Below are 114235 nucleotides of genomic sequence, written 5' to 3' on the forward strand. Positions count from 1 at the left end.
ATCACCGCGGAATGCGACACGGACACGTCACCCCCGGCGCCAGAAGACAGCGTCATCGCTGCCCCCGAATGGACGAGCTTCTGCGGCATGACATCGTGGCGCTTTTGCAGGCGTTACGGCAACCGGAATCCGTCCACCCGTTCGGCGCAACGGAAACGTCGAGAATTTCACCACGACCGGCGCAGCATTCGACCCGCGGCGATCGCCATGCCGCGGAACCGGGCCGCTGCGGGCCGGGCAACGCTCGCACGCCGGCCCACCCGGACCGGCCGATTGTGGCACAGACCACACAGGAACGGCACCGACCACCCGTCCGGGGCGGCGCCACCGGCCCGGACCGGCCACACCGGACCGCATCATGGACGCACCCGTCGAGGAGGAGACCGTGCCCGGACCGTCGAGGCGCATCGTGCTCGCCGGAGCGCTCGGATCGGCCCTCAACGGGCTGCTGCCTCCGGAGCCGGCCCGTGCCGCGGGCACCGCGGCTCCCCGGCGTCCGGCGTTCGCCGCCCCGTTCACGCTCGGCGTCGCCTCCGGGGACCCGGCGCCCGACGGTGTCGTGCTGTGGACCCGGCTCGCCCCGCGGCCGGACGCCGAGGACGGTCGCGGCGGGATGCCGGACCGCCCGGTCGACGTCGAGTGGGAGGTCGCCGAGGACGAGGCGTTCACCCGGGTCGTCCGGCGCGGCACCGAGACCGCGGTCCCCGGGTTCGCGCACAGCGTGCACGCCGAACCGGCCGGGCTCGCCCCCGGCCGCGAGTACTTCTACCGCTTCCGCGCCGAGGGGCACCTCTCCCCCGCCGCACGCACCCGGACCGCACCGGCGGCCGGGGCGGCGGTACCCGCGCTGACGGTGGCGGCGGCGTCCTGCGCGAAGTTCGGCGCCGGGTACTTCACGGCCTACCGCGCGCTGGCGGCCGACCACCCCGACCTGGTCCTGCACCTGGGCGACTACTTCTACGAGTCCGACGACGGCGACGTCCGCGACCCCGGCGGCCCGGAGCCGGTGGACCTGGCCGGGTACCGCCGCCGGCACGCCCACCAGCGCTCGGACGCCGACCTGCGGGCCGCGCACGCCGTCGCGCCGTGGCTGGTCGTCTGGGACGACCACGAGCTGGCGAACAACTGGGCGGGCGGCGACCGTGCCCGCGCACCGCAGCGGCGCCGGGCCGCGTTCCAGGCGTACTACGAGCACATGCCGCTGCGCCGGGCCTCGGTGCCGCGCGGGATCGACCTGCAGCTCTTCCGGCGGGTGCCGTGGGGGTCGCTGGCGACGTTCCACATGCTCGACACCCGCCAGTACCGGACACCGCGCGGCCGCGGCGGCTCCATCACCGGTCCGGAGCAGGAACGCTGGCTGCTGGAGGGTTTCCGCAGCTCGACGGCCGGCTGGGACGTGCTCGGCCAGCAGGTGTTCTTCGCCCCCCGCGGGGGTGGCGGGCACAAGAACGACACGTGGGCGAGCTACCCGGGCTCGCGGGAACGGATCACCCGCGGCTGGGTGGAGGCCGGGGTCCGCAACGCGGTCGTGCTCACCGGGGACGAGCACGTCCACCACGCCAACGAGATCCCCCTCGGCGACGACGGCCGGACCGTGGGCACCGAGCTCGTCACCACCTCGATCACCTCCGGTGGCGACGGCGAGGGCGGCGCCGGCGACGGCGGGCGCGAGAACCCGCACAGCCGCTACCGGGAGGACCGGCGCGGCTACCTCCTCACCCGGTTCACCCCCACCGAGCTGCGCGCCGACTTCCGGACGGTCGAGCAGGTGCGCCGCCCGGGCGCCCCCGTGCGGACCTCGGCCTCGTTCGTCGTGCCGGACCGGGGGGCGCTGTCGCGCCCGTGAGTGGTTCGGAGGGTCCTGGCCCTCGGAAGTACTCACGGGCGCGACAGCGCCGATACTGGGGCCGATGGCTGCCTCGCTCCCCGACCTGCCGGTGCGCGCCGTGCTGGACCGGCTGCGGCACACGCTCGACGACCGCGGGTCGGCCGTGCTCGTCGCGCCGCCGGGTACCGGCAAGACGACGCTGGTCCCGCTCGCGCTCGCCGGCCTGCCGTCCGGGCCGGTCCCCGGGGGGACGATCCTGGTCGCCGAGCCCCGCCGGGTGGCGGCCCGCGCGGCCGCGGCCCGGATGTCGGCGCTGCTCGGCACCTCCGTCGGGGACACCGTCGGCTACCGGGTCCGCGGCGACTCCCGCACCGGGCGGCACACCCGGGTCGAGGTCGTGACCTCCGGCTTGCTGCTGCGCCGCCTCGCGGCCGATCCGGAGCTGGCCGGGGTGTCCACCGTCGTGCTGGACGAGGTGCACGAGCGCCATCTGGACGCCGACCTGCTGCTCACGCTGCTGCTCGACGCCCGCGACGGCCTGCGGCCGGACCTGCGCCTGCTCGCGACCTCGGCGACGCTCGACGCGGCCCGCCCCGCGGCGTTGCTCGGCGGGCGGACCCCGGCCCCGGTGCTGGAGGTCGAGGCACGCACCTACGACGTCGCCGTGCAGCACGTCCCGCCGGCCCGCGGCGAGCGGGTCGAGGCGACCGTCGCGCGGGCGGTGCGGCAGGCCCTGCGGCACGGCAGCGTGCTCGCGTTCCTGCCGGGGGTCGCCGAGATCGGCCGGGTCGCGACGGCGCTCGACGGGGTCGACGCCGACGTCCTGCCGCTGCACGGACGGCTCCCGGCCGCCGACCAGGACGCCGCGCTGCGGGACGGCCCGCGGCGGCGGGTCGTGCTCGCGACGGCGGTCGCCGAGTCCAGCCTGACCGTGCCGGGGGTGCGTGCCGTCGTCGACTCCGGTCTGGTCCGGGTGCCGCACACCGACCACCGGCGCGGGCTGTCCGGGCTGGTCACCCGGCGGGTGTCGCGCGCGGTCGCCACCCAGCGGGCCGGCCGGGCCGGCCGGGAGGCTCCCGGGGTCGCCTACCGCTGCTGGCCCGAAGGCGAAGGACTCGCCGACGCCCCGGATCCGGAGATCCGGACCGCCGACCTGACCGCGCTCGCCCTGGACCTCGCCATCTGGGGAACTCCGGACGGGGCCGGGCTGCGCTGGTGGGACGCGCCCCCACCCGGCCCGCTGGCCGCCGGGCGGGCGGTGCTCTCCGCGCTCGGTGCGCTCGACGGCGCCGGCACCGTCACCGGCCGCGGGCAGCGGATGGCGGCGCTGGGACTGCACCCGCGGCTGGCCCGGGCGCTGCTCGACGGCGTCGCAGCGGGTGGGGACCCGCAGGACGTGGCCGGGATCGTCGCGGTGCTGGACGACGACACCCTCGCCGGCCCCGGCGACGATCTCACCCGTGCGCTCGCCCGGCTGCGTTCCGGGGACGCGCCGGGTGGGCGGCGGTGGCGCAGCGAGCGCGGCCGCCTCGCCGGGGCGTTGCGACGCACCGGCTCCGGCCCCGGCTCCTCCGCCTCGGGTCCGGGGGTCCCCAGGGGTGACCTCGTCGCCCTCGTCACGGGGCTCGCCCACCCGGAGCGCCTCGCGCGGCGGCGCGACACCGGGTCCGGGGTGTACCTCCTGGCCGGTGGCACCGGGGTGGAGGTGCCTCCCGGCCCGCTGCGGGACGCCGAGTGGCTGGCCGTCGCCGTCGCCGACCGGCGGCCCGGGCAGGTGCACGGCCGGGTCCGGCTCGCCGCGCCGACCGACCGGGAGACCGCCGAACGCGCCGGTGCGCCGCTGCTGGCGTCGGGCGACGAGGTCGTGTGGGCCGACGGCGACGTCCGCGCGCGGCGGGTGCGCCGGCTCGGCGCGATCGTCCTGGCCGAGCGGCCGGACCCGGACCCGGATCCCGCCGCGGTGCGCGAGGCGCTGGTCGCCGGCCTGCGCGCGGAGGGCACCGGGCTGCTGCGGTGGACGGCGGCCGCGTCGTCGCTGCGGGAGCGTCTCGGCTTCCTGCACCGGGTGCTCGGCCCGCCGTGGCCGGACGTCGGGGAGCAGGCGTTGCTCGACTCCGCGGCCGACCCCTCCGGGTGGCTCGCCGGGGTCCTGGCCACCGCCCGCAGCCGCGCCGACCTGTCCCGTGTGGACGCCGGGCAGGCGCTGCGCGGCCACGTGGCGGCCCACGTCGGTGCGCAGGCCGGACGGATCGACGAGCTCGCCCCGGAACGGCTCGCCGTCCCGTCGGGGTCGCGGATCGCGCTCGACTACTCGGGCGACGTGCCCGCGCTGCCGGTCACGGTGCAGGAGGTGTTCGGCTGGAGCGGGTCACCGACGGTCGGTGGCGGCCGGGTGCCGGTGGTGCTGCACCTGCTCTCCCCCGCGGGCCGGCCGGCGGCGGTGACGGCGGACCTCGACTCGTTCTGGGACACCGGCTACCCGCAGGTCCGGGCGGAGCTGCGGGGGCGCTACCCCAAGCACGCCTGGCCGGAGGATCCCCGGACGGCCACGCCCGGGCGGGGCACCGCCCGGCGGAGCTGACGCGGACCGGTCAGCGCACCTGCTTCGCGAACACGACGACGTTGTCGCGGTAGCTGTCCGCGCCGCGGTCGAACGTGCCGCCGCAGGTGATCAGGCGCAGCCCGGCGTGGTCGAGGTCGCCGTACACCTCGGCGGTCGGGAAGGCCGCCTTCGGGTACTGGTCGACGCGGGTCACCGCGAAGACCACCGACGACCCGTCGGCGCGGTCGACCCGGATCTCGTCACCCGACTGCAGGGAGTCCAGCTCGGCGAACGCTCCGGGTAGGCCCTTCCAGTCGACGTGCGCGGCCAGGACGGCGGGACCGAGCTCGCCCGGGGTGGGGGCGCCGGTGAACCAGCCGACGGTGCCGGCGTCGTCGGGGACCTGCATGGCGCCGTCCGGGTGCAGGCCGAGCGGGACGGGCGTGGTGTCGAGGCCGAGCCGGGCCACCCGGAGCCGCACCGGCTCCGAGCGGACCAGCGGTACCGGCCCGGCCGGGAGCAGCCCCGCACCGGTCGACGCGCGCCCCGGGCCGGGCCCCTCCCCGATCGCCCCGGTGCCGGCCGGAGCCGCGTCGGACCGCACCGGCCCGGCGTCGGCCCCCGTCCCGGCATCGGTCGGTAGTCGTGTGCCGCCGGCGGCCGCGGCGCCGGCGGCGTCGGGGTGGTGGGCAGGCTCGGGTGCGCGGGCGGGGTCGGCGGCCGCGAGGACCGCGACCGCGACCAGCACCGGGGCCGCGATCCGCACGGCGAGCCGGCCGGTGCCCCGACGGCACGACCGCCGACCGCCCGTCGCAGGCCGGAGCCGGTCGCCGGGCGGCTCGGGACGCGCCGGCGTCCCGCCCACGGCGGCATCCCTCCCGGCGCCGGCCGGCACCGTGCGCACGCCACCGACCTCGGCCGGGGGCACGCGAGCCCCCCGCTCCACGACCGGCCCGGCTCTCAGCCCCGGCGGGCGGCCACCGCGCGGCGCGCCGCGACCGCCCCGACCCCGCCGGCGGCCAGCGCTCCGAGCGCGACCGGCAGGACGTCGGCGGGCCCGCCGCCCGCCTCGACGCCGCCGACCGGGGTGGCCGTGACCTGGCTGCTCTCGTCCGAGGTGGCCGCCGCCGGGGCGTAGGCGTGGTCCTCGCAGGCCTGGCCGTCGTTGTCCCGGTCGAGCCGCTCGGGGTCGCCCGGGAGCAGCGCCGCCTGGGCGTCGGCCTGGGACGCGAAGTCCGGGCAGTCGCGGTCCTGGGCGTACGCCGCTCCGGCCAGCGGGACGGCGGCCGCCACCGCGAGCAGGGCGGCGGCGGAGAAGGTGCGCAGGCGCATCATGTCGGGGGAATCCTTCCGGGAAAGCGGACTGAGGTGGTGGGAGCCGGGGAGCCTCGCCCGGTAGAGCGACCCGGACGTGGCGGTCGTTACACACCGTCGCCGAACGGCGTCGGAACGCGGTTGAACGGATCGGCCGGACCGCCGAAGCTGCCCCGGTGACCTCCGCACCGGACGACCTCCCCACCCCCGACGACGTGCCGGCCGCCGCGGCGATCCTGCGCGGCGTCGCCCACCGCACCCCGGTGCTGACCTCGCGGCTGACCGACGCGGAGGTCGGCGCGTCGGTCCTGATCAAGGCCGAGAACTTGCAGCGCACCGGCAGCTTCAAGTTCCGCGGCGCGTTCCATACGCTGTCCCGGCTCGGCCCGGAGCAGCGCCGCGCGGGCGTCGTCGCGTTCTCGTCCGGCAACCACGCCCAGGCCGTCGCGCTGGCCGCACAGCTGCTGGAGATCCCGGCGACGATCGTCATGCCGACCGACGCGCCGGCGTCCAAGCTGGCCGCGACCCGCGGGTACGGCGCCGAGGTCGTCCCCTACGACCGCTTCGCCGAGGACCGGGCCGCGATCGCCGCCGACCTCGCCCGGCGGCGCGGGCTCACCCTCGTCCCGCCCTACGACCACCCGCACGTGATCGCCGGGCAGGGCACCGCCGTGTTCGAGCTGCTCGAGGACCACGGCCCGCTGGACGCGCTGTTCGTCTGCCTCGGCGGCGGCGGGCTGCTGTCCGGGTCGCTGCTCGCCACGCAGGCGCTCTCTCCCGGCACGGCCGTGTTCGGGGTCGAGCCCGAGGCCGGCGACGACGGCCGGCAGTCCCTGCGTGCAGGCCGGATCGTGACCATCGACCAGCCCCGCACCCTCGCCGACGGTGCGGCGACCACCCACCTGGGCACGCGCACGTTCCCGATCATTGCCAAGCACGTCGAGAACATCCTCACCGTCCCCGACGACGCGCTGGTGGAGGGGATGGCGCTGTTCGCGTCCCGGTACAAGGTGCTGGTGGAGCCGACCGGCGCGCTGGCGTTCGCCGGGATGCGGGCGGCCGTCGCCGCGGACCCGGGGCGGTTCGCCGGTGCCCGCATCGGTGTGACGATCTCCGGCGGCAACGTCGACCTCGACCGCTTCGCGGGCCTGGTCAGCACGGCGTGACGCGCTCCGGCGGCCCTCACGAGCCGGGCCGGTCTCCGTTGGTGACCGGTCGTTCCGTCCGCCGGTCGCCGTGCACCACGGTCGGCGTGATGGGCACCGGGCGTCGGTCGCACGCAGGGCGACGTGGAGGTCGGTGACCGAGGCCGGGACGACGACCCTGCCGTCACCGCGTCGTCCGGGGGTCGCCGTCGGCGCGTGGAACGACGAAGTCGGGGTTCGCCACCGGCAGCTGCAGCGTCAGCGGCCCGGCCCGCTCGAAGGTGAACGTGACCGGGTAGGTCATCCCCGCCCGCAGCGGGGCCCGGAGGCCGAGCAGGGTGATCCCGACCCGGGTCGTGCCGGTGGTGGTCACCGACGAGACCGGTTCGTCGTACCCGGCGGCCATCGCCTGCCCGACGTCGATGCGAGTGTCCCCGGTGACCCGTCCGCCGGCGAACAGCGGGCTCCTCACCGACACCAGACGGTCGGCGCCGACCCCGGGGACCGAGGGGGACGCGCCGCTGATGATCGTGACCCGCAGCGGCACGTCGGCGCCGGGCTCGTGCATGGTGTCGCCGGCGACCGGGAGCCGGCCGTGCAGCTTCGCGTCGCGGACGAGCATCGCCCCGACGCTGCCCTCCGCGCCGTTGGTCGCGGTCACGTGGCCGGCGGTCTGGGCGAGCTGGCCGGTTCCACAACCGGTGACGACGATCAGCGCCACCACCACGGCGGTCAGCAGGCGCAGGCCGGGCGCTGGCTGCCGGCCGGACATCGGTTCGTGCACCACGGCCCACGCCTCCTCGCGTCGGGACGCCGCCTGCACCAGCGCAGTCGTCGCCGTGCCGGGCGGGACGGACACGTAGCGTGGCACGCCCGGTGTGAACCGTCTGTGGGGCGGCGCGCCGGCCCGGGCGGCTCGGGTCGAGAGGGCACGGCCGCCATGCCTCGCCGCGACCGGCTCGGGTGGCGGCGTGTCGCGCACCCGAGCCGGGCATCGGCCCGCCGGGGCTCACGGAGCGGGCCATGCGGTGAACGGTCACCTGGCGCGCCGAGCGGTCGAGAAAATGACATGGCCAGCCCCTATAATTCGAACATGCGAGCGAAGCAGTCGAGCGACGGCGGGGACCCGGTCACGGCCGCGCTGTCGGCGATGCTCGACCAGCTGTCCACGCTCGCCGACACCACCACCGACCCCGCCGGCGGGGTGACCGCCGCGACCCGGATCGACCGGATCGCGCTGCTGGAGAAACTCCGTGGCGCGGTCGCCGCCGCCCAGCACACCGAGGCGATCGGGTTCGCCCGCGCCCAGGTCGAGGACACGATCGCCCGCGGCGACGCGCACCCGGCCAGGGTGCAGCGCGGGATCGCCGACCAGATCGCGCTGGCTTCTCGCATCTCACCCACCGCCGGGTCGCGCCGGCTGGGCACCGCCCGGATCCTGCGTGCCGACCTGCCCGGCGTGCGCGGGCTGCTGGTGGCCGGGCAGATCTCCGAAGACCTGGCTGCCCAGGTGGTCTCGGAGACCCGGCACCTGACCCCGCAGCTTTGTCGGCAGGTGGACACCCAGATCATCGCCGCCGGTGTCGACGGGCTGAACCCGCGCCAGGCCGCGATGAAGGTCCGCGACCTCGCCTACCAGGCCGACAAGGCCGCTTATGTCCAGCGGGGCCGCACCGCCCGCAAGGACCGCCGGGTCACTCTGCGGCCGGCCCCGGACACCATGGCCGTGCTCTCCGCGCTGGTCCCGGTCGAACAAGGCGTGGCCGCGCTGGCGGCGCTGCGCCGGCACGCCGATGCCACGGTCGGGGTCGGCGACGAACCCCGCACCCGGGGCCAGGTGATGGCCGACACCCTGGTCGAACGCCTCACCGGCCAGACCGAAGCCGGCGATGTGAACGTCGAGGTCGGCATCGTCATCCCGGTCGACGCCCTGGTCGACCCCCGCTCCCCGGCGACTGCGCAGGTGGTCGGGCACGGCCCGATCCCGGCCTGTCTCGCCCGCGAGGTCCTGGCCGGCACCAAGGGCCGGCGCTGGTGGCGGCGCCTGTTCACCCGACCGGCCGGCGGACCGCTGATCGGCGCCGACCCCCGGCGCCGCTACTTCGACGGCGTACTCGCGGCGTTGATCCGGATCCGGGACGACGACCGCTGCCGGGACCCCTACTGCGGGGCACCGTGCCGCAACATCGACCACATCCACCCCGACGCACAAGGCGGACCCACCAGCTACACCAACGGCCGCGGCACCTGCGTACGCGGCAACCAGATCAAAGAACTACCCGGCTGGAGCACCGAGGTCACCCACGACGGACTCGGCACCGAACCCCACACCGTGCGGACCACCACCCCGACCGGCCACACCTACACCAGCCGCGCCGGACCCTGACCGGCGGCCACAACGGCAGCCCCTCAACCGAGCAGCGGGCCGAGGCTCGCCGCGTGCTCCCGCAGCAGCGCGACCAGCTCCGGGTCCGGGTCGGCCACCCGCGCGGAGGGCCCGGAGAGCGCCAGCCCGGCCACCAGCCGTCCGTCGGCGGGCGAGCGGACGGCCGCGGCGATGCAGCCGCGGTCCGGCCGCAGCTCCCCGGTCTGGCTGGCCAGACCGTCCCGGGCGACGGCGTCCAGCACCCCGGAGAGCTCCTCCGGGTCGGTGACGGTCAGCTCGGTGACCGGCCGCAGGTCCCGCACCAGCGCGCGCCAGTCCGGCTGCTCGGCCAGGAGCAACCGGCCGAGCGCGGACGCCTGCGGAAGCCGGGCCAGCAGGTCGGGGTCGCTGGGTGGGTGGTCCGGGTCCGGATCGGCCAGGTGCACCTGGCCGCCGTCGAACACGGCCAGGTGCACGCCCCACCGGACCCGCCCGCGGAGGTGCTCCACCACACCGCGGGCCGCGGTCGGCAGCCGCGGAACCGCCACCGGGGAGAGCCGGGCCGCCCGCCGGCCGAGCGCGAAACCGCGCAGGTCCGGCAACCGCACCAGGTACTCCTCCCCCACCAGCAGGTTCAGCACCCGGTAGGTCGTCGCGGGCGGCAGCCGCAACGCCGCCGAGATCTCCTTCGCGGTCACCCCGGGCCCGGCCGCGACGACCTCCTCCAGCACCGCGAGCGCCGTGCGGACGGCCCGCGGCTGCCGTCCGCTGACGGGGACCGGCCCGCCCGTCACGCGGCCCGGTCCCAGACGTCCGAGGCAACCGTCTCGTCGTAGACCCCGAGGTCGCGCAACCCGCCCCGGTGGCGGAGCACGCCGAACCAGGCCACCGCCGCGAGCAGCGCCGCCACCAGCACCACGCCGGTCGGCGGGGCGACGACCACGAACGCGACGAGCGCGGCGACCAGCGCGGGCACCGCGACGACCGCGGTCAGCACGGCGGCCGGCGTGAGCTCGCCGATCCGGCGCAGGAACAGCGGCGCGGCCAGGCAGACCAGCACGTAGGTGACGAGGAACCCGACGGTCGCCGCCCCGAGCAGCGCGATCAGCACGCTGCCCACCGGGACACCGGACACCACCGGCGCCGCCACCCCGGCCGTCGCGCACGGCACACCGAACCCGATCGCGACGTGCGGCGTCCGGAACCGGGGATGGGCGCGCCCGAGCACCCCGGGCACCACCCCGTCGCGGGCCAGCGAGAACAGCACCCGGGACAGCGCCGTCGCCGTCGCGACCGCGCAGGCCAGGAACGACAGCACGAGCGCCACGTCGAGCACCGGGGAGATCCACCACCAGCCCCGCGCGTTCGCGAGCACCTGCACCGGCTGGGCCTGCCCCGCCAGCCCACCCGGGACGGCGGCGAACCCGGCGACCTGCACCCCGGCCGCGAAGACGTAGAGCACGCCGGTGACGGCGGCGGTGGTGAACACCGCCCGCGGCACGGTCCGGAACGGCCGGCGCGTCTCGGCACCCAGCGAGGTCGCCACCTCGAACCCCACGAACGCGGCCAGCGCGGGCAGCACGCCGGCGAGCAGCCCGGTGAGGCCCGGTCCGGGCGGCTCCGGCAGCCCCGGACCGGGCAGCGGCCCCTGCACCAGGAGCAGGACGAACACGGCCACCAGCGCCCCGATCGCCACCGCCTCGACCAGCAGCACCACCCGGGCCGCCGGCCGCACCCCGCGGGCGACCAGCGCGGTGACCAGCGCCCCGAACAGCACGGCGGCACCGGCCGGCACCCAGCGGACGTCCGGGAGCAGCGGGGCGAGCAACGCCTCCAGGTAGACGACGGCGCCGGCGATCGCCGCCGCGCACAGCAGCAGGTAGCCGGCCACCCCGGCGACACCGCCGGCGAACGCCGGCCCGGACCCGAGTCCCTGCGCGGTCAGCGTGTAGAGGCCACCGGGCGCGGCCATCCGGGTGGTGAACCGCCCGATCGACGCGGCGACGAGCAACGCGAGCACCGTCGCGACGGCGAACGACCACACCGTCCACCCGCCCGCCGTCCCGGCCACGATCACCGGCGTCGCCGCCATCGCGGCGGACGGGGCCGACCCGGCGATGGACTGGGCGAGCACGTCGGCGGGGCCGAGACGTCGTCGCTCCAGGCCGTGCACCGGTGAGCGGTCGCGCAGCGGGGCCACGGGAGATCTCCTTGCGGCGGTCGGGGGTGATCCTCGGCTGCGGACACTATCGACCGGGGACGGGCCCGTGACCAGCACCGACGGGCCGAATGAGAAAAACCGCCCGCTCGTTCCCACGGCACGGGAATCGATGGCAGAGTGATTCGCACCACTCGGGACGGGCTGTTGTGCGGGCGGGACGGGGCACGTGACGGTCCCGACCCGTCAGATCCGCACCCGTCCCCCGGAGCTGCTGATGAGCGCACCGTCGTCCGACCCGAAGATACCCGTCGCCCCCGCATCCGCGCCGCGGCCGCACCGGCTCCGCGGCTCGCTGGGAGCCGGTTCCATCGTGTTCATGGTGGTCGCCGCCGCGGCCCCGCTGACGGTCGTGGCCGGCACCGTCCCGCTCGGTCTCGCGGCCGGCAACGGCGCCGGCTTCCCGGCCACGTTCGTCCTGTGCGCCGCCGTGCTGCTGCTGTTCGCCGTCGGCTTCTGCGCGATGAGCAGGCACGTCCCGGAAGCGGGGGCGTTCTACTCCTACATCGCCCGCGGCCTCGGCGCCGCGCCCGGTCTCGGCTCGGCGTTCCTCGCCCTGGTCACCTACACCGCCGTGCAGGCCGCCGTGTACGGCTACCTCGGCGCGACGTTCGACGCGCTGGTGCAGCACTACGGCGGCCCGGCTCTGCCCTGGTACCTGTACGCGGCCGGAGCACTGGTCGTCGCCGGCGTGCTCGGCTACCGGCACATCGAGCTGTCCGGCAAGGTGCTGGGCGCCCTGCTGATCGCCGAGGTGGCGATCGTGCTGGTGTTCGACGCCGTCGTCGCCGTCACCGGCGGGCTGGGCGAGGGCCGCTCCACGGCGCTGCTGCAGCCGTCGGCGGTCTTCTCCGGTTCCCTCGGCATCGCGGTCATGTTCGCGGTCGCGTCGTTCATCGGGTTCGAGGCCACCGCGGTGTTCCGCGACGAGGCCCGCGACCCGGAGCGCACCGTCCCGCGTGCCACCTACCTCGCGCTCGTGCTGATCGGCGCCTTCTACACCGTCTCGGCCTGGGCCGTGGTCTCCGCGTGGGGCGACGGGACCGCCGTGGCGAGGGCGGGCGAGGACCCGGGCAACATGATCGTCACCACGATCACGGCGGTGCTCGGGCCCCTCGGCGGCGACCTCGCCCAGATCCTGCTCGTCACCAGCCTGTTCGCGGCGCTGCTGTCGTTCCACAACGTGCTGGCGCGCTACCTGTTCGCGCTCGGCAACGCCGGGACGATGCCGGCGGTGTTCGGCCGCAGCCACCCCCGGCACGCGTCGCCGCACGCGGCGTCGGCGGCCCAGTCCGGCACCGCGCTCGCGCTGATCGCCGTGTTCGCCGTGACCGGGATGGACCCGGTCACCCAGGTGTTCGCCTGGATGGCCGGGACCGCGACGCTCGGTGTCCTCGCGCTGATGGCGCTGACCTGCCTCGCGGTGGTCGTGTTCTTCGCCTGCCTGCGCAGGCGCGGGACGCCGGTCGACACCCGGCCCTGGCACACGCTCGTCGCCCCGCTGCTCGGCCTCGCGGGGCTGCTCACCTGCCTGTCCCTGACCGTCGCCCACTTCCCGACGCTGATCGGCGGCTCGCCGGCGCTGGCGACCGCGATCGGCGCCGTGCTGGTGATCGCCTTCGTGCTCGGGGCGGCGTGGTCGCGGCTCGGCGGCTCCCGCCGCTCCGTGCCCGCCGCCCATCCGTCCACCACTTCCCAGGAGGAGATCCGATGACCGCCGTTCAGGAACCCCGGACCGACGCCGGGCACCCGCTCGAGATGACCACCGAGGCCGAGGTCACCGCCGTCCGCGCGGTGCTCGACGGGGCCGGGCTGCTCACCGAGCACGTCCGCTACGCCTTCTTCGCTCCCGAGGAGCCGCCGAAGGACCAGGTGCTCGCCGGGGCACCGGTCGACCGCCGGTTCCGCATCGTGCTGCTCGACCTGGCAACCGGACGGTCCTGGGACACCGTGGTGTCGGTGACCTCCGGCGAGCTGGTGTCCTGCCGGGAGCTGGAACCCGAGCGCGAGGGCCAGCCACCGATCATCGACAGCGAGTTCGAGTTCATCGAGGACGTCCTGAACGCCTCACCCGACTGGCTGGCCGCCCTGGAGAAGCGGGGCATCGAGCCGGCGTCGGTGCGGGCCGTGCCGCTGTCCGCGGGCGTGTACGACTACCCGGAGGAGGCGGGCCGCCGGATCGCCCGCGCGTTCGGTTTCCGGCAGGACTCCGAGTCCGACCACCCGTGGGCGCACCCGATCGACGGCCTGGTCGCCTACGTCGACCTCACCGCGCGCACCGTCGCCCGGGTGATCGACACCGGCGTCGTGCCGGTACCGGACGGCAGCGGGAACTTCGACGACCCCGCCGTCCAGGGCGAGCACATGACCGGCCTGAAGCCCATCGAGATCACCCAGCCCGAGGGCCGGTCGTTCACCGTGGAGGACGGCCACGTCCGCTGGGGCAAGTGGGACCTGCGGATCGGGTTCAACGAGCGCGAGGGCCTGACCCTGCACCAGATCGCGTTCGACGGCCGGCCGGTCTGCTACCGGGCGTCGGTGGCCGAGATGGTCGTGCCGTACGCCGACCCCGCCCCGGTCCGGTTCTGGCAGAACTACTTCGACTGCGGCGAGTACATGTTCGCCCGCTACGCCGACTCGTTGCAGCTGGGCTGCGACTGCCTCGGCGACATCCACTACGTCGACGCCACCATCGCCGACGACCTCGGCAACCCGAAGACCATCCGCAACGCGATCTGCATGCACGAGGAGGACCACGGCGTCCTCTGGAAGCACTCGGACATCTTCACCGGGTCCCGCGAGGTCCGCCGCCAGCGCCGGCTGGTGATCTCGTTCTTCACCCCGATCGGCAACTACGACTACGGCTTCTACTGGTACCTCTACCTCGACGGCACCATCGAGCTGGAGTGCAAGGCGACCGGCATCGTGTTCACCTCCGGCACGCCCGGCGAGTACGCGACCGAGGTGGCGCCGGGCGTCGGGGCCCCGTACCACCAGCACCTGTTCTCGGCGCGGCTGGACATGACCGTCGACGGGCTGGCGAACGCCGTCGAGGAGGTGGAGGCGGCCCGCGTCCCGATGGGCGACGGCAACCGGTACGGCAACGCGTTCGCCCGCTCCGCCACCCGCCTGACCAGCGAGTCCGACGCGCAGCGGGACGCCTCACCGGGCACCGCCCGGGTCTGGCACGTGGTCAACACCGAGAAGACCAACGCGCTCGGCCGGCCGGTCGGCTACGTGCTGCACCCGCACGGGCAGCCGACGCTGCTCGCCGACGAGGGCTCCTCGATCCACGCGCGGGCCACGTTCGCGTCGAAGGCGCTGTGGGTGACCCGCTACGACCACGCCGAGCGGTACCCGGCCGGCGACTTCGTCAACCAGAACCCGGGCGGCGACGGGCTGCCGTCCTACGTGGCCGCGGACCGGGACCTCGACGGCCAGGACGTCGTGCTGTGGCACACGTTCGGGCTGACCCACTTCCCGCGGCCGGAGGACTGGCCGGTGATGCCCGTGGACTCCACCGGCTTCACGCTGAAGCCGGCCGGGTTCCTCGACCGCAACCCCACCCTGGACGTGCCGCCGACCGCGGTGAAGCACTGTCACTGAGCCGGTCACGGCCGGGTGCTGGCAGCGTCGGGGCCTCCCCCGCTGCCGGCGCCCGGCAACCGGCGTGGCCTCCGGCGCTCGGCCTGGTAGTCCTCTCACCAGGGAATCCGTACGAGGGGTGGACCATGAGCACGACCCGGATCTGGCTGACCGCACAGACCTACGACGAGCTGCGCGCGGAGCTGCGCGACCTGCTCCGGCAGCGCTCGGAGGCGCCGGTCGCCGACCGCGAGCGGAACGACCCGCCGGGGTCGGACGCCGAGGCGCGGGAGCGCGAGCAGCGCATCCGGCGGCTGCAGGAACTCCTGCGCGACCCGGTGGTCGGCGACCGCCCGCCCGACGACGGCGTCGCCGAGCCCGGGATGGCGGTGACGGTCCGCTACGACGACGGCGAGACCGAGACCTTCCTGCTGTCGCACGAGGAGGGCCGGGCGGGCGCGATGATGGTCTGCTCCCCCGACTCCCCGCTCGGCCGGGCGCTGCAGGACGCGCGCGAGGGCGACCAGGTCCGGTACACGCTGCCCGACGGCGGGACCGCCGGCTGCACGCTGCTGCGCGTGGTGCCCTACACCGGGTAGCCCCTCGTTGCCGGGATCCGGCAACCTCGACGGGGTGAACCCGTCCGGGACGCACCCTGCACCGGGTGGGCCGGCAGGGGCACGGTGGCGGTGCCGGCCGGCCCGCCGGCGGGTGGAGGCACGCGACCATCGCGGCGGTCGCGTGCCTCCGCCGCATGTGGACGGAGGAACGGGTGTACGTGGCAGGACGGGCGGACGCCGCCCACGCGGCGGGCGGGGGCGCGGTCCCGGTGCCGGAGGCCCGGCTGCGCCGGGTCGCCGAGGAGGCCGGCCGCGGTGCCGGCGGTGTCCCGCCGGAGCTGCTCGGGGACTTCCTGCGGGTGCTCGCCGACGCCGCCACCTCCGGCCGGCGCCCGGACCGGGCCGAGCTGGAGGCGGTCGGCCGCAACGGGCGGCGCGCCGCCGAGCTCGGCGTGTCGGCCGGCAACGCCGTCCAGCTGTACCTGTCCGCGGCCTGGCGGCTGTGGCGGGAGCTGCCGTCGACGATGCGCTTCCCGGACACCGCCGGCACCGCGAACGCGGCCGAGGCGGTCCTGCGCACCCTGGACCTCGCCGTGGCCGGCCTGGCCGACGGCTACACCGCCGCCCGCCGGGACATGGTCCGCAGCGAGGAGACGCTGCGCCGCGAGCTGATCGAGGACCTGCTCCGCGGTGACGGCGACGCCGGCGGCCTGGTCGAGCGGGCCGAGCCGTTCGGGCTCGATCTCGGCCGCCCGCACCAGGTCGCGCTGACCGCCCCCGCCGGGCGGGCGGCCCGGGCCGACACCGTTCCCGGCGCGCTGGAACGCGCCGTCGTGCAGGGCGTGGGCGACCGCGACGTGCTCGTCGCGACCAAGGACGGCCGGATCGTCGTCGTGGCCCCGGCACCGGTCGAGGGCGGGCCCGGCCTGGGAACGCTGCTGCACGGCGAGCTCACCCGGTCCGGCCGGGGCGGGCCGTGGCGGGTGGCCGTGGGGCGCCCGCACCCGGGCGCGTACGGGATCGCCCGCTCCTACGAGGAGGCCCGGGAGGCCCTGACCACGGCCGCACGCCTGCAGCTGCCCGCACCCGTCCTGCGTGCCGAGGACATGCTGGTGTACCGGGTGCTGCTGCGCGACCAGCCCGCGATCACCGACCTGGTGCAGACGGTCGTCGTCCCGCTGGCCCGTGCCCGTGGCGGCGCCCGGCCGCTGCTGGAGACCGCCGAGGCCTACTTCGCGACTGGGTGCGTCGCCGCCGAGACCGCCCGGCGGCTGCACCTGTCGGTGCGCGCGGTCTCCTACCGGCTGGAGCGGATCGCCGAGCTGACCGGGCACGACCCGACCGACCCGGCGCAGCGGTTCACGCTGCACGCGGCCGTCCTGGGTGCCCGGTTGCTGGGCTGGCCCGACCGGGAGCTGCGCCCCGGCGACGCCGGCTGACCGCGCGCCCTCAACCGCCCGCCGCCGCAGCGCCGCACAGGTTGCCCGGGCGCCGCACAGGTTGCCCGGGCACCGCACGGATTGCGACCTCTGCGACGAGCACCGAACCTGTGCGGCGGCATGGGATCTGCGGCGACACGCGATCAGCGGGCGAGGGCCGCGCGGAGGCGGGCGGCGGTGTCGGCGAAGTCCTCGATGTCCCGCCAGATCCAGCGCACGACGATCAGACCGATCCCGCGTAACCGGTCCTCGCGGAGCTTCTCCTCCCAGACGGCCTCGGCCGGATCCTGGCCGGGCGCCATGTCGCGGCCGTACTTGACGCGTCCGTCGAACTCGGCGACCACCCCGCGGTCCGGCCACGCGAAGTCGGTGAGGTGGCGGCGCCCCGCCGCGGTGACCTCCCATTGCAGCACCGGCGGCGGGATCCCCGCGCGGGCCAGCGCGATCCGGCTGCGGGTCTCGCCGACGCTGCCCGACCGGTGGTCCGCGTCCGCCGCCACCCTCCGGACGACGCCGGCGCCGGCCCGGCTCCCGACGGCGCCGACGGCCTCGGCGAGCTCCCGCGGGGTCAGCAGCGGCGGCCGTTTCCGCGACCGCGGGGCGAGCGCCCGGTCGGCCACGACGAGGCCACGCTCGTAACCGGTCGTCCGGGCGATGTCGACCACGGTGCGGGCGGGGGTGGTCACGACGATGCCGTCCACCGTGGTCCGGTCGGACGGTGGGAGCGCCGACGGGTGCACGTGCAGGTCCCGGGTCCGGCGTCCGCCGTGCGAACGGTCCCGGGTGACGTGCACCCGATCGAGCGCCAGTCCCCAGAAGTCGATCCCGAGAAGCACGGCTGCCGACACGTGGCTGGCGACCGCGCCGGGACCGAGCTGCCGGATCGCCGCGCGGGTCGCCGCCCGGTGCCGCGCCCGCGCCTTGCGCAGCGCGGGATCGTCGGCGTCGAGGTAGGCGCCCCGCCGGATCGGGACGAGCTCACCGCCCGCCCGTGCCCGGTCGATCTCGTCGTCGGCGAAGCCCGCCGCACGCAGGTCCGCCCGGAGCCGGATGTCGTGGGCAGGCAGGGATCCGTCCATGCCGGCACCGAACACGGTCCGCCCCGTCCCCACGGGCGTTCCGCACGACCGGTGTTCGCCATCGCAAACCCACCCGCCCCCGCGCAACCGTGCCGCACCCGCGCACGCTGATCGAGCCGGCGCCGCGCCGCACAGGTTCGGGCGGCGCCGCACAGGACCGGACCTGTGCGGGGCGCGGACCACCCGTGCGACGGACCGCGAACCTGTGCGACGGCCGTTCGGTACGCCAGGTCGGGCGCGGGCTAGGGTTCGGGGTGGACCAGCCGAACGATCCCCGTGGAGGACCCGTGGCCCTCGCCGCCGGTGACCAGATCCCCGACGTCACCCTGATGACCCCGACCGCCGACGGCCCGAAGCCGGTGCAGAGCGCCGAGGCGCTGGGCAGCGGCACCGTCGTGCTGTTCGGCGTGCCGGGTGCGTTCACCCCGGCCTGCTCGGACACCCACCTGCCCGGCTTCCTGCTGCGCCAGGACGAGCTGAAGGCGAAGGGCGTCGACACGATCGCCTGCACGTCGGTGAACGACGCGTTCGTGCTCTCCGCCTGGGCCGAGGCCCGCAACGTGGACGGCGCGATCGTCATGCTGGCCGACGGCAACGGCGACTTCGCGCGCGCCGCCGGCCTGGAGATGGACGGCTCCAAGTTCGGCCTCGGCACCCGCTCGAAGCGCTACGCCGCGATCATCAAGGACGGCGTCGTGCAGTGGATCGGTGTCGAGGACGTCCCGTCGACCGTCGACGCCTCCGGCGCCGAGTCGGTGCTCAAGCAGCTCTGAGCGGCCCCGGTCGCCTCCGGCACGCGGGCCTAGACTGGCCCGCGTGCCGAAGCTCATCGGGGACTCCCTCGCCACGCACCGCGAGCAGGTGCGCGAGCGGGTGTTCGCCGCGCTGCGCGCGCAGCTCTACGAGCGCGGCTTCGAGGCGGTGACGCTGTCCGGCGTCGCCGCGGCGGCCGGCGTCGGCCGGTCCGCGATGTACAACCACTTCCCGGACCGGCAGGCGCTGCTGGTCGCGTTCGTGGAGGCCGAGGCCGCCCGGTACGTCGCCGACCTCGACGCCGCGCTGGCCGGGGTGTCGTCCCCGGCGGAGCGGCTCGCCGTGTTCGCCCGGATGCAGCTGCGCCGGCTCGCCGAGTTCCACCTCCCGCCCGGGCAGGCCCTTGCCGGTGCGCTGGACCCGCAGGCGTACCGCCGGATCGCCGCGCACGCCGACCCGATCGGTGACCGGCTGGCCGCGATCCTGCACGACGGCGCGGCGGACGGGTCGATGGTCGCCGAGGGCCCGGACGTGCTCGCCGCCCTGGTCTCGGCCGCGCTGACCAGCAGACGGATCGTCGACGTGGCACCGTCCGAACTGGATGCCACTGTGGAGACCGCGGTCCGGGCGGTGCTGCGGATGGTCTCGACACCGTCCCGTGACTGAGGCTAGCCTTACCGCGCTCCCTGCCCTACCATCAAGGATCTGACACGGTGTCATATCCGGCGCCGTGACGCTCCGCCGCACGGGAGGGCCGATGGGCGCCGCAACGACCCCGATCGGGACGCTGTCCGCCGAACTCCGCCAGGCCACCTGGGAGGTCCACGAGCGCGCGCACCGCTCCGCCTACATGGCGGCGCTGCTCGACGGCGCGCTGCCGCTGGACGCCTACACCCTGCTCGCCGAGCAGTACTCCGCCATCTACGGCGCGCTGGAGGCCGCGTCCGACGCGATGGCCGGCCACCCGGTCGCCGGGCCGTTCGTGATCGACGAGCTGCGCCGGCTGCCCGCCCTGCACGACGACCTCGACGCACTCGGCAGCGGCGTCCCGCGGATCCTGCCCGCCACCACCCGCTACGTCGACCGGCTGCACACCGCTGCCACCGACCCGGAGCGGTTCGTCGCCCACCACTACATCCGCTACCTGGGCGACCTGTCCGGCGGCCAGGTGATCGGCAAGCTGCTCACCCGGACCTACGGGCTGTCCGGGGCCGGCGTCCGGTTCTACGACTTCTCCGCCCTCGGCGCCCCGCCCCGGTTCCGGGCCCGCTACCGCGGGCTGCTCGACGCCACCGGGTGGGACGCGGCAGCCCGGGCCCGGGTGGCCGCCGAGGCCGTGCTCGGGTTCGAGCTCAACATCGCCGTGCTCACCGAGATGGCCGAGGAGGCCGGGCTGGACCAGCCGCTCGCGTCGTGATTCCTAGACTGGGCCGGTGAGCAGCGGCATCGACCCGGACGAGCTCGCCACCGCGCTGAAGGTCCTCGCGCAGGTCGACGAGCTGGAGCCCGAGCACCCGGACGCCGTGGCCGTGCGCCGCGCCACCGCCCGGATCTGGAAGTCGGTCCGGCTGCGCCGGCGGGCGGCGAAGCGGCAGCAGGAGAAGGCGGCCGACGCCGCCGTCACCGCGGCGACGGCGACCGGCGCCACCGGCCGGATCGACGACGAGACGGCCGGCATCCCGCTCACCTCGTCGGCCCCGGGCGCGACGGCGGGTGTGCTGCACAAGGCCCGCGGCTGCTACGTCTGCAAGGTCCGCTACACCACGGTCGACGCCTTCTACCACCAGCTCTGCCCGGGCTGCGCCGCCGCGCACCACGCGCACCGCGCGGCCCGCACCGACCTGTCCGGGCGGCGGGCCCTGCTCACCGGCGGCCGGGCCAAGATCGGCATGTACATCGCGCTGCGACTGCTCCGCGACGGCGCGCACCTCACGCTCACCACCCGGTTCCCGCGGGACGCGGCCCGCCGGTTCGCCGCGCTCGACGACAGCGCCGACTGGCTGCACCGGCTGCGCGTGGTCGGGGTCGACCTGCGCGACCCGGCTCAGGTCGTCGCGCTGGCCGACGAGGTCGCCGCGGCCGGGCCGCTGGACATCCTGATCAACAACGCGGCGCAGACGGTCCGCCGCTCCCCCGGCTCGTACGCGGCGCTCGAGGCGGCCGAGTCCGAGGCCCTGCCGCCCGGGGCGCTGCCGGAGATCGTGTCGTTCACCAGCGCGACGGCGCGCGAGCACCCGGCGCTGCTGGCCGGCGCCGTCCCGGGAGCCGGCGCCCTCGTCACCTCCGCGATGACCGCGCGGTCCGCGTCACCGGACCGTATCGCGGCCGGCACCGCCGTCGACGCGGGTGGCCTGCTCCCCGACACCGCGGCCGTCAACAGCTGGGTCGACCACGTCCAGCACGTGGACCCGCTCGAGCTCCTCGAGGTCCAGCTCTGCAACCAGACGGCGCCGTTCGTGCTGGTCTCGCGGCTGCGGGCGGCGATGGCGGCCTCGACGGCCCGCCGCAAGTACGTGGTCAACGTGTCCGCGATGGAGGGCGTGTTCGGCCGCGGCTACAAGGCGCCGGGGCACCCGCACACCAACATGGCCAAGGCCGCGCTGAACATGCTCACCCGCACCAGTGCGGGAGAGATGTTCGCGACCGACCGGATCCTCATGACGTCGGTGGACACCGGATGGATCACCGACGAGCGCCCGCACCCGACGAAGCTGCGGCTCGCCGACGACGGGTTCCACGCGCCGCTGGACCTGTCCGACGGCGCGGCCCGGGTGTACCACCCGATCGTCGCCGGGGAGGCCGGCGAGGACCTGCACGGGGTGTTCCTCAAGGACTACGCGGTCTCGTCCTGGTAGGGGCCGCGCCGCCGCTCCGGGTCGGGCAGTGCGGCGAGCAGCCGCCACAGCGGACGTTGCAGGACCTCGGGCACGCCGTGCAGCACGAAGCTGAGGTCGTGCTCGACGTTGATCCGGGCCAGCCGGCGCAGCGGTGGGAGCCGGCCCGCGCGGGCGAGCGCGCGGAACTGGTCCTCCAGCGGGCCGGCCGGGGTCTCCACCGTGCGGATCCGGACCGGGTGATCGGTCGGGTTGGCGAAGGCGTGCACGACACCGGGGGGCACGGTGACGGCGTCGCCCGGGCCGAGCACGCGGCGATCACGGCCGACGCGCACCCGCAGCTCACCGTCGAGCACGGTGAACGTCTCGGACTCGAACCGGTGCCGGTGCGCGGGCGGCCCGGACAGCCCGGGCGGCAGCACGGCCTCGATCTCGAACGCGGCGCCGCCGGTGCTCGCGCCGGTGCGCAGGACGGTGAGCGCCTCCCCGGTGGGCAGGTCGATGCGGTCGATGCTCATGTCGTTCCCTCCGGTGTGGGCTCCTTGCGCCGCGGGAGTGCCATCGCGACGAACGCCGCCATCGCCGCGTCGGCGCCCGCGGTGTCGCCGGTGACGAGGGCGTCGTGCAGCAGCCCGCGGGCGACGCCGAGGCCGAGGCGGGCCCGGACGGCGGCGGTCCGCCGGGGCACTCCGGCGCGCTCGAAGAGGTCCGTGAGCGGAGCCAACCACGGGTCGACCAGCGTCTCCCGCAGCCGGCCCGCGTGCGGCCGGCCCTGCATCGCGTGTGCCGACAGCTCGAAGAACAGGGGACCGTACCGTTGCGCCGCGGCCGTCACGGTCTGCCAGAACCGCATCACGATCTCGGCCGGGTCGGCCCCCGGCTCGGCGCGGAGCTGGGCGAGGGTCTCCCGCTGCCCCGCCTCCACCGCGGCCACGACCTCGGCGATCAGCCCCTCGCGGGACCCGAAGTGGTAGATCAGCATCCGGTGGCTGGTGCCGATCGCCGTCGCGATCGACCGGAGGCTGCGGTCCGCCACCCCGTGCTCGGCGAAGTGCTCGACGGCCGCCTGCAGCAGCTGGTCCCGCGGCGACGTGACCGTGTCCGGCATGTACCGTATGGTACATGTCCTGTACCATACGGTACAGGCACAGGAGGGTGGGCGATGGAGCTGACCGTCGAACGTGACGTGCACGCCGGGACCGACCGGCTGTGGGCGGTGCTCGCCGACCCCGTGGACTGGCCGCGCTGGACCCGGTCCGTCCGGGAGATCCGGCTGCTGGACGGGGACCTGGCGCCCGGCAGCCGGGCGTGGATCGTCCAACCGGGACTGCGGCCGATGGTGTGGACCGTGACCGAGCTCGTCCCGGGACGGGAGCTCACCTGGACCGCGTCGGCGGCCGGGGTGGTCACGACCGGCCGGCACTCGGTGCGGCCCGGGCCGGGCGGGACCAGCCGGCTGCGGCTCGGCCTCGAGCAGCGGGGCGTGCTCGCGCCGGTCGTGCAGGCGCTGTTCGGACGCCGCAGCCGGCGCTACGTCGAGCTCGAGGCCGACGGGCTCCGGCGGGCGGCCGAGGCGGACCACCCCGGCTGACCCGTCGACGGTTGCTGTCGGGGGTCGCCGATAGCGTGCGGGGCGTGCTGGAGCTCCATCGCGCCGAACGCGCCGACACCCTCGTCGACGCCCTCGCCGGCGTGCTCGCGGCGGGTGCGGCGGACCCGTTCACGCCCGAGGTCGTCGCGGTGCCCGAGCGCGGCGTCGAGCGGTGGCTGGCCCAGCGCCTCTCGCACCGGCTCGGCGCCGGGTCCGGCTCGGGCGGGGTGTGCGCGAACGTGGTGTTCCCGGCCCCGGCGGCGCTGCTCGGCGAGATCGTCGACACGGTGACCGGGGCCGACCCGGAGACCGACCCGTGGGCGCCGGGGCGCGCGGTCTGGCCGCTGCTGGAGCTGATCGACGAGGCCGCGCGCTCGGGTGACGACCGGTTCGCCGGGCTGGCCGCCCACCTCGAGCGCGGTGGTCACGGCCGCCGGTACGCGCTGGCCCGGTCGCTGGCGGGGCTGTTCGGCACCTACGCGACGCACCGTCCTGCGCTGCTGCGGAACTGGCGGCGCGGCGCCGACGAGGTCTCTCCGGACCTGGCCTGGCAGCCGGAGCTCTGGCGGCGGCTGCGGGCCCGCCTGGGCGTCCCGGGCCCGGCCGAGCGGCTGGACGCGGCGGTCGCGGCCCTGCGTGACGGTGCGTCCCCCGGCGACGGGGTGCCGGAGCGGCTGTCGCTGTTCGGGCCGACCCGGCTCGCCGCCGAGCACCTCGGCGTGCTGGAGGCGGTGTCGGTGCACCGCGACGTGCACCTGTGGCTGCCGCACCCCTCCCCCGTCATGTGGGACGCGGTGCGCCGGAGCCGCCCGGCCGCGCCGCCCACCCGGGCGTCGGACGGCAGCGCCGGGCAGGTCCGCAACCCGCTGCTGCGCTCGCTGGGCCGCGACGTCCGCGAGCTGGCCCTGCGGCTGCCCGCCACCGGGCCGGGCGTCACCGACACCCACCACCGGGCGCCCGGGCCCGGCGGCCCGCCGACGCTGCTGCGCCGGCTGCAGGAGGCGCTGCGCGACGACGTCCCGCCGCCGGCTCCCGGGGACCGGCCGCTGCTCGACCCGGCCGACCGCAGCGTCGTGCTGCACTCCTGCCACGGCCCGGACCGCCAGGTCGAGGTGCTGCGCGAGGCGCTGCTCGGCCTGCTCGCCGCCGACGAGACCCTCGAACCGCGCGACATCGTGGTGATGTGTCCGGACATCGAGGTGTTCGCGCCCCTGATCACGGCGTCGTTCGGGCTGGCTCCCGACCCGTCCGCGCCGGGCGCGGCGGCCGGGCCGTCCCGCGACGAGCTGCACCCCGGCCACCTGCTCCGGGTCCGGCTGGCGGACCGGGCGCTGCGGCAGGCCAACCCGCTGCTCGGCACGGTCTCCTCGCTGCTCGAGCTCGCCGGCTCGCGGCTGACCGCGTCGCAGGTGCTGGACCTGATCGCGTCCGGGCCGGTGCGGCGCCGCTTCCGGCTCGACGACGACGCCCTCGAACGCCTCACCGAGCTGGTCACCGCGGCCGGTGTCCGGTGGGGGCTCGACGCGGGCCACCGCGCCCCGTACAAGCTGGACGGGGTCGGGCAGAACACCTGGCGGGCCGGCCTGGACCGGCTGCTCGTCGGCGTCGCGATGGCCGAGACGCCCGGCGCGCCCGCCTGGCTCGGCACGGCGCTGCCGCTCGACGAGGTCGACTCGTCCGACGTCGACCTCGTGGGCCGGCTGGCCGAGATCGTGGACCGGCTCGGCACGGTGCTGGGCGCCCTGCGCGGGCCGCAGCCGCTGGCGCGGTGGGTCGCCGCGCTGGGCGAGGGCCTGGCCGCGCTCACCGACACCCCGGCGTCCGAGGCCTGGCAGGCCACCCAGGCCCGCGCCGAGCTGGCCGACGTGCTGCACACGGCGGGGCCGCAGGCGGAGACCGTCGACCTGGACCTGCCGGACGTCCGCGGCCTGCTGGCGGAGCGGCTGCGCGGCCGCCCGAGCCGGGCGAACTTCCGGACCGGCACCCTGACCGTCGCCACGCTGGTCCCGATGCGGGCGGTCCCGCACCGGGTGGTGTGCCTGCTGGGCTGCGACGACGGTGTCTTCCCGCGGGCCGGTGCTCCGGACGGTGACGACGTCCTCGCCCGCGACCCGGTGGTCGGCGAGCGCGACCCGCGTGGCGAGGACCGGCAGCTGCTGCTGGACGCGATCTGCTCGGCGACCGAGCACCTGGTCGTCGTCTCCTCCGGGGCGGACGAGCGGACGGGCGCGGAGCGGCCGCCGTCGGTGCCGATCGGCGAGCTGTGCGACGCGATCGACGCCTGCGTGCGCACCGGCTCCGGCGCGCGGGCCTCGGACGTGCTGCGGGCCCGGCACCCCCTGCAGCCCCACGACCGGCGCAACTTCCTGGCCGGCGCGCTGCTCGCCGACGGGCCGTTCAGCTTCGACCGGGCCGCCCTGCAGGGCGCCGAGGCGGCCGGCGGCCCGCGGTCGGCGGTGCCGCTGTTCCCGGCCGACCCGCTGCCCGAACCCGACGACGAGGACACCGTCGAGCTCGACGAGCTGATCGCGTTCGTCGAGCACCCGGTGCGGGCGTTCCTGCGCCAGCGGGTGCGGGTGCTGCCCCCCGGGGAGAACGAGGAACCCGACGACGCGCTCCCGGTCGAGCTGGACGGGCTCGCCACCTGGAAGATCGGCGACCGGCTGCTCGCCGACCGGCTCGCCGGCGCCCCGCCGCAGGCGGTCGCCCGGGCCGAGACGCTGCGCGGCGACCTGCCGCCCGGCGGGATCGGGCGCCGGGTGCTGACCGACGTCGGCGGCCGGGTGGAGCCGCTGGTCGCGCTGGCCGCCGCCGCGCGGACCGGGGAGGCGGCCTCGCAGGACCTGGTGGCCCCGCTCACCGGCACCGCGCTCGACGGGATCACCGTGGCCGGCACCGTGCCCGGCCTGCACGGCGACGTGGTCGTCCGGGTCGAGTACTCCCGGCTCAAGGCCAAGCACCGGCTCCGGGCGTGGGTGCAGCTGCTGGCGCTGGCCGCCGCGCACCCGGACCGGTCGTGGACGGCCGTGACGATCGGCCGGGGCACCGGCGGTGCGGCCCGCTCCACCCTCGGCCCGGTGGACCCCGCGCGGGCCCGGGCCGTGCTCGCCGACCTGGTCGCGCTGCGCCGCGACGGGCTGCGCGCGCCGCTGCCGCTGCCGACCGACGCGGCCGCCGTCTACGCCCGCAACCGCGCCCGCGGCGTGACCCCGGCGAACGCGCTGGCCGCGGCCGACGCCGAGTGGTCGAAGTTCGAACGCACCGACGCGGCGCACGTCTTCGTCCGCGGGCCGGGTGCCCCGCTGCTGCCGCGCGACGAGCCGGGTGCGGGGGCCGAGCCGACCCGGTTCGGCGCGCTCGCCACCCGGCTGTGGGCGCCGCTGCTCGACCACGAGAGGCAGGACGCACCGTGAGCGCAGGGAGCGCAGCGGTTCTCTCCGCCCCCACGTTCACCGTGGACGGACCGTTGCCGTCCGGCACCGTCGTGCTGGAGGCGAGTGCCGGGACCGGGAAGACGTACACGATCGCGGCGCTGGCCACCCGCTACGTGGCCGAGGGCGTCGCCGGGCTGGACCGGCTCATGCTGGTCACCTTCGGCCGGGACGCCACCCAGGAGCTGCGCGAACGGGTCCGGGAACGGCTGGTCGGCACCGAGCGGGCGCTGGCCGCCGTGCTCGCGGGTGCCGCGCCACCCTCCCCGGAGGCCGACCCGGTGGTGGCCCTGCTGGCCGGCGGCGACCCGGCCGAGGTGGAGCGGCGCCGGGCGCGGCTGGCCGAGGCGTCGGCGTCGTTCGACGCGGCCACGATCGCGACCACCCACCAGTTCTGCAGCCAGATGCTGGCCGGGCTCGGCGTCGCGGGCGACAACGACCCGGACGCCGAGTTCGTCGAGCACGTCGACGACGTCGTCACCGAGGTCGTCGACGACTTCTACGTGCGCAAGTACGCGCAGCCGGAGGCCGGGAAGCCGGCGTTCACCCGGGCCGAGGCGCTCGCGCTGGCCCGCCGCGCGGTGGCCGACCCGCAGGCCGAGCTGGAGCCGCGCGACGCCGACCCCGGCTCCGTGGCCGCCACCCGGCACGGGTTCGCGGCCGCCGTCCGCCGCGAGGTCGACGCCCGCAAGCGGCGGCTGCGGATCTACAGCTACGACGACATGCTGTCCCGGCTCGCGGACGCGCTCCGGGACCCGCTGCGCGGGCCCGCCGCCCGCGAACGCCTGCGGTCGCGGTTCTCGGTGGTGCTGGTCGACGAGTTCCAGGACACCGACCCGCTGCAGTGGGAGATCCTCTCCCTCGCGTTCCACGACGCCCCCGCGACGACGCTGGTGCTGATCGGGGACCCGAAGCAGGCGATCTACGCGTTCCGCGGCGCCGACGTGCACAGCTACCTGCGGGCGGCCGAGGCCGCGACCCAGCGCCGCACCCTGGACACCAACCGGCGCAGCGACTCCGCGCTGCTCGAGGCGCTGGACCGGGTGTTCGACGGGGCCGCGCTCGGCGACGACGAGATCGTCGTGCACCGGGTCGAGGCCGCGCATCCCGGCCGCCGGCTGACCGCCCGGCGGGACACGCCGCTGCGCCTGCGGCTCGTCGACCGGGACCGCCTGGACCTCACCGGCCGCCGGCTCGGCCGGGCGCCGGGCGCCCGCGCGGTCGTCGCGCGGGACGTCGCCGTCGACCTGTCCGAGCTGCTCGACGGCTCCGCGACCTACGACGGCGCGCCGCTGCGGCCGGGGCAGGTGGCGGTGCTCGTGCGCACGAACGCGCAGGGACTGCTGGTCCGCGACGCCTGCGCCGAGGCCGGCGTACCCGCGGTCCTGACCGGCTCCACCAGCGTGTTCACCACCGCGGTGGCCCAGGACTGGCTGACCCTGCTGGAGGCCGTCGAGCAGCCGCAGCGCTCGCTGCGGCTGCGGGCGGCGGCGCTGACCCGGTTCGTTGGGCACACCGTCGCCGACCTGTGCGGGCCCGACGCCGACCGGCTGGTCGACCAGCTCGGCGCCGACCTGCGCGCCTGGCACCAGGTGCTGGCCGAGCGCGGGGTGGCCGCGCTGCAGGAGGCGGTGTTCGCCCGCTACGCCCCGGCCCGGCGGCTGCTGTCCCGGCCGGACGGCGAGCGGGACCTGACCGACCTGCGGCACGTCGGGCAGGTGCTGCACTCCGCGGCGCTGGAGCGGCACCTGGGCCCGACCGCGCTCACCGAGTGGCTGCGGCACCGGATCGGCGAGGCCGCCCGGGACACCGCCGCCGAGCGGAGCAGGCGCCTCGAGTCCGATGCGGACGCCGTCCAGATCGTCACCGTGCACCGGTCGAAGGGGCTGGAGTTCCCGGTCGTCTACCTGCCCTTCGCGTGGGACCGCTGGGTCAACGACACCCCCGACCCGCTGCTCTACCACGACGTACCGGCCGGGTCCGGTGGTGCGCCGCGCCGGCTGCTCGACGTCGGCGGCCCGAGCGGCCCGGACCGGGCCCGCCGCACCGCGCTGCACCAGGCCGAGGAGGCCGGCGAGGACCTGCGCCTGCTCTACGTGGCCCTGACCCGGGCCTGCAGCCAGGTCGTCGCGTGGTGGGTCCCGGCGACGACGACGGCCGCGTCGTCGCTGCACCGGGTGCTGTTCGGCCACCTCGATCCCGGCACCGGTCCGGAGGCGGCGGCGAAGGTGCCCGGTGACGCCGACGCGGTCGGGTTCCTGCGCGAGCGGCTCGGCGAGCGCGGGGCGGTCGTGGAGACCCTGCACGACCGCGAACCGGTGCGCCGGCCCGCCGGGCCCGGTGGCGACCGGCCCGCGGTGGCCGAGTTCCGGCGCACCCTGGACACGGCGTGGCGGCGGACCTCCTACACCGCCCTGACCGCAGCGGCGCACGCCGCGCACCGGGCGCACACCGACCCGGACGACGACGGCGATCCCGCGGTCACCCCCGGGGTGCTCAGCGAGCCCGAGCAGGAGGGCATCCGCGACGAGCCGGATCCCGGGTCCGCCGAGGCGCCGGCGCTCCCCGCCCCGGCGCCCGCGCCCGATCCCGGCGCCGTCCCGTCCCCGATGGCCGACCTGCCGACGGGCGCCGGGTTCGGCACGCTGGTGCACGCCGTCCTCGAGCACCTCGACACCACCGTCGCAGCCCGCGGCGACGACGCGCTGCGCGCCGAGCTCGTCGCGCACGTCACCGCGGAGCTGCGCCGCCAGCCCGCCGACCTCGACCCCGGCCAGCTCGCGGACGCGCTGGTCCCGGTGCTGCGCACGCCGCTGGGGCCGCTCGCGTCCGGGCGGGCGCTGGCCGACGTCACCCCCGCCGACCGGTTGTCCGAACTGAACTTCGAGCTGCCGTTGTGCGGCGGGGACACACCGTCCGGCCGGCTCACCCTGGCCGGGCTCGCCACGGCCGTGCGCCGGCACCTGGGCCCCGGCGACGTCCTGCACGGCTACGCCGACCGGCTCGACTCCCCCGACCTGGCGGGCCAGCCGCTGCGCGGGTACCTCACCGGCAGCATCGACTCGGTGCTGCGGGTCGACGGCCGGTTCCTGGTCGTCGACTACAAGACCAACTGGCTGGGCCCGGTGGGCGCGGCCGGGCGGGAGCCGCTCACGGCGGCGCACTACACGGCGCCCCGGCTGATCGAGGCGATGTCCGACGCCCACTACCCGCTGCAGGCCCTGCTCTACGCGGTCGCCCTGCACCGCTACCTGCGCTGGCGGCTGCCCGGCTACGACCCGGCGACCCACCTGGGCGGGGTCGGCTACCTGTTCCTGCGCGGCATGTGCGGCCCGCAGACCCCGGTGACCGGCGACGGCCCGCTCGCGGCGCCGTGCGGGGTGTTCGCCTGGCGCCCGCCGGCCCCGCTGGTGGAGGAGCTGTCCGAAGTCCTGGACGGAGGCACCGCATGACCGGCACAGCGAGTAGCGCCAGCGGATCGCCCATCAGCACAGCGAGCAGCGCCAGCGGATCGCCCATCAGCACAGCGAGCAGCGCCAGCGGATCGCCCATCAGCACAGCGAGTAGCGCCAGCGGATCGCCCATCGGCACGGCCGCGACCCTCCCGGAACGCGACCCGTACGGACCCCGCGCGGCCCGCACCGCCACCGGACTGCTCGCCGCGTTCAACGAGGTCGACGTCCTGGCGCCCGGTGACGTGCACGTCGCCCGCGCGCTGGCCCGGCTCGGCGGCCGCGGCGACCCGGTGGGCGCGGCCGGCCCGGCCGAGCCGGAGGACGTCGTGCTCGCCGCGGCGCTCGCAGTGCGGGCGATCCGCAACGGCTCGGTGTGCGTCGACCTCGACACGGTCGCGACCACGACGGCGGGCGAGGGCGAGGTCGCCGTCGACGTGTCCGGGCTGCCGTGGCCCGATCCCGCGGCGTGGCGGGCCGCGTGCGCGGCCAGCCCGCTGGTCGCCGACGGCGCGGCGGCCCCGCCCGACCGGCCGCTGCGGCTGCTCGGCAACCTGCTGTACCTGGAGCGGTACTGGCAGGAGGAGGAGCTGGTCCGCCGCGAGTTCTCGGCCCGGTCCGGCCCGGTCGCGGCGGTCGACCCGCAGCGGCTGTGCGCCGCGCTGGACCGGCTGCTCGGCGACCCCGGCGCGGAGCGGCAGCGGCTGGCCGCCGCGGTCGCCGCGCTCCGCCCGGTCACGGTGATCGCCGGCGGCCCCGGCACCGGCAAGACGACGACGGTCGCCCGGCTGCTCGCCGTGCTCCACGACCTGCACCGCGACGCCGCCCCCGGCCGGCCCGGCCTGCGGGTGGCGCTCGCCGCGCCCACCGGGAAGGCGGCGGCCCGGCTGACCCAGTCGGTGGCCGACGCCGTCGAGGAGCTGCCGCCCGGTGATCGCGACGCGATCGACGGGACGACGGCGTCCACGCTGCACCGGCTGCTCGGGTCCCGGGGCGCGTCCGGCCGGTTCCGGCACCACCGGGGCAACCGGCTGCCGCACGACGTCGTGGTCGTCGACGAGACCTCGATGGTGTCGCTGACGATGATGGCGCGGCTGCTGGAGGCGGTCCGCCCGGACGCCCGGCTGGTCCTGGTCGGTGACCCGGACCAGCTCGCGTCGGTGGAGGCCGGCGCCGTCCTCGGCGACCTCGCCGCTGCGGACGGGCGGGCGGAGCCGCCGCTGCAGGCGGCGCTGGAGCGGTGCGGCGCGTTCCGCGCCGACCGGCCCGCCCCGCCGTCACCGGCCGCCGGGGACCGGCCGGACGGGCCGGTGGACCCGGGAGAGCCGGGTGAGCCGGTCGTGGTGCGCAACGGGGTCGTCCGGCTGGAGCGCAACTGGCGCTTCGGCGGGTCGATCGCCGAGTTCGCCTTCGCCGTCCAGCACGGTGACGGCGACGCCGCGATGGCCCTGCTGGAGGCCGGCTCGGCCGAGCTCACCTTCGTCCGCGCCGACCCGGCCGAGATCTGCCCGGAGCAGCTGGCCCCGTTCCGCCAGCAGGTCGTGGGCGCCGCCACCGACCTGATCGGCGCCGCGGAGAGCGGTGACGTCGACCAGGCGCTGCGCGTGCTCGACGAGCACCGGGTGCTGTGCGGGCACCGCCGCGGGCCGCACGGTGTCGCCCGCTGGACCGCCGAGATCGAACGCTGGCTCGACACCGCCCGCCCCGGCTACGACGCCGACGCTCCGTGGTATCCGGGCCGGCCGCTGCTGGTGACCACGAACGACTACGACCTCGGGTTGTTCAACGGCGACACCGGGGTCGTCGTCCGGACCCCGGAGGGGCGGCGGGCGGTGTTCCTGCGTGACGGCAGGCCCGCGGCGTTCGAACCGGCCCGGCTCGGCGGCGTCGGCACCGTCTACGCGATGACCGTGCACCGCAGCCAGGGCAGCCAGTTCCACCGGATCACCGTCGTCCTGCCGCCCGCCGACTCGCCGCTGATGACCCGCGAGCTGCTCTACACGGCCGTCACCCGGGCCCGCCGGCACGTGCGGATCATCGGTTCGGAGGCGGCGGTGCGGGCCGCGATCGGGCGTCCGGCCGGGCGGGCCAGCGGCCTGCAGCAGCGGCTGGGGGTGACCGGCTGACCGGCCGTCAGGAGTCCCGCGGCGCGGCCGCCTGCGAGGCCCGGCCCTTCCGGCGGCCCGAGCTCCAGGCGACGAACACGATCAGCGCGATGCTGATGTAGGTCGCGTACCTGTCGATCGTGAGGACGACGTCGACGGCGTGCTGGCCCAGGCCGTGACCGAGCCCGGCGACCAGGCCGGTGACCAGGGCGGCACCGACCACGTCGAACAGCAGGAACGTGACGATCCGCATCCGGCCGAGGCCGGCCAGCGCGTACACCGCGACCGCGGGGATTCCGGGCAGCGCCGCCGCGACGACCACCAGCGGCATCGCCCACCGCGGCCAGGCCCGGACCCGCGCCACGAACCGCTGCGCGCCCTCGCCGGGCGCGAAGAAGGTCACGACCTTCGGGCCCCACCGGCGGCCGGCGAGCCAGAACAGCCAGTCGAACTTGACCATGCCGAACACCCCGGCGACGATCACCAGCCACAGCTCGGTCTCACCGATCCGGGCGAACGCCGCGCCGGCGCCGATCGCCGACAGGCTGCCGGTGACGGCGCTCAGCGCCACCGGGTGCGAGGCCAGCAGGAACGGCCGCAGCGGCAGCGACAGCAGCATCACCGCCATGATCCCGAGCGTCGAGAAGACCAGGACCTTGTCGCCGCGGTTCATGGGGGTGTCCCAGGGGACGGCGTCGCGCCACGCCTGCTTGGCGGCCTCGATCTCCTCCGGGCTGTACTCGCGACGCGGCATCCGTTGTCCCCCTCCCGTGACGGCCCCGACCCGCCACACCCCCGAGGCTATGTGACGGGACAGGGCCGCACCTCGTCGGCGGGGACGAGCCGGCGGGCCGCGGGGGTCGTCGGCGCGGTGGAGCACCAGCCACACACCCGTTCCCCGCCGACGCTCACCGGATCCGGGAACGCTCGCCCGATCGCGCGAGCACCGCCCGGTTCCGTGAGCGTCCAGGAACGGTGGGGGGTGGTGCGGGGCGCTGGAAAACGCGTGGGGTGGCGGAGGTGGTGGGCGCTAGCGTTTCCCCGTGACCAGCACCGTCCCGACCAGCGTCCCGGCCGGCCCCATCACGTTCCGCCCGCTCGGCCCGGCCGACCTGCCGATGCTGCGCGGATGGCTCGCCGAGCCGCACGTGCGCCGCTGGTGGAACCACGAGACCTCCGCCGAGGCCGTCGAGCGGGACTTCGGCCCGGCCATGCGCGGCGAGGAGCCGTCCGAGGACCTGGTCGTCGAGGTCGGCGGCGAACCGGTCGGGCTGGTCCAGCGGTGCCGCTGGCACGACTACCCGGAGTACGTCGAGGAGATCGCGCCGATCCTGGAGATCCCGCCGGGCGCGGTGACGCTCGACTACCTGATCGGCCCGCCCGGGTACACCGGGCACGGGCTCGGGCCGCGCATCATCACCGCGGCCGTCGCCGCCACCTGGGAGCGTTACCCGGACGCGTCCGCGATCGTCGTCCCGGTGGTCGCGACGAACCGGGCGTCGTGGCGGGCGCTGGAGAAGGCCGGCTTCCGCCGGGTCGCCTCGGGCGACCTGACCCCGGACAACCCGGTCGACCCGCCGCTGTCCCACGTGCACCGGATCGACCGTCCCTGACGGCCGCCCCACGCGTCCGGCGCGTCCGACCTCGGACGTCCGAGTCAGTCGTAGTGGTAGCGGGCCTGGAGGATGACGACGTCGTCACCCTCGACGAGGTACACCAGCCGATGCTCCTCGCTGATGCGCCGCGACCATGCCCCGGCGAGGGCGTGCCGCAGGGGTTCCGGTTTACCGATACCGTCGAAGGGATCGCGCAGCACGTCGTCGACGAGCCTGTTGAGGCGCTTCAGCGTGGCACGGTCACCGGTGATCCAGTGCTGGTAGTCCCTCCAGCCATGCGACGTGAAGACGACCCTCATCGTGTCAGCGGATGCTCCTCGGTGTCACCGTGCCGCGCCACGAGCGTGCCGGTCGTGGCAAGCCTTCCCCACGAAGGGTCCGCTCGTGGCACCTCGAGCACCGGCGCCCGGCACCGTGGCAGGGTGACGGGCGGCTCCGGCCGACGATCACCATCGCCAGAGAGGACCGCCATGGCCCCCGTGACCAGCGCCGGCCTGTTGCTGTACCGCCGCGGCACCGACGGGCTCGAGGTGCTGCTCGGCCACATGGGTGGCCCGTTCTGGGCCCGCAAGGACGCCCACGCCTGGTCGGTCCCGAAGGGTGAGCACGGCCCCGAGGAGTCCCCGCTGGAGGCGGCCCGCCGCGAGTTCGCCGAGGAGTTGGGCGCTGCCCCGCCCGCCGGTGACCCGGTCGACCTCGGAACGGTGCGCCAGTCCCGCAAGACGGTCACCGCGTTCGCGCTCGACGGCACCGCGTTCGACGGGGCCGAGGCCGTCGCCGACCGCCCCGACGACGGCAGCTGGATCGAGCTCGAGTGGCCGCCGCGGTCCGGGCGCGTCGTGCGCTTCCCGGAGATCGACCGTGCCGCGTGGTTCACGCTCGCCGACGCCCGCGACAAGATCGTCAAAGGGCAGGTCCCGCTGCTGGACCGGCTGGCGGAGGTGCTCGGGGAGCGGATGTGAGAATCCGGGTGTGCCGCAGCCCGGACGGACCGCCGTCGTCATCCCGGTTCCCGAACTCGACCCGGTGCTCGGCGCGGTCGCGACCCACCGGCCGGACGCCGTCCGGCCCGGGATCCCCGCCCACCTCACCCTGCTCTACCCGTTCGTCCCGGCACCGGAGCTGACCGGCGCGGCCGTCGACCGGTGCCGCGCGCTGTGCGCCGGGACCGGGCCGGTGCGGGTCACGTTCCGCCACGCCGTGGCCGGCTCCTCGATGGTCGCCACCACGCCGGAGCCGGCCGGTCCGCTCGCCGCGCTGGCCCGTGCGCTGCGGGAGGCCTGGCCCGAGCACCCGCCGTACGGCGGACGGTTCGGCCCCGACCCGGACCCCCACGTCACGCTGGCGCTCGATCCGGGCCCGGACGCCGCCGCGCTCGCCGTCGCGACCGGCGGGCTCCTGCCGGTCGACGCCGTCCTGTCCGCCGCGGCGCTGGTCGAGCTGACCGCGGACGGCTGGCGTCAGCGGGCCGCGCTGCCGCTCTGACCGGCGCCGCCGACCAGCGGCTCGATCTCCCGCCGGGCGAACGCCGCCGACACCCGCGCGAGCCGCTGCGCCTCGGCCCGGGTGTCGTCCGCCCCGGGGTCGGGTGCCTGCCGGTCGGGCGGCGGCCCGTCCGGCAGGGTCGCGGCGCCGCGGTACCGGTCGAGCGCGGTGGCCAGGTCCGCGGCCTCCACGGCGGCGTCGGCCCGTTCCCCGCTGAGCCCGGCCCGCGCCGCCCGCAGCCGGTGCTCGCGGGTGTCGCCCGGGCTGCGGTAGGGCTCGAGCAACAGCGCGCCGTCGCGCACCTCCACCGTGCGGCGGTAGAGCCGCAGCGACGCGGCGTAGCGGGGGACCCGGCCGTCCACCGCCCCGGGGGAGGTCAGCGCGATCTGCGGGAGCGCGTCGCACAGCGCCCGCCACAGCGGCCGCAGCTCGTGGGCCAGCCGGACGTCGGCGATCCAGCGACGTAGCTCGCCCGGCGCGCCCAGCAGGAGCGGGATCCCGATCCCGACGACGATCAGCGCGACCGACAGTGCCGGCAGGCCGACCGCCAGCGTGCAGTGCGCGGTCTCGAACGGTCCCCCGCAGTACCGGTCGGCGCCGTCCGGCCCGAGACCGGCGTAGGCGGTCACCGCCGTGTACACCCGCCCCGCGGCGTAGACCAGGCCGAGCGCGCAGCCGGCGGCGAGCACCGCCATCCCGATCCGCAGCCGGCGACGGGTCCGCCCGACCGCGCGCACGGCCAGCGCGAGCATCCGGACCAGCGTCAGGCCGAGGTAGGCCGCGTACACGACCACGTAGGTGGTGAGCGCGAGATCGCCCCGGTAGTCGAACAGCGCGACCGGGCCGGTCGGGGTCCGGCCCAGGAAGAACGTCACCACGAGCACGGCGAGCACGACCAGCAGCAGGCCCACCCGCCGCCGGCGGCCGGCCGCGGCCGGGGCGCCCGCGGAGCCGTGCAGGTACCCGAGCATCTCGGAGAACGCGAACGCGGCCAGCAGCGTGCAGCAGTTCGACAGCAGCCGCCCGGCGCCCGGCGCGACCGTGCCGACCAGCTGCTGGGTGACCGGCGCGATGAGCACCAGTGCGGCGCCCAACCCCGCGACCGCCGGCAGGACCGGGTGCACGCCGGTGCCGCCGCGGCGCCGCCACGACCGCTGGCGCAGCACGCCGGTGACCAGGCAGAGCAGGGCGACGAGCAGGAAGACCAGGCTGACCATGGCTAGCCGAAGACGTCGGCCATCCGCTGGTAGAACCCGGACTCGTCACCGGTGAGCCGGCGGTCGTCGACCAGCTCGTCCGGCGGGGTCTCGGCGGCCAGCCGGAGCAGCGTGGCCACCATCTCGGCTTCCTGCTCCTCCTCCGTGCCGTACGTCGACCGGCGCAGCATGTGCTCGGCCAGCTGCGCCCGCTCCGGGGACACGAGGTCGGTCAGCGAGTCCAGCGGGAGGTCGCAGGCGCCGCGGTGCGCGCAGACCATGTGCCCGATCTCGTGCAGCACGATGTGGGTCTGGTGCACGGTGCTGGTGTTCTCCGCGTAGACGATGACGTCCTGGTCGGCCTGCCGGAGCCAGAGCCCGCACGGCCCGCCGGTCACGCGGGTGGCGTGCAGCTCGATGGGCCGCCCGCGGTGCGCCTCGACCCGGTCGAGCAGGGTGTTCAGGTCGAACGGCCGGGGGATACCGCCGATCTCGCGGTCGAGCCGGTGCACCAGCCCGGCGCACCGCCGGTGCAACCTCGAGTACCGCACCTCGTTCCCCTCCGCCTGCCGGCCGGTCGCGAGCCGCGTGCACAGCGCACCGCGACCCGCCGTCCTCTCCCCGGACGGGAGGAATGGTCTCATCCGGACGCGTCGCCGTCACCGCGCCGCCGGCGGCGCCCGGGGCCGCTGCGCTGCTGCAGGTCCCCCATCTCCTGGATGATCCGCGAGATCGAGCGCCGGTACTCGGGGTCGAGGTCGAGCGCGCGCATCGCGATGTCCTTCACGCCCTGGTCGCGGATCGCCTGCAGCAGGGCGATCTCCTCGTCGACCTCGCGGGCCACCCGGTCGTTGAACAGGTAGGCCAGCGTGACGCCGTAGAACCCGACGATGGCCTCCAGCTTCTGCAGCGACGGGTTCGGGCGCTTGCCGGTCTCCAGCTGGTGCAGGTAGGCCGGGGACACGGTCTCGCCGCGCAGGCGGATCCCCTCGGACACCTCCTCGAGGGTGTAGGGGCCGCGGTCGGCGGGATGCACGGTGTTCCGCAGCGTGGTCAGCCGCTCCCCCAGCGTCGCGGAGGCCGGCACGTCGTCGCCGCCCCGCGGGGCCGTGCCGTCCGGCTGCCCGGTTCCGTTCACACCGCTCCCCTTCCGCGTCCCGGCTCACGTTCACCACGAACGGAGTTGACACGCACCGTACTACGCCAGCATATTTGGCGGCAGTCAGCTTTGCTGGCGAATCGACCGCTGCGGTCCGAGGTCCGGTACGGGCGTCGGGGGCGGCCGGCGACGGCGTGGGGGGACGCCGGCGCCGTGCAGAGGCCCGCGCCGGGCCTCGGTCCGGGGCGGTCGAGGTCGCCGGCGGCCGGGTCGGCCGCGTTCGGGGGGTGCGGCCGGCCCGGGCGCCGGCGAGCGGGTGGGAGCCCGCGCGGACGTGCCCACCGGCCTGGCAGAGTGCCGCTCATGAGCCGCCGCCACGACCACGACGCCGGGGGCGACCCGGAGACGCTCGCCCGCAAGGCCGCACTGCGCGACGAGGTCTGGACCGCGCTGACCGAGCAGAAGGCGGCCCGGTTCCCCGGCGCCCGCAACCGCATCTCGAACTTCGTCGGCGCCGAGGCGGCGGCCCGCCGGCTCCGCGAGCTCGACGTGTGGCGCGCCGCCCGCACGATCAAGTCCAATCCGGACTCCGCCCAGCTGCCGGTGCGGCAGTACGCCCTGGAGGACGGCAAGACCGTCTACATGGCCGTCCCGAAGCTGGCCGAGGAGGACCCGTTCTTCCTGCTCGACCCCGACCACCTCGCCGACCCGCCGCGCCGGGCGGTGTCCATCTCGAACGCGACCCGGTCGGCCCGGCGGGTGGCGGTCGAAGAGCTGGAACCGGTCGACCTGGTCGTGACCGGCTGCGTGGCCGTCGGTGCGGACGGGGCCCGGCTCGGCAAGGGCGGGGGCTTCGCCGACCTGGAGTTCGCGCTGGCCCGCGCGGCCGGCCTGATCTCGGACTCCACCGTCGTCGTCACCACCGTGCACGAGCTGCAGCTCCGCGACGCCGGGGTGATCCCGTGGGCCGGCCACGACGCCCCGGTCGACCTTGTCGTCACGCCCGAGCGCGTGATCGACTGCCGCCGGCACCGGCGGACCCGCCCGGACGGCGGCATCCTGTGGGACTCGCTGACCGACGAGAAGATCGAGGCCATCCCGCTGCTGGGGCGGCTGCGGAAGGAGGGGCTGACACGGTGAGCGTCGAGATCGTCACCGAGCGCGGGGACATCACCGAGGCCGAGGTCGACGCCGTGGTCAACGCGGCCAACTCGTCCCTGCTCGGCGGGGGCGGGGTGGACGGCGCCATCCACCGTCGGGGCGGCCCGGAGATCCTCGCCGAGTGCAGGCGGCTGCGCGCCGACACCTACCCGGACGGCCTGCCCACCGGGCAGGCGGTCGCCACCACGGCCGGGAACCTCCCCGCCCGGTGGGTGATCCACACCGTCGGACCGGTGTACGCCGAGCGGGAGGACCGCTCGGCGCAGCTCGCGAGCGCCTACCGGGAGTCCCTGCGCGTCGCCGACGAGCTCGGCGCCCGCACGGTGGCCTTCCCGGCGATCTCCGCGGGCGTCTACGGCTGGCCGGTCGCCGACGCCGCACGGATCGCCGTCGAGACCGTCCGCGGCGCGGACACCGCCGTCGAGCAGGCCCGGTTCGTGCTGTTCAGCGACGACGTGCTGCGGGCCTTCGAGGCCGCGGCGGAAGGAGCACGGTGAGTACGAGCACGGGTATCGAGATCAACGGGCACCGGCCCGAGGTGCACGCCGACGCCTGGGTCGCCCCGGGCGCCGTCCTGGCCGGCGAGGTGCGCATCGGCGCCGAGTGCGGCGTCTGGTACACGAGCGTGATCCGCGCCGACCTGGCGCCGATCACGATCGGCGCCCGGACCAACGTCCAGGACGGCACGGTCATCCACGCCGACCCCGGGTTCCCGGCCTCGGTCGGCGACGGCGTCACCATCGGCCACCGCGCGGTGGTCCACGGCTGCACCGTCGAGGACGACGTCCTGATCGGCATGGGCGCGGTGCTGATGAACGGCGTCCACGTCGGCTCCGGCTCGCTGATCGCGGCCGGTGCGGTGCTCACCCAGGGCACCCGGGTGCCGCCGGGATCGCTGGTCGCCGGCGTCCCCGGGAAGGTGCGGCGCGAGCTGACCGACGACGAGCGCAACTCGATCCCGCTGTCGGCCGCAGCGTACGTCCACCTGCTCGGTCAGCACCGGGACGCCCACGGCTGAACGCCCCGGTCCGCGAGCACGCCTGCGGCCTGCTCGACCGGTGCCGGTGCGCCCGGCAGCACCACGGGCGTGCGGGAGGACCGCGACGACCGCGGCGGTGCTCACGCGTTCGCGACCAGGTGCTCGAGCCGCGCGGCGACGTGCGCACGGGCGGCCTCGGCGCGGGTGGGCAGGTGGCCGGACCCGAACAGCGGCTCGCCGGGGGCGGCGTCGCGCACGAGCTGGCGGGCCAGTGTCTGGCGGTGCACCTCGGTGGGCCCGTCGGCGATCGCCATGACCTGGGCGTCGACCATCATCGCCGCGAACGGCATCTCGCTGGAGATCCCCAGCGCGCCGTGCAGCTGCATCGCCCGCTGCACCACGTCGTGGTACACGCGGGGCATCACGACCTTGACCGCGGCGATGTCCTTGCGCACGGCCCGGTAGTCCCGGTGGCGGTCGATCAGCCACGCCGTCCGCAGCAGGAGCAGCCGGAACTGCTCGAGGTCGAGCCAGCTCTCCGCGATCTTGTCCTGGGTGGACTGCAGGTCGGCGAGCCGCCCGTGCCGGGTCGTGCGGGACACCGCCCGTTCCAGCATCAGGTCGAACGCCCGGCGCATCTGGGCGATGGTGCGCATCCCGTGGTGGATCCGTCCGCCGCCGAGCCGGGTCTGGGCGATCCCGAACGCCGCCCCCGGCTCCCCCAGCAGGTTCTCCGCGGGGACCCGCACGCCGGAGTAGCGCAGGTAGGCGTGGCTGGAGTGCTCCGGCGGCTCGGTCCCGATGCCGGCATCGCGGACGATCTCCAGCCCGGGCACCTCCCGCGGCACGATGAACATCGACATGCGGTGGTGCGGCGCCGCGTCCGGGTCGGTCACCGCCATCACGATCAGGAACGACGCGTGCCGGGCGTTCGAGGAGAACCACTTCTCCCCGTCGATCACCCACCCGTCGCCGTCCGGGACCGCCCGGGTGGTGAACAGCGTCGGATCGGCCCCGGCCTGCGGTTCGGTCATCGAGTAGCAGGACGAGATCTCGCCGTCGAGCAGCGGCTGCAGGTAGCGGTCCTTCTGCTCCGGGGTGCCGAAGCGGGCGAGGATCTCGGCGTTGCCCGAGTCCGGTGCCTGGCAGCCGAACACCGTCGGCGCCCAGCGGGACCGGCCGAGCAGCTCGTTGAGCAGCGCGAGCCGCACCTGCCCGTAGCCCTGCCCGCCCAGCTCGGGCCGCAGGTGCGCGGCCCACAGGCCCTGCTCCCGGACCTGCTGCTGCAGCGGGCGCACCAGCCGGCGTGCCGTCTCGTCGGTCTTGTCGTAGGGATCGCCGAGCACCAGGTCGAGCGGCTCGACCTCGTCCCGGACGAACGCGTCCACCCAGTCGAGCTTCGCCTGGTAGTCGGGCTCGGTCTCGAAGTCCCACATCAGAAGTTGCCCTTCGCCGCCCAGCCGCCGTCGACCGGGAAGGTGATCCCGGTCTGGAACGACCCCTCGCGGAACAGGTAGGCGACCATCGCCGCGATCTCCTCGGGACGGCCGAGCCGCCGGATCAGGTGGGCGTCGGCGTTCGCCTCGCGCATCTCGTCGGTGATCCCGGCCAGGATCGGCGTGTCGATGGTCCCGGGCGCGATGGCGTTCACCAGGACACCCCGGTCGGCGTACTCGAACGCCGCCTGCTGGGTCAGCCCGACGACGCCGCCCTTGGCCGCGGAGTACGAGGCGAGGTTGGGCAGCCCGCGCAGTGCGGCCATCGAGGAGATGTTGACGATCCGCCCGCCGCCCGCGCCGATCATGTGCGGGATCACCGCGCGCATCCCCAGCCAGACGCCCTTGAGGTCGGTGTCGATGACCTCCTGCCAGGCGTCCTCGGTGAGGTCGACGACGGTGTCCGGGCTCTGGCCGTTGACGACGCCGGCGACGTTGGCGAGCAGGTCGATCCGGCCGTGCTCGGCGGCCAGCGCGGAGGTGACCCGCTCCCAGTCGGCGGCCCGCCGCACGTCGAGCTCGACCGCGGTCGCCCGGCCGCCGTCCTTCTCGGCGAGGGTCACGGTCTCGCCGCAGTCCCGGATGTCGGCGCAGGTGACCTGCGCGCCCTCGGCGGCCAGCCGCAGCGCGGTGGCCCGGCCGATGCCCCGTGCGGCACCGGTGACGATCGCGATCCTGTCCTGGAGTCCGTCGTGGACGGTCATGGGTGTGCCTCCCGTGGCGAGGTCGGGCCGGAGGCCGGGGTCCGGCCCCGGGTGGTTGTCGGGGAATCGGTGGCGGTCAGGACGCCGCGTCGGTGGAGCCCGGGGCCGGCAGCGCAGGGTGGGCGGACCGGACCCCCAGGTCGGCGAGGACGGCGTCCAGCAGGGCCCGACCGGGGCCGGGGTCGGTGGCCGGTGGATGGGCGAGCAGCCCGCCCGGGGCCCGCCGGTAGAGCACGACGCCGCGCCCGTGGCCGGCGACCGCGGCCAGTGCCGCCTCGAGCTCGGCCCGGCAGGCGCACGACCGGGTGCCGAGCGCGTCCCCGCCGAGGCACTCGTCGTGCCGGTGGGCGAGGACGTCGGAGTGCCCGGCGGGCTCGCCGGCCACGAGGGCGAGGTGCTCGCCGCCGTCGGGGTGGGAGCGGTAGCCGACGGCGGTGAACTCGCCGTACCGGGTGGGCAGCCGGCAGCGCGTCACGGCCTCCACCCGCAGCTCGGCGCCGCGCCGGTGCCGCACCAGCTCGGGCACGGTGACGACGGCGAGGCCGTGCGCGGCCGCGAACGCGGTCAGGTCGGGCCCGGCCGCGGTCCGGCCGTCGGCGCGCAGGATGCGGGCGAGCGCCCCGGCCGGCCGGCACCCGGCCGCCCGGGCGAGGTCCACCGCGGCCTCGGCGGTGCCGGGTTCGGCGAGCACGCCGCCTGCGGCGGTGCGGATCCCGGCCACGTGGCCCGGCCGGGTCAGTCCACGCGGGACGGTGGCCGGATCGGCGAGGACGCGGGCGGTCCGGGCCCGGTCGGCGGCCGAGATCCCGGTGCCGACGCCCTCGGCGGCGTCGACGGTCACCGTGAACCCTGCTCCGGTGCCGCCCGGCACCATCGGCGGGAGGTCGAGCCGCTCGCAGTCGTCCCGGGTCAGCGCGACGCACACGAAGCCGGAGCTGTGCTGCACGACGAACGCCATGGTGGCCGTGGTGATCCGGTCGGCGGCGGCGACGAGCGCGCCGCCGTCGTGGTCGTCGACGAGCACGACCGGGCCACCCGCCGCGAGCGCCCGGCCGGCCCGCGCGACACCGGCCGCGCTCACCGGGGCCCGCCCGTCGCGAGACCGTCGACCTGGAACGCCAGCTGGGCGGCGAGCAGCGCGTCGAAGCGGCGGGTGTCGAGCCCGGTCAGGTGTTCGATGCGCCCGAGCCGGTAGCGGACCGTGTTCTCGTGCACCCCGAGCACCCGCGCGGCGGCCCGGACCTGCGCCCCGGCGGCCAGGTAGGTGCGCAGCGTCTCGACCAGGTCACCGCCGGACTCGGCGTCGCTGCGCCGCAGCGGGCCCAGGCACTGCTCGGCGAACCGGACCGCCACGTCGGTCCGCTCGCCGCTCACGACGAGGCGCAGCGTGCTCAGCTCGGTCACCGGGACGACGCCCGCCGCAGCACCGAGCGACGCCGCGATGCCGTCGACCTCGCGGGTCTCGGACAGCGCCGCCGGGAAGCCCGGGACGTCGCGGACCGGCCCGGAGACCACCACCCGCCGGATCCCGGTGGCGGCGGCGACCCCGTCCATCCCCTCGCGCAGGAGCCCGTGCACCGTGCGCAGCCCCGCGGGCCCGGCGTCGCCCGCCAGGGCCACGAGCGCCACGACCGCGTCCGGTTCGGCCAGCACCGCCGGTTCCGCGCCGAGCGCGGCGCCGAGCGCACCGGCCACCCCGCCGCGGCACGCCCCCGGCGACCGCCCGGCCCGCACCGGGCACCGGACCAGCACGTGCCCGGCGGTCGGGTCCAGTCCCACCTGGGCGGCGAGCCGGCTGAGGTCGGGCGCGGGCCGGGTGCCACGCAGGAGATCGGCCAGGACGTCGTCGTGGTTGCGGGCGACGGCGCGGGTCGTGCGGACCTCGCCGAGCCGCTGCACCGACAGGATCGCGGCCGCCTGCTCGGCGACCCGGGTGTCGGTCGGGGTGAGGGGGCGCCCGAGCTCGGCGAGGTCCAGATAGCCCGCGACCGCACCCTCGACGACCAGGACGGCGAGCAGGTGCCGCCGGGCCAGCCCGTGCGCCGGGGCGGGCGCCAGCACGACCGACCGCCGCGCGGGCCCGAGCCGGGCGGTGGCCTGCCGCAGCGCGGGGACATCGGGCGGGAGCGCCGGTGGGGCGTCGAGGCGGAAGACGGCCGGTGCCGCCCAGCAGCGGACGCCCAGATGCTCGTCACGCAGAGTGACAGGCAGGCCGAGCAGGAGCGCGAGCCGGTGGATCAGCTCCTCGGCGTCCGCCCCGCCGAGAACGGTGGCGGACAGGTCTCCCAGCAGCCGCGACAGCGAATCGACCGGGGCCGGTTCGCCGTCGAGCGCGGGAGCCCGATCGATCGTGAGGGGGCTCGCCATGACTCCCTGTCACCTCCGTTGGTGCCTTGACCCGCTGTGACGCGCCGCACTACCCTCGCAGCCCTAACGATCGTTAGGCAACCCCTCCGTCCCCTTCAGAGAGGCGAACCGCCATGGATGTCGGTGTCCTGCTTGTCTTCCAGAACTGGCACGAGGACCTCAGCGACGCGGAGATGTTCCGCCAGGAGACCGAGCTGGGGGTGCTCGCCGAGGAGTACGGCTTCGACTCGGTCTGGGCCGCCGAGCACCACTTCGACGACTACTCGATGTGCCCGGACAACCTGCAGCTGATGAGCTACCTGGCGGCGCGCACGAGCCGGGTCAAGCTGGGCACCGGCGCGGTGATCCTGCCCTGGAACGACCCGCTGCGGGTCGTCGAGAAGGTCACGATGCTCGACATCCTCTCCGAGGGCCGGGCGATCTTCGGGATGGGCCGCGGACTGGCGAAGATGGAGTACGAGGGCTTCCGCCAGGACATGAACGAGTCCCGTGGCCGGTTCGACGAGGCCGCGCCGCTGATCCTGGAGGGCCTGCGGAACGGCCGGGTCGAGCACCAGGGCACCTACTACTCCCAGCCCCGGGTGGACATCCGGCCCGCGCCGGAGGCCGGCCGCAGCTGGGCCGACCGCCTCTACGGCGTCGCCATGTCGCCCGACTCGGTCCCCGCGGTGGCCAAGGTCGGGGCCCGGATGATGACGTTCATGCAGTACCCGGCCGAGCAGCACGTGCCGGCCATCGAGCGCTACCGCGAGTGCTACCGCGCCGAGCACGGCACCGAACCCGGCCCGGTCCTCACCCAGGACTTCATCTACTGCCACGAGGACCCCGAGGTCGCCGAGCGGACGGCCCGCGAGTACCTGTCCCGGTACTTCCTCTCGGTGGTGAAGCACTACGACTTCGCCGGGAAGCACTGGCGCGAGACCAAGGGCTACGAGGCCTACCAGGCGGGCGCGGACATGATCCGCGAGGCCGGGATGGAGACGGCCGCCGCGGGCTACGCCGACACCCAGATCTGGGGCACCCCCGAGCAGATCGTGGAGAAGTACCGGCACCGCCTGGAGCTGTTCGGCGACCACCAGCCGAACGTCGCCCCGTCGTTCGCCGGGCTGCCCTTCGACAAGGTGCGGGCCAGCCTGAAGCTCTTCGGCGAGAAGGTGGTGCCCGAGCTGAAGAAGATGGGCGTGAAGTCCGCGGTGCCCGCCTGAGGCCGGCGCGGACGTGCCGACCTCCCGTGTGCCGGCGGTGGGAGTGGCGATGACAGGGTCATCGGTCATGGACGCCGATCGGAGCGAGCAGCACCGGCCCGCCCGGGCCGGTACCCGCAAGGCCGAGCTCATCGCCCTGGCCAGCCGCATGTTCCGCGAGCACGGCTACCACGGCGTCGGCATGCGGGCGCTCGCCGACGCGGCCGGGATCCAGGCCGCGTCGCTCTACCACCACTTCCGCAACAAGGAGGAGCTCCTGCTCCAGACGATCTACGTCGTCGACCGCGACATGATCGTCGAGCAGATGCCGCTGCTGGACGGCCCGGGCAGCTACGCCGACCGGCTCGCGCAGCTCGTGCGCGCCCACGTGACCCACCTCGGCGCCAACCGGGACGCCTGGTGGGTGGCCGGGCGGGAGCTGCGGGCCCTGTCCCCGGACCGGCTCGAGGCCGTCCAGTCCTTCCGTCGCGAGTACCAGCACCGGATCGCCCGGCACCTCGCCGAGGGGGTGGACGCGGGCGAGTTCGACTGCCCGGACCCGCGCCTGGCCACCCTGGCGATCCTCGATCTGATCAACGGACCGAACGAGTGGTTCGACCCGTCCGGCCGGTTGCCGATCTCCGAGATCGCCGACCGGTACGCGGACATGGTCGTCCGCCAGCTGACCCCGCGCCCGCCCGCCGGGCCCGGGCCGACCACGAGGTGAGCAGATGAGCACGCTCGAGGAGCGCAACAAGCAGACCGTCACCGAGTTCATGGAGGTGTTCACCAGCGGCGACGTCGACGGGATCCTGTCCCGGATGACCGACGACGCCACCTGGTGGGTGGCCGGCAGCATCCCGGGGATCTCCGGCACCAAGGACAAGGCCGCGTTCAAGGAGATGGTGTCCGGGATCGCCGGGTCGACGACGTCCGGTGCGATCCGCCTGACCCCGCTGGCGTTCACCGCCGAGGGCGACCGGGTGGCGGTGGAGACCGAGTCCTACACCGAGCTGCGCAACGGCCGCGTCTACAACAACCTGTACCACTTCCTGTTCACCGTCCGGGACGGGAAGATCGCCGGGGTCAAGGAGTACCTGGACACCGAGCACACGACGGCGGTGTTCGTCGCCCCGTGACCGTCGACCGGAGCACCTTCCGCACCGTCATGGGGCACCTGCCGACCGGCGTGGTCGCGATCGCGGGCATCAGCGCGCCCGCGGCCACGCCGGCGGGCCTCGTCGTGGGCACGTTCCAGTCGCTGTCGCTCGAGCCGCCGATGGTCGCGTTCAGCGTCGACCGCGCGTCGAGCAGCTGGCCGAAGGTGCGTACCGCGGACCGGCTCGGCGCCAGCGTCCTCGCCGCCGGCCAGGAGCCCGTGTGCCGGGCCCTGTCCCGCAGCGGGCCCGACAAGTTCGCCGGCCTCGCGTGGCAGCTGTCCGAGTACCGGACGCCGCGGATCGCCGGCGCGCACGCGTGGATCGACTGCACGGTCTCCCGGGAGCTCGACGGCGGCGACCACGTCATCGTCCTGGCCGAGGTGCTGCACATGGAGGCCGGCGAGGGCGACCCCCTCGTCTTCCACCGGGGCCGGCTGGGCGCCTACCGCGCGGCGGTGGGCGCTCAGCCGGGCCGGTGACCGGGGGCGCCGAACGAGGCCAGCAGGCCGCCGTCGACCGCGACGGTGGAGCCGGTCATGTAGCTCGCCCCGGCGACCGCCCACACCACGTCCGCGATCTCCTCCGGCCGCCCCGGTCGTCCGAGCGGGATCCCGTCGACGACCGCCGTCCGGGAGCTCTCCGAGAGACCGGCGGTCATGGTGGTGTCCACGAAGCCGGGGATGACGAGGTTGACCCGCACACCGTGCGGGGCCAGCTCGATCGCCAGGGTCCGGGTCAGGCCGGACAGCCCGGCCTTCGCCGAGCCGTACGCGGCGTCGCCCGGGTAGCCCCGCAGCCCGACGACCGCCCCGATGTTGACCACCGACGAGCCCGCGGTCAGCAGCCGGCGGGCGGCGCGGGCCACCCGGAACGCCCCGGTCAGGTTGGTGGTGAGGACCTCGTCCCACGCGTCGTCGGCGAGCCGGTCCAGCCGGCCCCCGCGGTGCACACCTGCCGACTGGACGAGGACGTCGATCGACCCCGACACCTGCTCGACCGTGGCGATCGCACGGTCGATCGACCCGGTGTCGGCGATGTCGGCGGGGACCGGCAGCACCCGGTCCCGGACGGCGGCCGGCCAGTCGCCGGGATCGACCGACCGGGCCAGGACGTGGACCGCGTCGCCCTCGGCGAGCGCCCGGTCGACGACGGCCCGCCCGATCCCGCGGGAGCCGCCGGTCACCACCCAGGTCCGGCCCACGGTCAGCGGCCCGTGCGGGACAGGAACGCCAGCAGCTCGGACCGGTAGGTCTCGCCGTCCTCCAGGAACGGCGCATGGCCGACACCGCCGAACTCCACCAGGTGCGCGTCCGGGAACAGGGACTGGGACGCCGCGACCGCGTCGAACGGGACGAAGCCGTCCTCGCGCCCGCACAGCAGCAGGACCGGGCAGCTCAGCGCCGGCAGGATCTCCCGCTGGTCGACGTGCGCGAGGTCGCGCAGGGTCGCGTCGGCCCCCGGCCCGCACTCCAGGAAGGCCTGCCAGATGCTCTGCACGACCGGCTCGCCGACCGGCTTCACGCAGACCGCATCGGCGACGGCGCGGAAGGTCCCCGGCCGGTCGGCGGCCAGCCCGGCGAGGACGCCCTCGACGTCGGCGGGGGTTCCCCCGTACGGCCAGCCCTCCGCGGCGGTGTACCGCGGGGTCGCACCACCGGTCAGCACCAGCCCGCCCAGGTTCGCACCCAGCCGCCGGCCGGCCTCCACGACCACCGCACCGCCCAGCGACCAGCCGTTCAGCACCGGCTCGCGCAGGCCCAGGTGCTCCACCAGCGCGACGACGTCAGCGGCGATCGCGCCGATCGAGGTGTCTGCGAAGTCCTTGTCGGAGCGGCCGCACGCCCGGTGCTCGAGCGTGACGACCGGGTGCCCGGCCGCGCGCAACGCGAGCAGCGTCGTGTCCCAGCAGCGCGCGTTCGCCGCCCAGCCGTGCACGAGCACGACCGGCCTGCCGTCGGCCGCGTGGTGCTCGTAGTAGACCCGCTTGCCGTCCTCCACCTCGAGGAACGCCATGTCGATCACTCCTTCCCGGTCGTGCCGGCGTACTGCGCGCGCAGCCGCCGCTTGTCCGTCTTCCCGACGCTGGTGCGGGGCAGCGCGCCGACCGTCACGACATCCTCGGGCAGCCACCACCGCGGCACCCGCTCGGCCAGCCGGTCCCGCAGCTGCGCACCGGTGACCCGGGCGTCCCCGCGCGGGACGACGACGGCCAGCGGGCGTTCCTGCCACCGCCGGTGCGGCACCGCGACCACCGCCGCGTCGACGACGTCGGGGTCGGCGAGCAACGCCTCCTCCAGCGCCGTCGAACTGATCCACTCGCCGCCGCTCTTGATCAGGTCCTTGACCCGGTCCACGATCCGCAGCCGGCCGTCCCGGTCGATCGTCGCGACGTCGCCGGTGCGCAGCCAGCCGTCGGTGAACCGCTCGGGCGCCTCACCGAGGTAGTACGACGTCGCCACCCACGGTCCCCGCACCAGCAGCTCGCCGGAGGCGACCCCGTCCCACGGCAGCTCGGCCCCGTCGTCGTCGACGATCCGCCACTCCAGCCCGGGCAGCAGCCGGCCCTGGGTGCGGGTCCGGCGGACGCGTTCGTCGAGGTCGGCCGGCGGGTCGGGGTCCCGGGTGAACGTCGCCATCGGCGAGATCTCGGTCATCCCCCAGCCCTGGAACACCGGGACGCCGAGCTCCTCCCAGGCCCGGATCAGCTCCGCGGGCGGGGTCGAGCCGCCGAGCACGAGCGCGCGCAGCGAGCTCACGTCGGTGCCCTCCGCACGTACGTGCGCCAGCAGGTCGGTCGCGACCGTCGGGACCATCCCGAGGTAGGTGACCCGCTCGCGCTCCACGATCCCGGCGATCTCCGCGACCGTCGGGTGCGGCCCGGGCAGGACCTGCTTCGCCCCGGCCATCGTCGCGGCGAACGGCACGCCCCAGGCGTTCGCGTGGAACAGCGGCACCACGTGCAATACGGTGTCCCGGGCCGAGATCGCGTGGCCGTCGGCCAGGCAGGCGGCGAACGTGTGCAGGTACAAGCCGCGATGGGTGTAGCCCACCCCCTTGGGGCGCCCGGTGGTGCCCGAGGTGTAGCAGAGCACGGCGAGGTCGTCCTCGTCCCGGTCCGGCGGCGCCTCCAGCGGCGGGCCCTCGGCGACGAGGGCCTCGAGACCGGTGCCGGAGTCGAGCACGCCGAGGTCCGGCCGCACCCCGTCGAGCAGGTGCACCAGGTCGGCGTCCGCGACGATCAGGCGGTCGTCGGCGTGCCCGGCGATGTAGGCGATCTCCTCCGCGGACAGCCGGAGGTTGAGCGTGTGCAGCACGGCCCCGGCCAGCGGGACGGCCGCGTAGAGCTCGAGGTGGCGGTGGTGGTTCCAGCACAGCGAGCCCACCCGGTCCCCCGGTCGCACGCCGAGGCGCCGCAGTGCCCCGGCGAGCCGCGCGACGCGCTCGCCGTAGCGCGCGTAGTCGTAGCGGAGCACCTCCGCGCCGCGGACGTGGTCCACGATCTCCCGGTGCGGGTGGTGCCGCCGCGCCCGCTCGGCGAACGCGGTGACGAGCAGCCCGGTCATGCCGCCAGCCGCTCCCGGAGTGCGGGGACGACCTTGTCCGCCAGGTAGGCGATCCGCTCCGAGCCGCTGTCCACCGGCTCGCCGGGCAGCATCGCCCAGAAATGCACGTCGCGGATCTGCGGGGTCTCGCGCAGCAGGCCGGCGAGGTGGTCGACGGCCGCCGGCGCGTCCATCAGCCGGTAGGCGCCCGCCTCGACGATCTGGGCCGGGTCGGTGAACCGCGGCACCTGGTCCGGCGGGCCGAACGCGCCCCACGAGATGTACTCGTTGAGCTGGTAGAGGGCGTGGTGCCCGATCCGGGCCCACTCCCGCTCCGGGTCGTCGGCCACGATCGTCCACTGCCCGGCGTAGATCCGGGCGTCCGCCCGGGAGCCGCCGGTCCGTTCCACCGCGTCCAGGTAGGACGCGTGGTGGGTGTTCTGCGTGGAGAGGAACCCGTCCGCGATCCGGGCGGCCCGTTCGATGGCGGGGCCGGCCATCGCCCCGACCAGCAGCTGCGGCGGGGTCTCGGGGGCCGGGGTGACCGGCAGCGGCGGGAGCCGGTAGCGGCGCCCCTCGAAGCCCGCGGCCGACCCCGACCAGGCCCGGCGGATCAGCTCCACGCCCTCCTCCAGCAGGCTGGGTCGCTGGGTGATCTTCCGCCCGAACGCCTCGAACTCCCGGGCCCAGTAGCCCTGGCCGACGCCGAGGTCGAACCGCCCGCCGGACAGCAGCGACAGGGTCGCCGAGTCCTCGGCGAGGCGGACCGGGTCGTGCAGCGGTGAGACGATCAGGTTGGTGCCGATCCGCATCCGGGCGGTGCGCTGCGCGATCGCCGACGCGAGCACGAACGGGGACGGGCTGTAGCCGTCGTCGCAGAAGTGGTGCTCGGTCAGCCACACCGAGTCGATCCCCTTCTGCTCGGCCCAGGCGACCTGGTCGAGCACCTCGCCGTAGAACGCTCCGAACGGGCGCTCCGGGTCCGGGTTGCGGAAGTCGTACCAGAGCCCGACGGCCGGGCCGGTGCGGGCAGGCGTCTCGCGGGTGCCGGTCATGGGCGGCACTCTCGACCGCCGGCCGCCCGGTGTCACGCCCGGCCGGGCCCGGCCGTTGTGGGGTCCTTCAACGGCAGGGCCCGGCCCGGCCACGGAACGGCGACGCGGCGCCGCCACTGCTCGTAGGGTGCCCGGGTGCCCACGACGACCCAGCCGGAGTGGTTGCCCCCCAGCCTCGTCGACCTCGACGCCCTGGTGCGGTGGGGCCGCGACGCCGGGCTGCCCGAGGGGCCGGTGACCGGTGTCGCGCGGATCGGTGGCGGCACCCAGAACGTCGTGCTGCGCCTGACCTGGGCAGGCCGTGACCTCGTCCTGCGCCGCCCGCCGGAGCACCCGCGGCCGGGCAGCGACCGGACGCTGCGCCGCGAGATGCAGGTGCTGTCCGCGCTGGCCGGCACCGGCGTCGCGCACCCGGCGTTCGTGGCCGGATGCACCGATCCCGCTGTCCTGGGCTGCGTGTTCTACCTGATGGAGGCCGTCGACGGCGACAACCCCGGTGACGGTCTCGGACCCCTCTACACCGGCGACCCGGCGGCCCGGCACGCCGCCGCGCTGGACACGGCAGCGGCGCTGGCGCGGCTCGCCGCCGTCGACCACGAGGCGGTGGGGCTCGGCGACCTGGGCCGTCCCGAGGGCTTCCTCGCGCGGCAGGTGCCCCGGTGGCTGGACCACCTGGCCTCCTACGACGAGGTCCCCGGGTACCGCGGGCAGCGGCTCCCGCACGTGGACGTGCTCGCGGCGTGGCTGGAGGAGCACCGCCCGCCGCCGGCCCGGCCCGGCCTGGTGCACGGCGACTACCACCTCAACAACGTGCTGTTCGACCGCACGGCACCGCGGGTGGCGGCCATCGTGGACTGGGAGATGTGCACGGTCGGTGATCCCCTGCTCGACCTCGGCTGGCTGCTGGTGACGTGGCCGGACGACGGGCCCGACCCCGTCGCCGGTGGGCCGCTCGCCCGGCTCGGCGGCCTGCCGTCCCGCGACGAGCTCGTCGCCGCCTACGCCCGGCACGGCGACCGGGACGTCTCGGCCGTCGACTGGTACACGGTGCTGGCCGGGTTCAAGTTCGCGATCGTGGTCGAGGGGACCTACGTGCGGTCCCTGACCGGGCAGGCCGCCCCCGAGACCGGGCTGCGGCTGCACCGTGCCGCGGTCGACCGGCTCGAACACGTCGCCGCGCTCGCCCGCTGACGCCGGTTAGGGTTCACCCGGTGGACCTCAGGCTGGTGGAGTACTTCGTGGCGGTGATCGACCACGGGGGGATCACCCGCGCCGCCCACGCGCTCTACATCTCCCAGCCGTCGCTGTCCGCCGCCATCCGCAGCCTCGAGAACGAGCTGGGAGTGCCGCTGTTCGACCGGGGCAGCCGCCGGCTCCGGCTCACCCCGGCCGGGGCCGCGTTCCAGGAACCGGCGCGCCGGGTGCTGCGCGAGGCGGCACAGGCGCGCGCCAAGGTCGGCGCGGTCCGCGATCTACGGGCGGGACGCCTCCACGTGGCCGCCATGGCTGCGCTGTCCGTCGATCCCCTGCCCGGTCTCGTCCACGAGCTGCGGCTGACGCACCCGGGGGTCCAGGTCCACGTCACCGACCCCGGCAGCCCGGCGGGCGTCGTGGCCGAGGTCCGCCAGGGGCGGGCCGAGCTCGGCCTGACGTCGCTGCCGGCCAGGGCCGACGCGCTGGCGACCGAGCACCTGTGGACCCAGCGGGTCGTGCTCGCCGCGACCCCGGAGCTGGCCCGCGACCTGCCCGACCCGTTCCCGCTCGAGCAGGCCCACACCCTCCCGCTCGTGCTCGAGGTGGGCGACCGGCTGACCGCGGTGATCGCGGATCCGGAGCTCCGCGACGTGGTCGGTGCGGGCGCGATCCGGTGTGCCCACCGGCAGGCCATCTGGGAGCTGGTCATGCAGGGCGCCGGGGCCACCTTCCTTCCCGCGCAGCTCGCCCGGCGGGTCCTGCGCGGCGTGGAGCACCGGGCCACCGATCCCGAGGTGCTCCGCCGGATCGGGCTCGTGTACCGGCCCGGCGGGCTCTCACCCGCGGCGTCGGCGTTCCTCGAGGTCGCCCGCGCCACCGCCGCAGGCCCCTGAGCCGTTCCCGCCGGCGCGGGCGAGCGCGACGAAGGCCGCCGCGGCCGGCGACAGGCCGTCGTGGTCGAAGACCAGCCCGTACGGCCGGCTCAGGGGCGGCGTGAACGCGCGCACCTGCGCCCCCTGGGCCCTGGCCTCGCCGGCCAGCGACCGCTCGATGAAGGTTCCCCCCACCCCGGCGAGCGCGAACGCGAGCCGGGCCTCCCGGTTGTGCAGCACGGCGGCGGGTGGCCTGATCCGGCCGGCCGCCGCCATCGTCCGTTCGATCTCCCCGACGTGCGAGCCGCCGGGGGGCACGACCACCAGCGGGTCGTCCGGGATCTCGTCCCACCGGATCGGGTCGTGGTCCGGGATCGTGTGGTCCGCGGGGAAGGCCATCCAGTACTCCTGCGCGCCGAGCTCGAGCACACCGAGGTCCTGGTCGTCGGCCGGGTGGCCGGGCCGGGTGTCGACCAGCGGGAGGTGGGTGACCACGATCTCGCACCGGCCGCTGCGCAGCAGGGCCGCGATCGACGCCTCGTCGGACAGCTTGCCGATGCTGATCGGGACCTTCGGGTAGCGCCTGCGGTACTCCGCCACCAGGGCGGGCAGCCTGCCGACCGCGAGCGCGGGGATCGCGAAGATGTCGAGCCTGCCCCGCAGCTGCCCCTCCCGGTCCCGGACCGCACCCTCGGCGGCGACGATGCCCCGCAGGATCCGCCGCGCCGGACCGACCAGGGCCTGCCCGGCCGAGGTGGGCACCATGCCGCGGCCGATCCGGTGGAACAGCGGGGTCCCGAGCTCGCGCTCCAGGGCCCGGGTCGCCTGCGAGATGGTCGGCGCGGCGACCCCGAGCGCGGACGCGGCGGCGCTGACGCTGTCGTGGTCGACGACCGCCAGGAAGTACCGCAGGTGGTGCACGTCCACCGCGCCAGGCTACCCAGCGGATGCGGGCCGGCGGGCGCCGTCCGAACGGGTCGGCGCGGGTGTCCGCGCCGGGGTGGGCTCAGCGGGGTGCCATCCGGATGGCACCGTCGAGGCGGATCGTCTCGCCGTTCAGGTAGCCGTTCTCCAGGATCGTGGTGGCCAGCTGCGCGAACTCGTCGACGTGGCCGAGCCGTGCCGGGTGCGGCACGGTCGCCTCCAGCGAGGCCCGCACCTCCTCGGGCAGGCGCGCCAGCAGCGGGGTGTCCATGATGCCGGGCGCGACCGTGCACACGCGGATGTTCCGGCCGGCCAGGTCCCGGGCCGCGTTCAGCGTCATCCCGACGACGCCGGCCTTCGCCGCGGTGTAGTTGATCTGTCCGATCTGGCCGTCGGTCGCGGCGACCGACGCGGTGAGGACGATCGCGCCGCGCTCGCCGTCCACGGCGTCGTGCCGGGCCATCCGGGCGGCCCCGAGGCGCAGGGCGTTGAACGAGCCGATCAGGTTGAGCCGGATCACGAACTCGAAGTCCTCGAGCGAGCCCGGGTTCCCGTCCCGGTCGAGGATGCGCATCCGCCGCCCGGCGCCGGCGCAGTGCACCAGCCCGCGCAGCCCGCCGCGGGCGTCCGCCGCGTCGAGCGCGGCGGCGAACTGGTCGGCGTCGGTCACGTCGGCCGGGGCGAACGACGCCTGCTCCCCGAGCTCGGCGGCGACCTGCTCGCCGCCGGAGCCGGGCAGGTCGACGATCGTGACCCGGCCGCCCTGCTTGACCAGCCGCCGGGCGGTGGCGAGACCGAGGCCGGAGGCGCCTCCGGTGACGGCGGTGGTGAGTCCTTCAAGGCGCATCGCGGCCCTTTCGTGGTGCGGACGTGCGGCGGGGGCGGGTCGGGTGGCGCTCAGCCCGTCGGCTGCGCGTTCGCCTGCTCGCGCAGCTCGGTCTTGAGGATCTTCCCGGCGGCGGTGCTCGGCAGCCGGTCCACGAGGTGCACCGCACGGATCTTCTGGTACGGCAGCACCTGCGCGGCGACGTGGGCGAGCAGCTCGCCGGGGTCGGGCCGCCGTCCGGCGGCGGGCACGACGAACGCGACCGGCTCCTGGCCGACGGAGGGCACGTCCCGGCCGACGACCGCGGCGGCGTCGACGTCGGGATGGGTGACCAGGAGGTCCTCCAGCGCCCGCGGGTACACGTTGTATCCCTTGTAGATCAGCATGTCCTTCGCGCGGTCGCAGATGTACAGGAAGCCGTCCTCGTCGGCGTAGGCGATGTCGCCGGTCGCCAGCCAGCCGTCCACGAACTGCTCGGCCGTGGCCTCCGGCCGGTCGAGGTAGCCGTCGGTGACCTGGGGCCCGCTGACCCACAGCTGGCCGCGCTCGCCGGGCCCGGGCGGCGGGTCACCGGGCGCCAGGGCACGGATCTCGACGCGGGTGTCGAAGACCGGGAGCCCGACGCTGCCGGCCTTGCGCCGGGCACCGCGGGACACCGGTAGCGCCGAGACCAGGCAGGTGCTCTCGGTGAGCCCGTAGCCCTCGACGACGGTCGCCGCCGGGAAGATCCGCTCCAGCGCGTCCATGGTGGACGGGTCGATCGGCGCGGCCCCGGACGACACCACGCGCAGGGAGCTCAGGTCCCGGGTGGCGGCGTCCGGGCAGCCGGTCAGGGCGTGCCACATCGTCGGGCTGCCGGTGACGTAGGTGGCCCGTTCGCGCTCGATCAGCTCCAGCATCCGGGGTGCCGAGAACCGGCCGAGCAGCACCAGCGTGGTCCCGCAGGTGAGCAGGAAGTTGGAGTTGATCAATGCGTGGGCGTGGAACATCGGGGAGACCACGATCGTGACCGCGTCGCCGGGTGTCACCCCGGTGTCCGGTGCGTCCTCGAACGGTGTCAGCGTGCAGCCGCCGTCCGTGCCGCCGGTGATCGCGTGCGCGGCCCGCCAGCCGGTCATCTGGGCGACGTTCGCGATGACGTTGCGGTGCAGCACCCGCACCGCCTTCGGCACCCCGGTGGTGCCGCCGGTGTAGGCGAGGTGCGCGACGTCGTCGGGCCCGATCCCGGTCCGCGGCGCGGTCGCCGGGTGGCCGGCCACGAAGTCGGCCAGCGCGACCGTCCCGCCGTCGGGCCCGGCCGCGGACGCCGGCGCCGCCGCGGTGCCCGGCACCACCACCACGGTGTCGAGCCGGGTGCCCGCGCGCGCCTCCTGGAGCACGCCGACGTGGTCGGCGTGCGAGATCGCCGCCACCGCGCCGGTCTCCTCGATCTGCGCGCGCAGGCCGGGCGCCGGCTGCAGCGGGTTGGTCGGCGAGACCACCGCACCGGCGAGCAGGATGCCGTAGTAGCAGGGCATGAACCACAGCGAGTTCGGCAGGTGCAGCACGACCACGTCCCGGTCGCGGACCCCGGCGGCCCGCAGCCCGTGCGCGACCGCGCAGGCCCGGGCGTGGAGCTCGGCGAACGTCAGGGTCTGCTCGCCGTCCCGCAGGGCCACGCGGTCGCCGTACGTCGCCGCGGTCGACGCGTGGAGCTCGCCGACGGTCACGCGGGGGTAGTCGAGGTGGCGGGGCAGGCCGTCGGGCCAGTACCCGCGCGTCGAGGTCGTCGCGCCGGTCACCCTCACAGCCCCATCGACTTCGCGACGATCGTCTTCATGACCTCGCTGGTGCCGCCGTAGATCCGGCTGACCCGCGCGTCGGCGTAGAGCCGGGCGATCGGGTACTCGGTCATGTAGCCGTAGCCGCCGTGCAGCTGGAGGCACTTGTCGACGACCCGGGCCTGCATCTCGGTCATCCACAGCTTGACGCCGGCCGCGTCCGCCGGGGACAGCTCGTCCCGGTCGTGCGCCTCCAGGGCCTGGTCCAGCAGCGCCTGGCCGGCGCTCACGTCGACGGCGCACTCGGCCAGGACGAACTTGGTGTTCTGGAACTCGGCGACGGTCCGGCCGAACACGGTGCGCTCGCCGGTGTACTCCCGGGCGAGGTCGACCGCGTGGGAGGCGGCGGACCAGGCGCCCACGGCGATGGTCAGCCGTTCCTGGGGCAGGTTGTGGCTGAGGTAGGAGAACGCGTGGCCCTCCTCGCCGAGCAGGTCCTCGGCCGGGACCCGCACGTCGTCGAAGGACAGCTCGCAGGTGTCCTGGGCCTTGAGGCCGATCTTGTCGAGGATCCGGCCCACCTGGTAGCCGGGCGAGCGGGTGTCCACGACCAGGATGCTGAGCCCGGTCCGGCGGTTCTCCGGTGACGGCGGCGAGGTCCGGGCCACGACGAGCACCCGGTCGGCGTTGTAGCCGCCGGTGATGAACGTCTTGCTGCCGTTGAGCACGTAGTGGTCGCCGTCGCGCCGGGCGGTCGTCGCGATGCCGGCCAGGTCCGACCCGGTGCCCGGCTCGGTCATCGCGATCGCGGTGAGGAGCTCCCCGGTGGCGAAGGACGGCAGCCAGCGTTGCCGCTGCTCCTCGGTGCAGTAGCGCAGGAGGTAGGGCAGCACGAGGTCCATGTGAACGCGGAGCGGGCCGAGGTTGATGTTCGCCCGGACCGACTCCTCGGTGACGATCGCGTTGAACTTGTACGACGCGACCCCGCCGCCGCCGTACTCCTCGGGGACCTGGATGCCGATGATCCCCAGCTCACCGGCGCGGGTGTAGAAGTCCCGGGGCGGGTGGCCGGCCTTCTCCCACTCCGGGAACTCCGGGGCGACGTCCTTGGAGAAGAAGCGGCGGACGGTGTCGCGGAAGGCCTCGTGGTCGTCGTCGAAGATGGTGCGCTTCACGGGTGCTCGTGCTCCTGGGTCGGGTGGGCTCGTCGGGGACGGGAGGTCAGGACGCGGTCCCCATGAGGCGGGCCCGGTCGCGTTCCGGGTTGACCGTCAGCAGGGCGACGACGGCGCCGACGATCGCGACGACCCCGAAGACCTGGAACGCGGCGGCGTAGCCCTCGGCCGGGCCGGCGGCCGCGTCCACGATCAGGCCGGTGACGTAGGGCCCGACCAGGCCGCCGACCGACATGACGGCGAGGAACACGCCGAGGGTGCCGGCCAGCTGCCTGGGCGGGACGATCTCGGCGAGCCCCGCGTTGAACAGCGGGAAGATGCTGGCGCCGAACGCGTAGCCGACGGACACGACGGCCACCGCCACCCACGGCGTCCCGATCATCGGCAGCAGGGTCATCGCGGCACCGCACACCAGCAGGCCGACCGCGGGCACGACACCGCGCACGATCCGCGAGGTCGCGCCGCGGCTGATCAGCCGGTCGCTCACCCCGGTGAGCAGGAACATCAGCACGAGGCTGGCGATGCTGGGGAACCCGAACATCGTGCCGGCCTGCACCCGGGTGTAGCCCAGGCCGACCTCGAAGTACGACGGCAGCCAGGTGAGCACGACGGAGACCAGCGCGTACATGCCCAGCACCGCGAGGATGCCGCCGAGGAAGGTCGGGGCGGTGATCACCTTCACCCACGGCACGGTGGGCCCGCCGTCCTCGGCGGCCTGCGGGGACCGGTCCTCGCCGTGCGGGCCGGGCCGCCACGTCGGCAGCCAGACCACCAGCCACACCAGGCCGGACAGCGCGAGCGCCACGAACGCGGCACGCCAGCCGTAGGAGGCCATCAGCAGCGCCAGCGCGGGCGCGATGACGATCTTCGCGATCGAGGCCGCCGCGGTGAGGCAGGCCGACGGGACCCCGCGCTTCTCACGGGGGTGCCAGGAGTAGGCCGCGGTGTGCAGCAGCGCCGACGACGGTCCCTCGAGCAGGCCGAGCAGCATCCGGCTGACCAGCAGGACAGAGAACGTGGCGGACACGACGACCGGCAGCATCGCCACCGACCAGCCGATGGCCAGCAGCGCCAGCGACCACTTGAGCGTCATCCACCGGTCGAGCAGGCCGGCGAAGAACCCGCCGAGGGTGAACGTCAGGAAGAAGGCGCTGCCGACCAGGCCGATCTGGGAGGCGCTGAGCCCGAGCTCCTTGGCGAGCGGCTGGGCGGCGAGGCCCAGCACCGCCTTGTCCCCCCAGTTGACGATGTAGAGCAGGACCAGCAGCGTGGTGAAGCTCCACGCCGTGACCCGCGTCTTCCCGTCCGACGGGTCGACCGCCGGCGGGGCAGAACCGAGCTTGTTCACGGACAACGTTGTCCTCCTCCACGTGGCCACTCCGGGTCCGCCGGTCGGCCCCTGGTGGGTGCGCCGGGCGGTGGCCCGACTCACCATGCTGCTCGGGGCACCGGTCCGGCAAAGACCGGTTGGGTAACCCACCCGTAGGCGATACCTATGACCGGTCCGGACCGGGCGCCCCGGCTACGGTGAGCGGGTCCCGACCCTCCGCCCACCACGTCTCCGGAGGCCCCATGCCCCGCGTCGGCCTGATGATCACCTGTCTCAACGACGCCCTGTTCCCGGACACCGGCCGGGCCGTGGTCACCCTGCTGCGCCGGCTCGGCGTCGACGTCGAGTTCCCCGCCGCGCAGACCTGCTGCGGGCAGCCGATGGTCAACACCGGGTACCTGGACGACGCGGTGCCGCTGGTCCGCAACCATCTCGACGCGTTCGACGGGTGCGACGCGATCGTCACGCCGTCCGGGTCGTGCGCCGGGTCGGTGCGCCACCAGCACCACCTGGTCGCCCGCCGCTCGGGCGACCCGGGTCTGGTCCGCGGCGTCGAGCAGGCGCCGCCGACCTACGAGCTGACCGAGTACCTCGTCGACGTGCTGGGGGTGACCGACGTGGGCGCGTACTTCCCGCACCGGGTCACCTACCACCCGACCTGCCACTCGCTGCGGATGCTCGGGGTCCGTGACCGGCCGGTGCGGCTGCTGCGCGCGGTGCGCGGCCTGACCCTGCTCGAGCTGCCGGGCGCGAGCGAGTGCTGCGGGTTCGGTGGCACGTTCGCGGTGAAGAACGCCGAGACCTCGATCGCGATGGGCAACGACAAGGCCCACCACGTCCGCTCCACCGGCGCGGAGGTGCTCGTCGCCGGCGACAACTCGTGCCTGATGCACATCAGCGGGCTGCTGTCCCGGCAGCGCTCCGGAGTCCGGGTGATGCACCTGGCCGAGGTCCTCGCCGCCACCGAGCCGGTGATCTCCGGCCGCGCCGAGCGGGCCGCGGGCCCGCACAGCGTCGGCAGCGCCACCCCCGATGCCCGGACCGCCGTGACACCCGAGGCGGTGACCCGATGAGCGGCACCTTCCTCGGCACCCCGGCGTTCCCCACCGCGGCCCGGGCCGCGCTGGAGGACTCCCAGCTGCGCCGCAACCTCGCGCACGCCACCGGCACCATCCGCGGCAAGCGGGCCGGCGTCGTCGGCGAGGTCGACGAGTGGGAGCAGCTGCGCCTGGCCGGCGCGGCGATCAAGGACCGGGTGCTGCGTCACCTGCCCGACTACCTGGAGCAGCTGGAGCGCTCGCTGACCGCCGCCGGGGCGACCGTGCACTGGGCCCGCGACGCGGCCGAGGCCAACGCGATCGTGGTCGGCCTCGCGAAGGCGCACGGCACCGACGAGGTCGTCAAGGTCAAGTCGATGGCCACCCAGGAGATCGACCTCAACTCCGCGCTCGAGAACGCCGGCATCCACGCCTGGGAGACCGACCTGGCCGAGCTGATCGTCCAGCTCGGTGACGACCTCCCCAGCCACATCCTGGTCCCGGCCATCCACCGCAACCGCGCCGAGATCCGCGAGATCTTCCTGCGGGAGATGGGCAGCGCAGGCCGCGCCGCACCGGCGGACCTCACCGACGACCCCCGGCGGCTCGCCGCCGCCGCGCGGGAACACCTGCGCGAGAAGTTCCTGCGCGCCCGGGTGGCGGTGTCCGGGGCGAACTTCGCCGTCGCCGAGACCGGCACGCTCACCGTCGTCGAGTCCGAGGGCAACGGCCGCATGTGCCTGACCCTGCCCGAGGTGCTGATCTCCGTGGTCGGCATCGAGAAGGTGCTGCCCACCTTCGCCGACCTCGACGTGATGCTGCAGCTGCTCCCCCGCTCCTCCACCGGGGAGCGGATGAACCCCTACACCTCCACCTGGACCGGCGTCACCCCCGGCGACGGGCCGCAGGAGGTCCACGTGGTGCTGCTCGACAACGGCCGCACCGACGTCCTCGCCGACCGGACCGGGCGCCAGGCCCTGCGCTGCATCCGCTGCTCGGCCTGCCTCAACGTGTGCCCGGTCTACGAGCGCACCGGCGGGCACGCCTACGGGTCGGTGTACCCGGGCCCGATCGGGGCGATCCTCACCCCGCAGCTGCGCGGCGTCGGCACCGACCCGCAGACCGACTCACTGCCCTACGCCTCCAGCCTCTGCGGGGCGTGCTTCGAGGTCTGCCCGGTCCGCATCGACATCCCCGAGGTCCTCGTGCACCTGCGCAGCGAGGTCGTCGACGCCCACCGCGAGCACCGGCGGGTCCCGTCGGTGCAGGACATGGCCATGAAGGCCGCGTCGTGGACGCTGTCTTCGGCGGCCCGCACCGGCGCGGCCGAGCGGGCCGCCGGGCTCGGCGGGCGGCTGGCCGCGAAGCTCGGCCGGCCCGCGCCGGGCGGGCGGACCGTGCTCGGCGCCGTGCCCGGGCCGGCGAGTGCCTGGTCGGACTCGCGGGACGTGCCGGTCCCGGCCGAGGAGTCGTTCCGGGCCTGGTGGGAGCGGACGGGGAGGGACGAGGCGTGAGCGCGCGCGAGGTGATCCTGCAGAAGGCCCGCCGGGCACTGGCCGACGTGCCCGACGTCGAGCCGGTGCTCGACGTCCCCGTGGTCCGGCCGGCACAGCAGGACACGCTCCCCCACGAGCAGGTCGTGGAGCTGTTCGCCGAGCGGGTCGCCGACTACCGGGCCGTCGTCGAGCGGACCACCGCGGCGGCGGCCGCGCAGCGGGTCGCGGGCGCGCTGGCGGGCCGCACCCCGCAGGCCGGGAGCGGCCCGCTGCGGATCCTGGTGCCGCCCGGCTTCCCGGCGGCGCTGGTCCCCGGCGACGTCGAGGTGGTCCCGGACGGCCCGGACGTCGCGGTGTCCGAGCTGGACCGCTGCGACGGCGTCCTGTCGACGGCCGCGGTCGGGATCGCCGAGACCGGCACGATCGTCCTCGACCACGGCGAGGGCCAGGGCCGCCGGGCCGCGACCCTCGTCCCGGACCTGCACGTCTGCGTCGTCCGGGGCGACCAGGTCGTCCCGGACGTGCCGGCGGCGGTCGCGGTGCTCGACCCGCGGTGCCCGCTCACCTGGATCAGCGGGCCGAGCGCGACCAGCGACATCGAGCTGGACCGGGTCGAGGGCGTGCACGGCCCGCGGACGCTGCACGTGCTGATCGTGGAGCGCTGACCGCGCCCGGATTGGACCCCCGATCTCCCGGGAACCCGTGGAGCATGGCTACCCACGAGGAGATCGGGGTCTGGCTGGGCGCGGTCGAGCGCGAGCTGGGCCTGCACGGGACGATCGAGAGCGCGCAGGGACTCGACGCCGTGGCGGAGCTGACCGGGCTCGTGGCCGACCGGGTCGGCCCCGAGGCCGCCGGGCGCACGGCGTTCCTGGTCGGTGCTGCCGCGGGGCGCGCCGAGGAACCACCGGTCGCGGCGCGGGACTTCACCGACAAGGTCGCCGCACTGGCCCGCAGCTGGAACGCCGACACCGAGCGGGCCGCGGCGCCGCACGACCCGGGGCGCTAGCAGGCGCTCAGGCGTCGCCCTCCTTCCACTGCCGGTCCTTGCGGTCCTCGGCCTCGGTCCGCTCGCGGGCGATCTCGAGGGCACGCGCGGCCGTCTCCCGGTCCGGGTACGGGCCGAGGCGGTCGGCGGCCCGGCAGCCGTCCTGCGTCTCCACGGTGTTGTGCTTGAGGCAGTAGAACCATTGCTCGTCGCTCATGGGTCCACCCTGGCATCGAACGCGGCCGCGCGCCGCCCGCCGCGCCGCCGGCCGGATGGCAGGCTGGGGGCATGGCACTGGTGCTCGGGGTGGACTCGTCCACCCAGTCCTGCAAGGTCGTCGTCCGGGACGCGGACACGGGTGCGCTGGTCCGCACCGGCCGGGCGCCGCACCCGGACGGCACCGAGGTCGACCCGCAGGCCTGGTGGGTCGCGCTGCAGGAGGCGCTCGACGAGGCCGGGGGGCTGGACGGCGTCGAGGCCCTGTCGGTGGCGGGCCAGCAGCACGGGATGGTCTGCCTGGACGCCGGCGGGGCCGTCGTCCGGGACGCGCTGCTGTGGAACGACACCCGCTCGGCGGGCGCCGCGCAGGAGCTGGTCGGTGAGCTGGGCGCGGCGGCATGGGCGGAGGAGACCGGCGTCGTCCCGGTCTCCTCGATCACCGTGTCGAAGCTGCGCTGGCTCGCCACGCACGAGCCGGGCCACGCGGACCGCACGGCGGCGGTGTGCCTGCCGCACGACTGGCTGACCTGGCGGCTGCGCGGGGCGTCGGGGTTGGACGAGCTGGTCACCGACCGGTCCGACGCGTCCGGCACCGGCTACTTCGACGGCACAGGCTACCGCACCGACCTGCTGGAACACGCTTTCGGCCGGAGAACCGCGCTGCCCCGGGTGCTCGGGCCGGCCGGGTCGGTGGCGGGCCCGGGCGGGATCGTGGTCGGTGCCGGGGCCGGGGACAACGCGGCCGCCGGGCTGGGGGTCGACGCCGGCGGCGACGTCGTCGTCTCGCTCGGCACCTCCGGCACCGTGTCGGCGCGGGCGCCGCGGCGCGCGCAGGACCCGAGCGGGATCGTCGCCGGGTTCTCCGACGCCACCGGCGCCTACCTGCCGCTGGCCTGCACGCTCAACGCCTCCCGGGTACTGGACGCCACCCGGCGGCTGCTCGGCGTGGACCACGAGGAGCTGGGCCGGCTGGCACTGGCCGCCGAGCCGGGCGCGGGCGGGCTGGTCGTCGTTCCCTACCTGGAGGGTGAGCGGACACCGAACCTGCCGGACGCGACCGGCGCGCTGCACGGGTGGACGCTCGCGTCCGGGACGCGGGAGAACCTGGCCCGGGCGGCCATCGAGGGCATGCTGTACGCCCAGCGGGTCGGCCTGGAGGCGCTGCGCGCGCAGGGGGTGGCGGTCACCGGAGTGACGCTGGTCGGCGGGGCCGCGCGTTCCGGGGCGGTGTGCCGGATCGCCGCCCAGGCGTTCGAGGTGCCGGTCCGGGTGCCCGAACCGGGCGAGTACGTCGCGGACGGCGCGGCCCGGCAGGCGGCGTGGGCACTGCGCGGCGGGGACGCTCCCCCGTCCTGGATCCCGGCCACCGCGCCGGCCCGGTACGAGGCGGAGCCGGCGCCGCACGCGTGGGAGCGCTACCGGGAGGCCGCCGGGAAGTTCCTGGAGCGCGGATGACCACCGAGCACGCCGGCCCGAAGCCGCTGCTGGTCCTCGGCAAGATCACCGACATCCTGGACGCGTTCACCCTGCAGCGTCCGGTCCTCAGCCTCAGCGAGATCCAGCACGCCACCGGCATCCCTGCGTCCACGGTGCAGCGGCTGGTGTCCAACATGGTCGCCGAGGGTCTGCTGGACCGGGTCGGCGACCGGGTCCGGATCGGGGTGCGGATGGCGTACTGGGCCGGTGCCGCGGCCCGCGGTGTGGACCTGCTGGAGCTGGCCGGGCCGGTGCTGCGGGAGCTGCGCGACACCACCGGTGAGACGACGGCGCTGTTCCGGGCCGAGAACGGGTTCCGGGTGTGCGTCGCGGTCGCCGAGACCCGGCACGCGCTCCGCCGGGAGATGCACGTCGGGAAGATCATCCCGTTGCACACCGGGTCGGCGGGCCGGGTGCTGCTCGCCTGGGACCCCACGCTGGCCGAGGAGGTGCTGGCCGGGCCGCTGGAGACCCTCACCGACCACACGGTGACCGACCCGGAACGGCTGCGGGCCCTGATCACGGCCACCCGCCGGGACGGTTTCGCGATCACCGCGGCCGAACGCGACGACGGCGGGTCCGGGCTGTCCGCGCCGGTCTTCGACCATGCCGGGGCGGTGACGGCGGCGCTGACGATCAGCGGGCCGACGATCCGGCTGACCCGGCAGCGGTGCGAGCAGTACGTGGAGCTGCTGGTCGGTGCGGCCGACCGGCTGACCAGGACGCTCGGCGGGCGGCCGCCCGCCTGAGCTCGGGGTCAGGCCCGGGGCCCGGCCGTCCACGGGAACGCCGCGGCCCGCGACCGCACGCCCTGCGCGGCCCGGGACCGGTTCGGCTCCCCCAGCTCGTCGAGCAGGTCCTCGGACACCGTCACCAGGTTCGCGAGCACGCCGGGCGTCACCCAGTCCGGGCGCAGCGCGAACAGCAGGTCCTCACAGGCGGTGTTGCCGCTGGCGCCCGGCGCGAACGGGCAGCCGCCCAGCCCGCCGAGCGCGCCGTCGAGCAGCGTCGCCCCGGCCGCGACGGCGGCGAGCGCGTTCGCGACGCCCTGCCCCCACGTGTCGTGCCCGTGGAACGCGATCCGCCGCCCGCCGGCCACGGCCGCGACCCGGGAGACCAGCGCCCCCACCTCGGACGGGACCGCCTGCCCGAGCGTGTCGCAGACGACGACGTCGCAGGAGCCCGCGGTGCGCGGGTCGGCGACGATCTCGACCACCCGGCCGGGGTCGACCGGGCCGTCGAACGGGCAGGTGAACGCCGTCGCCAGGCACAGCTGGATCCGCCCGCCGGCCTCCCGGGCGGCGGCGACCGCGTCCGGCATGGCGTCCAGCGACACCGCGGTGTCCCGGCCGACGTTGGCGTTGTTGTGGGCGTCGGACACCGAGAAGCAGTACTGGACGTTGCGCGCCCCGGCGGCGACGGCGCGCTGCACGTGCCGCGGCGTCGCCACCCACACCCAGCAGCGGTCGAGCTCCTCCGGGGTGAGCGCGGCGACGACGTCGAGGGTGTCGGCCAGCGGCGGCACCACGTCCGCGCGGGCCAGCGAGCCGATCTCCAGCTCCGGCACGCCCGCGGCCAGCAGGGTCCGCACGAGCGCGACCTTCCGGTCGGTCGGCAGCAGCCTGCCGGTGAGCTGCAGGCCGTCGCGCAACGTCACGTCCCGCAGCACGACCGAGCTCATGCGCCCTCCCCCGCGGCCGCGGCGATCGCCTCCGCGGAGTACCCGAGCAGGCCGCCCAGCACGTCCGCGGTGTCGGCCCCGAGATCGGGCCCGACGTGCCGGACCGGCACCGACACGCCGTCCAGCACGGGGACGACACCGGGGAACCCGACCCGGGCGGGCTCGGCGCCGCCGGTGTCGACGTCGAAGTACTGGACCATGTCCCGGGCCCGGAACTGCGGGTCGGCGACGATGTCGGCCGCCGAGTGGATCGGCCCGGCCGGCACGCCCGCCTCCTCCAGGCGGGCCAGAACCTCGTCCCGCGGCAGCGACCGGGTCCAGGCCTCGATCGCCGCGTCGAGCTCGTCGCGGCGCGCCCAGCGGCCCGCGTTGGAGGCGAGGTCCGGCGCCGCCGCGAGGTCCGGGCGGCCGATGACCTGCATGAACCGGCCGTAGATGGAGTCGCCGTTGCCGGCGATGACGACGCTGCCGCCGTCGCGGCACTCGTAGGCGTTGGACGGGGCGATGCCCTCCATCCGGCCGCCGACCCGGCGCCGCTCGACGCCGTAGGCGAGGTGGTCGGGCACCAGCGACTCCATCATCGAGAACACGGCCTCGTTGAGCGCGATGTCCATCGACCGCCGGTTCAGCGGCGGCCGCTCGGTGCGCGACTCGCGCTGGTAGAGCCCCATCACCGCGGAGAACGCGCCGTACAGCCCGGCGATCGAGTCCCCGATCGACACCCCGGTCCGCGACGGCGGCCGGTCCTCCTCCCCGACCAGCGCGCGCAACCCGCCCATCGCCTCGGCGACGGCGGCGAACCCCGGCCGGGCCGACAGCGGTCCGGTCTGGCCGAACGCCGAGATCCGGACCAGCACGACGTCCGGGTTGGCGGTGTCGAGCTCGGCCGGGCCGAGGCCCCACTTCTCGAGGGTGCCGGGCCGGAAGTTCTCCAGCACGACGTCGGACCGGGCGGCCAGGTCGAGGACCGCGCGGCGGCCGGCGTCGGCGCGCAGGTCGAGGGTGATCGAGCGCTTGTTGCGGTTGAGGGTGCGGTAGAGCATGGAGGTGTCGCCGGCGTAGAGCCGCCAGTTGCGCACCTCGTCCCCGGTGCGCGGGCGCTCCACCTTGATCACCTCGGCGCCGAAGTCGGCGAGCAGCCGCCCGGCGGTCGGCGCGGCGATGTAGTTGCCGAGTTCGAGGACCCGGATGCCGGACAGCGGCAGGTCGGTCACGTGAGGGCCCTTCCGGTCAGAGGACGAGGGACAGCGGCAGGATCAGCAGGATCGCGACGACCGAGGCGACCGAGACCCCTACCGAGCAGGTCTTGAGGGCGCCGCGGACGGACTGTCCGAGCAGCGACTGCAGCAGCCAGAACGTGTTGCTGGTGACGTGGACGGCGAACAGCGCACCCGCCCCGGCGGCCAGCGCGATCAGCACCGGGGCCAGCCCGATCACCGGGGCGACCGGGGCGAGCACGCCGGCCGCGGTGATCGCGGAGATCGTCACCGAGCCGATCGCGACGTGCAGCACCGCGGCGATCAGCCACACCATCAGCAGGGGCGCGGCGGTGTTCGCGGAGAAGTGCCGGCCGAGGATCTCGCCGAGGCCCGCATCGGAGATCGTGGTGGCGAGCGAGCCACCGACGCCGGTGAGGATCAGGATCTGGCCGCTCTCCCGGAAGCCGTCGCCGACCGCGGCCTCGACGGCGTCCCGGCCGTGGGCCAGCCCGACGACGGCGGTGGTCCCGACCAGCCCGATCAGCAGCGCGATCACCGGCTCGCCGAGGAACACCAGCACCGGCTGCTCGATCCCGGCGGCGTCGAGCACCGCACCGGCGGCAATGAGGAGCAGCCCGACCAGCAGCGGGGTGAACAGCGCGAGCAGGGACAGCTCGCGGCGGGTGCCCCGCCGGTCGGTGACGGCCGTGGCGGCGCCCGCCGGGCGGCCGGATGCCCCGCCACCGGCCCCGTCCGCCGGAGCCGGGCCGGTCCCCCCGGCGGGCATCCCGGCCCACGACGGCTCCTGCTCGTCGCGCTCCGGATCCCACCAGCCACGGCGGAACAGGAACGTCATGATCCCCGTCGCGATCAGCACGGTCGGCACGACGACGACCAGCCCGGCCAGCAGCATCTGCCCCATCGGCACGCCGAGCACGCCGGCCAGCGCGACCGCACCGACCCCGGGGACCATGAACACGATCCCGCACTCCAGGCCGATCGCGAGCGCGGTCGCCATCCGGGGCAGGCCCCGGTCCCCGATCCGCGGTGCGATCCGCCGGGCGAGCGGCGCGGAGATGACCAGCAGGACGTCCACGAAGATCGACTGCAGGACGGTCCCGACCGTGACGGTCGTGGCGTAGGGCATGCCCCGCGGGCCGCACACACGCAGCAGCGTGGACACCAGCCGCTCGATCGCGCCGGCCCGGTGCAGCATCGCGCCGGTGAGCACACCGAAGGCGATGAGCAGGCCCACGTCGGCGAGGATCTCGCCGAACCCGCCGGTGACGGCCTTCACGGTGCCCTCGACGCCGAGGCCGGCGGTGAGGCCGAGGTAGACGGCGCCGATGACCAGCGAGATCACCGGGTTGAGCCGGAACCTCACGATCAGCACGACGGTGGCGAGCACGGCCACGGCCGTGTTCACCACGATCACGGTCTCCGACACGATGGGGCTCCTCGAGATTCCGACGGCAGTGTCGTGCTCACATCCTGAACTTTAACTCACCATGCGGGCAAGTCACTGCCCCCGGCAGCGGTCGGCGGCGAAGGTGAGCAGGGGTTCGCGGTCGTCCGGCGTCACCGTCAGGCGGGCGGGTGGCGAGGCCGGTACCGCGGCGACGACGGTGAACGCGGTCGCCCGCTTGCTCTCGGCCAGCGCGTGCGGGTCGCAGCGCGCCGCCACGACCTCGACCGGCAGCACGACGTCCGCGCCGCCGAGCGTGAGCGGGAGCGTCCGCCCGCCGGCCGGCCGGATCCCGAAGATCGTCGTGCCGCCGAGCTCGGTGACCGCCACCGGCCCGGTGCCGGCGCGGCGGTGCAGGCGCACCGTGCCGCGCAGGCGGTCCCCGTCGCGGGTCCAGACCGGGCCGAACGTGACGCCGGCGCGGTCCCGCACGGCCCGCTCGGCGCACTCGGCGCGCTGCAGGGCACCGACCGCGCCGTGCGCGTCGGCCAGGACGAGCACGGACTCCGCACCGCCCGCGGTGACCACCGCCGTGCTCTCCCCCGCCGTCGCCGCGCAGTCCGGCGCCTCGAGCGGGATCCGGATGTCGGCCGTCGTGCCCGCGCCGAGCGCGGTACCCGGCGTCACCGGCGGCGACGGCACGAACCCGGCCGGACGCAGCTGCACCCGCTCGACCGTCACCGGATTCCCGGCCCGCAGCCGGACGGTCAGGACCCGGGCGGCGATGTCCGAGCGGTACTGCATGACCGCCCCGGTGAGCCCGGTTTCCGGCGGCCCGGCCGCGCAGCCGGCCGCCACGAGCAGGGCGACCAGGACCGGGGCGAGCCGCATCGGCCCAGGGTAGGGCCGCCGAGGCGCGGGTCGCGGGCCACGCGGCCCGCGGTCATCGGGGAGGCACGGCGCGCAGCGTCCGCGCGTAGTCCTCCTTGAGCACGGCGAGGTGCAGCCACGACTCGACGTGCGCGACCCCCGGGAGCGAGCGGAGGCGCTCGAGGTGGGCGTAGAGGGCGCCGGCGGACGGCTCGACGAGCGTCGCCACGGCGTCGAAGCGCCCCAGCGTCCAGGCCGCGAAGTCGACACCGCGCGCGGAGCGGAGCGCGTCGACGACCGCGGCGTCGTCGCCGGTCAGGCTGAGCCCGACGCCCATGGACAGCTGGCGGTGGGCGAGCCCGCGGGCCTCGACGGCGCTGATCCGGATGACGCCACCGTCGATCAGGCGCTGCACGCGCGTGGTGACCGCCGACGGCGAGAGCCGCACCGACTCCCCCAGCGCGCGGTAGGTCATGCGCCCGTCCCGCTGCAGGAGCTCGACGAGCGCGAGGTCGGTGTCGTCGAGCGAGAGGTCGCCGCGGTAGTCCGAGACGAAGAACCCCTTCACGACCGTCGAGTAGATGAGCGTGTTGATCTCCCCGACCTCACGCAGGCGCCGGATGTCGGCCAGGAGCTCGTGCAGCTCGGCCATCGAGCCGACGCGGATCTCGGTCACGAGATCGTGCGCGCCGCCGACGGCCGACACCAGCACGGTCTCGTCGAGGCCGCGCAGGTACCCGGCCACGGTGTCGACGACGCCGTCGGTACGGATCGACACGTGCGCGAGGACGTGCTGGCCCAGGAAGGCGGGATCGACGGCGGCGACGACGCGGACGGTCCCGTCGGCGAGCATCGCGTGCAGGCGCGCGGACACGACCGCGCGCGACTGCCCCACCCGGTGGGCGAGCGTCTGCACGCTCGCGCGGCCGTCGACCTGCAGGGCGCGGACGAGCTCGGCGTCGACGTCCACCTCGCACCTCGCGCAGATTCCGGGAACCGCAGCATCGCGCCGACAGAACTCCAGCACGCCCCGCCCCCCGAACGGGTTCAGGACAAACCGTGTCGGCCGCGTCGAGCATATGAGCGGCGAGCGCGGACAGCTACTGGACTTCTGTCGTTTCCCGCGGGCCTCTCCGCTCGTAGCATCCGCCGCATTCGCCATCGTCCGCACAGGAGCGGTCATGACCAGTACCCACGGCAGGGCGCGACGCGCAGGCGTCGCAGCATTCGTCGGCACCACCATCGAGTGGTACGACTTCTACATCTACGCGACGGCCGCCGCGCTCGTCTTCGGCCCGCTGTTCTTCCCGAGCGAGGATCCGCTCGCCGAGACCGCCGCGGCGTTCGCGACCTTCGCGGTGGCGTTCGTCGTGCGCCCGCTCGGCGGCATCCTCTTCGGACACATCGGAGACCGGCTCGGCCGCCGGGTCTCGCTCGTCGTCACGCTCCTGCTGATGGGCGTGTCGACGGTCCTGGTCGGCTGCCTGCCGACCTACGCCGACGTCGGCGCCGTGGCACCGATCCTGCTCATCGCGCTGCGTGCCCTCCAGGGACTCGCGGTCGGCGGGGAGTGGGGCGGCGCCGTGCTCATGAGCGTCGAGCACGCCCCGGAGAGGTCCAAGACCTTCTACGGCGGCTTCACCCAGCTCGGCAACCCGGCCGGCGCCCTGCTCGCCTCCGGCATCTTCGCGCTCATGTCACGTGGCGGCGAGGACTTCATCCGCGACGGCGGATGGCGGATCCCGTTCCTGCTGTCCGTCGTGCTGATCGGCGTGGGGCTCTGGGTCCGCTTCCGGGTCGAGGAGTCACCCGTGTTCTCCGAGAACGTCGAGGGGCGCAAGCAGTCGATCCCGCTGGCCTTCGCGCTGCGCACGAACTGGCTGCCGATCCTGCTCGCCATCGGCCTCCTGCCGGTCTCCACCGGCGGCTACTACCTCGCGACGACGTTCGCGACGGCGTACGCGACCGGCGAGCCGATCCTGCTCAGCGAGCAGCTCGTCCTCGACGCCATGACGGTCGCCTCGCTCGTCGAGTTCCTGGTCACCCTGCCCGTGGCCTGGCTGGGCGACCGCTGGGGCCGCAAGAACGTCATGTACATCGGCCTGGCCACCTCGGTGCTGACGTTCGCCCCGTTCCTGCTCGCGATGCCGGGCCGGAACGAGCCCCTGGTCTTCCTGCTCGCGTCGCTCGTGCGGGTCGCGATGAGCGGTACCTACGCGCCGGTCGCCGCGATCCTCGCCCAGATGTTCCGCCCGCAGGCCCGCTACACGTCCGTCGCGCTGTCGTACGGCGTCGGCGCCGCCGTGTGGGCGGGCTTCTCCCCGTGGTTCGCGACCCGGCTCGTCGCGTGGACCGGCAGCGTCTGGTCGGTCATCGCACTGTTCACCGCGATGGCCGTCGTCGCCGGCATCTGCACCCGGCTCGCGCCGCAGCACTCCGACGACACGCCGGCGACCCCGGCCGTCACTCCCCCGACCGACACGACGAACCGGATCCGATGAGAAAGCTCGTTCCCTTCGACCGATCCGGTCAGGCCACGGCCCGGCTGGTGACCGCGCGCACCGTCCACACCGTCGACGCCGGCGACACCACGGCGACCGCACTGCTGTTCGACCGGGGCCGGATCCTGGCCGTCGGCAGCGTGGCCGCCTGCGAGGAGGCAGGGCGTCACCTGGGGCTGGATCCCGAGCGGATCGACCTCGGGGACGCCGTCGTCGTGCCGGGCTTCGTCGACGCGCACGCGCACCCGCTCATGTACGGCCAGATGATGACCTGGGTCGACTGCGGGCCGGAGCGGGCGCGCAGCATCCCGGAGATCGTGGCGCTGCTCCGGGCCGCGGCGGCCGGCCTGCCGCCGGGGCGTCCCGTCCGCGGGTACGGCTACGAGCAGGCCAACCTCGCCGAGCGCCGGCACCCGACGCGCTACGAGCTGGACGAGGTCGCCGCCGACCGCGAGGTGTACCTGATGAACGCCTCCGGGCACGGCGGCGTGGTCAACTCGCACACGCTCGCCGTCAACGGGGTCGGCCGCGACACCCCGGATCCGGACGGCGGGGTGTTCTTCCGCGACGCCGACGGTGAGCCGACCGGTGAGCTCTCCGACGCCGCCTGCAACATCCTCACCGGCGTGCACGGGGTGAAGGTCGGCCACCACGGCCCGAACTTCCATCTCGCCGACGAGCCGGAGGAGCACCTGCGCCAGCTCGACGCCGCCACCCGGCGGTTCCTCGCGGGCGGGGTCACGACGGTCGGCGACGCGCAGGTGACACGGCGCGAGTTCGACATGTACCTGCGGCTCGCCGAGGGCGGCCGGCTGGACCTCCGCGTGTCGATGTACCTGCTCTCGCACCTGCTCGACGACGCGCTGGAGATGGGGCTGGTCGGGGCGTTCGGCAACGCGCACCTCAGCTTCGCCGGCATCAAGTTCTACGCCGACGGGACGCTGGGCGGATGGACGGCCTACTTCCCGGACGGCTACGTCGGCGACCCGTGCCGGACCGGGCAGCTGTATCACGAGCCGGCCGAGTACGCCGAGCTCATCCGGCGGGCGCACCGGGCGGGGCTGCAGACGGCGACGCACGCGCAGTCCCCGACGGCGATCGAGATGGTGGTCTCGGCCCTCGAGTCGGCGCTCGCCGAGCGTCCCGACCCCGACGCCCGGCACCGCATCGAGCACTGCGGGCTGCCCACCCCCGACCAGATCCGGCGCATGGCCGCCGCGGGCATCCGGCCGGTGAACCAGACCCAGCACTACTTCAACTGGGGGGAAGGTGTCGAGCAGGCCGTCGGGACGCCGGGTGAGCGCTTCAACCCGCTCGGCGAGTTCCGGGACGCCGGGGTCGCCTACACGCTGTCCTCGGACGCGCCGGTCGCCGAGCCGATCCCGCTGGAGGCGATCCAGACCGCCGTCACCCGGGTGACCCGCCGGGGACGCAAGCTCGGGCCGGATTCGCTGCGCGTCGCCGCGCGTGACGCGCTGCGCGCGCACACCGTCGAGGGTGCCGTGTCGCTCGGCCGCGAGGCCGACCTCGGGTCGCTCGAGGCCGGCAAGTACGCCGACTTCGCCGTGCTCGACGACGACCCGCTCGGCGTCGACGCCGACGCCATCTCGCCCATCCGCGTCCGGGAGACCTGGGTCGGCGGCGAACGACGGCACCGGACGGTCTGACGTGGACAGCTCTGACGTGGACACCCCGCACGCGGACACCACCGGCCGGGCCGTCCTGGAGACGGTCCGCGCCTACGGCGTCACCACGGTCTTCGGCATCCCGGGCACCCACAACCTGGAGCTCTACCGGCCGCTCGCCGACCTCGGCATCCGTGCCGTCACGAACCGGCACGAGCAGGGCGCCGGCTACGGCGCGGACGGATGGGCCCAGATGACCGGGCTGCCGGGCGTCGTCCTCACGACGTCCGGGCCCGGACTCCAGAACGCCATGAGCGCCGTCGGCACGGCGTTCTGCGAGTCCCGGCCGCTGCTCGTGCTGTCACCCGGGGTTCCGCTCGGTCAGGAGTTCCGCGACGCCGGGACCCTGCACGAGACGAAGGACGCCACCGCGATGGTCGCCGCGGTCGCGGAATGGTCGCGCCGCGTGACGAGCGCGGCCGAGGCGGTCGACGCCGTGCACGACGCCTTCACGCTGTTCCGCACGGGCCGGCCGCGGCCCGTGCACATCGAGATCCCGCTGGACGTGCTGGAGGCCCCGGCCGGGGTGCCGGCCGCGGCGCGGGCGGCGCGCCCCGCACCCCCGCCGGTGGGGGTGGACGCCGGGGCCGTGCGGCAGGCCGCCGCCCTGCTCGCGGGCGCACGGTCGCCGGTGATCCTCGCGGGCGGGGGCGCCACGGGCGCGTCCCGCCAGGTGACCGCGCTCGCCGAGCGTCTCGGCGCTCCCGTGCTCACGACGATCAACGGCAAGGGCACGCTCGACGAGGACCACCCGCTCGCGCTGGGGTCGAACCTGCGGCTGCCCTCGGCACGGGCCGTCGCCGAGGCGGCCGACGTCCTGCTCGTCCTCGGCTCGAAGGTCGGGGAGGCCGAGCTGTGGGCGCCCGCCCTGCCGGTGCGCGGTGCGGTCGTGCGGGTCGACATCTCGCCCGCGCAGCTGCACAAGAACCTCGACGCGACCGTGGGGATCGTGGGCGACTGCGCGCGCGTGCTCGACGCCCTGCTCGCCGCGACGCCCCCGGGCACGCGGGAGCACCCTGATCTCGCACCCGTGCGGTCCGCCGTCTCGGACGAGGTGCGCGCACCGTTGCCCGAGACGGTCGAGCTGGCCGGACTGATCGCGGCGGCGCTCCCCCCGGACGCGATCGTCGCCGGCGACTCCTCGCAGATCGTCTACCGGGCGCTCGTGAACGTGCTCCGGCAACCGCGGCCGCGCTCGCTGCTCTACACGCCGACGTACGCCACGCTCGGCTACGGCCTGCCGGCGGCGATCGGTGCGTGCGTCGCCCAGGACGGGCGACCCGTCGTCGCCGTCCTCGGCGACGGTGCGCTGATGTTCTGCGTCAACGAGCTCGCGACCGCCGTCGAGCAGCGGCTCGACCTCGTCGTCGTGTGCGTCGACAACGGCGGGTACGCCGAGATCCGCGAGAACGAGGTCGACCGGGGCATCCCGCCCGTCGGCGTCGACCTGGTGCAGCCCGACTGGGTGGCGCTCGCCGCGGCGTTCGGCGCGCGCGGAACCCGCGTCGACGACGGCGACGCGATCGGTCCCGCCGTGCGCTCGGCCGTGGCCGCCGGCGGTGTCCACCTCATCCACGTCCCGCAGTCCCACCTCAGGAGGCCCCGCTCGTGAGCGAGAACATCGGCCCCGTCGACGCGTCGCTCGTCCCCCGCTACGCGGGCATCGCGACCTTCGCCCGGCTCCCCCGCATCGAGGAGGTCGACCACGCGGACATCGCCGTGGTGGGCGTGCCGTTCGACAGCGGCGTGAGCTACCGGCCCGGCGCCCGGTTCGGTCCGGCACACGTGCGGGAGTCCTCCCGCCTGCTGCGGCCCTACAACCCGGCGCAGGACGTCTCGCCGTTCGCCACGCAGCAGGTCGCCGACGCCGGCGACATCGCGGCGAACCCCTTCGACATCGACGACGCGGTGCGGGCGATCGAGGAGGCGGCGACCGCGCTGCGCGCCGGTGGAACGCGGCTGGTGACGATCGGCGGGGACCACACGATCGCCCTCCCGCTCCTCCGCTCGGTCGCGAAGGAGCACGGTCCGGTGGCCGTCCTGCACTTCGACGCCCACCTCGACACCTGGGACACCTACTTCGGCGCGCCGGTCACCCACGGCACGCCGTTCCGCCGGGCGAGCGAGGAGGGACTCATCGACCGCACGGCGAGCATGCACGTCGGCACCCGGGGTCCGCTGTACGGGGAGGCCGATCTCGCCGACGACGAGCGGCTCGGGTTCGCCGTCGTCACGACCGACCACATCGAGGAGGACGGCGTCGAGCGCGCCGTCGAACGCATCCGGGCCCGGATCGGGGACGCCCCGCTCTACGTCTCGGTCGACATCGACGTCCTCGACCCGGCGCACGCGCCCGGGACGGGCACCCCGGAGGCGGGCGGGCTGACCTCCCGGGAGCTGCTGCGCATGCTGCGCGCGCTCTCCGGCACCCACATCGTCGGGGCGGACGTCGTCGAGGTCGCCCCGGCCTACGACCACGCCCAGATCACCGCCGTCGCCGCCGCCCACGTGACGTACGAGCTCGTCAGCGCGATGGCGCCGGCGGGTGCGTGAGACGGATCCGCCGCCCCTCTCAGTGGGCGGCGAGGACCCCGCCGAACCCGAGCAACGCGACGCCGGCGACGGCGTCCCCGGCCCGGCGCACCCGGCGCCGGGAGAACCAGTCGCGGGCCCGGTGCACGGCCAGCACCATGCCGGCCTGGTAGACCACGCCCAGCACGGCGACGGTGAGCGCCAGCAGCAGGGCGTCGACGATCGTCGTCACCCCGGGGACCAGGAACTGCGGCAGCACCGACAGGTACATGATCAGGACCTTCGGGTTGGTGACGTTCGAGCCGAAGCCCAGCAGCACGGCGCGGTACGCGGGCACCCGCGGACCGCCGGCACCGACGTCCGGGTAGTCGCCGCGGCGGGCGGCCCGCAGCGCCTGCACCCCGAGCACGCACAGGTAGACCACGCCCGCCCAGCGGATCACGGTGAACGCGGTGTGGGAGCGGGCGATCAGGACACCGAGGCCGAACGCCGCCGCGGAACCCTGCAGCACGTTCCCCGCGAACACCCCGGCCGCCGTCAACAGCCCGGACCGGCGGCCCCCGGCCAGCGAGGACCGCAGCAGGACGAACGTGTCCGGGCCCGGCATCAGCACCAGCCCCACGACGATCAGCAGGTACGCACCGTACGACGCCCAGGTCACGTACGGCGATGCTACTGCCCGGCGCCGCTCCGCCTGCCCGGGCCCGGTGATCGACGATCGGGCACGGGATCCGGCCGAGGATGACCGCATCCCGTGCCGGATCGTCGATCACCGGGGCCGGGCGCGGTGAACGCGGGTGCGGCCCCGCCGTACCGTGGTCGTCCGTGAGCTCCCGCACCCGCCGCGGCCGCGCCGCCCGGCGCCGGGCCGCGGCCCTGCAGACGGCGCCGCTGCCGAGCCGTGACGGCCTCGCCCCGGCCCGGCTCCGCACCCCGCCCGACGGGGTGTGGGCGACGATGCGCGACCACCTCGCGGACCGGCTCCCGCACGTCGACCCGGCGCGGATCGACGCGCGGCTCGCCGCCGGGGAGATCGTCACCGCGGCCGGGCCGCTGACCCCGGAGTCGCCGTTCACGCCGTCGACGACGCTGTGGCTCTACCGCGACGAACCGGACGAGGTGGAGGTCCCGTTCCCCCTCGAGGTGCTGCACGCCGACGACGACCTGGTGGTCGTCGACAAACCGCACTTCCTGGCGACCATCCCGCGGGGCAGCCACGTACGGCAGACCGTGCTCGTCCGGCTCCGGCACGAGCTGGGGCTGCCTCACCTCAGTCCGGCGCACCGGCTCGACCGGGCCACGGCCGGGGTGCTGTTGCTGGTGGCGCGCCCGGAGCTGCGCGGGGACTACCAGACCCTGTTCGCGCGCGGCCGGGTCGCGAAGACCTACGAGGCCGTCGCGCCGTACGACCCGGCGCTGGAGCTGCCGCGCACCGAGGTGTCGCGGATCGTGAAGGTGCCGGGCGTGTTCGCGGCGCGGACCGAGCCGGGCCCGCCGAACGCGGAGACCCGCATCGAGCTCGCCGGGCACCGCGACGGCCTCGCCCGCTACCGGCTGCACCCCCGCACCGGGCGGACCCACCAGCTCCGGGTGCACCTCGACGAGCTGGGCATCCCGATCCTCGGCGACGACGTCTACCCCGAGCTGCGGCGCCGCGCGGCCGGCGACTTCACCCGGCCGCTGCAGCTGCTGTCGCGGTCGCTGGAGTTCGACGACCCGGTGACGGGTGCCCGCCGCCGGTTCGTCAGCCGCCGCACGCTCCGGGCCTGGGACGACCCGGAGGGCTGGGCGGCCGGTACCCCGGGCTGACCTCGCCGGGCGTCAGCCGGCCGCCCTCGCCGGGCATCGGCCGCGCCCGCCTCGGCCGGCCGCGCCCGCCTCGGCCGGCCGCGCCCGCCACACCGGGCGTCAGCCGGCGTTGCGCCCGCCCTCGCCGTTCAGGCCGGCTGCGTGGCCGTTGCTGCTGCCGTTGACCGCCCCACCGACCGGCTCGGCGCTCTGGTCCTCGGCGGCGCGGTGCCGCCCCTCGCGCAGGCCGCGCTGGTAGCTGGCGAGCCGGTTGCGGACGCGGTCGGGCTGCCGTTCCCGGGACCCGCTCGTCCGGGCACCGCCGTTCTGGTTCTCCCGCCAGGACGGCGGCACCATCGCCTGGCCGGGCAGCCGCTGGGGCAGGCCCTGCGCGGTCGTCGGCAGGTCGACGACGCGGTCGGCGCGGATCCGGGCGGCCTCGAACTCGGCGTCCCCGGGGGTGCGCCAGTTCTCCGGCTGCGGCTGGTTCCCGTCGGACGCCGGCAGTGCCGTGGTCTCCGGCGCCGCCGGCTCGCGGAACCAGGCGGAGGCGACGGCCGCGAAGATCGGCGGGTCGTCGGCGTCGTCCACCGGGACCGGGACCTCGGAGTCGAACGGGCCGAACAGCTCGTCCCGCGGGGGTCCGTTCCGGCCGGGGACGGGCAGCGCCCGGGTGGCCGGCGGGGCCTCGTCGGGCCGGCCACCGGCCGGGAACGGGGCGCCGTTCGGCGGGCCGTCGGGCGCGGCCGACGCCGCCGGCCGGAAGGGCCCCTGCGGCCCGGGGCCCGCGTGACCGGGGCCCGCCTGTCCGGGACCGGGTTGCTCGGTACCGCCCTGACCGGGGCCCGGCGGCTCGACGCCGTGCTGCCCGGGGCCCGGTGAGTCGGGACCGCGCCGATCGGAGCCCTGCGGCCCGGCCGGCGCTCCGAACGGGGTCGCGGCGGCGATGCCGGACCGGCGGTCCCGCGCGCCCCGCTGCGGCAGCGCATCCGGGCCGCCCCGCTGCGGCAGCGCGTCCGGACCACCCCGCTGCGGCAGCGCATCCGGACCGCCCTGCTGTGGCAACGCATCGGCACTCCCCCGCCGGGTCAGCGCGTCGGGACGCGCGGTCTCGTCGGCGGCGGGCCGGTACACGGGCGGCGCCGAGGGCGGACCGCCCGGTGCCGCGTCCGGCCGCGGTGCGTGCTGCTGCGGCGGTGGCCACGGGGCCTCGCCGTCGTCGTCCGGCTGCGTGGACGTCCGGCGCAGGGCGGTCGTCGGGTCGGGTTCCGGTACCGCGCCGGCAGGTGCGGACTGCTCGGGCTGCTGCCCACCGCCGACGACCGACGGCGGCAGGTGCAGCACGGCGATCGGGGTGCCCCCGCCGTTCCCGGCCGGGGCGCGGACCCCGAGCCGGGCCCCGATCGCGCGGGCGAGCCGGGCCGCCACGTGCAGCCCGATCTCCTGCGGCGCCACCGGACCGGGCGGGGTGGCGGTGGTGAGCGCGCGGTCGAGCTCGTCGATCGGGGTCTGGTAGCGCGGCGTCGTCGCGCACTGCAGCTCGACGACGACACCGCCGTCGGGCCCCCACCGGGTGTGCAGCTCCAGCCGCTCCCCCGGCGGTGTCGCCCCGGCTGCGTGCGCGAGCAGCTCCGCGAGGATCTGCCCGAGGACCGGCTCGGCCGCCGCGTCGACCGAGACACCGGGGACCGGCGGCACGACGGTGCGCGATGCGGCCTCGCTCGCCGCGACGACCGTGCTCAGGGCCTGGCCGAGCGGGGTCGGCGGGGCGGCCAGCCGGGGCCCGCGCGGGGCACCGGCGAGGACGAGGATGTGGTCGCCGTCCCGGGCGCCGCGCCGGGCGGCGCCGGCGAGCTCGGCCAGGTCGGCGAGGGCACCGGGGCGCAGCTCACCGCTGCGGAGGCGCTCGGTGAGGAGCTGCTGACGCTCGGAGCGGGCGCGCAGCCGGTGCGCGATGGCGGCGAGCACGGCGTCACCGCCCGCACCCTCGCCCGCGCCGCCCGGCGGGTCCTGCCCAGGACCGGACGGGCTGTACGGCGGGTCGTCTCGCGCCACGCGATCGTCCTCCGAACGGCTGGTACGGCACCCGGGGCCGGGCACCGCTCGCCCGGCCCGTGCGATGACGGGCCGGGCAGGTCCGACGCGGAGCCTACCCGGCCGGTCGGCACGCGACCCGCCGTCGTGCGGTGGGCGGTGGACGCCGGGTGGCCGGGCGGCCGGGGCCCCCGGGCAGGGCGCCGTCCGGCCCGGAGCGGCACGACCGGCGGCCGTCCTGCCGCGGCGGGTCGTCACCCGTCGGTGGCGACCCGGGCGCCACGATAAGCACGCCGGAGCGACTCGATCAACGGACGGCGGCAGTGATCACCCGTCGATCATCCCGGCCGGCAGGTCAGACGAACCGGGACGGATCCCCCGCGCCGACCCGGACGATCTCCGGCTCGTCGCCGGAGAGGTCCACCACCGTGGTCGGCTCGGTGCCGCAGTCGCCCGAGTCGATGACGGCGTCGACCTGGTTCTCGAGCTCCTCCTTGATGTCCCAGCCCTGCGTCATCGGCTCGTCGTGGCCGGGCAGCAGCAACGTCGACGACAGCAGCGGCTCGCCGAGCTGCGCCAGCAGTGCCTGGGTGGTGGCATGGTCGGGGATGCGCACGCCGACGGTCTTCTTCTTCGGGTGCATCAGCCGCCGCGGCACCTCCTTGGTGGCCGGGAGGATGAACGTGTAGCTGCCCGGGGTCGAGGCCTTCACCGCGCGGAAGACCGCGTTGGAGATGTGCACGAACTGCCCCAGCTGGGCGAACTCGGCGCAGACGAGCGTGAAGTGGTGCTTGTCGTCGAGCTTGCGGATCTGGCGGATCCGCTCCAGGCCGTCCCGGTTGCCGAGCGAGCATCCGAGCGCGAAGCAGGAGTCCGTCGGGTACGCGATCAGGCCGCCCTCCCGGACCACGTCGACGACCTGCCCGATGCTGCGGGGCTGCGGATTCTGCGGGTGCACGTCGTAGTACCTCGCCATTCCCGCAGCCTGCCACGGTGATCGCCGCTTGTCGCCCACGTGACGGGTGAGACGGGCGCCCCGTGCGGTCCGGCCCGGCGGGACGAGCCGGGCCGGACCGCACGCGGGGGTCCGCCGCCGCGCGAGCGGCCGCGGACGTCGACGCGGTCACGATCACCAGTTCCAGTTGCGCATCGTCGCTCTCCTCGTCTCGCACGTGTTGTCGTTCCGCATTCCGCAGGTCACCAGTTCCAGTTGCGCATCTCGGCCACCTCCCCTCCCTCGCGGTTCCGGCCGGCCCGATCCCTCACCAGTTCCAGTTGCGCATGTCCCGCCCTTTCCCTTCGATATTCCGGCGCGTTTCACCAGTTCCAGTTGCGCATGCAAACCACCCTTCCCCACGCCGTTTCCGTCATCTCGCCGTGTCACCAGTTCCAGTTGCGCACGACGGCCACCTCCCCCCTCGTCGAGAGCGGACGAAAGACACATGGACGGTCGTCACCAGTTCCAGTTCCGCACCCGGATCACCCCCTCACGCGCGCCGGCCCGGCCGCCGCCGAAGTCCGGGAGGGCACCGACGGGTGCTCACTCCGCGCATCGACATCACTCGTCTGAGTGAGCGGCACCGCTAGAGTAGGTGACGCACATCCGCACGTCAGGGAGTCAAATGATCTTGTCGAGACGCGGCACGGCGGTCACCCGACCGGGGCGGTGCGGACCGCCGGGGGACTGACCTGCGAGGAACCGGCCGCGCGCCGACTATGCTTGACCGACGAAAACGATCAAAGGTTCGAGGGTCTTGTCCGAGAGTTCCGCCCCGCGTGACGTCGAGGCCTCCCGCGGCCGGTCGTTGCCCACGCGCTGGCAGCTCTGGGGTCTTCCGGCCCGGGTGCAGCTCCTCCTGCTCGCCGTCGAACTCGTCGCCGTGTCCCTGGTCACCATCGACGTCGCCACCTCGGAAACCGGGGACCCCGTTCCCGGTACACCCGCACAGTGGGCGACCGCGGCCGCCCTGACCGTGATCTCCGGATTGCACGCCGAGATATCCCTTCGGGCGGAGCGACTCCGCCGGCGGATCGCGGAAACCCGCTACATCGACCTCAGTTCGGTCTGGACGTTCTCCGCCGCGTTGCTCCTTCCACCCCTGCTCGCCGTGGCGACGGTGGTGGCCAGCTATACCCACCTGTACTTCCGCGTGTTCCGCCCGGCGGGCACGCCGCCGCACCGCCAGGTCTACTCGACGTCGACGGTCGTCCTGGCCATCTATCTCGTGGCCGGCGTCCGGCACCTGTTCGGGACGCACGCCGACGTCGCGTCGCCGCTCGCAGCGGTCGTCCTGATCTGCTGCCTGCTGACCTACACGGCCGCGAACACGCTGCTCGTCGTCGGTGTCATCCGCCTGGCCCAGCCGGGAAGCCGGTTCCTCGCGATCCTGGCCGGCGGCGAGGTCGGCCTGGAGATCGCCACGCTGAGCCTGGGCGGCCTCGTCGCGACCGTGGTGGTGCCCGACCACTGGCTGCTGCTGGTGCTCCTGCTCCCGCCACTGATCCTGCTGGAGCAGACCACCCTGGTCCGCCAGCTGAAGGCGCAGGCGGACACCGACGCCAAGACCGGGCTGCTCAACGCCGACGCCTGGCGCGCCCGTGCACACCGGGTCCTGGCGGTCGCCGAGGGTGGTTCCGCGGCCGCGGCCGTCCTGATCCTGGACCTGGACCACTTCAAGGACGTCAACGACCGGCACGGCCACCTGGTCGGTGACGCGGTCCTGCAGGCGGTCGCCGAGGTCGTCGCCGGCGAGGTGCGGGACGGTGACGCGGCCGGGCGGTTCGGCGGGGAGGAGTTCGTGGTCGTGCTCGCCCCGCTCCGCACCGGCGGCGACGACGGCGCGGGTGCCGTGCGGGAGGTGGGCGAGCGGATCCGGCAGCGGGTGGAGCGGCTCCGGGTGGAGATCCCGGCCCAGCCGGAGCCGGTGCTCGTCGACCGGCTGAGCGTCTCGGTCGGCGCGGCGCTGTGCCCCCGCGCCGACACCGGCCTGGACGTGCTGCTGGCGGTCGCCGACGAGGCGCTGTACGCCGCGAAACGCGCCGGCCGCAACCGGGTCCGGGTGCGGACCACGGCGTCACACCCGGACCTGCGCCCCGAACCCGGCCGCCCGGCGGGGTGAGCACCGCGACCGTGGCCCGGGTACCGCCGGTGCCGGCCCGATGGGCCGGCCGGCCGCACGTTCACCGTCTCCGACTACCGGTCGTCATCGGTGTGGACACGGTCCGTGTGAGCGGTGCCGCTGCCCGGGTGATGCATTCCGGATCCGGTGGTTCACCCGGGCGGAGTGTGTTCTATTTCGTGCGGTCATCCTCATCGGAGGGGTACACGCACCCGGCACGCGGACCCGGAGGCATCAGGTGACGGCTCGGAACAGGCAGGTCGCCGGTGCCGTGGCCGCGGGCGTGCACTGGTGGGGTGCGGCGCTGCCCCGGGCCGGGCTGATCGTCGTGGCCGACCCGCTCCTCCCGCCCCCGCTGATGACCGCGCTCCTGTCCGACGCGATGGACGGGGCCCGCACCGGACACGCGCGGGGTTCCGGTGCCCCGCGGCTCGTCCTGGCGGCCGGGACGGTCGGCGGGTTCGCCGCGGCGCTCCTGGTCGCTCCGGACGGGGTGCCGGCGCTGCTGCTGGTCCTCGCCGCGGTCGGCTCCGCCGTCTGGGCGTGCCGCGCCGAGAACCGCGCCGCCGCGATCCGGCGGCGGGAGGGCGCCCGGCCGCTGTTCGCGGCCCGGGCCTGCGGCGGCACCACGACGTGGGACCTGGTCGCCCACCTGGAGGTGATCGGCCGGCACGGCGACACGCACCGCGCCGCGGCCCGCACCCTGCTCTGGCGGATCGCGCACCTGGGGCCGGCCGGGGACCCGGCGATCGCGCGGCTGGCCGAGCTGGCCCGGTCCGGGGACCTCGAGTCCGGTGACGAGCTGTACCGCGCCGCCGAACGGCTGCGGGACCTGCCGGTCGCCGCCCCGGCCGACGTCCGCCGCAGCGTCCCCCAGCTGAGCGTCCTGTTCCGCTACGAGACCGGTGAGCGGGGCTGACGCTCAGGAGTGCGGGAACTCCGAGCCGTCGTAGGCCCGCGGCTCGACCAGCACCAGCCAGTTGCCGGAGTTGTCCCGCATGACGGCCTCCGTGCCGTACGGCCGGTCGGCAGGCGGCTGGGTGAACTCCACGCCCTTCGCCGAGAGCTTCGCGTAGTCGCCGTGGCAGTCGTCGGTGGTGAGGCCGAAGCCGCCCATCCGGCCGGCGGCGAGCGACCGGGAGACCGCCTCGGCCATGTCCTCGTCCAGCGGCGGGCCGGGCTTCATCAGGGTCACCTCCAGCTCCGGGTGGTCCGGATGGTGCACGGTGACCCACCGGAACCCGTCCCCCATGCTGACATCGGTGCCCTCGACGAACCCGAGGACGTCGCAGTAGAAGCGCTTGGCCGCGTCCTGGTCGGTCACGTACAGCGTGACCAGCGAGATGTTGGTGAGCATGGGGAGAACCTAGCGGCGTCCGCCGTCGCCGGGCTTCTCCGGAATTGCGGTGTCGGACAGCCCGTGCATGAAGACGTAGCACCCCGGGATGCGCGGGGCCCCGCGTTCCGCCCAGCGGGCCTGGTAGGCGGACGGGCTCACCCCGACCAGCCGGCGGAACCGTGAGCTGAACGAGCCGAGCGAGGTGTACCCGACGAGCGTGCACACCTCGGTGACGGTGAGGTTCGTGGCCCGCAGGAGGTCCTGCGCGCGCTCGATCCGCCGCCGGGTGAGCGTCGCGGCGGGCGTCCGGCCGTAGACGTCGGCGAAGCAGCGCAGGAAGTGGTACTTCGACACCCCGGCGACGGCGGCGAGCGCGTCGAGGTCGAGCGGCTCGGCGTAGCGGCGGTCGATCTCGTCGTGCGCCCGCCGCAGGTGCGGCAGCAGGTCCCTCGGGACGGCCCTCCGGGCCCGTGAGTGGAAACGAGGGCCCTGGCCCTGTTTTCCACTCACGAGGGCTCGGCCACCAGGGTCATCGTGAGCGAGTGCCCGACGCCGAGCCCCGGTCCGGCGCCGCGCTCCAGTTCCAGCAGGGCGTGCGCGAGCCGGGCCGCGTCGGCCTCGCCGAGCCGGCCGGCACCGGCCCACGGCTCCAGCACCCGGTTCCAGCGGGCGGCGAAGCGCTCCAGCCAGGCCAGCACGTCCGCCGGCGCCCCCGCCGTCGCCGGCACGAACCCCAGGTCGGACGGCCGCACCCGGGCCGGCTCGCGGAGCAGGTCGTTCACCAGCGTGCGGAACCGCGGGACCTGCGGGTGGAACGTCCCGGTCGCGGTGTGCCGGCCGACCAGCACCGACCGGTCGACGGCGGTCCGCGACACGATCCGCGCCCCGCTGCCGGCGACCGCGGCGTCGACGGCGGCGTCGAGCGCGGGCCGGGAGTAGAACGTCATCGGCTCGGAGATCGCCGCACCGGCCCCGGCGAAGAAGCTCATCGCGTAGTCCCAGCGCTCGGCACCCCACCGTGGCTGCCACTCGACCGAGTACCGGCCGAGGACGTCGACGACCACCGCGGCCCGCCGTCCGCGGGCGGCCACGGCGGACAGGACCGAGTGCAGCGCGGCGACCAGCTCGTCCCGGGTGAGGTGCGAGTACGGCACCCCGCAGGACAGGTAGAGGTCGAACGCGCCCTCCGGGAGGGTGTCGCGCACGTCGCCCCGCACGAACGACGCCGACGGCGAGGTCACCGTCGCGCGGGCGGTCTCGACCATCTCCGGGTCGACGTCCAGCCCGACATAGGTGAGCCGGTCCTCGTCGACGAGCGGCGGGGCGTCCGGGGCGGGGCGGGCGAGCAGCGCGAACCCGTCGGCGGTGCCGGACCCGACGTCGAGGACGTGGACCGGGTCGTGCTGTCCCAGGCCCAGCGCGCCGAGCGCGCCCGCGATCACACGCCGGGTCACCGGCTCCTCGGAGAGGATCTTCACGGGGTCCCGCCGCGACGGCGAGAGGTAGTGGGCGCTCGCCCCGCGGTACGACGGCGCCTGCTGGGAACGGGTCACCGTTCCTTCCTACCGCGCGCCGGGCGGCTCCGGCGGGCTCCTGTGGCCGGTCTCGCGCCACGCGCGGCGGACCGGCTCACCGCGGGCGGCCGGGGTCGGGCCGGCCGCCCGCGGGAGGTCTCAGGCGAGGTCGTCCAGCTCGCCGTTCTTGATCGAGGTGAGGAAGCTCGCCATGCCGGTGCTGGAGAAGGACAGCACGGTGCCCTGCGGGTCACGGGAGTTCCGGACCCGGACGCCCTCCCCGGCGACCGCGAGCTCGACGCAGTTGCCCTGGTACCCGCTCCGCACGCTCTTTCGCCAGACCAGTGCGTCGGACGACGCCGGGCTCGGCAGATGCATCTGATCCATGCGAACGCTCACCTCATCTGCACGTGCATTTTCGGTTGCGCACGAAAGTAGCAGCGCGGCAAGGGGTTCGGTCATCCCGCGACCGGGCGGGCGCCCGGCGGTCGTTCCGCCGCGCCCGGCGGGCTCAGCCCTCGGTGACCAGCTTCGACAGCGCCTGGCGGGTGCGGTCCGGCGACAGGGCGTCCACGGTGAGCTGGTCCATCGCCCGCCCGTAGCGCTCGACGTCCGCCCGCTTGTCCAGGTACGAGGCCCCGGTCATCTCCTCGAGGTAGACCAGGTCCGGCAGCTCCGGCTCGGCGAACCGGAGCATGGTGAACGCGTGCTCGGCGCCGTAGCCGGAGACCTCCCACGGCAGCAGCTGGACGACGACGTTCGGCAGCGCGGTCACCTCCAGCAGGTGCTCGAGCTGGCGGCGGAGCACCGCCCCGCCGCCCACCGGCCGGTGCAGCACCGACTCGTCGAGCACCGCCCAGAACGTCGGCGCGTCCTTGCGGTGCAGCACCTTCTGCCGGCGCATCCGGACCTCGAGCCGCTTCTCGACGCTCGCCCGCTCGGCCGGCGGCAGGTCGAGGTGCCCGCCGCTGACGATCGCCCTGGCGTACTCCTCGGTCTGCAGCAGGCCCGGCACGTAGAGCAGCTCGTAGGACGAGATCCGCGAGGCGGACGCCTCCAGCCCCACGAAGTCCTCGAACCAGCCGGGCACGACGTCGTTGTAGCGGGCCCACCAGCCGCTCTCGTTGCTCTCCTCGGCCATGGCGAGCACGTGGTCGCGCTCGGGCCCCTCGCCGACGCCGTACATGGTGAGCAGGTCGGCGACGTCGCGGAGCTTGAACCCGACCTTGCCGGACTCGAGACGGCTCATCTTGGAGTCGGACCCGCGGATCGCGTACGCGGCGTCGGCCCGCTTGATGCCGGCGCGCTCGCGCAGCCGCTTGAGGTGCGCGCCGAGCACGATCCGCCGCGCGGTCGGCCCGCGGTCACCGCCGGGCGGGATCGGGCTGTTCGGGCTCGGGACCACCGGGGCGGACTCCTGCAGGTCGGCTGTGGGGCGCTGCTGTCGCTCCGACCGGCCGCCGCGCACGCCACGTGCCGATCGGGTGACCCACCCTACACAGCGGTTTCCCAGGTCGGCATGCAGATCGATCACAGTGTCGCGAACGACCGGTGACGGTGCGTACCCGGACGGCGTGGTCCGCTACCGTGCTCCCACCGGTGATCGGCGCCACCGGAGCACCGACGACGACTCGAGTGAGGACAGCACTGATGGCCCAGCCGACCGAAGGTCGCGCCCCCGCCTACATCGACACGTCCAAGGCCAGCATCGCGCGGGTCTACGACTACGCCCTCGGCGGCAAGGACAACTACGAGGTCGACCGGGAGACCATCGAGCGGGTCCGGAAGGTCGCGCCGGAGGTCAACCAGCTCGCGATCGACAACCGCGCGTTCCTCATCCGCGCCTCCCGGTTCATCGCCACCCAGACCTCGATCACCCAGTTCCTCGACTGCGGCTCCGGCCTGCCGACCGCGGAGAACACCCACCAGGTCGTGCAGCGGCTGCAGCCCGAGGCGCGGGTCGTCTACGTCGACAACGACCCGACCGTCATCGCGCACGGCCGGGCCCTGCTCGAGGACAACGAGCTGACCCACTTCTCCGCCGCCGACATCCGCGACCCGCAGGCGGTGTTCTCCGACCCGGCGGTGGACGGTTTCCTCGACCTCGACCAGCCGGTCGCGCTGTTCCAGATCGGGACCATCCACCACTTCGAGGACTCCGACCGGCCCCAGAAGATCATGGCCGACTACGTCGAGCGGCTCGCCCCGGGCAGCATGGTCGCGATCGCGCACTTCTTCGACCCGGAGAACGCCGACAGCGACCTGGCCCGCCGGATGGAGCAGGTCTTCGTGCACAGCCCGATGGGCAGTGGGCGGTTCCGGACGATGGCCGAGATCCAGGGGCTGTTCCCCGGCCTGGAGATGGTCGACCCGGGCGTCGTGCCCTGCTACCGGTGGTGGCCGGACGGCCCCCAGCTCGGGCCCGAGGACGCCGTGCAGCGCTGCATCGTCGGCGGCGTGGGGATCAAGAAGTGAACCGGTGAGGGCCGGCTTCACGCTCGACCACGACACACCTGCACGTCGCGCAGCTGACCCCGCGCGGACCGGGCTGGCCCCGCTCGACGCCCGCTGACCGGCGGCTGTTGCGCGACGCTCCCCCGGAGGCGCATACTCGCCTTAATTCAACGGCAGTTGAAATGGGGTGACGGCGATGGAGCGCACGACGTGCTGCGTGGTCGGTGGCGGCCCGGCCGGGATGATGCTCGGGCTGCTGCTCGCCCGCGCCGGGGTCGAGGTGACCGTCCTCGAGAAGCACGGCGACTTCCTGCGGGACTTCCGCGGGGACACCGTGCACCCGACCACCCTCGACCTGCTCGACGACCTCGGCCTCGGCGAACGGTTCGCGGCGCTGCCGCAGAGCCGCGTCGAGCAGGTGGCGCTGCCCGACGAGCAGGGCGGGCTCCAGCGGGTCGGCAACTTCGACCTGCTGCGCCGGGTCGGCGTGCGGCACCCGTACGTCGCGATGGTCCCGCAGTGGGACCTCCTCGACCTGCTGGCCGACGCGGGCCGGGCCGAGCCGTCCTTCCGGCTCCGGATGGATACCCGGGCCACCTCGGTGATCCGGGAGCACGGCCGCGTCGTCGGCGTCCGCCACCGCACCGAGACCGCGGACGGCGGGCACGTCGACGGCGAGCTGCGGGCCGACCTCACCGTCGCCTGCGACGGCCGGCACTCGGTGCTGCGTGCCGAGTCGGGGCTGCCGGTGACCGAGTTCGACGTCCCGTTCGACACCTGGTGGTTCCGGGTCCCGCGGCGCGCGGACGAGACCGGGGCGATGCTGCTGCCGAAGGTGGGGCGGGGCAAGTTCGCCGTCTGCATCCCGCGCGAGGGGTACTTCCAGATCGCCTACCTCGCCTCCAAAGGCATTGACGCGCAGCTGCGGGCCCGCGGGATCGAGGCGTTCCGGGCGGACGTGGCCGAGCTGATCCCGGAGATCGCCGACCGGGTCGGCGAGATCGCCTCGATGGACGACGTCAAGCACCTCGACGTCCGGCTGAACCGGCTGCGCCGCTGGCACGTCGACGGCCTGCTGTGCCTCGGCGACGCCGCCCACGCGATGTCCCCGATCGGCGGCGTGGGCATCAACCTGGCGATCCAGGACGCCGTCGCCGCGGCCACCCTGCTCGCCGCACCGCTGCGGCGGGGCACGGTCACCGAGGCCGACCTCGCCCGGGTCCGCAACCGCAGGCTGGTACCGACGGTGCTGGTCCAGGGCCTGCAGCGGATCATGCACGCGAACATCGCCGGCCCGGCGCTGGCCGGTGAGCTCGACGGGCCGCCGGCCCCGGTGATCCGGCTGATGCGGTCGGTGCCGGCCCTGCAGATCGTCCCGGCCTACCTCATCGGCGTCGGGTTCCGCCCGGAACGTGCCCCCGCCTTCGCCCTCCGGGCCCGTGAGGGGTTACGAGGGTCCTGACCCTCCGTTCTGCTCACGGGCAGCGTGCTGCCCGAGGACGTCGAGGCCGAAGTCGGATGCGGGGTTGCGCCAGACCGAGTGGGCGTGGTTCGCGTCGTCCTGCGTATTGTCCCACTCCAGCAGCAGCTGCGGTCCCTGCAGCCGGTAGTAGTGCGGCCGGCCCGGTTCGAGCGGGCCGGCCCACGCGAGGTGCACCTCGTCGAGTGCGGCGTCGTCCTCGTAGCGCGCCGCCGGGGACACCGCTGCCGGCACCCGGTCCAGGTAGGACGACAACAGCCTGCGCAGCAGCTCGCGGCCCCGGTCGTCGAGCACGCTGGCCGGGACGCCCTGCGGCGCGTCGGTGAGCTCGACCTCCTCGGTGCCGGGGACCGGCTCAACCGGGCCGGGCGGGCTCTCCCGGCGGATCGCGGACGTCGGCAGTGGCCGGTCGCCGGGGCCGACCACCGCACGGTTCGCGGTGACGAGGTCCGGCGGGGCCGTCTCCAGCAGCACCGCCCGGTCCAGCAGCTCCGGCGGCAGCCCGCGGACGATCTCCCGGCCCAGGTCCTCGGTCGGGCCCAGCGGCCGGCTCGTGCCCCCGCCGAGCAGCGGCGTCCCGGCCGGGTTGGTACCGAGGAAGCACGGCGTCGTCGCGACGACCCGGCCGTCGACGACGAGGTTGTTGAGCGACACGTGGTGCCCGCCGAACCGCCACCCCCACGTCCCGCTCGCCGGGTCGCCGAAGACCCGCAGGTAGTACAGCCCGGGGTCGCGGAACCGTTCCCGGTAGGGCCGCTCGGGCCAGCCCTGGTTCCGGTCCAGGACGTTCTCCAGCCCCATCACCGCGGCGACGGTGGCGAACCCGGCCTCGGACAGCCCCGACGCCACGAGCCGCATCGCCCGCTGCTGCTGCGCCGGGGCCTGGTCGTGCAGGGTGAGCCCGCCGTGGTCGGTGGGCGTGTAGAACCAGCGCCGGCGCTCGGCGTCGTCGCCCCGCGGCCCGTCCCCGGTCCCGGACGCGGCCTGGTCGCGGTCGAGGGTGTCGAGCCACGCCGTCGCGGCCTCCGCCATCGCCGCGGCGGTGTCCTGCTCCCCGGTCGTCACAACCGGTCACGCTAACCCGGGTCCGCAGCCGGCACACGGCCATCGCACCGGGGTGTCACGGACGGGGGGTGAGCCGCGCGCCGGGTCGTGCGAACCGATGCGGTCTGGGACGCTGTCCGCCGTGCCGCCGCACCCGACCCCGGTCGCCGCCCGGCCGGTCCGCACCGGCCGCGGACCGGTGCACCCGGGCCGGGTCGTCGCCGTGGTCGCCCTGGTCGTCACCGCCTGCGGCACCGGCCCGGACGGCGGCGTGTCCCCCACCCCGGCGCCCGGCCCGCCCGCAGGGGAGGCGACGGCCGCGCCGGCCGCGCCGGTGGCTCCCGCCCCGCCCGCGGTGTCCGAGGCCGACCGCCGCGCCGGCCTGCGCGGGCGCGGGGTGCCCCGCACGGCGTCCGGGGAACCGGTCGTGGTCCCCGGCCGCACCGCCGCCCCGGCGGGCCGGGCCCGCACGGTCCCGATGCGGGTGGAGGTGGAACGCGGGACGGACGTCGACGGCGCCGCGTTCGCAGGCTTCGTGACGGCCGTGGTCAACGACCCGCGGTCCTGGGGCGGTGACGGCTCGGTGGGCTTCGCCCGCACCGACGGCCCCGCCCCGCTGCGGATCATCCTGGCCACCCCGGCACTGGCCGACCGGCTGTGCCTGCCGCTGGACACGGTGGGCCGGCTGTCGTGCCGCAACGGCGACCGGGTCGTGCTGAACCTGGAGCGCTGGGTCACCGGCACCCCCGAGTATGCGCGTGACCTCACCGCGTACCGCCGCTACCTGGTCAACCACGAGGTCGGGCACTGGCTCGGTCACGGCCACGAGGACTGCCCGGGCCGGGGCCACCCGGCGCCGGTGATGCTGCAGCAGACGCTCGGGCTGGACGGCTGCGCCCCGAACTCGTGGCCGCGCTGACGTCCGGGCTGCGCGAGGGGTCGGGCGTGACCCTCGACGCGCCCGGGGCTCATTCGGGCCGCTCGGTGTGCTCGTCCTCGGTGTCGGGGAGCTCGATCAGCGGGTCGGTGGCCAGGTCCCCGGCGCGGATCCGGTAGACCCACAGGGTGCGGCCGTAGTACTTGTCGGTCTCCCCGACCCAGGTGAGGCCCAGCCGCTGCGCGGTCGCGACCGCCGGCGCGTTGTCCGGACGGGTCACCGCGAACAGCTCGTCGACGTCCGGCTGGGCCAGCGCCCACTCGATCAACACGGCCGCGGCCTCCGTGGCGTAGCCGCGCCCCCAGGCGTCAGGGCGGATCTGGTAGCTGATCTCGAGGTCCTGGTCGTACGGCGGCAGGAGGCGGATCGCCAGCCCGCCCACCACGACCCCGTCGCTGCGGCGCTCGACGGCCCACCGGCCCCGGGGCGGCTCGAGGTTCTGCTGGGCTTCGATCCAGGCGGTCAGCACGGCTCGCATCGCCTCGGCGTCGCCGATCCGGTCGGTGGCAGGCGTCAGCCACCCGGTGACGTCGGCGACCCCGTAGATCGCCAGGGCGTCCTCGGTGTCGCCGAGTCGCCAGCCGCGGATCCGCAGGCGCTCGGTGCCCAGTTCCTGCGCCATGGCGGCACGCTAGTGCGGACCGCGCACGTCCGTCCACCGGTGGCCACAACGTGCTGATCGACCCGGGCGCAACCGCCGACGCGCACGTTGTCGCCCGGCCCGGGCCGGAACGCGCTGATCGACTCACGGCCGAGGCTCGACGTGCGCGATCCCGCCGGGGCCGGGGCGACAACGCGCTGATCGACCCAGGCACGGCGTCCGAGATGCGCCTTCCCGCCCTACCCGGGGCAACAGCGTGATGATCGACCCACGCACAGCGCCCGATACGCACGTACCCGCCCGCTTCGGGACGATAGCGTGCTGATCGACCCAGGCACGGGGATCGAGATGCGCGCTCTCGCCCTACCCAGGGCAACAGCGTGCTGATCGACCCGGGCACCGGGCGTGAGGTGCACGTTGTCGTCCCGGAAGGGGCGGCATGGTGCTGATCGATCTGGGCGCGGGGATCGAGAGGGCGCCTTCTCGCCCAACCCGGGGCCAGAACGTGCTGATCGACTCACGGCCGAGGCTCGACATGCGCGATCCCGCCGCGGCCGGGGCGACAACGTGCTGATCGACTCCGGCGCTGCGCCCGGTACGCACCTTGCCACCCCGCTGGGGACCGGATCGTGCTCGTCAGGGGATGCCGGGCCGCGGTGCGCACCGGGTACGCGCCGCCGGAGCACCGGCAGGGGTGCAACGGACACGCGCCACACCGGTGCGGCAGGCGTGCGTCACTCCACCTCGATGGTCCCGTACTCCGGGCGTCCCGCGGTGCGGTAGCTCAGGATCGTGACGCCGCGCGGCGTCGTCCGGGACCCGGTGAGCTCCAGCGCCAGGTCGGCGCCCTCGGCCGGGAACAGCCGACGGCCCGCGCCGAGCACGACCGGGAAGACCAGCAGGTGCAGCTCGTCGAGCAGCTCCTCGGCCAGCAGCCACCGGACCAGCTCACCGCTGCCGTGCACCTGCAGCTCCCGGCCCGGCCGGGCCTTCAGCTCGCGGACGGCCGCGGCGACGTCATCGGAGAGGACGGTCGTGCCGGCCCACCCGGGATCGGTCAGCGTGGTCGAGGGCACGTACTTGGGGAGGGTGTTGAACGCGACCGCGACCGGGTCGTCGCCGGGGTCGGCCATCTTCCCCCAGGACCCGGCGAAGATGTCGTAGGTGCGCCGGCCGATCAGGAACGCGTCGACGCGGCCGAACACCTCGTCCACGAACGCACCGGTCCGCTCCTCGAAGTATGGCACCACCCAGCCGCCGCGGGTGAACCCGCCGGAGCGGTCCTCGTCGGGGCCGCCCGGGCCCTGGTAGACGCCGTCCAGGGACAGGAACATCGTCGCTGTGAGCTTCATGCCGGTGCCGACCGGCCGGGGCGGGCGAACTAATCGGTCGCGTCGCGGACCAGGAGCGCGATCTGCACCCGGTTGTCCAGCGCCAGCTCCCGCAGCAGCTTGGACACGTAGGACTTCACCGTGGCCACCGACATGTGCAGCTCCTCCGCGATGTCGGCATTGGACCCGCCGCGGGCGACGGCCTCGGCGACGTCGCGTTCCCGCTCGGCCAGCCGGTCCAGCCTGCTGCGGGCGGCCCGGCGCCGGTCCACCGGCCCGGCCCCGCCCCTGACCATCCCGATCAGCCGCCGGGTGATCGCCGGGGAGAGGACCGCGTCGCCGTCGGCGGCGGCCCGGACGGCCTCGACGATCCCCTCCGGTGCCGCGTCCTTGAGCAGGAACCCGCTCGCACCGGCCCGCAGCGCGCGCACGACGTGCTCGTCGGCGTCGAAGGTGGTCAGGACGACGACGGTCGGCGGGTCCGGCGCCGCCGTCAGCCGCTGGGTCGCGGCGACGCCGTTGACCCGCCGCATCCGCAGGTCCATCAGCACGACGTGCGGGCGCCCGGCCCGGACGGCGTCGGGGACCTCGTCGCCGTCGCCGACGTCGCCGACGATCCGGATCCGCCGCTCCGGGGCGGTGTCGGTCGCGGCGAGCACGTGCCCGTCGAGCATCACCTTCAGCCCGGCCCGGACCAGCGGGTCGTCGTCGACCAGCAGGACCCGGATCTCGGTGTCGGGACCGCTCACGCGTGTGTCTCCTTCGTCCAGGGCAGGACCGCCCGCAGCCGGTACCCGTCCGGGAGCGGGCCGTGCGCGAGCGTGCCGCCGGTCAGCGTCTCCACCCGTTCCCGGAGCCCGATCAGCCCGGTCCCGGCGCCCTCCGGTGCGGGCCGGTCACCGGTGCACCCGGAGGTCACGGTGACGGTGAGGTCCCGGCCCGGCCGGCCGTCGAGGACCACCTCCACCGCGGCACCGGGCGCGTGCCGGGCCGCGTTGGTCAGCCCCTCGCGCACCACCCGGTAGGCGACACCGGCGAGCGGGCGGCCCGGCGGTGCCACCATCAGCAGCGCCGTGGAGCGCAGCGAGACGTCGGCGCCGGCCTCGCGGGCCTCGCTCACCAGGTGCTCGACGGCGGCGAGGTCCTCGGTGTCCTCCGGCCCGTCGGACGGGCACGGCGGCTCGTTCAGCACCTGGACGATCGTGCGCAGGTCCTCCATCGCGCGGTGCGTGGTGTCGCGCAGCACCTGCGCGCTCTCCCGGACCGTCTCCGGGGACAGGTCCGTGCGCAGCGCGAGCGCGCCGGCGTGCACCGACAGCAGCGACAGCCGGTGGCCGAGCCGGTCGTGCATCTCGCCCGCGATCCGCCGCCGTTCGGCCGCCCGGGCCTGCTCGTCGCGCTCCGCGCGGTCGGCCTCGGCGCGGGCGAGCTGCCGGCGCAGGTCGTCGACCATCGCCCGCCGGTTCGCGGTGAGCAGGCCCGCCACCGTGGACGACGTCAGGAACGCCGTCGCGCCCCCGAGCAGGAACAGGGTCTCCCCCAGTGTCGGGACGCCCAGCGCGATGTTGACGGCCGCGCCGGCGACCGCCAGGGCGAGGACCACCACGGTCTCGGCCGTCCGGCGCCGGGCGGCGATGACGAACACGCCCACCAGCGGCAGGTACGTGGCGATCGCCGCGGCGTTGCCGACCACGATCGCCAGCAGGGCGAACGACCTCGGATACCGGTAGCGCAGCGGCACCGTCCCGAGCGCCGCCACGCCGAGCACCAGCAGGGCGATCCGGTACCCGCTGTCGACGAGGTGGGCCTCCCCCGTGGTCAGCCCGGCGGCCGTGACCGCGACCATCAGGATCACGGACATCACGGCAGGGCGGAGCACAGGACGACCATAGGCGCGCGGGCGTCGGCGGCCGGGACGTGTCCCCCGGATCGGGCGGGCACGGCGGCTCCCCAGGCCGTGCCCGCCGACCGGACCGGTCAGGGCGGCGTACACCTCACCGGTACTCCCCCGGGGCGATCACGTGCCACCCCCTGCTGCCGCGGCCGACGCCGCGGCCGCGGCCGCGGCGGCCTGGACCTCGCGGACCGCCGCGGTGACCGCGGGACCGGCCCAGTCGCCGTCGGCGACGAGCCGGGCCCGGTCCCGCAGCTCACGGCGGCGTCCCTCCAGCACCCGGTGCTCGGCCCGCACCGCGTGCAGCAGCGAGACCAGCCCCGCGATCCGGGCGTCGGTGGCGACGCCGTCGCGCAGCGCCGCCGCGATCCCGGCCAGCAGCGTGTCGCGCAGGGCCGGGTCCGGCCACCAGCGCGCGAATCGCAGGAACCCGCCCGGCCGGCGGTCGACGTGCCCGCCGCGGGCGAGCGCGCCGAGCACGGCACCGCGCAGGCCGGGAACCAGCCGGGTGACCCCCCGCTTCGCCCGGAACCAGCCTGCCGGCAGCGCCGACGCGCGTTCCGCGACGACGTCGCCACCGGTCCGGGCGACGAGCCGCAGCCGCGGGCTGTGCTCACCGTCGGTCTCCAGCCACCCGCGCGCCGCGAGGTCGAGCAGGACGGCGCCGGCGAGCGCGCGTTCGGCCCGCTGGCGGTCGACGACGAACCGGCCGGTGCCCGGGTCGAGCAGCACGATCGTCAGCAGTTCGGGCATCGTGAGCGCCCTGCCGTCGTCCATCGCGTGCTCCTTCCGCCGCGCCGGCACCGAGCGTGCCCCGCCCGGCGCGGAGTCCGCACCCGGCGAAGGTCTGCGGCCGAGGCGACGGAAGTCGGGACACGCGTGCCGCCGCGGCCACCCACCGGCGCGGCGAGGGCCGGGTAGCCGGGCGCCCCTCGATCGCGAGAGCATCCCCCGCATGGAGCAGCGCCCCACCGGTTTCGACGACGGCGACGTCCGCTCCGCGCTGGCCCGCCACCACGGGATCGACGCCCGGGAGCTGCGCTACCGCGCGGTCGGGTTCGGCGACTACCACTGGGAGGCGACCGGAGCGAACGGCCGGCGCTGGTTCGTGAAGGTCTCCGATCTCGCCGACAAGCCGCAGTGCGGCCCGACCCCCGAAGCCGCGCTGGCGGGCTACCGGGCGGCCATGCGCACCACGGCCGAGCTGCGCGCGGGCGGGCTGGAGTTCGTCGCCGCCCCCGAACCGGCACGGAACGGCGAGTTCGTCGCCGACCTGGGCGGCCGGTGGGCGCTGGTCCTGTTCCCGCACGTCGACACCGAACCGGCCACGGCGGGCCGCGACTTCTACACCGAGCTCTCCCGGGCCGACCGGGACGCGCTCCTCGCGCTGCTGGCCCGGCTGCACACGACACCGGCGCCGGCGGACACCCCGGTGCACACGCCGGACGTCCCGGACCGGGCGGTGATCGAGGACGCGCTCGCCGGGCAGGAGACCTCGTGGACCGGGGGCCCGTTCTCCGAACCGGCCCGGCAGGCCGTCGTCACCCACACGTCGGCGATCCGGGACCGCCTCGCCGACGCCGACGCGCTCCTGCACCAGCTCCGGCTCGCCGGGCGCCCGGTCGTCGTCACGCACGGGGAGCCGCACCCGGGCAACCTGCTCGACACCGACCGCGGCCTGCTGCTGATCGACTGGGACACCGTCGGGCTGGGCGTGCCGGAGCGGGACCTCGCCGTCGTCCCCGGGGACCTGTCGGCCTGGACCGAGGCGACCGGCGTCGAACCGGACCCGCACGCGCTGGAGCTGTACCGGCTGCGATGGGCGCTGGCCGACCTCGGGGAGTTCCTGCGCTGGTTCCGGAACCCGCACGCCGACGACGCCGACAGCCGCACGGCCTGGGAGGGGCTGCTCCAGACGCTGGACGACCTCGCCGGAGGCCCGTGAGTGGAAAGGCGGGCCGGAGCCCGCCTTTCCACTCACGAGCCGACGTAGTCCGCCAGGTGCTGCCCGGTCAGCGTGGACCGGTCCGCCACCAGCTCGGCCGGCGTGCCCTCGAACACGATCCGGCCGCCGTCGTGACCGGCGCCCGGACCGAGGTCGAGGATCCGGTCGGCGTGCGCCATGACGGCCTGGTGGTGCTCGATCACGATCACCGACTTCCCGGCGTCCACGAGCCGGTCCAGCAGCGCGAGCAGCTGCTCGACGTCGGCCAGGTGCAGGCCCGTCGTGGGCTCGTCGAGGACGTAGATCCCGCCCTTCTCCCCCATGTGCACGGCCAGCTTCAGCCGCTGCCGCTCACCACCGGACAGGGTGGTCAGCGGCTGGCCGAGCTTGAGGTAGCCGAGCCCGACGTCGGCGAGCCGCTCGACGATCCGGTGTGCCGCCGGGATCCGGGCCTCGCCGGCGCCGAAGAACTTCTCGGCCTCGGCCACCGACAGGGCGAGCACCTCGCTGATGTCGAGCCCGCCGAAGCGGTACTCCAGCACCGACGCCTCGAACCGCTTGCCCTCGCACACCTCGCAGGTGGTCGCGACACCGGCCATCATCGCCAGGTCGGTGTAGACGACGCCGGCGCCGTTGCAGTTCGGGCAGGCCCCCTCGGAGTTGGCGCTGAACAGGGCCGGCTTCACGCCGTTGGCCTTGGCGAACGCCTTCCGGATCGGTTCCAGCAGCCCGGTGTAGGTGGCCGGGTTGCTGCGCCGCGAGCCCTTGATGGCGCCCTGGTCGACCACGACGACGCCGTCCCGCCCGGCGACCGAGCCCTGGATCAGCGAGCTCTTCCCCGACCCGGCCACCCCGGTGACGACGGTCAGCACCCCCAGCGGGATGTCGACATCGACGTCGCGGAGGTTGTGCGTGTTCGCCCCGCGCACCTCGAGCGCGCCGGTCGGTGCCCGCAGCGACTCCTTGAGCCGGGCCCGGTACCCGAGGTGCCGCCCGGTGATCGTGCCGCTGGTCCGCAGCCCCTCGACGGTGCCCTCGTAGACGACCTGGCCGCCGTCGGTGCCCGCGCCCGGACCGAGGTCGACGACGTGGTCGCCGATCACGATCGTCTCCGGCTTGTGCTCGACGACGAGCACGGTGTTGCCCTTGTCGCGCAGGCGCAGCAGCAGGTTGTTCATCCGCGCGATGTCGTGCGGGTGCAGCCCGATGGTGGGCTCGTCGAACACGTAGGTGACGTCGGTCAGCGACGACCCGAGGTGCCGGATCATCTTGGTGCGCTGGGCCTCGCCGCCGGACAGCGTCCCCGACGGCCGGTCCAGCGACAGGTAGCCGAGTCCGATCTCGACGAACGAGTCCAGTGTCTCCCGCAGCGACCCCAGCAGCGGCGCGACTCCTCTGATGGTCGAGCTCTGCTCCGCGTCGTCTCCGGCGGCTCGCTCGAGCCCCCGCACCCACTCCGCAAGATCGCTGATCTGCATCGCGCAGGCGTCGGCGATGTTGATGCCCTTGATCTTCGACGACCGCGCGAGCTCGGAGAGCCGGGTGCCGTCGCAGTCCGGGCAGGTGCGGAACACGACCGCCCGGTCCACGAACGCGCGGATGTGCGGCTGCATCGACTCCCGGTCCTTGGCGAGGAACGACTTCTGGATCCGCGGGATGAGCCCCTCGAACCAGACGTTGACGCCCTCGACCTTGATCCGGGTCTGCTCGTGGTACAGCAGCGCGTCGAGCTGCCGCTTGGTGAACTCCCGGATCGGCTTGTCGCCGGGGAAGAAGCCGCTGTTGGCGAAGATCCGGCCGTACCAGCTGTCGCCGCCGTAGTTGGGGATCGTGAGGGCCCCCTCGACGATCGACTTGCTGTCGTCGTAGAGCGCGGTCAGGTCGAAGTCGGAGACGGTGCCGCGGCCCTCGCAGCGCGGGCACGCGCCACCGATGATCTCGAACTCGCGCCGCTCCTTGATCTGCCGGCCACCCTTCTCGATGGTCACCGCGCCGGCGCCGCTGATCGAGGCGACGTTGAACGAGAACGCCTTCGCCGACCCGACGTGCGGCTCCCCCAGCCGGCTGAACAGGATGCGCAGCAGCGCACCCACGTCGGTCGCCGTGCCGACCGTGGAGCGGACGTCGCCGCCCATCCGCTCCTGGTCGACGATGATCGCCGTGGTCAGGCCGTCGAGCACGTCGACGTCCGGCCTGGCCATCGTCGGCATGAACCCCTGCACGAACGTGCTGTACGTCTCGTTGATCATCCGCTGGGACTCGGCGGCGATCGTCGCGAACACCAGCGAGCTCTTCCCCGAGCCGGAGACGCCGGTGAACACCGTCAGCCGCCGCTTGGGCAGCTCCACGCTGACGTCGCGCAGGTTGTTCTCCCGCGCGCCGTGCACGCGGATCAGGTCGTGGGAATCTGCCGGGTGCGAGGTGGTGGCGGTCGTCATCGACTCTCCGTCCGACGGAAGCATGGCTCGACACTCATCATCGTACGGCGTACCAAGAAGACTCAGCCGGCCTGGTTGATCCGGACGTGGTTGCCGGCCGGGTCGCGGAACGCGGCGTCCCGCACGCCCCAGGGCTGGTCGGTCGGCTCCTGGACGACCTCGACGATCTCGGCCGCCTGCATGCGCTCGAACACCGAGTCCAGGTCGGAGGTCGAGAGGACGATCGTGGCGTAGGTGCCCTTCGCCATCATCTCGGTGATGGTCCGCCGTTCCTCCTCGGTGATCCCCGGGTCCGCCGCGGGGGGCGCGAGCACGATCGAGGTGGCGGGCTGTCCGGGCGGGCCGACGGTGAGCCAGTGCCGGCCGCCGTACTCGACGTCGTTGCGGACCTCGAAGCCCAGGGCGTCGCGGTAGAAGGCCAGCGAGGCCTTGTGGTCGGTGTGCGGGAGGAAGCTGTGCGCGATCGTGATGTCCATGCCGCTCACGCTAGGGACTGCGCCCGCCTCGGGGCTTCTCGATTCCTGACCGGTCTGGTGACCTGCTTGGCCACACAGGCCGGGATGCCCTCGGTGCCGTCCGCGCACTCCCGCTTGAACACGCTCGGCGACATGCCGACGAGCTCGGTGAACCGGGTGCTGAACGTGCCCAACGACGAGCACCCGACCTCGAAGCACACCTCGGTGACGGACAGGTCCCCGCGCCGCAGCAGCGCCATCGCGCGTTCGATCCGCCGGGTCATGAGGTAGCTGTAGGGCGACTCGCCGTAGGCCCGCCGGAACTCGCGTGACAGGTGGCCCGCGGACATGTGCTCACCGCGGGCGAGCGCCTCGACGTCGAGCGGCCGCGCGTACTCGCGGTCGATCCGGTCCCGGACCCGGCGCAGCCGGGCCAGATCGCGCAGGCGCTGATCGTCGCTGCTGGTCACCGGCCGATCGTGCCACAACGGGCCGGGCCTACACCCGGACGAGTAGCCGAGAAGTCAACTCCGGGACGACGACCGGCGGGCCCGGCACGGCCAGACTCCCGGGGCATGGCCGTCCCTCCCGCGCAGACCGCGCGCCGCCCGCCGCTGCGGGCATGGGCCCTGGTCGTCGTCGCTGCCGTCGCGGGCGTGGTCCTGGCCGCCCCGTACGTGCTGCTCGACATCGGGTCGAGCCGGCTGGAGGTGACCGGCCGGCTGCACTACGGCCTGCTGGTGGCCCACGTCCTCACCGCGGCGGTCGCGCTCGTGCTCGGTCCGCTGCAGTTCGTCCCTGCGGTCCGCGCCCACACCGGCCGGCACCGCGCGATCGGTCGCGCGTACCTGCTGGCCGGTGTCGTGCCGGCGGGGCTGACCGCCGTCCCGGTCGCGCTGCTCTCCGGACGGCTGGTCACCCAGGTCGGGCTGGTGGTCCCGGCGGTCGGCTGGCTGGTGACGGCCGCCCTGGCGGTGCGCGCGATCCGGCGGGGTGACGTCGAGGCCCACCGGTCCTGGATGACCCGCAACTACGCGCTGACCTTCCTGGCCGTGACCGCGCGGGTCCTGGTCCCGCTCATGCTGCTGGCGCAGGTGCCGTTCGGGGTCCCGGCCGACACCCTCCGCGCGTCGGCACCCGCGCTGATCCCGGTCGGGCAGGTGCTGGGCTGGGTCGTCAACCTGGTCGTCGCGGAGATCCTGATCCGGCGCAGGCGGTCGGCCGGCGTCGCGGTCCCGCGGGAGGACGCGGGGACGCCCGCGACGTGACCGCCGCGCTCACCGCGCGAAGAGGTTCCCGTTCAGGTAGGTGTCCCAGTCCGCCGCGGTCAGGCCGTGCTTCCCGGAGCGCAGGTGGTAGCTCATCGCCGGTCCGCGGTGACCGCGGTCGGTCGCCGGCGGCCAGTGCGGCGAGGGCAGCCCGGTGTCCCCCAGCCCGTAGAGGTCGTAGACGCGGGCGGCCGCGACGTAGGACAGGAACTCGCCCTCCGGGTCGGCGTTCGCGTCGCCGGTGGCGCTGCCCACCACGACCCGGCGGGGCGCGACCAGGGCCAGCAGCTGGTGCTGGTCGACCGGCAGCGCGTGCTCCCGGCCGCCGTAGGCCTTGTACGTCGGCGGGAACCAGTGCGGGAACGAGTCGTTGACCCGCGCGGTCGTCTCGGCGCCGACACCGCCGTCGCCGCGGCGGGCCGGCTTCGCCCCGGTCGACCCCGAGTTGTGCGCGACGACCGCCGCGAAGCGGGTGTCCTGGGCCCCGGCCCACAGTGCCGCCTTGCCGCTGCGGGAGTGACCGATCACCGCGACCTTCGCGGGATCGAGGTCGGGGTCGGTCTGCAGGTAGTCCATGGCGCGGCCGGCTCCCCAGGCCCAGGCGCTGACGGCCCGGCCGGCGTCGTCGGGCAGCTCCCGGTCGGCGGGGTGGAACAGGTCGATCATCGGGCTGCGGTAGTCGTCGCCGTCCGGGGCGATCGCCTCGGCGTCGATCGCGGCGAACGCGTAGCCGGCCCGGGTGATCGTGGAGACGGGCGCGTAGCCCGACGACTGCTGCGGGTCGTCGTCGACCGAGCCGCGATGGTCGATCATCAGGAACGTGCCGCGCGGCGGGCCGGGAGTCTTCGGGACGAACAGTCTCAGGTCGAAGCCGGCGGTCCCGTGCGGGCCGGTGACGGTGATCGTCACGGTCTTGCGGGTGACGCCGCCGGCGTCGGCCTCCGTCACCCGGAAGTCCTGGGCCGCCGGGGCCGGCAGCGGCTGCCCGTAGACGTGCTCCCGGAAGTCGGCGAGCAGCTCGCCGCGGCGGGTGCCCTCCCAGGCGGCGACCCCGGTCACGGGTTCGCCGTTCGCGGCCCGCAGCGGGTCCGGGTAGGCGGTCCCGTCGATCGTCAGCGGCTCGGCGGGGTCCTGCTCGCCGTCGGGACGGCCGTGGTCGTCGGCGGGCCCGGTGACCGCGGCCTGGGCGACTCGAACGGACTCCTGCGGCACCGGCCGGTCACCGGCTCCGGACGCGGCCAGCACGACCAGCGAGAATGCCGCGGCGACGGCGTGCATTCTCCGGGGACGGTGGGGTCGGGGTCTCGGGGCAGGCATTTCGCGGGAACCTACCCGGCAGTGATCACCCAGCGCACCCGATCTCGCTGCGGCACAGTCGAACGGGTGACGGGTGCCGCCCCGAACGTGCCGGTGGCCCAACTCCGTGCGGAAACCTCCGCGCACCCCGCCTACCTGATCGACGCGACCGCACACCTGATCGGAACGTTCGGGGTGCGCGTGCGACGAAGGGTGGAGTGCGGCCGGGCCCACGCGCCCTAGCCTCGCCGAATGCCTGAGCCCACCCACACTCCGACCCGACGGCGGACCGCGCACGCCGCTGTGGTGGGCGTCCTGCTCGCCGCGGTCCTGTTCGTGGTCGTCCTGCTCTGGTCGAAGTGGCTCCCCTACACTGCGCAGGCGGTGCGGGTGTGGGACCTGGGCACGTGGAGCGGCACGAACGTGTGGGGCGCCGGCGGCGTCCGGCCGGGGGACCCGCCGTCCTGGCACGCGGCCACGTCGTTCGTCGTCGCCTACGGCCAGGCCGTCTGGAAGGCGTTGCTCGCCGCCCTGCTGATCAGCGCCGCGCTGCAGGCGCTCGTGCCGCGGGGCTGGATGCCGCGGCTGCTCAACCGCCGCAGCCGGCTGGCCAGCGCGCTGGCGGGTGGCCTCGGCAGCACCCCGTCGATGATGTGCACCTGCTGCGCCGCGCCCGTGGTGGTCTCCCTGCGCCGCTCGGGGGTGTCGACCGCGGCGGCGATCGCGTACTGGCTGGGCAACCCGCTGCTCAACCCGGCGGTCCTCGTGTTCCTCGTGCTCGTCGCGCCGTGGGAGTGGACGGCGACCCGGCTGGTCGTCGGCCTGCTGATCGTGGTCGGCGGTGCCGCGCTGGTCGCGCGCCTGGCCGACGGCCGGCAAGCCCCGCCCGCGCTCGCGGACGCGGTCCCGGCCGAGCCGGTCGACGCGGAACGGCCGGCCCGCGTCCTGTCCCGGTTCGCCGGCACGCTGGCCCGGATGGCGATCGTCCTCGTTCCCGAGTACCTGGTCGTCGTGCTGCTGGTGGGCGCGTTCCGCGGCTGGCTGTTCCCGATCGACGGCGCGGCGGGCGCCGGGGTGCTGCTCGTCGTGCTCGCGGCGGTCGTCGGCACGCTGATGGTGATCCCGACGGCCGGGGAGATCCCGATCCTGCAGGGCCTGGCGCTCGCGGGCGTCGCGGCCGGCCCGATCGGTGCACTGCTGGTCACCCTGCCCGTGGTGAGCCTGCCGGGGATCGTGATGGTCGCCCGCGCGCTGGGATGGCGGGCGACGGCCGGGACCGGTGCCCTCGCCGTCCTGGGCGGGCTGCTGGGGGCGGGCGTCCTGCTGGTCCTCTAGGAACGGGAACCGGAACGACCCGTGCGCCGTGCCGGGTCCACGATCAACGGCAGGCGTCCACGACGAGGGACCGCAGATTCTCGAGACCCTGGTCACGGGCCCCGGCCAGCTCCGGCCGGTCGGCGACCCGCGCCGCCCGGACCTCGACCGGGCGGTGGAGCCGCCCGGCCTCGGTGACGACCGCGTCGAGGACCGCCGGTTCGATCCCCCAGGGGCCGCCGACCACGACGAGCTCGGGGTCGGCGAAGGCGACCGCGGCGGCCAGCACGCCGGCGACGGCGCGGGCCAGCGGGCCCAGCACGGCGGCGCCCTCGGCCGAGCCGGCCGCCGCGCGCAGCGCGTCGACGTCGATCGCGGTCGAGCCCGGCCGCCGGAGCCCGAGCAGGCCGAAGACCTCGGTGAACGGGACGACCGCTCCGTCCGGACCCACGGTGGGCACGTGGGCGATCTCGCCGACGAGCCCGGAGTGCCCCCTCCGGACGACGCGATCGTTGACGACCGCGCAGCCCAGTCCCTCGCCCAGGTAGAGGTAGACGAAGTCGTCGAGCCCGGGGGCGGCGGCGCGTTCGGCCCGGGCCGCCCAGTTGACGTCGTTGTCGACCAGGACGGGCCCGTCGACGGAGCCGGCGAGGACCTCCTGCAGGGACAGCTCACCGAGCAGGAACGGGGCGTCGGCCAGGTGGACCAGGCGTCCGGTCGCCCGGTCCACCGGGTCCGCGGCGCTGACCACGGCCGTGCGGAACCGGACGCCGCCGCGGCGGGCCGCGCGGACCGCGGCCTCGACCGCCGCGACGACCTGCGGCGGGCGGGCCGGCCGGACGACGTCCTCGGCGGCGCGGCCCACCACGTCCCCGTAGGCGTCGAGGGCTTCGACCACGACGCCGTCGGGGGCCACGCTCACGACCAGGGCGCAGCCGGCGTCACCGGCGAGGGCGTAGTACGAGCCGGCCCGCCCGCGGCCGGTGGTCCGCTCCCCGGTGTCGGCGACGAGCCCGGCCGCGCAGAGCCGGCGCACGCTCTCCGAGACCGTCGGCTTGGAGATCCCGGTCCGGGCGGCGAGCTCGGCCCGGGTGAGGCGCCGGTGCTCCATGAGGGCACGCAGCACGTGCTCGTCGGTGAGCGAGCGGACCAGGTCCAGCGACGGCTTGGCGTCCACGACCGCAGTTTAGTAAGGAGCCTTGCCTGAAGCACGCCCGGACGGCTACCGTCGACTTCAGTAAGGAGTCCTCACCAAAGGAGCCGGGATGACCACCACCGTCGACGCCCTGCCGGCGCTCCCGCACTGGGAGTCCACGCCGCCCGACCTGGCGGCGGCCACGCGCGAGATCAAGGCCGCGCTGCGCGCCCGGATCGCGGCTTCCGGGCGCACCGTGGAGGAGGTCTTCGCGGTCGTCGAGCAGCGGGTCGCGGCGCGGGTCGCCGAGATCGCGGCCGAGAAGGAGCGCGGCGAGCAGGTCTGGCCGGTGATCGACTACGCCGACATCGCCGCCGGCACGGTTCCCGCCGAGGCGCTGGACAAGCTCCGCCGGCGCGGCTGCCTGGTCGTGCGCGGCCACTTCCCCCGCGAGCAGGCGCTGGCCTGGGACCGCGACATCGTCGACTACGTCGAGTCCAACCGGTTCTTCGAGACCTACCGGGGCCCCGGCGACGACTTCTTCGGCAGCGTCGGCTCGACGCCGGAGATCTATCCCGTCTACTGGTCACCGGCGCAGATGCAGGCCCGCCAGAGCGATCGCACGGCCCGCGTCCAGGCGTTCCTCAACGCCCGGTGGCGCCACGAGGCCGACGGCGTCCGCTGGTTCGACCCCGAGCGCGACTCGCTGTACCCGGACCGGATCCGCCGGCGTCCCCCGGGCGCCGACTCCGGCGGGCTGGGCACCCACCTCGACCCCGGCACGCTCGACCTGTGGATGACGCGGGCCTATCAGAAGGCGTTCCGGCACCTGTTCGACGGCACCGTCGAGCAGTACGACCCGTGGGACGCCGCCCACCGCACCGCCGGGCCGCAGTACCCCGGCAGCACCATGTGCTCGGCGTTCCGCACCTTCCAGGGCTGGACCGCGCTGTCCGACATGGACCACGACCAGGGCGTCCTGCACACGGTGCCGATCCCGGAGGCCATGGCGTACCTGATGCTGCGCCCGCTGCTCGACGACGTGCCCGACGACGACATGTGCGGGGTCACCGTCAACCAGGTCTTCCCCGCCGACGAGCGGTGGCACGCGCTCCCGCTGCAGGCCGTCACCGGCATCCCCGACGTGCAGGCCGGCGACTCCGTCTGGTGGCACTGCGACATGATCCACGGCGTCGACCCGGTGACCGGCCAGAAGGGCTGGGGCAACGTCATGTACATCCCCGCCGCCCCCTGGTGCCCCCGCAACGAGGCCTACGCCGCGAGCGTGCGCGAGGCGTTCCGGACCGGGTCGAGCCCGGGTGACTTCCCGGCCGAGCACTACGAGCGCACCTGGCCGAACCGGTTCACCGAGGCGCAGCTCAACGCCACCGGGCGGCGGGGGCTCGGGCTCGAGTGACGTCCCGGCCGCGGCAGCCGCCGGGGCGCACGGTGCTCACCCCCGGTTCCGCGGGCGCCCGTGCGGGTCGAGCAGGCGGCGGAGGTGCAGCGGCGTGCGGAGCACCAGCGAGCGGTCCGCGACCGTGACCTGCGGGAGGAGCTCGGTCAGGTACGACTCGAGCTTCGGCACGTCGTCGAGCGTGCGCAGCCACGCGGCGAGCGCGATGTCGTAGCCCCCGACGGTGGAGGCGACCAGCCGGGCCTCCTGCAGCGTGGCGAGCCGGGTGACGACCGCCTCGCGTTCCCGCGCCCCCACCCGCAGGAAGAACCAGGCGTACACCGGCCATTCCGACAGCGGGCGGGCGATCTCGGTGCGCAGCACGATCCGTCCGGTGGCGAGCGCGGACGACAGCACGGCCGCGGCCCGCGTCCTCGGCACGCCGATCTCCTCGGCCAGCGCTGCCACGCTGATCCTCGGCTCGCGCATCAGGACGGCCTGGAGCGTCGCGACGAGATCGCGGCTCACCTTCACCGTCCGCGACGACGTGGGCTCCCGTTCCAGCGCGGCCACCTCGGCGGGCTCGAGGGCACGGACCCGCCAGCTGCGGGCGTCCGAGACCGCGGACGTGATGATCTGCGTGCGCAGCGCGCGGACCCGGGGCAGGGCCGGGACCCGATCCAGGACGTAGCCCGCGATCCGGTCGGGCCCCTCGCACAGCAGCGTGACGAGCAGGTCGCGGTTGCCCGCGGTCAGGTCGATGGTGAGGACCTCGGGGTCGGCGGCGATCTGCTCGGCGATGCGCATGGCGTCCGCGGGCGCGCAGTCCACCTCCAGCAGCGCGGCGTGCATGCCGGTGGCCCGGTACACCGCGATCCACGCGTCTCCCCGCGCGCGGAGGCGTTCCCACCGGCGGGCGAGCGTGACGGGGTCCGAGCCGATGGCGCGCGCCAGCGCCGACCAGCTGGCCCGGGGCCGGATCTGCAGGGCGTGCACCAGCCGCAGGTCGTCGTCGCGCAACGGTGGCGCCGTAGGCGGCGATTCCTGCATCGAACGCTCCCCCGATGTCGATTTTCCGGCGATCTGCCGGAGCAAACCGTACGTTCTCCTACCGTTCCCGCACCTCCTACCTCCCTTGTCACCGTCGCCATCGAGAGGTGCCCATGTCCGAAGCGCCGTCCGCATCGCCGACCGGCACGGTCGGCCCGATCCGCTTCACGCTGCGCTCCCCGCGCCTGTGGGGCCTGATGGCGGCGTTCGCCGTCCTCGCCGCGGGCGCCCAGCTGATCGGCCCGGCGCAGATCCCGCTCGGCCCCGCCGCGGTCACCCTCCTGCCGATGGTGTGGGGCCTGGTCGGGGGGCTCGTCGTCTCCACGCAGCGCTGGCGCCCGCTCGGGCTCGACCTCCAGGCCGCCGCGTCCTCGCTCATGTGGATCGCGATCCTGCTGCTGGTCGCGCGCCTGTCGTTCGAGATCGGCCCGAACCTCGGGCTGCTCGTCGAGGCCGGGCCGGCACTGTTCCTGCAGGAGTTCGGCCACCTGTTCGGCACGATCCTGCTCGCGCTGCCGCTCGCGGTGCTGCTCAAGATGGGGCCGGCCACGATCGGGGCGACCTTCTCCATCGACCGGGAACCGGCGTTCGGGATGGTCAGCGAGAGGTACGGCCCCGACTCGCACGAGTACCGCGGGGTCCTGTCGATGTACATCTTCGGCTCCGTGTTCGGTGCCGCGCTCGTCAGCGTCATCGCCTCGATCTGCGCCTCCCTGCAGATCTTCGACCCGCTCGCGCTGGCCATGGGCTCGGGCGTCGGCTCCGGCTCGATGATGGCGGCCGCCGCGGCCAGCGTCGTCGACGTGCACCCCGAGCTGGAGGGGCAGGTGCTCGCCGTCGCCGCGATCTCCAACATGCTCACCGGTCTGCTCGGCGTCTACGTGGGCATGTACGTCGCGCTCCCGCTGGCCGACCGCCTCTACCACCTGCTCAGCCGCACCCCGCGCACCGCAGCGGCCACCACCGGGACGGCGACCGGCACCGCGACCGAGCCCGCCGAGGAACGGCCCGTCACCGTGTCCATCCCGCTGTGGACGTCGGTCCCGCTGGTCCTGCTGGTCGGCCTGATCGTCTCGTTCATCGCGGCGAAGGGCTTCTCGTGGTCGATCCTGGGTGCCTACGCCGTGATCACCGCCGTGATGCTGGCCAGCATCGGCCTCTACCGGCTCACCCGCGGGAAGGTGTCGGCGATCATCGCGGTCGTGACCATCGGCGCGCTGATCACGACCCCGCTCTCCCCGGTCGGCGAGTGGATCCACGGGCTGATGGAGACGGTCAGCTTCACCGCGATCGTCACCCCGGTCCTCACCGCCGCCGGCCTGAGCCTCGGCAAGGACCTCGTCAAGATCCGTTCCATCGGCTGGAAGATCATTCCGGTGGGGATCGTCGCGATCACCGCGTCCTACGTCCTGTCCACCCTCGTCGCCGAGCTCGTCCTCGGCCTCCTCCCCTGACCCGGAAAGGCGCCCCCATGACGGCCACCACCTCACTCGGCCTCGACGACGCCGTCGCCCGCACGATCGAGGACCGGGCCGCCCGGCTCGTCGAGATCAGCCACACGATCCACGCGACGCCCGAGCTCGCCTTCTCCGAGCACCGGGCCGCGGCCCTGCTCGCCGACGAGGCGGAGCGCGCCGGGTTCACCGTCACCCGCGGCGCCTACGGCCTGGACACCGCGTTCGAGGCCGTGCGCGGGACCGGGCCGTTCCGGGTCGTGGTGTGCGCGGAGTACGACGCGCTGCCCGAGATCGGGCACGCCTGCGGGCACAACGTGATCGCGGCTGCCGGCCTCGGCGCGGCGCTCGCGCTCGCCGAGGTCGCCGACACCTACGGGCTCACCGTCGTGCTGCTCGGCACCCCGGCCGAGGAGCACGGCGGCGGCAAGGTGCTGCTCCTGGAACGGGGCGCCTGGGCCGGCGCCACCCTGTCGCTGATGGTGCACGGCAACGGCGGGGACGACGTGAGCTGCACGGTCTCCCAGTCGCAGGCCGTGGACCGCTTCGACGTCACGTTCACCGGTCGCGCGGCGCACGCCGCCGCCGCACCGCACAAGGCGGTCAACGCCGGGGACGCGGCGACGGTCGCGCTGGTGGCGATCGGGCTGCTCCGCCAGCAGCTCACCGACGGGGTCCGGCTGCACGCCTACGTCGCGAACGGCGGGGAGGCCACCAACATCATCCCGGCGGAGACCGTGCTGCGGGCCGAGGTGCGTGCGTTCGACAGCGACACCCTCGACGACGCGAAGCGCCGCATGCTCGCCTGCTTCGAGGCCGGCGCGGTCGCGACGGGGTGCGAGTGGTCGCACGAACGGGCCGAGCCGCGGTACGAGGAGCTCGTTCAGCACCCGTTCCTCGCCACGACGTGGGACGAGCAGGTGCGCGCCCTCGGTCGCGACCCGGTGACCGACCGCCCGCGCTCGGGTGGCTCCACCGACATGGGCAACGTGACGCGGGTCGTCCCCGGCATCCACCCGATGATCGCCTTCCGGGGCTCCGACGCGGTGCCGCACACGGTCGAGTTCGCCGCCGACGCCTGCGGTCCGGGTGCCGACGAGGCCGTCCTGCACGGGGCGGTCGCGATGGCGCGCACAGTGATCGCCGCCGCGAGCGGGGCGGCGCGGGACGAGTTCCTCGCGCTCGCCGCGGACCGGGCGGCCGCCGCGAGCTGACGGCGGCCGCGGGCCGGCCGGGTGGGCCACGGGGCTACTTCAGGAATCCTCCGAGGAGGCCGCCGACCCCGCTCTGCTCGCCGCTGCCGTTCCCCGCGATCGCGTTCGCCGGGACCTCCTCGGAGGCCTGCACGATGACGAACCCCTGCCCGGAGAACGTCATCGTGTACCGCTCGCCGGTCGTGCGGCCCAGCAGCGTCCCGACGCCGAGCTGCTCGGCGCGGTGCAGCCCGACCTGCAGCCCGGCCGACCACGCGATCGCGGCCTGCGGGTCCGCGTAGGTCGGCGCGTCGACGTTCAGGACCACCGGCGCGCCCTTCGCGGTGATGGCGAGCCGGCCCCGCCCGCGGAAGACGCAGTTGAACAGGCCGGCCCCGCCGACCGAACCGGCGCCGGACGTCATCCGGACGTCGTAGGACAGCGTCGGCTCGAAGGCCAGGACGTTCTTGCCGTTGATGGTCAGGGTGTCGTCCGGCCCCTCCAGGTCGATGACGTGGACGTCGGCCGCGGCGTCGGCGAGGAACACGTCGCCGCGCCCCTTCAGCTTCATCAGGGGCACACCCTCGCCGGTCAGCTGCTGCTTGATGAACCGGCCGATGCCGCCCGCGCCCAGCGCCTCGAAGCGCACGTCGCCCTGGTAGGCGACCATCGACCCCTGCCGGGCCAGGACCTCGCCGTTGAGCTCGACCTTGAGCATCTTCGAGTTCTGCAGCCGCAGGCCCGGCTGCGCCGACTCCTGCTCCTGGTTCTCCGGGGCGAACAGGTTACTGCGCATCAGTGGCTCCTCCACGATCCCGGGTGCCCGCGCCGGCCGGCCGCACCCGCCGGGGGAACGACCGTCCGCGCGGCGCGGTTCCCGGGCTCCCTCCGCTCAGGCGTCCCGCCGGTTCGCCACCCACAGCGCCGCCGCGAGCACCGCGGCCGCGATCCCGGTGACGTAGACGAGCGCACCCCAGGGCCCGAACACCGGTCCCGCGTCGAAGATCGATCCCGGCTCGGGCCGGCCCGCGTACAGGAAGTGGTCGAGGTTGGCGAACGGCAGCCACCGGCCGATGTCGTCACCGACCCGCGGCAGCGACCCCACGACCGGTTCGGCCACCAGCACCCACCCCAGGAGCAGCAGCAACGATCCCGCGGTGCTGCGCACCAGGGTCGCCACGGCGACCGCGAGCACCGCGGAGAGGGCGAACACCGCGAAGGCCCCGGCCACCGCGCGCCACGGCCCGGCGCCCAGCTCGGCGAGTCCGGCGCCGGGCTGCATCGACCAGGCCGTGCCGCGAGCGGCCGATGCGGTGACCAGCCCGACGACGCCGCAGGCCAGGGCCACCACCACGGTCTTGGCCAGCAGCGCGGTCGTGCGGTCCGGGACGGCGAGGAAGGTGACCCGGATCGTGCCGTGCCGGTACTCGCCGGTGATGGTGAGCGCGGCCAGCACCAGGACCACCAGCTGCCCCAGGGGCAGGAACTCGGTCCCGTCCATCTGCACCCCGGCCGTCGGGAACGCGGCGACCAGGGCGGCCACCCCGGTGACGAGCAGGACGCTCAGCGCGGCGCACCACCAGAACGACCGGGCGGAGAGCAGCGTGCCGCGCTCGGCGGCGATCGCGTTCGTGTTCATGCCGCCTCCCCCGACACGTACTCCACGGCCTGGCCGGTGAGCCGCAGGTAGGTCTCCTCCAGGGAGGCACCACCCGGGCCGGCGAGGTCGGTGAGCGAGCCCTGCGCCATCAGCCGGCCCCGGCCGATCACGACCAGCTCGGTGGCGGTGAGCGTCATCTCGGCGAGCAGGTGGCTGGAGACCAGCACGGTCCGGCCCTCGGCCGCCATTCCGCGGACCAGCGTGCGGAACCACCGGACGCCCTCCGGGTCGAGGCCGTTGACCGGCTCGTCGAACAGCAGCACCGCGGGGTCACCGAGCAGGGCCGCGGCGATGCCGAGCCGCTGGCGCATCCCGAGCGAGAACGTCCGGACCGGCCGGTCCGCCACGGTCGTGAGGCCGACCGTGCCGAGCACCTCGGCCACCCGGCCCTCGGGCAGCCCGTTCGACCGGGCCAGCCGGCGCAGGTGGGCGCGCGCCGACCGCTTCGGGTGCACCCAGCCGGCGTCGAGCATCGCGCCGACCGTGCGCAGCGGGTGCTCGAGCCGGGCGTAGGGGCGGCCCGCGACGAGCGCCTCCCCGGCGTTCGGACGGGTCAGCCCCACGATCATCCGCATGGTCGTGGACTTCCCGGCACCGTTCGGCCCGAGGAACCCGGTCACCGCGCCGGGGCGGACGGTGAACGTCAGGTCGTCGACGGCCGTCGTCGACCGGTACCGCTTGGAAAGAGCCTTCACTTCGATCATGTCGCGTCCTCCTCGGACGGGTTTCGGTGGGCGATCAGGGACGGGTGAGCGCGCAGCGGGCCCCCTCGGGCGGCAGCGTCAGGTGCACGAGGTAGTCGGCCACCACGTCGTCGACGCAGGGGTGGCCCTCGGCGGCGGCGGTGTGCTGGGCGCCCTCGACGGTCAGCAGGCGGGCGTGCAGCGCCTCGGCCAGCCGGACCCCGGCCCGGTACGGCGTGGCCGGGTCGCCGGTGGTCGAGATGACCAGGGTCGGCGGGAGGCCCGGCGCGTGCGGCAGGTGGGCGACGCCGGTGGGGGTGATCGGCAGGAACGCGCACGTGTCGAGCGCGCCGGAGGTGCCCCGCCCGGCGTCGGCGAACGGCGCGGCCGCGGTCGCGCGCCGGGACAGCTCGGCGGCGACGGTGCGGTCGGTGATCCGGTCCCCGTCGGCGCAGTTGACGACCTGCAGGGCCTCCATGTCGTCCGGGTAGGTGCCGTCGGGGCGACGGCCGTAGTACTGGTCGGCCAGCCGCAGCAGGGTGGCGCCGTCTCCGGCGCGCAGCTGGGCGAGCCCCGTGGACAGCTCCGGCCACGCGTGCGAGCCGTACATCGCGGCGAACACGGCGGTGAGCGCGTCCGAGTAGGACAGCGTCCGCGTGTCGCCCGGCACCGGGGCGGGCCGGTCGATCAGCGGCCGGGTCAGGGCCTGGAACTCGGCCGTGGCACGCGCCGGGTCGGTGCCCAGTGGGCAGGACGGGCGGCGCACGCAGTCGGCCGCGAAGGCGTCGAACGCCTGCTGGAAGCCGGCCATCTGGGCGACGCTGCTGTCCACGGCGTTCTCGGTCGGGTCCACGGCGCCGTCGAGCACCATCGCCCGGACGTTGCCCGGGAACCGTTCGGCGTACTCGGCGCCGATCCGCGTGCCGTAGGAGAAGCCGAGGTAGGTGAGCCGGCGGTC

The 114235-nt window shown here is 75.1% G+C and carries 106 protein-coding genes and 1 pseudogene (2 of these 107 only partly in view); 50 read left to right on the top strand and 57 right to left on the bottom strand.

What is annotated here, in order from left to right; all coding sequences use genetic code 11:
- Window positions 1-5, bottom strand: the 5' portion of a protein-coding gene (locus tag H7X46_RS16760; protein WP_222131335.1) for a Pls/PosA family non-ribosomal peptide synthetase. 2440 nt of this gene lie to the left of the window's left edge; the window shows 5 of its 2445 coding nt (coding positions 1-5); its start codon is at window positions 3-5; its stop codon lies off the left edge, out of view.
- Between the two features lie 353 nt (window positions 6-358).
- Here H7X46_RS16760 and H7X46_RS16765 point away from each other — a divergent pair, with 353 nt between their 5' ends.
- Both H7X46_RS16765 and hrpB read left to right on the top strand, forming a co-directional pair.
- On the top strand, window positions 359-1846 hold the full coding sequence (locus tag H7X46_RS16765; RefSeq protein WP_186360300.1) for an alkaline phosphatase: 1488 nt from the start codon (window positions 359-361) through the stop codon (window positions 1844-1846).
- Window positions 1847-1910: 64 nt separating this feature from the next.
- Complete coding sequence (hrpB, locus tag H7X46_RS16770) at window positions 1911-4409, top strand: ATP-dependent helicase HrpB (RefSeq protein WP_186360301.1); 2499 nt, start codon at window positions 1911-1913, stop codon at window positions 4407-4409.
- Window positions 4410-4419: 10 nt separating this feature from the next.
- Here hrpB and H7X46_RS29755 read toward each other — a convergent pair whose 3' ends face one another.
- Both H7X46_RS29755 and H7X46_RS16780 read right to left on the bottom strand, forming a co-directional pair.
- Complete coding sequence (locus H7X46_RS29755) at window positions 4420-5235, bottom strand: class F sortase (RefSeq protein ID WP_370588812.1); 816 nt, start codon at window positions 5233-5235, stop codon at window positions 4420-4422.
- Between the two features lie 95 nt (window positions 5236-5330).
- On the bottom strand, window positions 5331-5705 hold the full coding sequence (locus tag H7X46_RS16780) for an excalibur calcium-binding domain-containing protein (RefSeq protein WP_186360302.1): 375 nt from the start codon (window positions 5703-5705) through the stop codon (window positions 5331-5333).
- 155 nt (window positions 5706-5860) lie between these two features.
- On the opposite strand from H7X46_RS16780, the gene H7X46_RS16785 reads away from it, so the two are divergent.
- A complete protein-coding gene (locus tag H7X46_RS16785) occupies window positions 5861-6850 on the top strand; it encodes a threo-3-hydroxy-L-aspartate ammonia-lyase (protein WP_186360303.1) in 990 nt (329 codons plus the stop codon).
- A 163-nt stretch (window positions 6851-7013) separates the two neighbouring features.
- Here the strand turns inward: H7X46_RS16785 and H7X46_RS16790 are convergent, their stop codons facing one another.
- Window positions 7014-7700 (bottom strand): hypothetical protein, encoded by a 687-nt coding sequence (locus H7X46_RS16790; RefSeq protein WP_186360304.1) that lies wholly within the window; start codon window positions 7698-7700, stop codon window positions 7014-7016.
- A gap of 222 nt (window positions 7701-7922) precedes the next feature.
- Between H7X46_RS16790 and H7X46_RS16795 the strand changes: the two genes are divergently transcribed.
- Window positions 7923-9215, top strand: a complete 1293-nt coding sequence (locus H7X46_RS16795) for a DUF222 domain-containing protein (protein WP_186360305.1) — start codon at window positions 7923-7925, stop codon at window positions 9213-9215.
- A 23-nt stretch (window positions 9216-9238) separates the two neighbouring features.
- Here the strand turns inward: H7X46_RS16795 and H7X46_RS16800 are convergent, their stop codons facing one another.
- Window positions 9239-9988 carry an IclR family transcriptional regulator C-terminal domain-containing protein gene (locus tag H7X46_RS16800; protein ID WP_186360306.1) on the bottom strand — a complete coding sequence of 250 codons (750 nt, stop codon included), beginning with the start codon at window positions 9986-9988 and terminating at the stop codon, window positions 9239-9241.
- Window positions 9985-11394, bottom strand: a complete 1410-nt coding sequence (locus H7X46_RS16805) for an APC family permease (protein WP_186360307.1) — start codon at window positions 11392-11394, stop codon at window positions 9985-9987. The genes H7X46_RS16800 and H7X46_RS16805 overlap by 4 nt, the downstream gene beginning before the upstream one ends.
- Before the next feature lie 235 nt (window positions 11395-11629).
- On the opposite strand from H7X46_RS16805, the gene H7X46_RS16810 reads away from it, so the two are divergent.
- The 4 genes from H7X46_RS16810 to H7X46_RS16825 all read left to right on the top strand — a co-directional run bounded on the left by H7X46_RS16810 (window position 11630) and on the right by H7X46_RS16825 (window position 16996).
- Window positions 11630-13126: an APC family permease gene (locus H7X46_RS16810; RefSeq protein WP_186360308.1), complete on the top strand. Its 1497-nt coding sequence runs from the start codon at window positions 11630-11632 to the stop codon at window positions 13124-13126.
- Entirely contained in the window at window positions 13123-15018 is a 1896-nt protein-coding gene (locus H7X46_RS16815) for a primary-amine oxidase (protein WP_186360309.1), read from the top strand. The genes H7X46_RS16810 and H7X46_RS16815 overlap by 4 nt, the downstream gene beginning before the upstream one ends.
- A gap of 125 nt (window positions 15019-15143) precedes the next feature.
- Window positions 15144-15596, top strand: a complete 453-nt coding sequence (locus H7X46_RS16820; RefSeq protein WP_186360310.1) for a GreA/GreB family elongation factor — start codon at window positions 15144-15146, stop codon at window positions 15594-15596.
- Window positions 15597-15775: 179 nt separating this feature from the next.
- Window positions 15776-16996 (top strand): PucR family transcriptional regulator, encoded by a 1221-nt coding sequence (locus H7X46_RS16825; protein ID WP_370588813.1) that lies wholly within the window; start codon window positions 15776-15778, stop codon window positions 16994-16996.
- A gap of 143 nt (window positions 16997-17139) precedes the next feature.
- On the opposite strand, the gene H7X46_RS16830 is transcribed toward H7X46_RS16825, so the two are convergent.
- Window positions 17140-18075: a hypothetical protein gene (locus tag H7X46_RS16830; RefSeq protein WP_186360312.1), complete on the bottom strand. Its 936-nt coding sequence runs from the start codon at window positions 18073-18075 to the stop codon at window positions 17140-17142.
- Window positions 18076-18362: 287 nt separating this feature from the next.
- Between H7X46_RS16830 and H7X46_RS16835 the strand changes: the two genes are divergently transcribed.
- The 4 genes from H7X46_RS16835 (at window position 18363) to H7X46_RS16850 (ending at window position 21683) form a co-directional block, all read left to right on the top strand.
- Window positions 18363-18848 carry a peroxiredoxin gene (locus H7X46_RS16835; RefSeq protein WP_186360313.1) on the top strand — a complete coding sequence of 162 codons (486 nt, stop codon included), beginning with the start codon at window positions 18363-18365 and terminating at the stop codon, window positions 18846-18848.
- Between the two features lie 43 nt (window positions 18849-18891).
- Window positions 18892-19494: a TetR/AcrR family transcriptional regulator gene (locus tag H7X46_RS16840; RefSeq protein WP_186360314.1), complete on the top strand. Its 603-nt coding sequence runs from the start codon at window positions 18892-18894 to the stop codon at window positions 19492-19494.
- Window positions 19495-19585: 91 nt separating this feature from the next.
- On the top strand, window positions 19586-20245 hold the full coding sequence (locus tag H7X46_RS16845; RefSeq protein WP_186360315.1) for a heme oxygenase (biliverdin-producing): 660 nt from the start codon (window positions 19586-19588) through the stop codon (window positions 20243-20245).
- Window positions 20246-20261: 16 nt separating this feature from the next.
- Window positions 20262-21683, top strand: coding sequence for an SDR family NAD(P)-dependent oxidoreductase (locus tag H7X46_RS16850; protein ID WP_186360316.1), 1422 nt, complete (start codon window positions 20262-20264; stop codon window positions 21681-21683).
- Here H7X46_RS16850 and H7X46_RS16855 read toward each other — a convergent pair.
- The gene (locus tag H7X46_RS16855) at window positions 21662-22180 is read right to left on the bottom strand and encodes a cupin domain-containing protein (RefSeq protein ID WP_186360317.1); all 519 of its coding nucleotides are present in this window, start codon (window positions 22178-22180) and stop codon (window positions 21662-21664) included. The two genes, H7X46_RS16850 and H7X46_RS16855, sit on opposite strands and share 22 nt — an antisense overlap.
- Window positions 22177-22770, bottom strand: coding sequence for a TetR/AcrR family transcriptional regulator (locus H7X46_RS16860; RefSeq protein WP_186360318.1), 594 nt, complete (start codon window positions 22768-22770; stop codon window positions 22177-22179). The genes H7X46_RS16855 and H7X46_RS16860 overlap by 4 nt, the downstream gene beginning before the upstream one ends.
- Before the next feature lie 54 nt (window positions 22771-22824).
- Between H7X46_RS16860 and H7X46_RS16865 the strand changes: the two genes are divergently transcribed.
- From H7X46_RS16865 to recD, 4 genes are read left to right on the top strand one after another with little or no spacing between them, the layout of a single operon-like run.
- Window positions 22825-23253: an SRPBCC family protein gene (locus H7X46_RS16865; RefSeq protein ID WP_186360319.1), complete on the top strand. Its 429-nt coding sequence runs from the start codon at window positions 22825-22827 to the stop codon at window positions 23251-23253.
- Between the two features lie 44 nt (window positions 23254-23297).
- Window positions 23298-26666, top strand: coding sequence for an exodeoxyribonuclease V subunit gamma (gene recC, locus H7X46_RS16870; RefSeq protein WP_186360320.1), 3369 nt, complete (start codon window positions 23298-23300; stop codon window positions 26664-26666).
- Window positions 26663-30136, top strand: a complete 3474-nt coding sequence (locus H7X46_RS16875; RefSeq protein ID WP_370588814.1) for a UvrD-helicase domain-containing protein — start codon at window positions 26663-26665, stop codon at window positions 30134-30136. The genes recC and H7X46_RS16875 overlap by 4 nt, the downstream gene beginning before the upstream one ends.
- Window positions 30133-32262, top strand: a complete 2130-nt coding sequence (gene recD / locus H7X46_RS16880) for an exodeoxyribonuclease V subunit alpha (RefSeq protein ID WP_186360322.1) — start codon at window positions 30133-30135, stop codon at window positions 32260-32262. The genes H7X46_RS16875 and recD overlap by 4 nt, the downstream gene beginning before the upstream one ends.
- A 7-nt stretch (window positions 32263-32269) precedes the next feature.
- Here recD and H7X46_RS16885 read toward each other — a convergent pair whose 3' ends face one another.
- Window positions 32270-32995, bottom strand: coding sequence for a DedA family protein (locus tag H7X46_RS16885; protein ID WP_255426152.1), 726 nt, complete (start codon window positions 32993-32995; stop codon window positions 32270-32272).
- Window positions 32996-33284: 289 nt separating this feature from the next.
- Between H7X46_RS16885 and H7X46_RS16890 the strand changes: the two genes are divergently transcribed.
- Window positions 33285-33854: a GNAT family N-acetyltransferase gene (locus H7X46_RS16890; protein WP_370588815.1), complete on the top strand. Its 570-nt coding sequence runs from the start codon at window positions 33285-33287 to the stop codon at window positions 33852-33854.
- Between the two features lie 44 nt (window positions 33855-33898).
- Here the strand turns inward: H7X46_RS16890 and H7X46_RS16895 are convergent, their stop codons facing one another.
- Window positions 33899-34156, bottom strand: a complete 258-nt coding sequence (locus H7X46_RS16895) for a Txe/YoeB family addiction module toxin (protein WP_186360323.1) — start codon at window positions 34154-34156, stop codon at window positions 33899-33901.
- A gap of 171 nt (window positions 34157-34327) precedes the next feature.
- On the opposite strand from H7X46_RS16895, the gene H7X46_RS16900 reads away from it, so the two are divergent.
- Window positions 34328-34819, top strand: coding sequence for an NUDIX domain-containing protein (locus H7X46_RS16900; protein ID WP_186360324.1), 492 nt, complete (start codon window positions 34328-34330; stop codon window positions 34817-34819).
- 10 nt (window positions 34820-34829) lie between these two features.
- Window positions 34830-35342, top strand: coding sequence for a 2'-5' RNA ligase family protein (locus tag H7X46_RS16905; protein ID WP_186360325.1), 513 nt, complete (start codon window positions 34830-34832; stop codon window positions 35340-35342).
- Here the strand turns inward: H7X46_RS16905 and H7X46_RS16910 are convergent.
- The 3 genes from H7X46_RS16910 to H7X46_RS16920 all read right to left on the bottom strand — a co-directional run bounded on the left by H7X46_RS16910 (window position 35318) and on the right by H7X46_RS16920 (window position 37676).
- Window positions 35318-36559, bottom strand: a complete 1242-nt coding sequence (locus H7X46_RS16910; RefSeq protein ID WP_186360326.1) for an MAB_1171c family putative transporter — start codon at window positions 36557-36559, stop codon at window positions 35318-35320. The two genes, H7X46_RS16905 and H7X46_RS16910, sit on opposite strands and share 25 nt — an antisense overlap.
- Before the next feature lie 2 nt (window positions 36560-36561).
- Window positions 36562-37089 carry a hypothetical protein gene (locus tag H7X46_RS16915; protein ID WP_186360327.1) on the bottom strand — a complete coding sequence of 176 codons (528 nt, stop codon included), beginning with the start codon at window positions 37087-37089 and terminating at the stop codon, window positions 36562-36564.
- An 89-nt stretch (window positions 37090-37178) separates the two neighbouring features.
- Complete coding sequence (locus tag H7X46_RS16920; RefSeq protein ID WP_186360328.1) at window positions 37179-37676, bottom strand: helix-turn-helix domain-containing protein; 498 nt, start codon at window positions 37674-37676, stop codon at window positions 37179-37181.
- 324 nt (window positions 37677-38000) lie between these two features.
- Here H7X46_RS16920 and H7X46_RS16925 point away from each other — a divergent pair, with 324 nt between their 5' ends.
- Genes H7X46_RS16925 through H7X46_RS16935 form a run of 3 tightly spaced genes read left to right on the top strand, consistent with a single transcriptional unit; the run spans window position 38001 to window position 39816 of the window.
- Window positions 38001-38777 carry a 5-formyltetrahydrofolate cyclo-ligase gene (locus H7X46_RS16925; protein WP_186360329.1) on the top strand — a complete coding sequence of 259 codons (777 nt, stop codon included), beginning with the start codon at window positions 38001-38003 and terminating at the stop codon, window positions 38775-38777.
- On the top strand, window positions 38774-39295 hold the full coding sequence (locus tag H7X46_RS16930) for an O-acetyl-ADP-ribose deacetylase (RefSeq protein ID WP_186360330.1): 522 nt from the start codon (window positions 38774-38776) through the stop codon (window positions 39293-39295). Before H7X46_RS16925 ends, H7X46_RS16930 begins: the two co-directional genes overlap by 4 nt.
- Window positions 39292-39816, top strand: a complete 525-nt coding sequence (locus tag H7X46_RS16935; protein WP_186360331.1) for a gamma carbonic anhydrase family protein — start codon at window positions 39292-39294, stop codon at window positions 39814-39816. The genes H7X46_RS16930 and H7X46_RS16935 overlap by 4 nt, the downstream gene beginning before the upstream one ends.
- Window positions 39817-39917: 101 nt before the next feature.
- Here the strand turns inward: H7X46_RS16935 and H7X46_RS16940 are convergent, their stop codons facing one another.
- From H7X46_RS16940 to H7X46_RS16955, 4 genes are all read right to left on the bottom strand, one after another.
- A complete protein-coding gene (locus H7X46_RS16940; protein WP_186360332.1) occupies window positions 39918-41213 on the bottom strand; it encodes an acyl-CoA dehydrogenase family protein in 1296 nt (431 codons plus the stop codon).
- A complete protein-coding gene (locus H7X46_RS16945) occupies window positions 41213-41977 on the bottom strand; it encodes an SDR family NAD(P)-dependent oxidoreductase (RefSeq protein ID WP_186360333.1) in 765 nt (254 codons plus the stop codon). Before H7X46_RS16945 ends, H7X46_RS16940 begins: the two co-directional genes overlap by 1 nt.
- 76 nt (window positions 41978-42053) lie before the next feature.
- Window positions 42054-43058 (bottom strand): 3,4-dihydroxy-2-butanone-4-phosphate synthase, encoded by a 1005-nt coding sequence (locus H7X46_RS30740; RefSeq protein WP_186360334.1) that lies wholly within the window; start codon window positions 43056-43058, stop codon window positions 42054-42056.
- Entirely contained in the window at window positions 43055-44344 is a 1290-nt protein-coding gene (locus tag H7X46_RS16955) for a CdaR family transcriptional regulator (RefSeq protein ID WP_186360335.1), read from the bottom strand. Before H7X46_RS16955 ends, H7X46_RS30740 begins: the two co-directional genes overlap by 4 nt.
- A gap of 113 nt (window positions 44345-44457) precedes the next feature.
- On the opposite strand from H7X46_RS16955, the gene H7X46_RS16960 reads away from it, so the two are divergent.
- The 4 genes from H7X46_RS16960 (at window position 44458) to H7X46_RS16975 (ending at window position 47167) form a co-directional block, all read left to right on the top strand.
- Window positions 44458-45549 carry an LLM class flavin-dependent oxidoreductase gene (locus H7X46_RS16960; RefSeq protein WP_186360336.1) on the top strand — a complete coding sequence of 364 codons (1092 nt, stop codon included), beginning with the start codon at window positions 44458-44460 and terminating at the stop codon, window positions 45547-45549.
- Between the two features lie 67 nt (window positions 45550-45616).
- A complete protein-coding gene (locus tag H7X46_RS16965; RefSeq protein ID WP_186360337.1) occupies window positions 45617-46255 on the top strand; it encodes a TetR/AcrR family transcriptional regulator in 639 nt (212 codons plus the stop codon).
- Window positions 46256-46259: 4 nt separating this feature from the next.
- Entirely contained in the window at window positions 46260-46667 is a 408-nt protein-coding gene (locus H7X46_RS16970) for a nuclear transport factor 2 family protein (RefSeq protein WP_186360338.1), read from the top strand.
- The gene (locus H7X46_RS16975; RefSeq protein WP_370588816.1) at window positions 46664-47167 is read left to right on the top strand and encodes a flavin reductase family protein; all 504 of its coding nucleotides are present in this window, start codon (window positions 46664-46666) and stop codon (window positions 47165-47167) included. The genes H7X46_RS16970 and H7X46_RS16975 overlap by 4 nt, the downstream gene beginning before the upstream one ends.
- Here the strand turns inward: H7X46_RS16975 and H7X46_RS16980 are convergent.
- The 4 genes from H7X46_RS16980 to H7X46_RS16995 are packed head-to-tail and all read right to left on the bottom strand — an operon-like array spanning window position 47152 to window position 51285.
- Complete coding sequence (locus H7X46_RS16980; RefSeq protein ID WP_370588817.1) at window positions 47152-47871, bottom strand: SDR family NAD(P)-dependent oxidoreductase; 720 nt, start codon at window positions 47869-47871, stop codon at window positions 47152-47154. The two genes, H7X46_RS16975 and H7X46_RS16980, sit on opposite strands and share 16 nt — an antisense overlap.
- A gap of 20 nt (window positions 47872-47891) precedes the next feature.
- On the bottom strand, window positions 47892-48701 hold the full coding sequence (locus tag H7X46_RS16985; protein WP_186360339.1) for an alpha/beta fold hydrolase: 810 nt from the start codon (window positions 48699-48701) through the stop codon (window positions 47892-47894).
- 5 nt (window positions 48702-48706) lie between these two features.
- Complete coding sequence (locus H7X46_RS16990) at window positions 48707-50251, bottom strand: long-chain-fatty-acid--CoA ligase (protein WP_186360340.1); 1545 nt, start codon at window positions 50249-50251, stop codon at window positions 48707-48709.
- Window positions 50248-51285, bottom strand: coding sequence for an LLM class flavin-dependent oxidoreductase (locus H7X46_RS16995; RefSeq protein WP_186360341.1), 1038 nt, complete (start codon window positions 51283-51285; stop codon window positions 50248-50250). Before H7X46_RS16995 ends, H7X46_RS16990 begins: the two co-directional genes overlap by 4 nt.
- A gap of 135 nt (window positions 51286-51420) precedes the next feature.
- Between H7X46_RS16995 and H7X46_RS17000 the strand changes: the two genes are divergently transcribed.
- On the top strand, window positions 51421-52476 hold the full coding sequence (locus H7X46_RS17000) for a phosphotransferase family protein (RefSeq protein ID WP_186360342.1): 1056 nt from the start codon (window positions 51421-51423) through the stop codon (window positions 52474-52476).
- Between the two features lie 20 nt (window positions 52477-52496).
- Window positions 52497-53372, top strand: coding sequence for a LysR family transcriptional regulator (locus H7X46_RS17005; RefSeq protein ID WP_186360343.1), 876 nt, complete (start codon window positions 52497-52499; stop codon window positions 53370-53372).
- On the opposite strand, the gene H7X46_RS17010 is transcribed toward H7X46_RS17005, so the two are convergent.
- The 5 genes from H7X46_RS17010 to H7X46_RS17030 form a co-directional block, all read right to left on the bottom strand.
- On the bottom strand, window positions 53316-54278 hold the full coding sequence (locus H7X46_RS17010; protein WP_186360344.1) for a LysR family transcriptional regulator: 963 nt from the start codon (window positions 54276-54278) through the stop codon (window positions 53316-53318). The two genes, H7X46_RS17005 and H7X46_RS17010, sit on opposite strands and share 57 nt — an antisense overlap.
- Before the next feature lie 79 nt (window positions 54279-54357).
- Window positions 54358-55122 (bottom strand): SDR family NAD(P)-dependent oxidoreductase, encoded by a 765-nt coding sequence (locus tag H7X46_RS17015; RefSeq protein WP_186360345.1) that lies wholly within the window; start codon window positions 55120-55122, stop codon window positions 54358-54360.
- Between the two features lie 50 nt (window positions 55123-55172).
- Complete coding sequence (locus tag H7X46_RS17020; RefSeq protein ID WP_222131336.1) at window positions 55173-56882, bottom strand: class I adenylate-forming enzyme family protein; 1710 nt, start codon at window positions 56880-56882, stop codon at window positions 55173-55175.
- Between the two features lie 2 nt (window positions 56883-56884).
- A complete protein-coding gene (locus H7X46_RS17025) occupies window positions 56885-58036 on the bottom strand; it encodes an acyl-CoA dehydrogenase family protein (protein WP_186360346.1) in 1152 nt (383 codons plus the stop codon).
- Between the two features lie 46 nt (window positions 58037-58082).
- Window positions 58083-59384 (bottom strand): MFS transporter, encoded by a 1302-nt coding sequence (locus H7X46_RS17030; RefSeq protein WP_370589075.1) that lies wholly within the window; start codon window positions 59382-59384, stop codon window positions 58083-58085.
- Between the two features lie 224 nt (window positions 59385-59608).
- On the opposite strand from H7X46_RS17030, the gene H7X46_RS17035 reads away from it, so the two are divergent.
- Genes H7X46_RS17035 through H7X46_RS17050 form a run of 4 tightly spaced genes read left to right on the top strand, consistent with a single transcriptional unit; the run spans window position 59609 to window position 62908 of the window.
- Window positions 59609-60439, top strand: a complete 831-nt coding sequence (locus tag H7X46_RS17035) for a (Fe-S)-binding protein (protein ID WP_186360348.1) — start codon at window positions 59609-59611, stop codon at window positions 60437-60439.
- Window positions 60436-61917, top strand: a complete 1482-nt coding sequence (locus H7X46_RS17040) for a lactate utilization protein B (RefSeq protein WP_186360349.1) — start codon at window positions 60436-60438, stop codon at window positions 61915-61917. Before H7X46_RS17035 ends, H7X46_RS17040 begins: the two co-directional genes overlap by 4 nt.
- The gene (locus H7X46_RS17045) at window positions 61914-62564 is read left to right on the top strand and encodes an LUD domain-containing protein (protein WP_186360350.1); all 651 of its coding nucleotides are present in this window, start codon (window positions 61914-61916) and stop codon (window positions 62562-62564) included. The genes H7X46_RS17040 and H7X46_RS17045 overlap by 4 nt, the downstream gene beginning before the upstream one ends.
- 44 nt (window positions 62565-62608) lie before the next feature.
- Complete coding sequence (locus H7X46_RS17050; protein ID WP_186360351.1) at window positions 62609-62908, top strand: DUF6457 domain-containing protein; 300 nt, start codon at window positions 62609-62611, stop codon at window positions 62906-62908.
- Between the two features lie 7 nt (window positions 62909-62915).
- Here H7X46_RS17050 and H7X46_RS17055 read toward each other — a convergent pair whose 3' ends face one another.
- Window positions 62916-63104, bottom strand: coding sequence for a hypothetical protein (locus H7X46_RS17055; protein WP_186360352.1), 189 nt, complete (start codon window positions 63102-63104; stop codon window positions 62916-62918).
- Between the two features lie 71 nt (window positions 63105-63175).
- On the opposite strand from H7X46_RS17055, the gene H7X46_RS17060 reads away from it, so the two are divergent.
- Both H7X46_RS17060 and H7X46_RS17065 read left to right on the top strand, forming a co-directional pair.
- Window positions 63176-64561: a xylulokinase gene (locus H7X46_RS17060; protein ID WP_186360353.1), complete on the top strand. Its 1386-nt coding sequence runs from the start codon at window positions 63176-63178 to the stop codon at window positions 64559-64561.
- Entirely contained in the window at window positions 64558-65331 is a 774-nt protein-coding gene (locus tag H7X46_RS17065) for an IclR family transcriptional regulator (protein WP_186360354.1), read from the top strand. The genes H7X46_RS17060 and H7X46_RS17065 overlap by 4 nt, the downstream gene beginning before the upstream one ends.
- A gap of 8 nt (window positions 65332-65339) precedes the next feature.
- On the opposite strand, the gene H7X46_RS17070 is transcribed toward H7X46_RS17065, so the two are convergent.
- From H7X46_RS17070 to H7X46_RS17090, 5 genes are all read right to left on the bottom strand, one after another.
- Window positions 65340-66263, bottom strand: a complete 924-nt coding sequence (locus tag H7X46_RS17070) for a hydroxymethylglutaryl-CoA lyase (protein ID WP_186360355.1) — start codon at window positions 66261-66263, stop codon at window positions 65340-65342.
- Window positions 66260-67477 carry a CoA transferase gene (locus tag H7X46_RS17075; RefSeq protein WP_186360356.1) on the bottom strand — a complete coding sequence of 406 codons (1218 nt, stop codon included), beginning with the start codon at window positions 67475-67477 and terminating at the stop codon, window positions 66260-66262. The genes H7X46_RS17070 and H7X46_RS17075 overlap by 4 nt, the downstream gene beginning before the upstream one ends.
- A gap of 16 nt (window positions 67478-67493) precedes the next feature.
- Complete coding sequence (locus H7X46_RS30745; RefSeq protein WP_186360357.1) at window positions 67494-68909, bottom strand: SLC13 family permease; 1416 nt, start codon at window positions 68907-68909, stop codon at window positions 67494-67496.
- 72 nt (window positions 68910-68981) lie between these two features.
- Window positions 68982-69758: a hypothetical protein gene (locus H7X46_RS17085; protein WP_186360358.1), complete on the bottom strand. Its 777-nt coding sequence runs from the start codon at window positions 69756-69758 to the stop codon at window positions 68982-68984.
- Between the two features lie 52 nt (window positions 69759-69810).
- Window positions 69811-70707 (bottom strand): Lrp/AsnC family transcriptional regulator, encoded by an 897-nt coding sequence (locus H7X46_RS17090; RefSeq protein WP_186360359.1) that lies wholly within the window; start codon window positions 70705-70707, stop codon window positions 69811-69813.
- 211 nt (window positions 70708-70918) lie between these two features.
- Here H7X46_RS17090 and H7X46_RS17095 point away from each other — a divergent pair, with 211 nt between their 5' ends.
- From H7X46_RS17095 to speB, 4 genes are read left to right on the top strand one after another with little or no spacing between them, the layout of a single operon-like run.
- On the top strand, window positions 70919-72238 hold the full coding sequence (locus tag H7X46_RS17095; RefSeq protein ID WP_186360360.1) for an MFS transporter: 1320 nt from the start codon (window positions 70919-70921) through the stop codon (window positions 72236-72238).
- Window positions 72239-72285: 47 nt separating this feature from the next.
- Window positions 72286-73905, top strand: coding sequence for an amidohydrolase (locus H7X46_RS17100; protein ID WP_370588818.1), 1620 nt, complete (start codon window positions 72286-72288; stop codon window positions 73903-73905).
- Window position 73906: 1 nt separating this feature from the next.
- Window positions 73907-75535: a thiamine pyrophosphate-dependent enzyme gene (locus tag H7X46_RS30750; RefSeq protein ID WP_186360362.1), complete on the top strand. Its 1629-nt coding sequence runs from the start codon at window positions 73907-73909 to the stop codon at window positions 75533-75535.
- Window positions 75532-76476 (top strand): agmatinase, encoded by a 945-nt coding sequence (gene speB, locus H7X46_RS17110; RefSeq protein ID WP_186360363.1) that lies wholly within the window; start codon window positions 75532-75534, stop codon window positions 76474-76476. The genes H7X46_RS30750 and speB overlap by 4 nt, the downstream gene beginning before the upstream one ends.
- 19 nt (window positions 76477-76495) lie before the next feature.
- Here speB and H7X46_RS17115 read toward each other — a convergent pair whose 3' ends face one another.
- Window positions 76496-77116, bottom strand: a complete 621-nt coding sequence (locus H7X46_RS17115) for a LysE family translocator (RefSeq protein WP_186360364.1) — start codon at window positions 77114-77116, stop codon at window positions 76496-76498.
- A gap of 215 nt (window positions 77117-77331) precedes the next feature.
- Between H7X46_RS17115 and H7X46_RS17120 the strand changes: the two genes are divergently transcribed.
- The gene (locus H7X46_RS17120; RefSeq protein ID WP_255426654.1) at window positions 77332-78264 is read left to right on the top strand and encodes a pseudouridine synthase; all 933 of its coding nucleotides are present in this window, start codon (window positions 77332-77334) and stop codon (window positions 78262-78264) included.
- A 99-nt stretch (window positions 78265-78363) separates the two neighbouring features.
- On the opposite strand, the gene H7X46_RS17125 is transcribed toward H7X46_RS17120, so the two are convergent.
- Both H7X46_RS17125 and H7X46_RS17130 read right to left on the bottom strand, forming a co-directional pair.
- Window positions 78364-80298 carry a hypothetical protein gene (locus H7X46_RS17125; protein ID WP_186360366.1) on the bottom strand — a complete coding sequence of 645 codons (1935 nt, stop codon included), beginning with the start codon at window positions 80296-80298 and terminating at the stop codon, window positions 78364-78366.
- A 334-nt stretch (window positions 80299-80632) separates the two neighbouring features.
- Window positions 80633-81253 carry an L-threonylcarbamoyladenylate synthase gene (locus tag H7X46_RS17130; protein WP_186360367.1) on the bottom strand — a complete coding sequence of 207 codons (621 nt, stop codon included), beginning with the start codon at window positions 81251-81253 and terminating at the stop codon, window positions 80633-80635.
- A gap of 778 nt (window positions 81254-82031) precedes the next feature.
- Between H7X46_RS17130 and H7X46_RS17135 the strand changes: the two genes are divergently transcribed.
- Window positions 82032-83396 carry a GGDEF domain-containing protein gene (locus tag H7X46_RS17135; protein ID WP_255426154.1) on the top strand — a complete coding sequence of 455 codons (1365 nt, stop codon included), beginning with the start codon at window positions 82032-82034 and terminating at the stop codon, window positions 83394-83396.
- A gap of 238 nt (window positions 83397-83634) precedes the next feature.
- Window positions 83635-84315, top strand: coding sequence for a hypothetical protein (locus H7X46_RS17140; RefSeq protein ID WP_186360368.1), 681 nt, complete (start codon window positions 83635-83637; stop codon window positions 84313-84315).
- Between the two features lie 3 nt (window positions 84316-84318).
- On the opposite strand, the gene H7X46_RS17145 is transcribed toward H7X46_RS17140, so the two are convergent.
- The 5 genes from H7X46_RS17145 to H7X46_RS17165 form a co-directional block, all read right to left on the bottom strand.
- The gene (locus H7X46_RS17145) at window positions 84319-84753 is read right to left on the bottom strand and encodes a VOC family protein (protein ID WP_186360369.1); all 435 of its coding nucleotides are present in this window, start codon (window positions 84751-84753) and stop codon (window positions 84319-84321) included.
- A 9-nt stretch (window positions 84754-84762) separates the two neighbouring features.
- Window positions 84763-85245 carry a helix-turn-helix domain-containing protein gene (locus tag H7X46_RS17150; RefSeq protein WP_370588819.1) on the bottom strand — a complete coding sequence of 161 codons (483 nt, stop codon included), beginning with the start codon at window positions 85243-85245 and terminating at the stop codon, window positions 84763-84765.
- Window positions 85242-86288, bottom strand: coding sequence for a class I SAM-dependent methyltransferase (locus tag H7X46_RS17155; protein ID WP_186360370.1), 1047 nt, complete (start codon window positions 86286-86288; stop codon window positions 85242-85244). The genes H7X46_RS17150 and H7X46_RS17155 overlap by 4 nt, the downstream gene beginning before the upstream one ends.
- Window positions 86289-86408: 120 nt before the next feature.
- Window positions 86409-86636, bottom strand: coding sequence for a DUF397 domain-containing protein (locus tag H7X46_RS17160; RefSeq protein WP_186360371.1), 228 nt, complete (start codon window positions 86634-86636; stop codon window positions 86409-86411).
- Window positions 86637-86760: 124 nt separating this feature from the next.
- Window positions 86761-87654: a Scr1 family TA system antitoxin-like transcriptional regulator gene (locus H7X46_RS17165; RefSeq protein ID WP_186360372.1), complete on the bottom strand. Its 894-nt coding sequence runs from the start codon at window positions 87652-87654 to the stop codon at window positions 86761-86763.
- A 245-nt stretch (window positions 87655-87899) separates the two neighbouring features.
- Here H7X46_RS17165 and H7X46_RS17170 point away from each other — a divergent pair, with 245 nt between their 5' ends.
- A complete protein-coding gene (locus H7X46_RS17170; RefSeq protein WP_186360373.1) occupies window positions 87900-88724 on the top strand; it encodes an SAM-dependent methyltransferase in 825 nt (274 codons plus the stop codon).
- A gap of 175 nt (window positions 88725-88899) precedes the next feature.
- A complete protein-coding gene (locus H7X46_RS17175; protein ID WP_186360374.1) occupies window positions 88900-90165 on the top strand; it encodes an FAD-dependent oxidoreductase in 1266 nt (421 codons plus the stop codon).
- On the opposite strand, the gene H7X46_RS17180 is transcribed toward H7X46_RS17175, so the two are convergent.
- Window positions 90151-91248: a DUF3500 domain-containing protein gene (locus tag H7X46_RS17180; RefSeq protein WP_370588820.1), complete on the bottom strand. Its 1098-nt coding sequence runs from the start codon at window positions 91246-91248 to the stop codon at window positions 90151-90153. The genes H7X46_RS17175 and H7X46_RS17180 overlap by 15 nt on opposite strands.
- A gap of 121 nt (window positions 91249-91369) precedes the next feature.
- Here H7X46_RS17180 and H7X46_RS17185 point away from each other — a divergent pair, with 121 nt between their 5' ends.
- Entirely contained in the window at window positions 91370-92146 is a 777-nt protein-coding gene (locus H7X46_RS17185) for a DUF3152 domain-containing protein (RefSeq protein ID WP_222131338.1), read from the top strand.
- Between the two features lie 49 nt (window positions 92147-92195).
- On the opposite strand, the gene H7X46_RS17190 is transcribed toward H7X46_RS17185, so the two are convergent.
- From H7X46_RS17190 to H7X46_RS17210, 5 genes are all read right to left on the bottom strand, one after another.
- Window positions 92196-92786, bottom strand: a complete 591-nt coding sequence (locus H7X46_RS17190; RefSeq protein WP_186360375.1) for a GNAT family N-acetyltransferase — start codon at window positions 92784-92786, stop codon at window positions 92196-92198.
- Between the two features lie 713 nt (window positions 92787-93499).
- Window positions 93500-94117 (bottom strand): dihydrofolate reductase family protein, encoded by a 618-nt coding sequence (locus tag H7X46_RS17195; RefSeq protein WP_186360376.1) that lies wholly within the window; start codon window positions 94115-94117, stop codon window positions 93500-93502.
- 29 nt (window positions 94118-94146) lie between these two features.
- Window positions 94147-94845, bottom strand: a complete 699-nt coding sequence (locus tag H7X46_RS17200) for a response regulator (RefSeq protein WP_370588821.1) — start codon at window positions 94843-94845, stop codon at window positions 94147-94149.
- Window positions 94842-95975, bottom strand: coding sequence for a histidine kinase (locus H7X46_RS30755; protein ID WP_222131339.1), 1134 nt, complete (start codon window positions 95973-95975; stop codon window positions 94842-94844). Before H7X46_RS30755 ends, H7X46_RS17200 begins: the two co-directional genes overlap by 4 nt.
- 138 nt (window positions 95976-96113) lie before the next feature.
- Window positions 96114-96767, bottom strand: coding sequence for a GPP34 family phosphoprotein (locus H7X46_RS17210; RefSeq protein WP_186360378.1), 654 nt, complete (start codon window positions 96765-96767; stop codon window positions 96114-96116).
- A gap of 178 nt (window positions 96768-96945) precedes the next feature.
- Between H7X46_RS17210 and H7X46_RS17215 the strand changes: the two genes are divergently transcribed.
- On the top strand, window positions 96946-97935 hold the full coding sequence (locus H7X46_RS17215) for a phosphotransferase (RefSeq protein WP_186360379.1): 990 nt from the start codon (window positions 96946-96948) through the stop codon (window positions 97933-97935).
- Window positions 97936-97967: 32 nt separating this feature from the next.
- On the opposite strand, the gene H7X46_RS17220 is transcribed toward H7X46_RS17215, so the two are convergent.
- The 3 genes from H7X46_RS17220 to H7X46_RS17230 all read right to left on the bottom strand — a co-directional run bounded on the left by H7X46_RS17220 (window position 97968) and on the right by H7X46_RS17230 (window position 101298).
- A complete protein-coding gene (locus tag H7X46_RS17220) occupies window positions 97968-100373 on the bottom strand; it encodes an excinuclease ABC subunit UvrA (protein ID WP_186360380.1) in 2406 nt (801 codons plus the stop codon).
- Between the two features lie 62 nt (window positions 100374-100435).
- Entirely contained in the window at window positions 100436-100849 is a 414-nt protein-coding gene (locus tag H7X46_RS17225; protein ID WP_186360381.1) for a VOC family protein, read from the bottom strand.
- Between the two features lie 5 nt (window positions 100850-100854).
- Window positions 100855-101298, bottom strand: coding sequence for a helix-turn-helix transcriptional regulator (locus tag H7X46_RS17230; protein WP_186360382.1), 444 nt, complete (start codon window positions 101296-101298; stop codon window positions 100855-100857).
- Window positions 101299-101403: 105 nt separating this feature from the next.
- Here H7X46_RS17230 and H7X46_RS17235 point away from each other — a divergent pair, with 105 nt between their 5' ends.
- On the top strand, window positions 101404-102096 hold the full coding sequence (locus tag H7X46_RS17235; RefSeq protein ID WP_186360383.1) for a DUF2306 domain-containing protein: 693 nt from the start codon (window positions 101404-101406) through the stop codon (window positions 102094-102096).
- A 9-nt stretch (window positions 102097-102105) separates the two neighbouring features.
- Here H7X46_RS17235 and H7X46_RS17240 read toward each other — a convergent pair whose 3' ends face one another.
- Window positions 102106-103374, bottom strand: coding sequence for an acetylxylan esterase (locus tag H7X46_RS17240; RefSeq protein ID WP_255426156.1), 1269 nt, complete (start codon window positions 103372-103374; stop codon window positions 102106-102108).
- Between the two features lie 270 nt (window positions 103375-103644).
- Here H7X46_RS17240 and H7X46_RS17245 point away from each other — a divergent pair, with 270 nt between their 5' ends.
- A complete protein-coding gene (locus H7X46_RS17245; protein WP_186360384.1) occupies window positions 103645-104727 on the top strand; it encodes a permease in 1083 nt (360 codons plus the stop codon).
- Window positions 104728-104770: 43 nt separating this feature from the next.
- Here the strand turns inward: H7X46_RS17245 and H7X46_RS17250 are convergent, their stop codons facing one another.
- Window positions 104771-105883 carry an ROK family protein gene (locus H7X46_RS17250; RefSeq protein WP_370588822.1) on the bottom strand — a complete coding sequence of 371 codons (1113 nt, stop codon included), beginning with the start codon at window positions 105881-105883 and terminating at the stop codon, window positions 104771-104773.
- A gap of 88 nt (window positions 105884-105971) precedes the next feature.
- On the opposite strand from H7X46_RS17250, the gene H7X46_RS17255 reads away from it, so the two are divergent.
- Window positions 105972-107258 carry a YbiU family protein gene (locus H7X46_RS17255; protein ID WP_186360385.1) on the top strand — a complete coding sequence of 429 codons (1287 nt, stop codon included), beginning with the start codon at window positions 105972-105974 and terminating at the stop codon, window positions 107256-107258.
- 36 nt (window positions 107259-107294) lie between these two features.
- Here the strand turns inward: H7X46_RS17255 and H7X46_RS17260 are convergent, their stop codons facing one another.
- Entirely contained in the window at window positions 107295-108257 is a 963-nt protein-coding gene (locus H7X46_RS17260; RefSeq protein ID WP_222131341.1) for an Lrp/AsnC family transcriptional regulator, read from the bottom strand.
- Window positions 108258-108400: 143 nt separating this feature from the next.
- Here H7X46_RS17260 and H7X46_RS17265 point away from each other — a divergent pair, with 143 nt between their 5' ends.
- Together H7X46_RS17265 and H7X46_RS17270 are read left to right on the top strand one after the other, a co-directional pair.
- Window positions 108401-109741 carry a DUF3100 domain-containing protein gene (locus H7X46_RS17265; RefSeq protein WP_186360387.1) on the top strand — a complete coding sequence of 447 codons (1341 nt, stop codon included), beginning with the start codon at window positions 108401-108403 and terminating at the stop codon, window positions 109739-109741.
- Between the two features lie 17 nt (window positions 109742-109758).
- Window positions 109759-110955 carry an amidohydrolase gene (locus tag H7X46_RS17270; RefSeq protein ID WP_186360388.1) on the top strand — a complete coding sequence of 399 codons (1197 nt, stop codon included), beginning with the start codon at window positions 109759-109761 and terminating at the stop codon, window positions 110953-110955.
- Window positions 110956-110989: 34 nt separating this feature from the next.
- On the opposite strand, the gene H7X46_RS17275 is transcribed toward H7X46_RS17270, so the two are convergent.
- The 4 genes and pseudogenes from H7X46_RS17275 to H7X46_RS17290 form a co-directional block, all read right to left on the bottom strand.
- The gene (locus H7X46_RS17275; protein ID WP_186360389.1) at window positions 110990-111730 is read right to left on the bottom strand and encodes an AIM24 family protein; all 741 of its coding nucleotides are present in this window, start codon (window positions 111728-111730) and stop codon (window positions 110990-110992) included.
- A 96-nt stretch (window positions 111731-111826) separates the two neighbouring features.
- The gene (locus tag H7X46_RS17280) at window positions 111827-112573 is read right to left on the bottom strand and encodes a hypothetical protein (RefSeq protein ID WP_186360390.1); all 747 of its coding nucleotides are present in this window, start codon (window positions 112571-112573) and stop codon (window positions 111827-111829) included.
- Between the two features lie 65 nt (window positions 112574-112638).
- Window positions 112639-113298, bottom strand: a pseudogene (locus H7X46_RS17285) (ABC transporter ATP-binding protein); the annotation flags it as partial.
- Window positions 113299-113332: 34 nt separating this feature from the next.
- A protein-coding gene (locus tag H7X46_RS17290) for an alpha/beta hydrolase (RefSeq protein WP_186360392.1) crosses the window boundary here: on the bottom strand, window positions 113333-114235 show its 3' portion. 663 nt of this gene lie beyond the right edge of the window; 903 of the gene's 1566 nt are visible here — the last part of the coding sequence; the start codon falls outside the window, past its right edge — the gene reads right to left on this strand; the stop codon is at window positions 113333-113335.

The sequence above is a fragment of the Pseudonocardia sp. C8 genome (assembly GCF_014267175.1).
Lineage (GTDB): Bacteria > Actinomycetota > Actinomycetes > Mycobacteriales > Pseudonocardiaceae > Pseudonocardia.

Coding starts and splice junctions, on each gene's coding strand:
- H7X46_RS16765 (WP_186360300.1), top strand. CDS start 359: ATGGACGCACCCGTCGAGGAGGAGACCGTGCCCGGACCGTCGAGGCGC.
- hrpB (WP_186360301.1), top strand. CDS start 1,911: ATGGCTGCCTCGCTCCCCGACCTGCCGGTGCGCGCCGTGCTGGACCGG.
- H7X46_RS16780 (WP_186360302.1), bottom strand. CDS start 5,705: ATGATGCGCCTGCGCACCTTCTCCGCCGCCGCCCTGCTCGCGGTGGCG.
- H7X46_RS16795 (WP_186360305.1), top strand. CDS start 7,923: ATGCGAGCGAAGCAGTCGAGCGACGGCGGGGACCCGGTCACGGCCGCG.
- H7X46_RS16810 (WP_186360308.1), top strand. CDS start 11,630: ATGAGCGCACCGTCGTCCGACCCGAAGATACCCGTCGCCCCCGCATCC.
- H7X46_RS16815 (WP_186360309.1), top strand. CDS start 13,123: ATGACCGCCGTTCAGGAACCCCGGACCGACGCCGGGCACCCGCTCGAG.
- H7X46_RS16820 (WP_186360310.1), top strand. CDS start 15,144: ATGAGCACGACCCGGATCTGGCTGACCGCACAGACCTACGACGAGCTG.
- H7X46_RS16830 (WP_186360312.1), bottom strand. CDS start 18,075: ATGGACGGATCCCTGCCTGCCCACGACATCCGGCTCCGGGCGGACCTG.
- H7X46_RS16845 (WP_186360315.1), top strand. CDS start 19,586: ATGGGCGCCGCAACGACCCCGATCGGGACGCTGTCCGCCGAACTCCGC.
- H7X46_RS16855 (WP_186360317.1), bottom strand. CDS start 22,180: ATGAGCATCGACCGCATCGACCTGCCCACCGGGGAGGCGCTCACCGTC.
- H7X46_RS16860 (WP_186360318.1), bottom strand. CDS start 22,770: ATGCCGGACACGGTCACGTCGCCGCGGGACCAGCTGCTGCAGGCGGCC.
- H7X46_RS16865 (WP_186360319.1), top strand. CDS start 22,825: ATGGAGCTGACCGTCGAACGTGACGTGCACGCCGGGACCGACCGGCTG.
- recD (WP_186360322.1), top strand. CDS start 30,133: ATGACCGGCACAGCGAGTAGCGCCAGCGGATCGCCCATCAGCACAGCG.
- H7X46_RS16885 (WP_255426152.1), bottom strand. CDS start 32,995: ATGCCGCGTCGCGAGTACAGCCCGGAGGAGATCGAGGCCGCCAAGCAG.
- H7X46_RS16895 (WP_186360323.1), bottom strand. CDS start 34,156: ATGAGGGTCGTCTTCACGTCGCATGGCTGGAGGGACTACCAGCACTGG.
- H7X46_RS16900 (WP_186360324.1), top strand. CDS start 34,328: ATGGCCCCCGTGACCAGCGCCGGCCTGTTGCTGTACCGCCGCGGCACC.
- H7X46_RS16910 (WP_186360326.1), bottom strand. CDS start 36,559: ATGGTCAGCCTGGTCTTCCTGCTCGTCGCCCTGCTCTGCCTGGTCACC.
- H7X46_RS16925 (WP_186360329.1), top strand. CDS start 38,001: ATGAGCCGCCGCCACGACCACGACGCCGGGGGCGACCCGGAGACGCTC.
- H7X46_RS16940 (WP_186360332.1), bottom strand. CDS start 41,213: ATGTGGGACTTCGAGACCGAGCCCGACTACCAGGCGAAGCTCGACTGG.
- H7X46_RS16945 (WP_186360333.1), bottom strand. CDS start 41,977: ATGACCGTCCACGACGGACTCCAGGACAGGATCGCGATCGTCACCGGT.
- H7X46_RS16955 (WP_186360335.1), bottom strand. CDS start 44,344: ATGGCGAGCCCCCTCACGATCGATCGGGCTCCCGCGCTCGACGGCGAA.
- H7X46_RS16960 (WP_186360336.1), top strand. CDS start 44,458: ATGGATGTCGGTGTCCTGCTTGTCTTCCAGAACTGGCACGAGGACCTC.
- H7X46_RS16965 (WP_186360337.1), top strand. CDS start 45,617: ATGGACGCCGATCGGAGCGAGCAGCACCGGCCCGCCCGGGCCGGTACC.
- H7X46_RS16970 (WP_186360338.1), top strand. CDS start 46,260: ATGAGCACGCTCGAGGAGCGCAACAAGCAGACCGTCACCGAGTTCATG.
- H7X46_RS16985 (WP_186360339.1), bottom strand. CDS start 48,701: ATGGCGTTCCTCGAGGTGGAGGACGGCAAGCGGGTCTACTACGAGCAC.
- H7X46_RS16990 (WP_186360340.1), bottom strand. CDS start 50,251: ATGACCGGGCTGCTCGTCACCGCGTTCGCCGAGCGGGCGCGGCGGCAC.
- H7X46_RS16995 (WP_186360341.1), bottom strand. CDS start 51,285: ATGACCGGCACCCGCGAGACGCCTGCCCGCACCGGCCCGGCCGTCGGG.
- H7X46_RS17015 (WP_186360345.1), bottom strand. CDS start 55,122: ATGCGCCTTGAAGGACTCACCACCGCCGTCACCGGAGGCGCCTCCGGC.
- H7X46_RS17035 (WP_186360348.1), top strand. CDS start 59,609: ATGCCCCGCGTCGGCCTGATGATCACCTGTCTCAACGACGCCCTGTTC.
- H7X46_RS17040 (WP_186360349.1), top strand. CDS start 60,436: ATGAGCGGCACCTTCCTCGGCACCCCGGCGTTCCCCACCGCGGCCCGG.
- H7X46_RS17050 (WP_186360351.1), top strand. CDS start 62,609: ATGGCTACCCACGAGGAGATCGGGGTCTGGCTGGGCGCGGTCGAGCGC.
- H7X46_RS17055 (WP_186360352.1), bottom strand. CDS start 63,104: ATGAGCGACGAGCAATGGTTCTACTGCCTCAAGCACAACACCGTGGAG.
- H7X46_RS17060 (WP_186360353.1), top strand. CDS start 63,176: ATGGCACTGGTGCTCGGGGTGGACTCGTCCACCCAGTCCTGCAAGGTC.
- H7X46_RS17065 (WP_186360354.1), top strand. CDS start 64,558: ATGACCACCGAGCACGCCGGCCCGAAGCCGCTGCTGGTCCTCGGCAAG.
- H7X46_RS17070 (WP_186360355.1), bottom strand. CDS start 66,263: ATGAGCTCGGTCGTGCTGCGGGACGTGACGTTGCGCGACGGCCTGCAG.
- H7X46_RS17085 (WP_186360358.1), bottom strand. CDS start 69,758: ATGCGGCTCGCCCCGGTCCTGGTCGCCCTGCTCGTGGCGGCCGGCTGC.
- H7X46_RS17095 (WP_186360360.1), top strand. CDS start 70,919: ATGACCAGTACCCACGGCAGGGCGCGACGCGCAGGCGTCGCAGCATTC.
- H7X46_RS17130 (WP_186360367.1), bottom strand. CDS start 81,253: ATGGCGAGGTACTACGACGTGCACCCGCAGAATCCGCAGCCCCGCAGC.
- H7X46_RS17145 (WP_186360369.1), bottom strand. CDS start 84,753: ATGCTCACCAACATCTCGCTGGTCACGCTGTACGTGACCGACCAGGAC.
- H7X46_RS17160 (WP_186360371.1), bottom strand. CDS start 86,636: ATGGATCAGATGCATCTGCCGAGCCCGGCGTCGTCCGACGCACTGGTC.
- H7X46_RS17170 (WP_186360373.1), top strand. CDS start 87,900: ATGGCCCAGCCGACCGAAGGTCGCGCCCCCGCCTACATCGACACGTCC.
- H7X46_RS17175 (WP_186360374.1), top strand. CDS start 88,900: ATGGAGCGCACGACGTGCTGCGTGGTCGGTGGCGGCCCGGCCGGGATG.
- H7X46_RS17190 (WP_186360375.1), bottom strand. CDS start 92,786: ATGGCGCAGGAACTGGGCACCGAGCGCCTGCGGATCCGCGGCTGGCGA.
- H7X46_RS17195 (WP_186360376.1), bottom strand. CDS start 94,117: ATGAAGCTCACAGCGACGATGTTCCTGTCCCTGGACGGCGTCTACCAG.
- H7X46_RS17210 (WP_186360378.1), bottom strand. CDS start 96,767: ATGGACGACGGCAGGGCGCTCACGATGCCCGAACTGCTGACGATCGTG.
- H7X46_RS17215 (WP_186360379.1), top strand. CDS start 96,946: ATGGAGCAGCGCCCCACCGGTTTCGACGACGGCGACGTCCGCTCCGCG.
- H7X46_RS17220 (WP_186360380.1), bottom strand. CDS start 100,373: ATGACGACCGCCACCACCTCGCACCCGGCAGATTCCCACGACCTGATC.
- H7X46_RS17225 (WP_186360381.1), bottom strand. CDS start 100,849: ATGGACATCACGATCGCGCACAGCTTCCTCCCGCACACCGACCACAAG.
- H7X46_RS17235 (WP_186360383.1), top strand. CDS start 101,404: ATGGCCGTCCCTCCCGCGCAGACCGCGCGCCGCCCGCCGCTGCGGGCA.
- H7X46_RS17240 (WP_255426156.1), bottom strand. CDS start 103,374: ATGCACGCCGTCGCCGCGGCATTCTCGCTGGTCGTGCTGGCCGCGTCC.
- H7X46_RS17245 (WP_186360384.1), top strand. CDS start 103,645: ATGCCTGAGCCCACCCACACTCCGACCCGACGGCGGACCGCGCACGCC.
- H7X46_RS17255 (WP_186360385.1), top strand. CDS start 105,972: ATGACCACCACCGTCGACGCCCTGCCGGCGCTCCCGCACTGGGAGTCC.
- H7X46_RS17265 (WP_186360387.1), top strand. CDS start 108,401: ATGTCCGAAGCGCCGTCCGCATCGCCGACCGGCACGGTCGGCCCGATC.
- H7X46_RS17270 (WP_186360388.1), top strand. CDS start 109,759: ATGACGGCCACCACCTCACTCGGCCTCGACGACGCCGTCGCCCGCACG.
- H7X46_RS17275 (WP_186360389.1), bottom strand. CDS start 111,730: ATGCGCAGTAACCTGTTCGCCCCGGAGAACCAGGAGCAGGAGTCGGCG.
- H7X46_RS17280 (WP_186360390.1), bottom strand. CDS start 112,573: ATGAACACGAACGCGATCGCCGCCGAGCGCGGCACGCTGCTCTCCGCC.